This window comes from Sporomusa sp. GT1 (assembly GCF_014634905.1).
Classification (GTDB): Bacteria; Bacillota; Negativicutes; order Sporomusales; family Sporomusaceae; genus Sporomusa; species Sporomusa sphaeroides.
Genome location: NZ_BMBX01000008.1, coordinates 1 through 115343, shown reverse-complemented (window position 1 = coordinate 115343; position 115343 = coordinate 1). Strand labels below are relative to the sequence as shown.

General features: G+C 48.9%; 112 protein-coding genes, 3 riboswitches and 1 other annotated feature. Of the genes, 97 read left to right on the top strand and 15 right to left on the bottom strand.

The genetic code is table 11. From position 1 onward, the window contains the following. Positions 1–41: 41 nt before the first annotated feature. On the bottom strand, positions 42–191 hold the full coding sequence (locus GT1_RS11630) for a small acid-soluble spore protein P (RefSeq protein ID WP_188398847.1): 150 nt from the start codon (positions 189–191) through the stop codon (positions 42–44). A 301-nt stretch (positions 192–492) separates the two neighbouring features. On the opposite strand from GT1_RS11630, the gene GT1_RS11625 reads away from it, so the two are divergent. Further along, complete coding sequence (locus GT1_RS11625) at positions 493–810, top strand: hypothetical protein (protein WP_188398846.1); 318 nt, start codon at positions 493–495, stop codon at positions 808–810. A gap of 301 nt (positions 811–1111) precedes the next feature. On the opposite strand, the gene GT1_RS11615 is transcribed toward GT1_RS11625, so the two are convergent. Next, the gene (locus GT1_RS11615; protein ID WP_188398844.1) at positions 1112–2626 is read right to left on the bottom strand and encodes an HD domain-containing phosphohydrolase; all 1515 of its coding nucleotides are present in this window, start codon (positions 2624–2626) and stop codon (positions 1112–1114) included. 215 nt (positions 2627–2841) lie between these two features. Continuing rightward, entirely contained in the window at positions 2842–3834 is a 993-nt protein-coding gene (gene bioB, locus GT1_RS11610; protein ID WP_188398874.1) for a biotin synthase BioB, read from the bottom strand. Between the two features lie 551 nt (positions 3835–4385). Here bioB and GT1_RS11605 point away from each other — a divergent pair. From GT1_RS11605 to GT1_RS11530, 16 genes are all read left to right on the top strand, one after another. Beyond that, positions 4386–6866: a pyruvate formate lyase family protein gene (locus GT1_RS11605; RefSeq protein WP_188398843.1), complete on the top strand. Its 2481-nt coding sequence runs from the start codon at positions 4386–4388 to the stop codon at positions 6864–6866. Between the two features lie 11 nt (positions 6867–6877). Continuing rightward, positions 6878–7804 carry a glycyl-radical enzyme activating protein gene (locus GT1_RS11600; RefSeq protein ID WP_188398842.1) on the top strand — a complete coding sequence of 309 codons (927 nt, stop codon included), beginning with the start codon at positions 6878–6880 and terminating at the stop codon, positions 7802–7804. A 139-nt stretch (positions 7805–7943) separates the two neighbouring features. Continuing rightward, positions 7944–8717, top strand: coding sequence for an ABC transporter permease (locus GT1_RS11595; protein ID WP_075757475.1), 774 nt, complete (start codon positions 7944–7946; stop codon positions 8715–8717). Between the two features lie 13 nt (positions 8718–8730). Continuing rightward, complete coding sequence (locus GT1_RS11590) at positions 8731–9522, top strand: ABC transporter ATP-binding protein (RefSeq protein WP_188398841.1); 792 nt, start codon at positions 8731–8733, stop codon at positions 9520–9522. Positions 9523–9623: 101 nt separating this feature from the next. After that, complete coding sequence (locus GT1_RS11585; RefSeq protein ID WP_075757477.1) at positions 9624–10628, top strand: ABC transporter substrate-binding protein; 1005 nt, start codon at positions 9624–9626, stop codon at positions 10626–10628. A 47-nt stretch (positions 10629–10675) separates the two neighbouring features. Next, positions 10676–11422: a carcinine hydrolase/isopenicillin-N N-acyltransferase family protein gene (locus tag GT1_RS11580; RefSeq protein WP_223226197.1), complete on the top strand. Its 747-nt coding sequence runs from the start codon at positions 10676–10678 to the stop codon at positions 11420–11422. A 10-nt stretch (positions 11423–11432) separates the two neighbouring features. Beyond that, complete coding sequence (locus GT1_RS11575) at positions 11433–13310, top strand: AMP-binding protein (protein WP_188398839.1); 1878 nt, start codon at positions 11433–11435, stop codon at positions 13308–13310. Beyond that, positions 13294–14466, top strand: a complete 1173-nt coding sequence (locus GT1_RS11570) for a 2-oxoglutarate ferredoxin oxidoreductase subunit alpha (protein WP_188398838.1) — start codon at positions 13294–13296, stop codon at positions 14464–14466. Before GT1_RS11575 ends, GT1_RS11570 begins: the two co-directional genes overlap by 17 nt. A gap of 1 nt (position 14467) precedes the next feature. Continuing rightward, positions 14468–15301 carry a thiamine pyrophosphate-dependent enzyme gene (locus tag GT1_RS11565; protein WP_188398837.1) on the top strand — a complete coding sequence of 278 codons (834 nt, stop codon included), beginning with the start codon at positions 14468–14470 and terminating at the stop codon, positions 15299–15301. A 1-nt stretch (position 15302) separates the two neighbouring features. Continuing rightward, a complete protein-coding gene (locus GT1_RS11560) occupies positions 15303–15830 on the top strand; it encodes a 2-oxoacid:acceptor oxidoreductase family protein (RefSeq protein ID WP_075757482.1) in 528 nt (175 codons plus the stop codon). A 32-nt stretch (positions 15831–15862) separates the two neighbouring features. Next, positions 15863–16081 carry a sulfur carrier protein ThiS gene (gene thiS, locus GT1_RS11555; RefSeq protein WP_075757483.1) on the top strand — a complete coding sequence of 73 codons (219 nt, stop codon included), beginning with the start codon at positions 15863–15865 and terminating at the stop codon, positions 16079–16081. Then, positions 16068–16880, top strand: a complete 813-nt coding sequence (locus GT1_RS11550; protein ID WP_075757484.1) for a molybdopterin-synthase adenylyltransferase MoeB — start codon at positions 16068–16070, stop codon at positions 16878–16880. Before thiS ends, GT1_RS11550 begins: the two co-directional genes overlap by 14 nt. A 31-nt stretch (positions 16881–16911) precedes the next feature. Further along, entirely contained in the window at positions 16912–17337 is a 426-nt protein-coding gene (locus GT1_RS11545; RefSeq protein WP_223226196.1) for a M67 family metallopeptidase, read from the top strand. A gap of 2 nt (positions 17338–17339) precedes the next feature. Beyond that, on the top strand, positions 17340–18203 hold the full coding sequence (locus GT1_RS11540; protein WP_188398835.1) for a 4Fe-4S binding protein: 864 nt from the start codon (positions 17340–17342) through the stop codon (positions 18201–18203). Then, positions 18203–18445 carry a sulfurtransferase TusA family protein gene (locus tag GT1_RS11535; RefSeq protein WP_223226195.1) on the top strand — a complete coding sequence of 81 codons (243 nt, stop codon included), beginning with the start codon at positions 18203–18205 and terminating at the stop codon, positions 18443–18445. Before GT1_RS11540 ends, GT1_RS11535 begins: the two co-directional genes overlap by 1 nt. Beyond that, positions 18442–19674 (top strand): O-acetylhomoserine aminocarboxypropyltransferase/cysteine synthase family protein, encoded by a 1233-nt coding sequence (locus GT1_RS11530; protein WP_188398834.1) that lies wholly within the window; start codon positions 18442–18444, stop codon positions 19672–19674. Before GT1_RS11535 ends, GT1_RS11530 begins: the two co-directional genes overlap by 4 nt. A 49-nt stretch (positions 19675–19723) precedes the next feature. On the opposite strand, the gene GT1_RS11525 is transcribed toward GT1_RS11530, so the two are convergent. After that, the gene (locus GT1_RS11525; RefSeq protein WP_188398833.1) at positions 19724–22201 is read right to left on the bottom strand and encodes a glycyl radical protein; all 2478 of its coding nucleotides are present in this window, start codon (positions 22199–22201) and stop codon (positions 19724–19726) included. 280 nt (positions 22202–22481) lie between these two features. Between GT1_RS11525 and fliB (GT1_RS11520) the strand changes: the two genes are divergently transcribed. From fliB (GT1_RS11520) to GT1_RS11410, 23 genes are all read left to right on the top strand, one after another. After that, positions 22482–23591: a flagellin lysine-N-methylase gene (fliB, locus tag GT1_RS11520; protein ID WP_188398832.1), complete on the top strand. Its 1110-nt coding sequence runs from the start codon at positions 22482–22484 to the stop codon at positions 23589–23591. Positions 23592–23787: 196 nt separating this feature from the next. Next, positions 23788–24351 carry an alkyl hydroperoxide reductase subunit C gene (gene ahpC / locus GT1_RS11515; protein ID WP_188398831.1) on the top strand — a complete coding sequence of 188 codons (564 nt, stop codon included), beginning with the start codon at positions 23788–23790 and terminating at the stop codon, positions 24349–24351. Positions 24352–24548: 197 nt separating this feature from the next. After that, positions 24549–26009, top strand: a complete 1461-nt coding sequence (locus tag GT1_RS11510; RefSeq protein ID WP_188398830.1) for a DNA-3-methyladenine glycosylase 2 family protein — start codon at positions 24549–24551, stop codon at positions 26007–26009. A gap of 12 nt (positions 26010–26021) precedes the next feature. Then, the gene (locus GT1_RS11505) at positions 26022–26567 is read left to right on the top strand and encodes a methylated-DNA--[protein]-cysteine S-methyltransferase (RefSeq protein ID WP_188398829.1); all 546 of its coding nucleotides are present in this window, start codon (positions 26022–26024) and stop codon (positions 26565–26567) included. 4 nt (positions 26568–26571) lie between these two features. Beyond that, positions 26572–27522: a DUF1848 domain-containing protein gene (locus GT1_RS11500; RefSeq protein WP_188398828.1), complete on the top strand. Its 951-nt coding sequence runs from the start codon at positions 26572–26574 to the stop codon at positions 27520–27522. Between the two features lie 210 nt (positions 27523–27732). After that, positions 27733–28794 (top strand): extracellular solute-binding protein, encoded by a 1062-nt coding sequence (locus tag GT1_RS11495; RefSeq protein ID WP_188398827.1) that lies wholly within the window; start codon positions 27733–27735, stop codon positions 28792–28794. A 121-nt stretch (positions 28795–28915) separates the two neighbouring features. After that, positions 28916–30016 (top strand): ABC transporter ATP-binding protein, encoded by a 1101-nt coding sequence (locus tag GT1_RS11490; RefSeq protein ID WP_188398826.1) that lies wholly within the window; start codon positions 28916–28918, stop codon positions 30014–30016. Next, the gene (locus tag GT1_RS11485; protein ID WP_188398825.1) at positions 30013–31677 is read left to right on the top strand and encodes an iron ABC transporter permease; all 1665 of its coding nucleotides are present in this window, start codon (positions 30013–30015) and stop codon (positions 31675–31677) included. The genes GT1_RS11490 and GT1_RS11485 overlap by 4 nt, the downstream gene beginning before the upstream one ends. Positions 31678–31789: 112 nt before the next feature. Beyond that, entirely contained in the window at positions 31790–33496 is a 1707-nt protein-coding gene (locus tag GT1_RS11480; protein WP_188398824.1) for a sensor histidine kinase, read from the top strand. Further along, on the top strand, positions 33489–34283 hold the full coding sequence (locus GT1_RS11475) for a response regulator (protein WP_188398823.1): 795 nt from the start codon (positions 33489–33491) through the stop codon (positions 34281–34283). Before GT1_RS11480 ends, GT1_RS11475 begins: the two co-directional genes overlap by 8 nt. A 14-nt stretch (positions 34284–34297) precedes the next feature. Further along, positions 34298–34687: a secondary thiamine-phosphate synthase enzyme YjbQ gene (locus tag GT1_RS11470; protein ID WP_188398822.1), complete on the top strand. Its 390-nt coding sequence runs from the start codon at positions 34298–34300 to the stop codon at positions 34685–34687. 4 nt (positions 34688–34691) lie between these two features. After that, entirely contained in the window at positions 34692–34973 is a 282-nt protein-coding gene (locus tag GT1_RS11465) for a DUF503 domain-containing protein (RefSeq protein WP_188398821.1), read from the top strand. Positions 34974–35139: 166 nt separating this feature from the next. Next, positions 35140–36393: a dicarboxylate/amino acid:cation symporter gene (locus GT1_RS11460; protein ID WP_188398820.1), complete on the top strand. Its 1254-nt coding sequence runs from the start codon at positions 35140–35142 to the stop codon at positions 36391–36393. A gap of 269 nt (positions 36394–36662) precedes the next feature. After that, on the top strand, positions 36663–37514 hold the full coding sequence (locus GT1_RS11455) for a transporter substrate-binding domain-containing protein (protein ID WP_188398819.1): 852 nt from the start codon (positions 36663–36665) through the stop codon (positions 37512–37514). Positions 37515–37613: 99 nt separating this feature from the next. Continuing rightward, positions 37614–38285: an amino acid ABC transporter permease gene (locus tag GT1_RS11450; protein ID WP_223226194.1), complete on the top strand. Its 672-nt coding sequence runs from the start codon at positions 37614–37616 to the stop codon at positions 38283–38285. 36 nt (positions 38286–38321) lie between these two features. After that, positions 38322–39041 carry an amino acid ABC transporter permease gene (locus tag GT1_RS11445; RefSeq protein WP_223226193.1) on the top strand — a complete coding sequence of 240 codons (720 nt, stop codon included), beginning with the start codon at positions 38322–38324 and terminating at the stop codon, positions 39039–39041. Continuing rightward, complete coding sequence (locus GT1_RS11440) at positions 39038–39793, top strand: amino acid ABC transporter ATP-binding protein (RefSeq protein ID WP_188398817.1); 756 nt, start codon at positions 39038–39040, stop codon at positions 39791–39793. Before GT1_RS11445 ends, GT1_RS11440 begins: the two co-directional genes overlap by 4 nt. A gap of 28 nt (positions 39794–39821) precedes the next feature. Next, a complete protein-coding gene (locus GT1_RS11435) occupies positions 39822–40496 on the top strand; it encodes a DUF1847 domain-containing protein (RefSeq protein WP_188398816.1) in 675 nt (224 codons plus the stop codon). A 59-nt stretch (positions 40497–40555) separates the two neighbouring features. Further along, positions 40556–41764 carry a MalY/PatB family protein gene (locus GT1_RS11430; RefSeq protein WP_188398815.1) on the top strand — a complete coding sequence of 403 codons (1209 nt, stop codon included), beginning with the start codon at positions 40556–40558 and terminating at the stop codon, positions 41762–41764. Positions 41765–41932: 168 nt separating this feature from the next. After that, positions 41933–42649, top strand: a complete 717-nt coding sequence (locus GT1_RS11425) for a peptidase C39 family protein (RefSeq protein WP_188398814.1) — start codon at positions 41933–41935, stop codon at positions 42647–42649. A 66-nt stretch (positions 42650–42715) separates the two neighbouring features. Further along, a complete protein-coding gene (locus tag GT1_RS11420) occupies positions 42716–43369 on the top strand; it encodes a TVP38/TMEM64 family protein (RefSeq protein WP_188398813.1) in 654 nt (217 codons plus the stop codon). Positions 43370–43480: 111 nt separating this feature from the next. Further along, positions 43481–43978, top strand: coding sequence for a peptide-methionine (S)-S-oxide reductase MsrA (msrA, locus tag GT1_RS11415; RefSeq protein WP_188398812.1), 498 nt, complete (start codon positions 43481–43483; stop codon positions 43976–43978). Between the two features lie 84 nt (positions 43979–44062). After that, positions 44063–44941 (top strand): MBL fold metallo-hydrolase, encoded by an 879-nt coding sequence (locus GT1_RS11410; RefSeq protein ID WP_223226192.1) that lies wholly within the window; start codon positions 44063–44065, stop codon positions 44939–44941. A gap of 119 nt (positions 44942–45060) precedes the next feature. Here GT1_RS11410 and GT1_RS11405 read toward each other — a convergent pair whose 3' ends face one another. Both GT1_RS11405 and GT1_RS11400 read right to left on the bottom strand, forming a co-directional pair. Continuing rightward, positions 45061–45351 (bottom strand): type II toxin-antitoxin system RelE/ParE family toxin, encoded by a 291-nt coding sequence (locus GT1_RS11405; RefSeq protein ID WP_188398810.1) that lies wholly within the window; start codon positions 45349–45351, stop codon positions 45061–45063. 3 nt (positions 45352–45354) lie between these two features. Beyond that, entirely contained in the window at positions 45355–45723 is a 369-nt protein-coding gene (locus tag GT1_RS11400; protein ID WP_188398809.1) for an AbrB/MazE/SpoVT family DNA-binding domain-containing protein, read from the bottom strand. 174 nt (positions 45724–45897) lie between these two features. Here GT1_RS11400 and GT1_RS11395 point away from each other — a divergent pair, with 174 nt between their 5' ends. Then, positions 45898–46080 carry a hypothetical protein gene (locus GT1_RS11395; protein WP_188398808.1) on the top strand — a complete coding sequence of 61 codons (183 nt, stop codon included), beginning with the start codon at positions 45898–45900 and terminating at the stop codon, positions 46078–46080. A gap of 117 nt (positions 46081–46197) precedes the next feature. Beyond that, the gene (locus tag GT1_RS11390; protein ID WP_188398807.1) at positions 46198–46992 is read left to right on the top strand and encodes a hypothetical protein; all 795 of its coding nucleotides are present in this window, start codon (positions 46198–46200) and stop codon (positions 46990–46992) included. A gap of 194 nt (positions 46993–47186) precedes the next feature. Further along, a riboswitch (cobalamin riboswitch) is annotated at positions 47187–47370 on the top strand. Between the two features lie 160 nt (positions 47371–47530). Continuing rightward, a riboswitch (cobalamin riboswitch) is annotated at positions 47531–47704 on the top strand. Positions 47705–47805: 101 nt separating this feature from the next. Here the strand turns inward: GT1_RS11390 and GT1_RS11385 are convergent. Next, positions 47806–48063, bottom strand: a complete 258-nt coding sequence (locus GT1_RS11385) for a hypothetical protein (protein WP_188398806.1) — start codon at positions 48061–48063, stop codon at positions 47806–47808. Between the two features lie 75 nt (positions 48064–48138). Between GT1_RS11385 and GT1_RS11380 the strand changes: the two genes are divergently transcribed. The 20 genes from GT1_RS11380 (at position 48139) to GT1_RS11295 (ending at position 68299) form a co-directional block, all read left to right on the top strand. Then, on the top strand, positions 48139–48336 hold the full coding sequence (locus GT1_RS11380; RefSeq protein WP_188398805.1) for a hypothetical protein: 198 nt from the start codon (positions 48139–48141) through the stop codon (positions 48334–48336). Between the two features lie 52 nt (positions 48337–48388). Further along, positions 48389–48572, top strand: a riboswitch (cobalamin riboswitch). A gap of 130 nt (positions 48573–48702) precedes the next feature. Beyond that, a complete protein-coding gene (locus GT1_RS11375; RefSeq protein ID WP_188398804.1) occupies positions 48703–49152 on the top strand; it encodes an OmpH family outer membrane protein in 450 nt (149 codons plus the stop codon). Between the two features lie 197 nt (positions 49153–49349). Then, entirely contained in the window at positions 49350–50804 is a 1455-nt protein-coding gene (locus GT1_RS11370; RefSeq protein WP_188398803.1) for a hypothetical protein, read from the top strand. A 79-nt stretch (positions 50805–50883) separates the two neighbouring features. Next, the gene (locus tag GT1_RS11365; protein ID WP_188398802.1) at positions 50884–55128 is read left to right on the top strand and encodes a TonB-dependent receptor domain-containing protein; all 4245 of its coding nucleotides are present in this window, start codon (positions 50884–50886) and stop codon (positions 55126–55128) included. Positions 55129–55265: 137 nt separating this feature from the next. Next, positions 55266–56165 (top strand): C1 family peptidase, encoded by a 900-nt coding sequence (locus tag GT1_RS11360; RefSeq protein WP_188398801.1) that lies wholly within the window; start codon positions 55266–55268, stop codon positions 56163–56165. Between the two features lie 51 nt (positions 56166–56216). Beyond that, the gene (locus GT1_RS11355) at positions 56217–56669 is read left to right on the top strand and encodes a histidine kinase (RefSeq protein ID WP_188398800.1); all 453 of its coding nucleotides are present in this window, start codon (positions 56217–56219) and stop codon (positions 56667–56669) included. Between the two features lie 26 nt (positions 56670–56695). Further along, on the top strand, positions 56696–57061 hold the full coding sequence (locus tag GT1_RS11350) for a hypothetical protein (RefSeq protein WP_188398799.1): 366 nt from the start codon (positions 56696–56698) through the stop codon (positions 57059–57061). Positions 57062–57115: 54 nt separating this feature from the next. Continuing rightward, on the top strand, positions 57116–58237 hold the full coding sequence (locus GT1_RS11345) for a hypothetical protein (protein WP_188398798.1): 1122 nt from the start codon (positions 57116–57118) through the stop codon (positions 58235–58237). 96 nt (positions 58238–58333) lie between these two features. After that, positions 58334–58411, top strand: coding sequence for a putative holin-like toxin (locus GT1_RS22755; protein WP_349255067.1), 78 nt, complete (start codon positions 58334–58336; stop codon positions 58409–58411). Positions 58412–58707: 296 nt separating this feature from the next. Then, positions 58708–58785, top strand: coding sequence for a putative holin-like toxin (locus GT1_RS22750; RefSeq protein WP_349255066.1), 78 nt, complete (start codon positions 58708–58710; stop codon positions 58783–58785). Positions 58786–59064: 279 nt separating this feature from the next. Beyond that, complete coding sequence (locus tag GT1_RS11340; RefSeq protein ID WP_188398797.1) at positions 59065–59733, top strand: DUF1638 domain-containing protein; 669 nt, start codon at positions 59065–59067, stop codon at positions 59731–59733. Further along, the gene (locus GT1_RS11335; RefSeq protein WP_188398796.1) at positions 59723–61564 is read left to right on the top strand and encodes an ASKHA domain-containing protein; all 1842 of its coding nucleotides are present in this window, start codon (positions 59723–59725) and stop codon (positions 61562–61564) included. Before GT1_RS11340 ends, GT1_RS11335 begins: the two co-directional genes overlap by 11 nt. A 51-nt stretch (positions 61565–61615) precedes the next feature. Continuing rightward, positions 61616–62887, top strand: coding sequence for a PocR ligand-binding domain-containing protein (locus tag GT1_RS11330; RefSeq protein ID WP_075757526.1), 1272 nt, complete (start codon positions 61616–61618; stop codon positions 62885–62887). A 15-nt stretch (positions 62888–62902) separates the two neighbouring features. Continuing rightward, complete coding sequence (locus GT1_RS11325; protein WP_075757527.1) at positions 62903–63562, top strand: corrinoid protein; 660 nt, start codon at positions 62903–62905, stop codon at positions 63560–63562. Positions 63563–63804: 242 nt separating this feature from the next. Beyond that, complete coding sequence (locus GT1_RS11320) at positions 63805–64443, top strand: B12-binding domain-containing protein (RefSeq protein ID WP_188398795.1); 639 nt, start codon at positions 63805–63807, stop codon at positions 64441–64443. Positions 64444–64473: 30 nt separating this feature from the next. Beyond that, positions 64474–65853, top strand: a complete 1380-nt coding sequence (locus tag GT1_RS11315) for a methyltransferase MtaB domain-containing protein (RefSeq protein ID WP_075757529.1) — start codon at positions 64474–64476, stop codon at positions 65851–65853. A 54-nt stretch (positions 65854–65907) separates the two neighbouring features. Continuing rightward, a complete protein-coding gene (locus tag GT1_RS11310; RefSeq protein ID WP_075757530.1) occupies positions 65908–66705 on the top strand; it encodes a methyltetrahydrofolate cobalamin methyltransferase in 798 nt (265 codons plus the stop codon). Positions 66706–66885: 180 nt separating this feature from the next. Continuing rightward, the gene (locus GT1_RS11305; RefSeq protein WP_188398794.1) at positions 66886–67479 is read left to right on the top strand and encodes a GTP-binding protein; all 594 of its coding nucleotides are present in this window, start codon (positions 66886–66888) and stop codon (positions 67477–67479) included. Continuing rightward, complete coding sequence (locus GT1_RS11300) at positions 67472–67879, top strand: hypothetical protein (RefSeq protein WP_075757532.1); 408 nt, start codon at positions 67472–67474, stop codon at positions 67877–67879. Before GT1_RS11305 ends, GT1_RS11300 begins: the two co-directional genes overlap by 8 nt. A 45-nt stretch (positions 67880–67924) precedes the next feature. Then, complete coding sequence (locus GT1_RS11295) at positions 67925–68299, top strand: helix-turn-helix domain-containing protein (protein WP_188398793.1); 375 nt, start codon at positions 67925–67927, stop codon at positions 68297–68299. A 67-nt stretch (positions 68300–68366) separates the two neighbouring features. On the opposite strand, the gene GT1_RS11290 is transcribed toward GT1_RS11295, so the two are convergent. Continuing rightward, positions 68367–68906, bottom strand: coding sequence for a hypothetical protein (locus tag GT1_RS11290; protein WP_075757534.1), 540 nt, complete (start codon positions 68904–68906; stop codon positions 68367–68369). 437 nt (positions 68907–69343) lie between these two features. Here GT1_RS11290 and nspC point away from each other — a divergent pair, with 437 nt between their 5' ends. The 5 genes from nspC to GT1_RS11265 all read left to right on the top strand — a co-directional run bounded on the left by nspC (position 69344) and on the right by GT1_RS11265 (position 75319). Next, the gene (nspC, locus tag GT1_RS11285) at positions 69344–70447 is read left to right on the top strand and encodes a carboxynorspermidine decarboxylase (RefSeq protein ID WP_075757535.1); all 1104 of its coding nucleotides are present in this window, start codon (positions 69344–69346) and stop codon (positions 70445–70447) included. 35 nt (positions 70448–70482) lie between these two features. Next, on the top strand, positions 70483–71742 hold the full coding sequence (locus tag GT1_RS11280; RefSeq protein ID WP_188398792.1) for a saccharopine dehydrogenase family protein: 1260 nt from the start codon (positions 70483–70485) through the stop codon (positions 71740–71742). A 216-nt stretch (positions 71743–71958) separates the two neighbouring features. Continuing rightward, positions 71959–73113: an HD-GYP domain-containing protein gene (locus tag GT1_RS11275; RefSeq protein WP_075757537.1), complete on the top strand. Its 1155-nt coding sequence runs from the start codon at positions 71959–71961 to the stop codon at positions 73111–73113. 344 nt (positions 73114–73457) lie between these two features. Beyond that, on the top strand, positions 73458–75020 hold the full coding sequence (locus tag GT1_RS11270) for a DASS family sodium-coupled anion symporter (RefSeq protein ID WP_223226191.1): 1563 nt from the start codon (positions 73458–73460) through the stop codon (positions 75018–75020). Between the two features lie 101 nt (positions 75021–75121). Then, positions 75122–75319, top strand: a complete 198-nt coding sequence (locus GT1_RS11265; protein WP_075757538.1) for a hypothetical protein — start codon at positions 75122–75124, stop codon at positions 75317–75319. An 87-nt stretch (positions 75320–75406) separates the two neighbouring features. On the opposite strand, the gene GT1_RS11260 is transcribed toward GT1_RS11265, so the two are convergent. The 3 genes from GT1_RS11260 to GT1_RS11250 all read right to left on the bottom strand — a co-directional run bounded on the left by GT1_RS11260 (position 75407) and on the right by GT1_RS11250 (position 77971). Then, positions 75407–76414: a methyl-accepting chemotaxis protein gene (locus GT1_RS11260; RefSeq protein ID WP_188398791.1), complete on the bottom strand. Its 1008-nt coding sequence runs from the start codon at positions 76412–76414 to the stop codon at positions 75407–75409. A 273-nt stretch (positions 76415–76687) separates the two neighbouring features. Continuing rightward, positions 76688–77506, bottom strand: a complete 819-nt coding sequence (gene dapB, locus GT1_RS11255; protein WP_188398790.1) for a 4-hydroxy-tetrahydrodipicolinate reductase — start codon at positions 77504–77506, stop codon at positions 76688–76690. A gap of 153 nt (positions 77507–77659) precedes the next feature. Further along, complete coding sequence (locus GT1_RS11250) at positions 77660–77971, bottom strand: zinc-ribbon domain containing protein (protein ID WP_188398789.1); 312 nt, start codon at positions 77969–77971, stop codon at positions 77660–77662. Between the two features lie 363 nt (positions 77972–78334). Here GT1_RS11250 and GT1_RS11245 point away from each other — a divergent pair, with 363 nt between their 5' ends. Then, the gene (locus GT1_RS11245; RefSeq protein WP_223226190.1) at positions 78335–79546 is read left to right on the top strand and encodes a GDSL-type esterase/lipase family protein; all 1212 of its coding nucleotides are present in this window, start codon (positions 78335–78337) and stop codon (positions 79544–79546) included. A 182-nt stretch (positions 79547–79728) separates the two neighbouring features. After that, entirely contained in the window at positions 79729–80304 is a 576-nt protein-coding gene (locus GT1_RS11240) for an N-acetylmuramoyl-L-alanine amidase (RefSeq protein WP_075757543.1), read from the top strand. A gap of 109 nt (positions 80305–80413) precedes the next feature. Here the strand turns inward: GT1_RS11240 and fliB (GT1_RS11235) are convergent, their stop codons facing one another. Further along, on the bottom strand, positions 80414–81562 hold the full coding sequence (gene fliB / locus GT1_RS11235; protein ID WP_075757544.1) for a flagellin lysine-N-methylase: 1149 nt from the start codon (positions 81560–81562) through the stop codon (positions 80414–80416). Positions 81563–81704: 142 nt separating this feature from the next. Then, positions 81705–82124, bottom strand: coding sequence for a PaaI family thioesterase (locus GT1_RS11230; RefSeq protein WP_188398787.1), 420 nt, complete (start codon positions 82122–82124; stop codon positions 81705–81707). 134 nt (positions 82125–82258) lie between these two features. On the opposite strand from GT1_RS11230, the gene GT1_RS11225 reads away from it, so the two are divergent. From GT1_RS11225 to GT1_RS11110, 24 genes are all read left to right on the top strand, one after another. Beyond that, positions 82259–83527 carry an MFS transporter gene (locus GT1_RS11225; RefSeq protein ID WP_188398786.1) on the top strand — a complete coding sequence of 423 codons (1269 nt, stop codon included), beginning with the start codon at positions 82259–82261 and terminating at the stop codon, positions 83525–83527. 331 nt (positions 83528–83858) lie between these two features. Then, positions 83859–85865, top strand: coding sequence for a sigma-54-dependent Fis family transcriptional regulator (locus tag GT1_RS11220; protein WP_223226189.1), 2007 nt, complete (start codon positions 83859–83861; stop codon positions 85863–85865). Positions 85866–86238: 373 nt separating this feature from the next. Then, on the top strand, positions 86239–87258 hold the full coding sequence (locus GT1_RS11215) for a hypothetical protein (RefSeq protein WP_188398784.1): 1020 nt from the start codon (positions 86239–86241) through the stop codon (positions 87256–87258). A 22-nt stretch (positions 87259–87280) separates the two neighbouring features. Continuing rightward, positions 87281–88336, top strand: coding sequence for a 2,3-butanediol dehydrogenase (locus GT1_RS11210; RefSeq protein ID WP_188398783.1), 1056 nt, complete (start codon positions 87281–87283; stop codon positions 88334–88336). Positions 88337–88361: 25 nt separating this feature from the next. Beyond that, positions 88362–89174 carry an SDR family NAD(P)-dependent oxidoreductase gene (locus GT1_RS11205; protein WP_188398782.1) on the top strand — a complete coding sequence of 271 codons (813 nt, stop codon included), beginning with the start codon at positions 88362–88364 and terminating at the stop codon, positions 89172–89174. A gap of 258 nt (positions 89175–89432) precedes the next feature. Next, complete coding sequence (locus GT1_RS11200) at positions 89433–89795, top strand: Lin0512 family protein (protein WP_075757551.1); 363 nt, start codon at positions 89433–89435, stop codon at positions 89793–89795. Positions 89796–89841: 46 nt separating this feature from the next. Next, positions 89842–90801 carry a thiamine pyrophosphate-dependent dehydrogenase E1 component subunit alpha gene (locus GT1_RS11195; RefSeq protein ID WP_188398781.1) on the top strand — a complete coding sequence of 320 codons (960 nt, stop codon included), beginning with the start codon at positions 89842–89844 and terminating at the stop codon, positions 90799–90801. A gap of 27 nt (positions 90802–90828) precedes the next feature. Next, complete coding sequence (locus GT1_RS11190; RefSeq protein ID WP_188398780.1) at positions 90829–91797, top strand: alpha-ketoacid dehydrogenase subunit beta; 969 nt, start codon at positions 90829–90831, stop codon at positions 91795–91797. Positions 91798–91831: 34 nt separating this feature from the next. Continuing rightward, entirely contained in the window at positions 91832–92833 is a 1002-nt protein-coding gene (locus GT1_RS11185) for an ATP-NAD kinase family protein (RefSeq protein ID WP_188398779.1), read from the top strand. 27 nt (positions 92834–92860) lie between these two features. Further along, positions 92861–94048, top strand: coding sequence for a dihydrolipoamide acetyltransferase family protein (locus tag GT1_RS11180; protein WP_188398778.1), 1188 nt, complete (start codon positions 92861–92863; stop codon positions 94046–94048). Positions 94049–94085: 37 nt separating this feature from the next. After that, positions 94086–94427, top strand: coding sequence for a carboxymuconolactone decarboxylase family protein (locus GT1_RS11175; RefSeq protein WP_075757556.1), 342 nt, complete (start codon positions 94086–94088; stop codon positions 94425–94427). Then, positions 94420–95310 carry a lipoyl synthase gene (gene lipA / locus GT1_RS11170; RefSeq protein WP_223226188.1) on the top strand — a complete coding sequence of 297 codons (891 nt, stop codon included), beginning with the start codon at positions 94420–94422 and terminating at the stop codon, positions 95308–95310. Before GT1_RS11175 ends, lipA begins: the two co-directional genes overlap by 8 nt. Before the next feature lie 31 nt (positions 95311–95341). Then, entirely contained in the window at positions 95342–95653 is a 312-nt protein-coding gene (locus GT1_RS11165; RefSeq protein ID WP_188398776.1) for a DUF6506 family protein, read from the top strand. Positions 95654–95666: 13 nt separating this feature from the next. After that, on the top strand, positions 95667–96350 hold the full coding sequence (gene lipB / locus GT1_RS11160) for a lipoyl(octanoyl) transferase LipB (RefSeq protein ID WP_075757558.1): 684 nt from the start codon (positions 95667–95669) through the stop codon (positions 96348–96350). Next, positions 96347–97435: a biotin/lipoate A/B protein ligase family protein gene (locus GT1_RS11155; protein WP_188398775.1), complete on the top strand. Its 1089-nt coding sequence runs from the start codon at positions 96347–96349 to the stop codon at positions 97433–97435. Before lipB ends, GT1_RS11155 begins: the two co-directional genes overlap by 4 nt. Before the next feature lie 29 nt (positions 97436–97464). Beyond that, the gene (locus GT1_RS11150) at positions 97465–97884 is read left to right on the top strand and encodes a glycine cleavage system protein H (protein WP_075757560.1); all 420 of its coding nucleotides are present in this window, start codon (positions 97465–97467) and stop codon (positions 97882–97884) included. A gap of 36 nt (positions 97885–97920) precedes the next feature. Then, entirely contained in the window at positions 97921–99381 is a 1461-nt protein-coding gene (locus tag GT1_RS11145) for an FAD-binding oxidoreductase (RefSeq protein ID WP_188398774.1), read from the top strand. Beyond that, positions 99378–100547: a (Fe-S)-binding protein gene (locus GT1_RS11140; protein WP_188398773.1), complete on the top strand. Its 1170-nt coding sequence runs from the start codon at positions 99378–99380 to the stop codon at positions 100545–100547. The genes GT1_RS11145 and GT1_RS11140 overlap by 4 nt, the downstream gene beginning before the upstream one ends. A 28-nt stretch (positions 100548–100575) precedes the next feature. Next, positions 100576–100995, top strand: coding sequence for a glycine cleavage system protein H (locus GT1_RS11135; protein ID WP_188398772.1), 420 nt, complete (start codon positions 100576–100578; stop codon positions 100993–100995). Continuing rightward, entirely contained in the window at positions 100979–102121 is a 1143-nt protein-coding gene (locus GT1_RS11130) for a lipoate protein ligase C-terminal domain-containing protein (RefSeq protein ID WP_188398771.1), read from the top strand. Before GT1_RS11135 ends, GT1_RS11130 begins: the two co-directional genes overlap by 17 nt. Next, positions 102105–103190 (top strand): NAD(P)/FAD-dependent oxidoreductase, encoded by a 1086-nt coding sequence (locus tag GT1_RS11125; protein ID WP_188398770.1) that lies wholly within the window; start codon positions 102105–102107, stop codon positions 103188–103190. Before GT1_RS11130 ends, GT1_RS11125 begins: the two co-directional genes overlap by 17 nt. A gap of 168 nt (positions 103191–103358) precedes the next feature. Further along, on the top strand, positions 103359–104432 hold the full coding sequence (locus GT1_RS11120; RefSeq protein ID WP_188398769.1) for a radical SAM protein: 1074 nt from the start codon (positions 103359–103361) through the stop codon (positions 104430–104432). Beyond that, on the top strand, positions 104425–105309 hold the full coding sequence (locus tag GT1_RS11115) for a radical SAM protein (protein ID WP_188398768.1): 885 nt from the start codon (positions 104425–104427) through the stop codon (positions 105307–105309). Before GT1_RS11120 ends, GT1_RS11115 begins: the two co-directional genes overlap by 8 nt. A gap of 112 nt (positions 105310–105421) precedes the next feature. Beyond that, positions 105422–107014: a DUF116 domain-containing protein gene (locus GT1_RS11110; protein ID WP_188398767.1), complete on the top strand. Its 1593-nt coding sequence runs from the start codon at positions 105422–105424 to the stop codon at positions 107012–107014. Positions 107015–107091: 77 nt separating this feature from the next. Here GT1_RS11110 and GT1_RS11105 read toward each other — a convergent pair whose 3' ends face one another. Together GT1_RS11105 and GT1_RS11100 are read right to left on the bottom strand one after the other, a co-directional pair. Continuing rightward, positions 107092–109005, bottom strand: a complete 1914-nt coding sequence (locus tag GT1_RS11105) for a sigma 54-interacting transcriptional regulator (protein ID WP_188398766.1) — start codon at positions 109003–109005, stop codon at positions 107092–107094. A gap of 200 nt (positions 109006–109205) precedes the next feature. After that, positions 109206–110159, bottom strand: coding sequence for an NAD(P)-dependent oxidoreductase (locus GT1_RS11100; RefSeq protein ID WP_188398765.1), 954 nt, complete (start codon positions 110157–110159; stop codon positions 109206–109208). Positions 110160–110384: 225 nt separating this feature from the next. Here GT1_RS11100 and GT1_RS11095 point away from each other — a divergent pair, with 225 nt between their 5' ends. From GT1_RS11095 to bfr, 4 genes are all read left to right on the top strand, one after another. Then, positions 110385–110855 (top strand): DoxX family protein, encoded by a 471-nt coding sequence (locus tag GT1_RS11095; RefSeq protein WP_188398764.1) that lies wholly within the window; start codon positions 110385–110387, stop codon positions 110853–110855. A gap of 174 nt (positions 110856–111029) precedes the next feature. After that, positions 111030–111325 (top strand) — a binding site (T-box leader). 54 nt (positions 111326–111379) lie between these two features. Further along, positions 111380–112969, top strand: coding sequence for an L-lactate permease (locus tag GT1_RS11090; RefSeq protein ID WP_075757571.1), 1590 nt, complete (start codon positions 111380–111382; stop codon positions 112967–112969). An 80-nt stretch (positions 112970–113049) separates the two neighbouring features. Continuing rightward, a complete protein-coding gene (locus tag GT1_RS11085; RefSeq protein WP_223226187.1) occupies positions 113050–114396 on the top strand; it encodes a phenylacetate--CoA ligase family protein in 1347 nt (448 codons plus the stop codon). A gap of 113 nt (positions 114397–114509) precedes the next feature. Further along, the gene (gene bfr, locus GT1_RS11080; protein WP_075757572.1) at positions 114510–114977 is read left to right on the top strand and encodes a bacterioferritin; all 468 of its coding nucleotides are present in this window, start codon (positions 114510–114512) and stop codon (positions 114975–114977) included. Positions 114978–115343: the final 366 nt, after the last annotated feature.

Sequence of the window (115343 nt, the reverse complement as noted above, 5' to 3'; positions counted from 1 at the left end):
CCGGTCACACCGTCGGGTATTCAGCGCTGGGCAATAGATTCTCAGGAGCCTTCGCCGTGGCGCTGACCGGTGTGATTTTGATTTTTTACTTTCTTAGATCCTGAAAGCGGCTCAGGCATAGGATTGTCATGATGCTTGGTATGTTTGGGTGCATCCGGGGTTTCTACAGGGTAAGTTTCGGGCTTAGTCATAGTATCGCCTCCAGTTTATAAGTTTGCTGCGAAGGTTTATTGCGCTTGCGGCATTTGCTGACCAATGGCTGGGAGAAATTAACTCTTGGGACATTGCTTGTCCATCGCTCGAACCTTATATATAGCTTATGGCGCCTTACTTGCTTTTATTCGTGGAAGCTTAGAGCCTATTTTCAGTCTAAGAATAATTTGACAAGTTTATATCCGGAGTTGCAACAAAACAGTTACTGTGATATCTTTATATTATTTGAAATAAACGTTAAAAAAATTAAAAATATATAAGGGATAAGGGGACACTGGCATGCAATACCACAATCGACAGGAAAAACAATTACAAATGAATGATAAGCCGGTAATTAAGGACGACAATAAGATATACCGTGTCCAGAACCCTGTTCGCAACGAGTTATCGTTATCTGTTATTTTTCTCTTTAAATTCCATATTGCCCGCAGTGTGAAAAAAACAGCAGCAGCACACCCGCAGACTAACATTATTTTTGGTAAAGTCGGCGGTTCCTGGTGGAAACCTGAATACCACATTATCGTTGGCGGCAAGACAAAAAAGACAGTTCAGGCTGCCGCCGAGATGCTGCAAAAAGCTTTCAATGGTGGAAAATAGAAAACCTAAACAATGGAGACAACACAAAAAAACCGCGAATTTCGCGGTTTTTTTTTGTTGCTTTGTTTATTTAAGAAGAAAAAGAAATCTTCAAAAGAATCGGGGTTCGCTATGGGAAAAGTTCACAAAACCCCAAGAGCGGTTCCCTTTCATCAAAGCAAGAATCTATTAGCCATTTCTCGGACAATTTCACCATGACCCTGAGCGGCTTCGCGATGCCGTTTGCAAGTAATAAGCCCAATACTATGGCAAGAATGGCGGCAAAAACGGAAATCGTCGCCATAACAATAAGCTAGCCACACTAGATGACCGGATCAACTTGATTCACAATCAAAGCAATAAATAACTCTGTCAAAACTGGGTCAAACTGTTTTCCCGCATTGCTCCGCAGTTCCTGCAACGCCTCCTCATAACTCATAGCTTTATGATACGGCCGGTCATTGGTCATAGCGTCATAGGCATCTGCCAGGGCAAGTATCCGGCATTCAACCGGAATTTCCTCCCCTTGCAATTTCAGAGGATATCCTCCTCCGTTCCACCATTCGTGATGCCGCAGAATCAATTCGGCGATAGGCATCAACTCCGGCACCGCTTGGGCTATGCGGTATCCTATTTCGCAATGCTGCTGCATAATGCTATACTCCTCAGGCAATAACTTGGCAGGTTTGAATAAAATGGCGTCCGGTATGCCAACTTTACCAATATCGTGAAACTTCGAAAATAAACGCAGGTTCCTGCAACTCGCCTCCGACAAACCGACTTTTTGGGCCATCCATACAACAATGTCTTTCAGCCGCTCGCCATGCCCCTCGGTAATATAATCGCGAACTTCCAGAGCCGCGATAATTGCTTCAACGACAGCTTTCTTTTGCCATTCGCTATTACGCAGTTTCTCCCGATACATCAACCCGTCTGCTTCCATAAACAAGGCGTCAAACTTGCGGCTTGTTTCCGTCGGTATCGACCAGCCCACAGAAACACTGACCGGAAGATTATTATTGGCTTTGTTGTGTTCGGCGACAGTTTTATTGATCCGGGCACTGGCATGGGCAACAACTTCCGGCTCGGCATCACACACAATTACCGCGAACTCGTCGCCGCCGATACGCGCCACCACGTCAATACTACGAAAACAAGACCGGATTAGGTGGGCTACCGTCTTTATCAAGTCATCACCCGCCGGATGCCCCAAGGTGTCGTTAATAAACTTCAAGCCGTCGATGTCGCAGACAACGATCCCGGAGAAAGAGGCAGAAGTAGTATTGAGCCTCAATATCTCTCTTTCGAAATATCGTCGATTGTGCAGTCCTGTTAAGGAATCACGCAGGCTGAGAAACTCCCATGCTTCTTCCATTTGCTTTCGCTCGGTCAACCCTCTGATGATAATCAAAACCTCGTTCTTGCCGCTGGGAATAATCTGTGCCTCATAGTGGGCTTCATTACCGTTATGATCAAGTCGGTACTCATACCGTTGGATGCTGTGATTATCTACGGCCCGATCAATATAATGCAATAAGTTTCTGGCAATTTTGTCAGGCAGGATTTCGACAATCATTCTTCCGGCTAAATCAGTGGTCGGCAAATAATTGGGGTGATCTGAGATATTTCTAAAATCCATGATGCCGCCCTTGCGGCTAACTATCAGCAGCAAATCGCGAACCGACCTCAGCAGGGCAGAATTTCTCGCTTTTATCCTACGCCAGTCGGTGATTAACTTTAGTGTTCGTTTCTTACAATAGTAAAGGAAGCCCCCGCACACGAACAGCATTGCGAACCCCACAACCACAAAAACTGTCTTAAGTTGATCAAAGCTCATGGTGCTTCCTCCTTTTACACGTTTAACCCGGCATAACTTCCTTGTTTAAGCCTTGCATGTGGCATTAACCAGAAAAATAAAAGGCCTAGGACAGAAAAAGTCTGTCCTAGGCCTTCAGCTATCTGATCAGCCGGAAATAATCGACAGTAAATTATTAATTATTATATATAACGTAGTAAATATTGTCAACAAACCATTCTGTCCCTCTGGCGCCCTTATGTGTGCTCTGAAATGGGTTTGAGTCCCAGGCTGTGAGCGGTGTTAAGGTCGGCAGCGGCTCCGCGTCCGGATGTCGTAAGGTAGTTGCCAATTAGCATGCCATTGATTCCGGAAAGAAACCCAAGCGGCACAAGTTCTCCCAAGGCTTTTTCGCGGCCGCCGGCATAGCGCAGGATTTTAGTAGGCAGGATGAATCTGAAAATCGCAAAGGTTTGCAGCACTTCCAGTGGTTTAAGAGGGGGACGGTCTTCGAGGGCCGTTCCCTTAACAGGATTTAGGACATTAATGGGTATTGAGTCAACATCTAATTCTTTAAGTGCAAAAGCAAGTTCAAGACGCTGCTCCCAGGTTTCACCCAGGCCAATAATACCGCCAGAACAGGCTTCTAAGCCTTCTGCCTTAACATTCTTAATGGTTTCTACCCGTTCCTCATAGGTATGAGTTGTACAAATTTGCTCAAAAAAACTTTTGCTTGTTTCAAGGTTGTGGTGGTAACGGGTAATCCCTGCTGCTTTTAGCGACTTAACATGATCTGGAGCTAAAATACCCAATGAACAGCAGCGTTCCAGGCCTGTTTCGTGTCCAATACGCTGGATTGACTGGATAATTTTCTCGAAATCCGGGTCATGCTTCATGCCACAGCCGGCAGTCACAATGCAAAAGCGATACGCGCCATGGGATTCTGCAGTTTTTGCCGCTTGCAGAATCTGATCTTCGCTCATTAAAGAATAGCTGTCGAATTCTACATCATGGTGAGCAGACTGTGCGCAAAATTTGCAGTCCTCCGAACAACCTCCCGAACGGGCATTAACTATCTCGCAAGTGTCTATCTGATCACCAGTAAAGCTTATGCGCACTTTATTGGCAATACCCAGTAAGATTGGAATATCAGCTTCGTCGATTTGCGTAAGCTGCAGTGCTTCCGCAAAGGTTAATTGTTCACCATTAAGAACTTTTTTGCCTAATGTAAAAATTAAATCATAACTCATATTTTTGCCTTCATTAGAACCCATTTGTTAGTCCCCCTTGCTTTGTATATCGTTAACCTGAAAAAAATAAAGAGTTTACCAACTAATTGCTATTTTATAGTGTTTAGGGTGGATTGTAAACCTATATAAAAAACATAGTTAACCATCCATACCGAAATGTTGTTTTTATCTGATGACTAATCTGCGCTGGTGAACTCGTTTCAGCAAAGCTGAACGGCGAAGTCTCAAATATTGAACCGTTTGGACCATTAGATGCTTTTAACACACGGGCAGATGCAGACACTTATCCGGAATATCGGTGGGAAACAGAATGCACGATTTCCATCACCGGGGAGAATTTGAATCGAACATGTTATTGTCACAGCAGGATTTTACACAAAAAGTATTGACCGGATCTGTAAAATGTTGTAATGTAATAAATATACATCAGAGTTGAGCAATACAATTGAATGACCGGGCTGATCAGATAACTGAAGGCTAAATGTGCGATAGTAACGCATATTTGGCTTTTTTTGTTGTCTTTTACTACACAAAACAGAGGGGTGTTATTCATGGGAGTCAGTAATGCTGCGTTGTCTCCGCAGGAGCAAAGAGTAAAGGAAGAATTGGCAGGAAAAATTAGTGCTTATGACAGGCAGCGGCCTTCTGAGATCTTTAATTCTTTTAAGGGAGCTCAGCCCAAAATCGATATAGAAAGAGCCAGGTTTTTTACCGAGTCATTTAAAATCACTGAGGGACAGCCGTTAATTCTCCGGTGGGCGAAGGCGCTTAAACATATTGCGGAAAATATTACTGTATATATTGATGATAAGCAGCTGCTGGCCGGCCGTGCCGGCTGCCCGGGAAGATATGGTGTTATTTATCCGGAGCTGGACGGCTGCTTTCTGGAAAAAATGGCGGAAGAATTGCCCAAACGAATAGAGTCTCCTTTTTATATTACCGCTGAAGATATAGCCTATATCAAACAGGAGATTGCTCCTTACTGGCAGGGTAAAACCTTTTACGAAAATCTTGCGAAAGCTCTGCCGGAAGATGTGTTACGGGTAACTTACGACCCGGCAAATGTATCAAAGTCAAGATTTATTGTTAATGAAACAGCCACAATGCGCTCAGCACTGCAATGGGTTCACGACTTTGAAAAAGTGCTGACAAAAGGCTTTAAGGGTATTAAGCAGGAGGCAGAGGAGCAGCTTGCGGCGCTTGATCCATTTGATCCGAACGATGCTCTGGAGAAAAAACCTTTTTTTGAGGCTGTTATCCTGGTAGCGGAGGCTATTGTCATATGGGCCAGGCGGCATGCAAGACTGGCTGCCGAACTTGCCGCAACCGAAAATGATGAAATCCGGAAGCGCGAGCTGCTGGCAATCGCCGGCATATGCGAATGGGTGCCGGAGAATCCTGCCCGTACTTTTTATGAAGCGGTTCAAGCACAATGGTTTACGCAAATGTTTTCCCGCCTGGAGCAAAAGACAGGGGCTACCATATCAAATGGCAGAATGGATCAATACTTATATTCATTTTACCGGACCGATCTGACAGCCGGGCGGATTGATCGGGAAAGGGCCAAAGAACTATTAGAATGCATGTGGGTAGGAATGGCTCAGTACATTGATTTGTATGTCAGTCCGGCAGGTGCCTGCTTTAATGAGGCCTATGCGCACTGGGAAGCCGTCACCATTGGCGGCCAGGATGAAAATGGCCAGGATGCTACTAATGAATTAACCTATTTGTTTTTGGAATCAAAACGGGATTTTCCCATTAACTATCCGGATTTAGCCGCAAGGGTTCATGCGCGTTCGCCGGCAAGATATCTTTATGAGATTGCTGAAACAATAAAGGATGGCTCAGGCTTTCCCAAACTGATCAATGACGAAGAAGTTATTCCCCTGCTGGTCGCAAAGGGAGCAAGCTTCAAAGAAGCCAATACCTATGCCGTTTCAGGCTGCACCGAGGTGAGAATGCCTAACCGGGATACCTATACCAGTCCCTGCGCGTATGTTAATATTGCTGCTGCCTTAGAACTGGTTCTATATAACGGCAGAATGAAAATCTACCAGGATGAATTACTGACGCTGGAAACCGGAAATCCCGGGGATTTTGCAACCTGGGAAGAATTTTGGCAAGCCTATCTCACGCAGCAAACCAATTTGCTTAAGCAGGCATTTAAACAACAGGTAATTGCCAATCGGTTAAGGGAAAAGCATTTCGCCGCACCCTTAGGCTCTGCGTTGCATGAGCAGTGCTTAAAGACCTGCAAGGACCTGCATTCAGAAAGAATTGACGGCGGCATCGATTTAGGCTATTTTGACATTATTGGCTATGCTACAGTGGTCGATTCGTTAGCGGCCATTAAAAAATATGTCTATGATGAGCAGCGGATAACCATTGATGAATTGATAACAGTACTTGCAGATGATTTTCAGGGACATGAAGATATAAGACAACTGCTGTTGCATGCCCCACGGTTTGGGAATAATGACCCTGCCGCTGATGCTATTGCCCAAAATATCGATTTGGAGGCGCTGCGCTTTACTCACAAGTATTCTAAAGCGATCGGTGTAAGTCTTGATGTGCGCTATGTGCCGGTTACTTCGCATGTGCCTTTCGGCAAAGTTGTCGGCGCTACCGCTAACGGCAGAAAAGCCGGGTCGGCTCTTTCTGACGGATCCTCTGCTTCCCATGGCGCCGACGTAAACGGGCCTACTGCTGTGCTCATGTCAAATGCCAATTCTAAGAATCTGGGGTTCCAAGAGCGGGCTTCCAGGCTGTTGAATATAAAGATAAGTCCGTCCTGCGTACAAGGCGAAGCAGGAACGCAAAAAATCATTTCCCTTATCCGCAGTTGGTGTGATTTAAAGCTGTGGCATTTACAGTTTAATATTATTAACAAAGAAACTTTGCTGGCAGCTCAGCAAGAGCCTGACAAATACCGGAATCTGCTCGTGCGGGTGGCCGGATACAGTGCGTATTTCATTGATCTTTCCCCGGATCTGCAAAATGATGTCATTGCCAGAACCGAGCATAGTTTCTAGGAGGACCACCCATGGAACCCAGTAATAAACAGACGGGATATGTCTTTAATATTCAGCAATTCTCGGTGCATGACGGACCAGGAATAAGAACAATTGTATTTCTAAAAGGTTGTCCGTTGCGGTGCCGCTGGTGCAGTAATCCGGAATCCCAGGAGAGTAAGCCTGAACTGGCCTATAACCCAAACAAATGTATCGGGATTGCTGCCTGCGGCAGATGTCTCAAGGCTTGCCCCCACAATGCCTTGCTCCCGGGTGAGGGTGACAAGCCGGTTGTTGCCAGGGCGGCTTGCCAAAAGTGTTTTTCGTGTGTACAGGTATGTCCTGCAACCGCCTTACACATATTTGGGCAAGTAATGACGGTGGATGATATTCTGGAGGTAGTGGAACGCGACAATATTTTTTTCTCCAGGTCAGGTGGCGGGTTGACAGTGAGCGGCGGAGAACCCTTGCTGCAGGCGGATTTTGTGCTTGAACTGCTGGCACAGGCCCGGCGCAGGCGGCTCAATACTACAATAGAAACCAGTGGTTATGCCGCATGGCCGATACTGGAGCAAGCCTGCCGTTACCTAAATACTTTGATCTATGATATAAAGAGTTTGGATGCAAATAAGCATCAGGAACAGACCAAACAAAGCAATGCTGTTATTCTTGAAAATTTTATCAAAGTGACAGCAGCTTTCCCTAATTTGCCCATACTGGTGAGAACTCCGGTAATTCCCGGCTTTAATGACTCGGAAGAAGATATTAAAGCTATAATGAACTTTATCAGCGGCAAACCTAATGTTCGCTATGAACTGCTGCCTTATCACCGTTTGGGACAGCCAAAATATGAGTATGTAGGCAAAGAATATCTTCTGGATACTGTAACTTTGCCTAAAGAACAATTTGAGCGGTTGAACACGGTAAAAAATGCTTTTGTCAACAATATTTCATATTGACAGTTGTCTAGTGGTACTGTATACTAATTTACATACATTGGCTGATCAGAGAACTGAAGGCTAAGAATTCTTCTTGAATTCTTGGCCTTTATTTTTTTTGTTTAAAACATAAATTTGAGAAGAAAGGGGGGAACAATCAATGAAAAAATTCATTCTATGGATTAGAGAAAACTATCTTGCATTAGTGGCACCTATTTTGATTTTGGCTATTTGGGAGGCCGCCGGTCAATTGGGGTTGATTCGGGCCACCCTTTTACCAAAGCCTTCCGCCATTGCTGTTGTACTGGTCGAAGTATTATCTTCCGGGGAATTGCTTAGTAATTTGGGAGTCAGTATTTTGCGGGTTGCCCAAGGCTTTATTATTGGGGCAGGCCTTGGTATTTTAGTGGGTGTTCAGGTTGCACTGTCCAGGAAACTGCAGACAGCAGTAAGCCTGATTTTTGGAGTTCTCAGACCTATTCCGGTTATTGCCTGGATTCCGGTACTTATATTATGGATGGGGATTGATGAAGGCTCAAAAATTACCGTAATTGCCATTGGCAGCTTCTGGACGGTATTGGTCAGTGTCATAGAAGGAATCAAAAATGTGGATAAAAAGTTCTTAGAAGTAGCTACCATTCTGGAAAAAGATCATATCACGCTGTTAACCAAGGTCATTTTGCCTGCAGCTTTACCGGCAATTTTTACCGGCGTCCGGGTCGGTATTGATGTAGCCTGGCGCAGTGTAGTGGCAGCTGAACTTATTGCAGCGGCATCGGGTATTGGTTATATGATCATGTATGCCAGGGAATTATCGCAAATTGATGTGGTATTAGTAGGGGTACTTTCCATTGGCTTTACCGGTATTATCATTGAACAATTATTGCAATTACTCGAAAAGCGTTTGCTGCGCTGGAATGTAAACATTCACTAAAGGGGGTGAGCGAATGAGCCTGACATCAATAGAACCACAACCGCTTATCATCAATAATTTGAATAAGACATTCCAAATTGCGGGTAAGCCGGTGGACGTTTTGCAGGATATCAATCTAACGGTAGAGCCCGGGGAATTTATCAGCATCATTGGCCCCAGTGGCTGCGGTAAAAGTACGCTTCTCAGGCTTGTTGTCGGGTTGGAACGGGGATTTTCAGGAGAAATTCGGCTGGGTGAGGATTGGATTGAAGGGCCGGGGCTAAACCGGGGGATGGTTTTCCAGGAAGCACGGCTGTACCCCTGGCTGACGGTTGAAGAGAATGTGCTGTTTGGTTTAGGTAAAAAGGAAAACAAGCAAGACAAACGGCGGATTGTCCAGGAACACCTGGAATTAGTAGGTTTAGCGGGATTTGCCAAAGCATATCCGCATCAATTATCAGGAGGCATGCAGCAGCGGGTCAGTATCGCCAGAGCATTAGTCAACCGGCCGCAGGTTTTATTGCTTGATGAGCCCTTCGGTGCACTGGATGCCATGACGCGCATTACGATGCAGCAAGAGATTATCCGTATCTGGGGAGCAGAAAAGACCACAATTCTGCTGGTAACCCATGATATTGACGAGGCTATCTTTTTGGGAGACCGGGTCGTTGTAATGTCTAAGCTGCCTGCTACCACAAAATCGATTATTCCTGTAGACTTACCTCGGCCGCGTGACCGGAACAGCTATGAATTTGTAAAAATCCGCAAGCAGATTTACACTGAATTTTTTTCGGATGTTGAATTGCCGTTTGCTTATAGTATTTAAAACGACAATTTCTAAGTTTGGAACAGAAGGAGCTGACAGCTAAAAACAAGAGTAATTACCAGTATGACTTACATAGTTAACTAATTAAAGGGGATGAGAAGATGCAAAAGAAAAAGCTGACTTTGTTAATCCTGGTCTTATTTGTAATTGGGGTTTTGGCGGCAGGCTGCGGCGGAAATGATACGAAGACGGCGGCGGGAACTGATAAAAAGGCGGAGAAGCCGCAAGAAATTCATGTTGCCTACCAGAATTCAAGCATAATCATTTTATTAGCTAAAGCCAAAGGCCTGTACGACGAAGAATTTGCCAAAGACGGAATAGCTGTAAAATATGATATGTATCTGTCCGGACCACCGATGATAGAAGCCTTTGCCGGCGGTCGTGCCGATTTTGCCCACACCGGTGATATGCCGCCTGTATCGGCAAAGTCGGCTGGTGTGGATATCAAAGTAATTAGCCGTGCCGGTTATACTCCCGGGGGTAATGCGTTATTAATTCGTCCTGATTCGCCGTATAAATCGGTTAATGACCTGAAGGGGAAAAAGATAGCCGTGCAGGTTGGCTCAAGCGCCCATCATTTCTTAATTCTTCTGCTGAAGAAAAATGGTTTGAACATTAATGATGTTAATATTGTTAATCTGCCGGCAAGTGATCATCAGGCAGCATTGGAAACTAAAAACGTGGATGCAGTGGCAACCTGGGAACCGTGGAATTCTGTGTTAGAGAATGCCAACGCCGGGAAAATCCTGGAAGATTCTTCAAGTGGGGTTAAACGTTATATCGGTGTATTCCTGGCGCGGAATGAGTTTGCGCAAAAATATCCGGACATTACAGAACGTGTTCTCAAAGTGAACGAGAAGGCTGCTGCCTTCATCAAAAGTAATCCGGATGAAGCCTTGGAGTTAATTTCGAAAGAAAGCAAGCTTCCCGTATCGGCTATTTCACGGATTGTAAAAAGCTCTGATTGGGATTCCAAAATAGTTCAGGAGGATATCGATGCTCTTCAGCAGGTAAAAGACTTCCTCAAAGAAACCAAAGTACTCAAGAAAGATTACGACATTAAGGAATTGTTTGACGATCGTTACTATAAAAAGATTAGACAGTAAGGCATAAATTATTAATAAGAATATTCTATGTCAAACGGGGTGAGCTTGTGTGCACGTTAGGAGCCATATACGGAAAGTTTTTGTTTAAGAACCGGGACATGGAACCAGGTGCAGGCATTACCGAAGATTTGCTTCATGGTCATGGCCGCTACCGCTATATTGGGGTGGCTGGCCATGCCAGCCCGTTAGAATGCGGATTGAATAGCGGCATTAATGAGGCCGGTGTAGCTGTTGCTATGACTTTCGCAGATTATATGCCGCTGCCTGAAGCACTTAAACGCAAGACTCCACGGGGAGTACTTGTTGAAAACATTTTGCAAAATGCCGGTCATTTAGAGGCTGCTTTGCAGATTGCCGGGAATTTCTTGATAAATACCCCCTTAGTAGGCGGCAATTTGGTAATAATGACTCCTGACGGCGGAGCTGTCATTGAACAGCTATATCCTAAATATGCTGTTGAACGCATAATACAGAATATTACTGTGAGAACCAATCATTTTTTAAATCTAAAGACCGATGAAAAACTCGCGGTAAACAAAGCAAATTCCCAAACTCGTTTTGCCCGGTTTACCCGGCTGTCAGTTTCACCAGATTTACGGGAACCAAGTTCAGAAGAGTTTTCGGTAGCAAGAATCAAAGCGATGCTGGCTGATCATGAGGAACCACATCCTATCTGCCGGCATGGCGGGGATGCGCAAACAGTATCTGCCGCAATTTATGACATTGATAAACGGGCAATCCATTATGCTTACGGTAATCCCTGCAGGCAGACTTTTACGCAGTATACCGTATAGGGGTGAGAATATGAGTTTTGAAACCTTGGCTCAACTGCTTACGTATCGCGCTTTACATGACAGCGAGCGCATTTTTATATCTGTGCCTGAGCAAGGGCAGGACTTAACTTATGGAGCATTTTATCTGGCAGCGCAAAAATTTGCACAACAGTTAACCCGGCAAGGTTTGCAAAAGGGTGGGCGGGCAGCACTGATCTTAGAAAATGGAGCAAACTGGGTCATCGCCTTCTGGGGTGTTCTTTTGGCAGGAGGGGTTGTCGTCCCGCTGAATCCCCGGTTTACACCAGCAGAAATTTCAGGCTTGCTGGAGCAGGCAAAAACCCAATTAATTATTGCAAACCATGAGGGGGCAAACGCATTGCCCCCCGACTTATTACCGGGAAGCAATAGCTGGCAGCAAACGAGTATTGATGGAAACGAAGAAATTTATATTACTGTTTTGGAACAGCCCGGCAGAGCTGTAGTACAGGAAAGTCAGCCAAGCTCTGATGATGAGGCGCTGCTGCTTTTTACATCCGGCTCGACCGGAGTGCCCAAAGGTGTTGTACTGAGCCATGGCAACTTGCTGGCTGAAGCCGGTTTTATCGGGCAGGGGCATCAATTGACAGCAGCGGACATTGTATTGTGCATTTTGCCCTTTTTTCATATCAATGGATTGGTTATTACCATGATTACCCCGGTTTTTACCGGTGGGAGAGCTGTCATACCGCACAAATTCAGCGCCGGCAGGTTTTGGGAGTTGGTGAATCAATATCAGGTGACCTGGTTTAGTGCTGTTCCTACCATTTTGTCGATATTGCTTTCCAAGGGTGAAACTATAACTGCCCGGACAACGAGCCTGCGGTTCGCACGTTCGGCCTCCTCGTCACTGCCGGTGGCAATTTTGCAGGAATTTGAAAAGCGGTATGGTGTGCCGGTGATTGAAGCCTATGGATTATCGGAGGCAGGCAGTCAGGTTGCCACTAATCCGCTGCCGCCCGGAGTCAGGAAAGCCGGTTCAGTCGGATTGCCTGTGGGAAACAAAATTCAAGTGGTTGATGGGCTGGGCAATCCGGTTGCTGCCGGCAGAGCGGGAGAAGTCATTCTCCAGGGGGCCAATGTTACAAAAGGATATCTCGACAATCTGCAGGCCAGCCGGGAAAGTTTTCAGAACGGCTGGTTTTATACCGGGGATTTAGGCTATTTTGATGAAGAAGGCTATCTCTTTTTGACAGGCAGGAAAAAAGAATTGATCAACCGGGCCGGAGAAAAGATTTCACCGCGGGAAGTGGATGAAATTCTATACCAACTGGCGGAGATTGAACTAGCCGCTGCCGTAGGTGTGCCTGACGATTTATTTGGTGAAGAAATCGTAGCTTTTGTACAGTTAAGGCCAGGATTTCAATTAAATGCAGAAAGAGTTCTGAAACATTGCAAAGCATATTTGGCTGATTTCAAAATACCGAAGCAGATTCTATTTATTGAGGATTTCCCCAAAGGAGCAAATGGGAAAATTCAGCGGCGCAGACTCGCCGGGCTTTATAGCCGGCTTACGGCAGCTTCTGCCGCAGAGGCGGGGAATGAGGACGCCGCTGAGTCTCAGTACCGGCAGAAACCGTCGAGAAAGGAGCCATCAGCTATTATGGACTGCAAACAGCAACAAATCAAAAAATATAAGGTAGAGGTCGATGGACAAGGTTGCAAAGATTGTGGTTATTGCATCGAAGTGTGCCCCTGCGGAGTTTTTACCCAAGCCGATTATTTTAATGATAAGGGATATCGGCCGGTACTGGCTAAAGCTTCCGTTGCATGTATCGGTTGCCGGCGCTGTTTCTTTGCGTGCCCGGATTTTTCCATCAGTATAGATGAACAACCGGCAGAGGAGGATTATAGTGAAAAGAGTATTTGACACAGGCAATGCAGCTATTACGGAAGCAGCCATTTTTGCCGGTTGCAAGGTATTTGCAGGCTATCCGATCACGCCGGCCACAGAAATTGCTGAAAATATGTCCCGTCGCCTGCCGCAGATAGGCGGCTATTATGTTCAGGCGGAAGACGAGTTATCTGCACTGCACATGTGCATTGGTGCTTCCTTGGGCGGGCTAAAAGCGATGACATCAACATCCGGTCCCGGCTATGTTTTGTATGCTGATCCATATGGCTGGGCTTTGGGCAGTGAAATTCCGGTGGTGGTGGTAAATGCCCAGCGTGTCGGTCCGGTAAGCGGAATTACGGGGGCGCCGGGTCAAGGTGAGTTCTATCTCAGCCGTTATCCGACCCATGGGGGGAATTTTGAGAGTATTGTACTGGCACCGAACAGTGTACAGGAAGCATTTTCACTGACGGTAGAGGCTTTTTATCTTGCCGAGCGGTTTAGGATGCCGGTTACCGTGTTGGCAGATCAAATTGTTACCGATGGCTGGGAAACCCTTCTAATACCCGATACCGAGGCAGAAGCCCGGGAAATGGGACTTAGGGTGGTGCCCCGCCAAATTAATTACGGGCCTGAATTTTATCCGGCAACCGATGAAATTGATGTTCCGCCTGTCGTCCTGGGCCATAATACCGGCGCGGCCTGCTCGGACTGGACACCTACGGCCGAAGGGTTTGATACCGAAGAAGTGGAGTGGCAGCATAAGCATGCCTATCGCTTAATTTATAAAGTACGAAACCATAAAGATATTATTACTCGTTACGAGGAAATTGACACAGCTGATAATCCGGACGTAATTCTTGTAGCCTATGGCAGTCCTTCGCGTGTAGTAAAAAGTGCAGTGAAAGCGGCCAGGGAACAAGGGTTGAAAGTGGGCGGCATTCGTTTGGTTTCCATATGGCCTTTTCCTGATGAAGCCTTCAGCCGGAATGCTAAGTATCTGTCTGTGGAGCTTAATTATGACGGTCAGCTGGTACGGGAAGTTCAGCGATCAGCTCAGAAGGGCAGTGAGGTGCATTTTTTAGGAAGATGCGGCGAGCTGCCCAAGGTGGCGGAATTAGTGGAAGCAGCCCGGAACTTGCTTCAGAACCGGCCGCTGGCGAGCATAAAATGGCAGCGGGAGGCTTGGTAGCATGGACTATTTAGCAACAAAATACCTGAAGTCGAAAAAAATACCGAGTACCGCTTGCAGTGGCTGCGGCCTGGGGCAGGTTCATAAAAAAATACTCTTGGCTATTGATGAGCTGGCACTTACAACCGGCGACATTGTGTGGGGAACAGGCATTGGCTGCGCCGGGCGGCAGACGTTTAACACCTGGAAAGGGGATAATTTTGCCGGTACTCACGGGCGGGTATATGCCATCGCCACCGGGCTGCGGCTGGCGCTGCCGCCTGAGAAAAAAATGATAATCACAGCCGGTGATGGTGATGCCTTTGGCATTGGCTTATTACACCTGCTGCATTGTGTGCGAAGAAATGTAGATATGACTGTCATTGTAGCCGATAATTTTGGCTATCAGTCGACTGGCGGCCAATATGGCTACACCACCCCTAAGGGTTCGGTAACAGACAGCAGTCCTTATGGCATGCAGGATCCCAACTGGGTACAGGACGGACGGGATATTCTGGAGGTTTTGCGGGCAGCCGGTGCCGGCTTTTTAGCCAGGCATACCAGTGTTGAAGGCCAGAATGCAGTGGAAAGTATCAAGAGGGCTATTCAATATAAGGGTTTTTCTTTGGTACACATAGCTTATCCGTGTATAACCAACTATGCCGGTAAAGCCTTGGGCTCACGCAAGCCGGTTATGGCTTACCGGTGGCTGAAAGAGCGGACCAATCCTGATCCGGAACAAAATATCGAGGGAATTGCCTTTACAACAGGCATCTATTATCAGGCCGCCATAGAGCGTCCGGAGTTTTCGGAGCAAATGAGAAAATTTACAGCGGCTGTGCGCGGGGAGGGGTAACATGAACCGAACAGAAATATTGGTCAGCGGTTTTGGGGGGCAGGGCGTTGTTCTGCTTGGCCAGATTCTCAGTACCGCGGCAGTCTATGAAGAACTGTTCACTACTATGCTGATAAGCCATGGGACTGAAACCAGAGGCGGTTATGTCCGCAGTCAAATTGTGCTGTCAGGTTCACCCATTGACAGTCCTGTAGTAGAAACCCCGGACTATTTTTGTGCAATGTCAAAATCGGCCTATACCAAATTTGGTTCCTTAGTACAGCATGGTACCATTATTTTTGATCCGGGATACATCGAGCCGATTCAGGGAGCAGGTGTTCAGCATAGCCCGCTTCCGGCCAGGGATATTGCCGTAAAAGAATTAGGACGGGAAATTTTCGCCAATATCATTTTTCTTGGCAGGCTGGGACAACAATTGCAGGGGGCAATCAGTAAAGAAAATTTTCTGAAGGCGCTGGCGGCAAGGATTCCTAAACTCATTGAACAAAATAGCCGGGCGTTTGAACTAGGCTATACTTTTGGAATATAGGGACAGTGCGATTATACAAGGGGGCAGCAGCTATGAAAATCAAAATAAATGGTGAAGATGCAGTGGTTGAAGAAAAAATTAGTATACAGCGACTGCTGGAAACGCAAAAAGTCGAAATGGCGAACTATGTAACCGTACAGCTTAATGATGAAATTGTTGACCGGGACGGGTTCGAAAGTACCTTGCTGCATGAAGGCGATGTTGTTGAATTTCTGTATTTCATGGGAGGCGGTGCGCATGGACTTTACTAATGAGCAGCTGGAACGGTATTCACGCCATATCATCCTAAAACAGGTGGGAGTAAAGGGACAAAAAAAATTACTGGGCGGCAAGGTGCTTATCATCGGCACCGGCGGCCTGGGCGCGCCGGCAGCGGTTTTTTTAGCCGCCGCGGGAACCGGCACTATTGGCTTGGTGGATTTTGATGCGGTTGAGCTGTCTAATTTGCAGCGGCAAATCATCCATCAGACCAAGGATATTGGCAAACCCAAGGTTATCTCCGGCAAGGAGACCATTGAGGAAATGAATCCTGACGTTAAGGTTGTTACTTATCAGGAATGGGTTAATTCCGGCAACATTATCGATATTATCAGGGATCAGGATTATGATTTCATCATTGACGGCACTGATAATTTTCCGGCTAAATTTTTGATTAACGATGCCTGTGTTTTGGCAAAGAAACCATTTTCTCATGCCGGTATTATCCGTTTTGAGGGGCAAACCTTAACCTATGTTCCCGGTCAGGGCCCCTGTTATCGCTGTATTTTCAATAATCCGCCGCCGCCCGATGCTGTGCCTACCTGCAAACAGGCCGGGGTGCTGGGGGTAATGGGCGGCATCATCGGAACGATTCAGGCAACAGAAGCAATTAAATATATTCTCGGGGTAGGCGAACTTCTTACAGGGCAGCTGCTGACATATGATGCATTACATATGAACTTTAGAAAAATTAAACTGCCATATAACGAAAAATGTCAGGTGTGCGGTAAAACCCCCTGTATTACCGGGTTAATTGACTACGAGCAAGCAGTGTGTGAAGTAAAAAAGTAAGAAAAACGCGGAATTTGATGCTAGGGTGGTTGTGTTGATTATTTTACAAAAGCAAGATTACAAAAAAATTGTCCGGCAGGCGCTGGAGCAGCTTCCGGTGGAAGCTTGCGGACTGTTGGGCGGAACGATAGACGAAAACGGCAATAGCGTTGTAAAGGGAATTTATCCGCTGACCAATATGGATAATAGTCCGGAACATTTTTCCATGGATCCGAAAGAACAGTTTGCCGCCGTTAAAGATATGCGCAAACAAGGGTGGAGCATGCTGGGCAATTACCACAGCCATCCGGCGTCGCCTGCCCGCCCTTCGGCAGAAGATAAACGCTTAGCTTTTGATCCTAAGGTCAGTTATTTTATTATTTCTCTGCTGGAACGTGAGCAGCCGGTATTAAAGAGCTTCCGGATACAACAAGGTCTGGTTGCTGAAGAAGAAATAAAAATAATCGGGGAGGAATAACTATGGCACAGGTAGATTATAAAGCATTAAAAAAAGGCGGTTTCATGCGCCAGATTCAAAAAGATAGATTTTCCTTGCGGCTCAGGATTGTTGGCGGGCAGATTAAAGCCGGGCAGTTGAAAAAGGTGTATGAGCTTGCTGAACAGTACGGGCAGGGCTATGTTCATATGACCTCGCGCCAAAGCATCGAGATCCCATTTGTCAAACTGGAAGATATTGAAGTGATAAAAAAAGAGTTACATGAAGCCGGGCTGCAGCCGGGAGCCTGCGGACCCAGAGTACGGACCATTACGGCCTGTCAGGGATCGGCCGTTTGCCCAAGCGGCAATATTGACACGGCTGCCCTGGCGCAGGAATTTGACAAGCGGTACTATGCCCGGGAACTGCCCCACAAATTTAAACTGGGCATTACCGGCTGTTCTAATAACTGCCTAAAGGCGGAAGAAAATGATCTGGGAGTAAAAGGCGGTATCTTGCCTATTTGGCAAGACAGCAAATGTACTTTTTGCGGATTGTGCGAAGCAGTCTGTCCGGCTAAAGTCATTGCGGTCGCCAAAGAAGAACGAAAACTTGAATTTAAGCAAGCTGCCTGTACTTATTGCGGCAAATGCAATAAATCCTGCCCGGTAGACGCCTGGGACGGAAAGAGCGGCTTTATCGTTTCTTTCGGCGGTTTGTTTGGCAACCGGATCGCTATCGGCAAACAGACTATACCCATTGTGTTTGAAGAAGATAAGCTCCACGTGATTGTGGAAACCGCTTTGCAGTTTTTTGCAGATAACGGCAAACCCAGCGAACGTTTTCGCAATACCCTTGACCGGGTTGGCTGGGATGCATTCCAGATAAAACTGAAGGAGGTATTATAGTGGGCAAAGCAGATGCTTTTGTTGATATTACTGATGTCGTCTGTCCGATGACCTTTGTCAAGGTGAAAGTGGCACTGGAAGAACTTGAGGACGGCCAGCTGCTGGCGATAAAAATGAATGAAGGCGAGCCTATCGGCAATGTTCCGCGCAGCCTTAAGGAAGAAGGGCATAAGGTACATCAGGTGGACAAGAACGGGGACGCAACCTATACGGTGATAGTGGAGAAGGGCGGGTTAGAATGAAATTCAATACCTCGCTGCTGCATAGTGCTCATGCGCCTGAAGAAAAAAACGGGGCTACCTTAACGCCCATATATCAGTCATCTGCTTTTGCTCATCAGACGGCAGAGGATTTAGAGGCTGTATTTAACGGGAAAAAACCAGGTTTTGTCTATACTCGCCTTAATAATCCCAGTGTTGATTCCTTTGAACAACGGGTTGCCGCCTTAGAGAGCGGAATTGGCGCTATCGCCTGTGCTTCGGGGATGGCGGCTGTCACCCTGGCTATTTTGAATCTTGTTAAAAGCGGGGACGAGGTTGTGGCCAGCAGTGGTATTTTCGGCGGCACTACTTCCTTATTCCATTGCCTTGAGGAATTCAATATCACCACACAGTATGCAGCTGATAACAGGATAGAAAGCTTTGCCGCCTGCATCTCGCCCAGGACAAAAGTTATTTTTATCGAGACCATTGGCAATCCCAAGCTGGATGTGCCCGATATTGCCGCGCTGGCAGAGCTTGCTCATCAGCATGAGATTCTTCTGGTTGTTGATAATACCGTTACGACACCATTTTTGGTCAAGCCGATTAAGTTAGGCGCAGATGTTGTTATTCATTCCACTTCGAAATATATAAACGGCAGCGGCAATTCAATTGGCGGCATTATTATCGACAGCGGTAAACGCAAATGGAATTATGATAAGTTTCCGGCATTTAAAGAGTACGAAAAATTTGGCCGGTTTGCCTATTTAGCCAAACTGCGCAAAGGAATATTTAAAGATTTCGGGGCCTGTATGTCACCTTTTAATGCGTACCTGACCAGTATTGGCATGGAGACTCTTGGGCTTAGAATGGAACGTGCCTGTGAAACTGCTTATAAACTGGCTGTCAGTTTGCGCTCCTGCGCCAAGGTGAAAACGGTAAATTATCCCGGGCTGGAAGACAGTCCGTATTACCAGGTGGCGAAAGCACAGTTCAACGGTAAATTCGGGGCGATGTTAACGATCCGGGTCGGAACCAAGGACAATGCTTTTGCAGTGATCAACAGCCTGACATATGCGGCAAATCTTGCGAATATCGGAGATACGCGCACACTGGTTATCCATCCGGCGTCTACCATTTATGCTGCCAGTCAGGAAGCGGAAAAGATTAATGCCGGCGCCTATGATGATTTGATCCGGATTAGTGTGGGCTTAGAAGACTTTGAAGACTTAGAAGCGGATTTTCAGCAGGCATTAGACAAGTTGGCATAGATTGGCGCTAAACAATAAAAACCCTAGCAGTGGCTAGGGTTTTTATTGTTTATAAAGAGGTATGTTCGGTTCTGGCGATAAGGTCGTCCTGCAAATCAGGAGATAGGTCGGTAAAATAGGCGCTGTAGCCTGCAATGCGAACAATGAGATTACGGTATTTGTCCGGTTCTTTTTTTGCGGCAAGCAAGGTTTCGCGGTTAATTACATTGAACTGCAAATGCCAAAGTTTAAGATCACACCAGGTTCGAATAAAGGCTGCTAATTTATCGGTGCCTTCCTCGCCGGCAATGCAAGCAGGACTTAGCTTAACATTTAACAATCTTGCTGCACGTTCACGGTAGCCAAAGTTTTTTGAAGCATAGTTAGAGAGAAGAACGGCAGTTGGACCACTGGTATCAGCACCCTGGGAGGAGGAAGAACCGTCAGAAAGCGGAGTGTAGGCTTTTCTGCCGTTCGGGGTTGCACTAACTACTTTACCGAAGGGAACATGCGAGGTAAACGGTACTAACCGGAGATCCAGGTGAACTCCTAATTCTTTGGAATACTTTCGCGTAAATTCAAGGCACTGGCGGTCAAGTTCTTTGGCTATGGTATCTGCATAGGCATCATTATTACCGTACTTGGGGGCATGGAGTAATAATTGGCGGGTAGCCTCATAACCCTCAAAATTATGCTCTATTGCCTCCAGCAGCTCAAGGATGGTCAGTTTCTTTTCTTCATAAACCAGTTTTTTTATGGCTGCCAGCGAATCTACCACTGTGCCATAGCCCATGAATTCAAAATAGCCTAAATCAATTCCGCCTTCGATTACCGGCGAATGGATGTCTTTATAGGTTTTCATGCACAAATCATGCAGTGCCGAACCTAACGGCCAGGCAAAGTGTTTTGCCCGTAAATTAATGATAACATGCTGTTGAATAAAGGCATGTTTCAAGAAGTTGATATGCTGTGCCAGATACGCTTGCCAAAATTCTTCCCAGTGCGCAAAAGTTCTGGGATCGCCTGTTTTCAGTCCTATTTGCTCATTGCCATACAGTTTCATTTTGCCGTTATACAGGGTCATTTCCACAGCTGCCGGGAAGTTAATATAGGCGCAAGGACTGGTGTACGTATCCCGGTTGGGCATACGGCACTCAGAGCAGCCGGATACAGCATAATCGTAAGCTTCTTCAAAAGAGGCTCCTTTAGCCAGTAACAGGGGGACAACTTCTTCGTCATTGATTAACTTCGGAAATCCGGAACCTTCCTTAATGGTTTCCACTACTTCATAAAGGTAACGGGCAGATACCCGTCCATGAATGCGGGCCGCGAGGTCTGGATAATGGAGCGGAAACTCGCGCTTGGAACGTAAAATAAGATAGGTCAATTCATTGGTGGCGTCCAGTCCGTCAGGCGTTTGTCCGCCAATGGTGACGGCTTCCCAATGAGCATAACCCTCGTTAAAGGCTCCGCCTGTCGGCGAAAGGTACAAGTCGGTAAACTGAGCCATTGCCAGCCACATGCATTCAAAAAGCTGTAAAGCGTCAGCATCTGTTATTATGCCGGCTGCAAGGTCCTGTTGATAATAAGGAAACAAATATTGATCCAGGCGGCCATTGGATATGATGGTGCCGGTTTTTTGTTCCATACGGGAAAACATCTGGGTAAACCACTGCGCCTGCATCGCCTCGTGAAAATTACGGGCAGGATGCTCAGGCACCCGGCGGCAGATTTCGGCAATCTTTAGCAGTTCCTCTCGGCGTGAAAGATTCTCTGCTTTTTCTGCGAGAGCTTCAGCAAGCCGGGCGTGCCTGTTAGCCCAAAGAACAATAGCGTCGCAGATGATAATTATTGCCTGGAGAAAAGGGGCCTTTTCCATTGTATCAACTGAACTTAGCGGATCTAATTGCGCCAGTTTTTGTTCAGCCTCGTTTTTTATAGCTTTGAAACCTCGTTTTAAAACCTTTTCATAATCGTGTACCCACTGAATAGAGGAGCGAAAGGAAGCGGTTTCATTGACAATGAAACGCGACTTTAGCGGATCCTTGGGGTCATAAGTATATTTCAGGGTTTCTGCCGGCAGTGTTTTGGCCAAATTTTCATGAAAGGTCTTTCCTTGCCAATAAGGAGCTATTTCTTCAATAATAGTACGGGAATCATCCTCGGAAATATTGAAAGGTGATTCAACCCGGTTAGGTATTTGCTCAATAGCTAAGCCGAGAAAATCGCCGTCAAGTTCCGGATATAAGATGCCGTATCGCCCTTGCGACCCTGAGCGGCCAACAAGCAGTTGATGATCGTCAATATAAACCGTGATATTTTCTGCAATGTGTTTTAATGCTTTTGCCCAGCGGAGCAGCAGTGGTTCTCCTTCAGTTCGACGAAAAGATTGAGTAAAGTATTTGGCTCGTTCTATGTCAATGCGCGGCCGGGTATTTTTAAATGTATGCAATATAGCGTTAGTTTTTTGACGGGTATGCAATATCTGCTGGCCTGCTATCTCGGCCTGAATACGTTGTTCTTGCGGGGATAATATGGGGTCAGTCATAGTTTTCACTCCTTTTCAAATTAGCTTCCAGGGATATTGAAGCTTGCTGGTTTGGCAGTGCAGTCTGGTAAAATCAAAAAAAGCTGAAACCTAAGAAACCATCGAAATGGCTTTTAGGTCTTCAGCTTTCTGATCAACCAAAATTATGAAATTTATTGACAGTATAGCAGTGAATAGTATTGATGTCAATATAAGCAACAAGGATTTTGTAGGATTTAGCTAGAATAGTTAAAATATGGTATAAAGATATTTTGCAAGAAAGATAATAGAAGGAGAAACCATGATTGGATCACATGTCAGAGCCTTCAGATGCCGCGCCTGTGGCTACTGTTGTTACAGAAATAAAGTCTGGGATTCATACCTTGCCGTGGATGAAGGTACTTTGGCAAAAATAACCGGCGAGGGAATCGAGGATATTGCAAGCAATCTATGTACAACTCCCAGGCAGGTAAAACAGTTAAAATGTAGCGGCAATCAATGTTCATTTTTAAATAAAAACAACTTATGCCATATCAATTTGCAGTATGGTTACGAATATTTGCCTGACGCCTGCAAAACCTATCCGCGAATCATCGGTGTAAGCACACGGGGCCTTGAAATTTCGTTGGTCTTTCTTTGCCGTGAAGCCATTAAAACCATTATCAGCCAAAATAAAATTACTTTCAGTGATGAAAAACTTACTGACTTAATACTCCCCAATAATTACCACTATGAACTTTCCTCTGACGATGAATATGACCTACAGCTTATAAAGAAATATTTTGAGTTTTTACCCAAGGCCATCAAGGGTTTGCAAAACCGCTGCCTGCCGTTAAAACAACGGCTGCTGATACTGGGGGAGGAATCCCTGCGGCTGAGTGAATGTACCGAAACCATAAACTTTTCAGCAACCAGTATCCGGGATTCCTTAGGCATCCTGAAGGAAATTCTTATCAGCAGAATCGGGGAAGCTGATACTGATTATACGGAACCGTATATTGATAATTTAAAGAAAATCCGCGGCATTATTGATGGTAACACGCTTTCCCTGGCAGAATACCTGAGGATTAAAGAAACCTTCATTGACCGGGAGTATGACAAATATGAATATGTACTGGAGAACTATGCAGTCAACTTTATGACGACCAACATCTATTTTTTCAATGGAGCGGTCTTCGGCTACACTATGCTGCTGCTGCTGTTAGCTTCGATTCAGTTATTTATGGCAGGGTATGCCGCCTTCTACCGGCGTTCCCTGGATGAAGAAATAATAATACTGGCCATTCAGACTGTAGATACAGCCTTCTTTGGCCATATGAGCTGGTTTTCGCATAAAATAACAGCCATCATTAAACAGCATGGAATTTGTGATACTGTAAAAATGGCCGCAGCATTGGGACAAGTGTTGTAGGACAAACAAATAAACATAAAAGAAAAAAGAGCTTGACATAGGCAAAGAATGGATATATAATAATTATCAAATAGTAATCATTATCAATGTATAAATGCATAAATACTGGCTGCCGGTGAAAGAACCGGTTTTATAATCAGGGTGTAATCATAGCCGGTTGCTATGTAAATAATACAAATACAGGGAGGACGAAAGTATGTCGTTAATCGGAAAAGAAGTCAGTGAGTTTAAGGTTCAGGCATATGTGAATAATGATTTCCAAGAGGTTACGAAACAGGATATTCTGGGAAAATGGACGGTATTTTTCTTTTATCCGGCAGATTTTACTTTTGTATGCCCCACCGAGCTGGAAGACCTGGCCAATAAATATGAAGAATTCGCAAAGATTAACTGCCAGATTTTTTCCGTATCCTGCGATACCCACTTTGTACATAAGGCATGGCATGATGCTTCCCAAACCATTCAAAAGATTAAATTTCCTATGTTAGCCGACCCGACAGGTGCGTTGGCCAGAGATTTTGATGTCATGATAGAAGCTGACGGACTGGCTGAAAGAGGTACCTTTGTTGTAAATCCGGAAGGTAAAATTGTTACCTATGAAGTACTTGCCGGCAACATAGGCAGAAACGCCGATGAGCTGCTAAGAAGGGTACAGGCTTCTCAGTTTGTTGCCGAGTATGGTGACCAGGTGTGCCCTGCAAGATGGGCTCCGGGCAAGGAAACCTTACGTCCCAGCATTGACTTGGTAGGAACGCTGTAAACAGCCTGCGGTAGAAATAAATAAGTAAAGAGTCTGTAATTTATTTACAGGCTCTTTTTGCTGTAGGAGCAAGCACATTTTCCTTTGAAGCCTTCAGCGGTGGTTTTTTTGAATCAAAAAACCATGTCCGAAAATAGCCAGATATTTTTGGGAAGCATGATATACTAAATATAGTATCAGACAGGGAGGCGAAAGCAATGGTGGAAAACACCGCTGGTTTGTATACCGCGTTCAAGGCAAAGGATGCGCGTTTTGACGGGCGCTTTTTTGTCGGCATATCGTCCACCGGTATATACTGCCGCCCGGTGTGCCGGGCCAAGCAACCGAAAGCTGAAAATTGCACCTTTTATCATACGGCGGCGGAAGCGGAGCAGGCAGGGTATCGCCCCTGTCTTTTATGCCGGCCGGAGCTTGCTCCCGGCACCTCAATCACAGATGCCACCGCCAAGCTGGTCTATCGGGCGGCGCGTATGTTGGAAGAAAACTGCAGCAGTGGGCTAAGTATGGACGAACTTGCCGGGCGGCTTGGGTATACTGACAGGCACTTGCGCCGTGTGTTCACGGCTGAATACAACGTGTCACCGGTTCAGTATTTGCAAACATGCCGATTGCTGCTTGCCAAAAACCTGCTTACAGACACAAATCTGTCCGTACTCGATGTGGCAATGGCTTCCGGCTTCGGCAGCCTCCGCCGCTTCAATGACCTTTTCAAAAAACACTATAGTCTTGCGCCCACGGCATTGCGCAAAAGAATGTCACACGAAAAAAGGCGTAACGGCAATGTCACGTTGGCTTTAGGCTATCGTCCGCCCTATCCTTGGGAAGAAATGCTGAATTTCCTCGCCGGGCGGGCAATTACGGGGATAGAAGCCGTAAAAGACGGCGAATATATGCGAACTGTGCATTTGGAAAATGCCGGGGGAAAGCAAGTGTATGGCTGGGTGAGTGTAGGTCACAACCCCAAAAAGAACGCATTGAACGTTACCGTAAGCGAAACGCTGCTGCCTGTGCTGCCGCAAGTATTGGCGCGGGTACGGCATTTGTTTGATTTATACTGCGACCCAAACGCAGTGTATGAAACCCTCCAGGTCATGAACGACCTTCGCCCCGGCCTTTGTACTCTGGGTACCCGCGTACCCGGTTGCTTTAACGCCTTTGAAATGGCAGTACGGGCGGTGCTTGGACAGCAAATCACCGTAAAGGCGGCAAGCACCTTGGCCGCAAGAGTTGTAAAAAACCACGGCACTCCAATTCAAACAGGGATAGAGGGCTTGACCCACATTTTCCCGTCACCCGAAGCTGTAGTAGCTATGGGCGAAAACATAACAGAAAATTTTGGGGTGTTAGGTGTTATTGCCGCGCGGTCAAATACGATTTACGAACTGGCAAGGGTATTGTCGCAAGGTGAGGTTAATTTCGATCTTTGCGCCCAGCCGGAAGCAGAAATGAAAAAGCTGATGCAGATTCGCGGTATCGGAAGCTGGACGGCACAGTATATTGCCATGCGGGCAATGGAATGGCCGGATTCTTTCCTTGAAACCGATGCGGGTGTGAAGCATGCGCTGCCGGGTTACACCGCGAAAGAGCTTCTCAAAATGGCGGAGAGCTGGCGGCCTTGGCGCAGCTATGCCACCGTCAATCTATGGAATACACTGTAGGAGGAACAGCAAATGTATTATCAAACGATATACCTGTCACCCCTGGGAGTCATCACCCTTGCATGTGACGGCGACGGCAGTCATCTTGTCGGCCTGTGGACGGAAGGCCAGAAGTACCACGGGAATACCATACCTGAAGCCATGGTGGAAAAGAACGACATTCCACTGTTTGCTACGGCTAAAAAATGGCTGGACAGATACTTTGCCGGCGAAAAGCCAGGCATTTCCGAATTGCCGCTTGCTCCCATCGGCGGCGAATTTCGTCAAGGGGTATGGAATATCCTGCGCGAAATTCCGTATGGCGAAGTGATTACCTATGGCGGCATTGCTAAAAAGATGGCTGTAAAAATGGGTAAGCAAAGTATGTCAAGCCAGGCGGTGGGTGGAGCAGTCGGGCATAATCCTATCTCTATCATTGTTCCCTGCCATCGGGTTGTTGGTTCAAATGGCAGTTTGACGGGTTTTGCCGGCGGCGTTCCAATGAAGATTAAGCTGCTTGAACTGGAGGGCGTGGATATGTCCCGCTTGTTTGTACCTAAAAAGGGTACGGCACTCTAACACTATGATTCTTAACATCAGCGGCAGAACGGATATTATTAACTATTATTCGGATTGGATGTTCAAGCGGTTTGCGCAAGGCTATGTCCTGTCGCGGAACTCCCTGTTTCCCAATTCGGTCAGGCGGTACGAGCTGTCGCCGGACAAGATTGATTGCCTGATCTTTGGCTCCAAAAATTATGCCCCTGTCCTTGAACGTATCCACGAAATCACGGAGCGGTTCAATACCTATTTTTACTACACCATCACCGCCTATGGCAAGGACCTTGAACCAGGCATTCCCGATATAGATACAAGCATGAACACGTTGCTGGCTCTTGCCGATATTGTGGGCGCGCAGCGCGTCGCCTGGCGCTATGACCCGATATTGCTCACAGAGAGCTATACCGTAGCGAGGCATCTGGAAACCTTTGAACACATGGCGAAACGGCTGGCTGGGCGCATTGACCGCTGCATATTCAGCTTTGTGGAGATGTACAGGAAACACGAAACAAACCTGCCTGAACTGATCACCATAACAGCCGCTGAAATGGACGAAATCGCGCGGGGCATTGGCGGGATCGCCACAAAGTATGGCTTTATTTTGCAGACCTGCGGCCCGGAAGAAAACTATGCCCGCTATGGTATTCAGACTTCCGGCTGCGTGACGCTGGACATTTTGGGGCAGGCAAACGGCCTCCAATTCCGCGACATCAAGCACAAGGGCTTCCGCAAAGGCTGCCATTGTATCGAAAGCCGGGATATGGGTGCGCTGAATAGCTGCTTAAACGGCTGCAAATATTGTTACGCCAATAAAAACGCACAGCTGCCCCATGAAAACTACCTGCTTCACGACCCGGATTCACCGTTGCTGATCGGCCATCTGAAACCAACTGACAGGCTGGAACCTGGTTTGCAGAAAACCTTTTTGAAAAGCGAGGCGCAAATTAAAACCACCAAAGTTGGCAGGGAATGATAACAATATTCCAAGATAAGCAGGTATTCAGTGCAAAACTGAAACCTGCTTTCTTTATTCAGTAAGTCTTGAGACTCGGCTAGTACTTCTATAAAACAGTTATGAATTTTGGATGGTACTTAATTTTTGTCGGATAGACAACCTGTTTAAGTATGCTATGATTAAACTATCAGAATGTTATCCATTTTACATAATCAAGGAGGAGAAGGCATGAAAGGTTTCAAAAAGGCATTAGCCGTTGTGCTCGCGATGTCTTTGCTGGGTTCAGTTTTGACTGGCTGCGGCTCCAATACCGCGGACAAATCCAAATCGGCTGCCACGCAGGAAGAAAAAGTATTGACCGTTTATACTGCCCGCAGCGAAAGCTTAAACAATCTTGTGATTCCAAACTTTGAAAAGGATACCGGCATTAAGGTTCAGGTGATTGTAGCCGGTACCGGTCCTTTGGTAAAACGTGTTGCTTCGGAAAAAAATAATCCGCAGGGCGATATTTTATGGGCAGCCGACCAAACCATGCTGGAATCGCAAAAAGATTTGTTTATGCAGTATGTGTCTCAGGAAGATGCCAACATGATGGATGCGTTTAAGAACAAAACCGGTTATTTTTCAGCGGCTTTTGCCGACCCTACCGTGTTTATCGTTAATACCAATTTAGCAGGCAATGTCAGGATTGAGAGCTTTGACGACCTGCTCAACCCTGAACTGAAGGGGAAAATCGCTTTTGGTGATCCTGCCAACTCAAGTTCGGCCTTCCAATCACTGATGGCCATGCTGTATGCCAAGGGCAAAAATGGCGACCCCATGTCAGACGAGGCCTGGGCTTTTGTGGATAAATTCATTGCCAACCTTAACGGCAAGATTCTTAACAGCTCCGGCGGCGTGCATAAAGGTGTCGCCGATGGCGAATATACCGTAGGGCTGACCTGGGAAGACCCGGCAGCCAATTATGTTAAAAACGGCGCACCGGTTAAGGTGGTATTCCCGACAGAAGGGGCTATTTTCCCCGGTGAATCGGTGCAAATTATCAAGGGCTGTAAACATCCTGAAAATGCCAAGAAGTTTGTCGACTATATGCTTTCACAAAAAGTCCAGGAGCAGGCCGGTAAAGAGCTGACGGTCCGTCCGCTGAGAAAGAATGTGGAGCTTGCCAAGTACATGACCCCGATGGATTCAATTAAACTGTTTAGCAATTATGACGAAGGCTGGGTTGCCAATAACAAAAACGCCATTAGCGCTCAGTGGACAAAACATCTGGAAAAAACTATAAAGTAATTGCCTTCTTAGTCGTGATAAAGTACGGAAGCTGACACGAAGGGCCATTGCGGCTAAAGTCTGAGGCGCAATGGCCCTTTTTTTCACTGTTGTAAAATTCTTTTAAGCCGGAGGGATTGCGTTGAGCGTTTCAATCGATATTGAAAATGTAGTAAAAAAATATGGCAATGATACCATTATCAAGGGATTGTCATTACAGATAGAACCGGGAGAGTTTTTCACGCTGTTAGGACCTTCGGGCTGTGGCAAGACTACGTTATTACGGATGATTATTGGCTTTAATTCGATAGAGGGCGGCCTGATTAAGGTCGGCGGCCGTATTGTCAACGACATCTCTCCCGACAAACGCAATATGGGGATGGTTTTCCAAAATTACGCCATCTTCCCGCATATGTCGGTAAAGGATAATGTAGCGTTTGGCCTGAGAATGCGGCGTATTCCCGAAAAGGATATTGAACAGCAGGTTGACGGGATTTTAAAAATTGTTAAAATTGATCACCTGAAAGACCGCATGCCGGCGCAGCTTTCCGGCGGACAGCAGCAGCGCGTGGCTTTGGCCAGGGCCATTGTCATCCATCCGGAGGTTTTATTGATGGATGAGCCGCTGTCCAATCTGGATGCCAAACTGCGGGTGGAAATGCGCAATGCCATCAAAAGTATTCAGCGGCAGATTAATACCACAACCGTGTATGTCACCCACGACCAGGAGGAAGCGCTTGCTATTTCCGACAGAATCGCGGTTATGCATAACGGCATCATCCAGCAAATTGACAGCCCGAAAAATATCTATCAACGCCCGGCCAATATATTTGTTTCTTCCTTTATCGGCCTTTCCAATATCCTTGAGGCCAGGCTGGTCCGGAGTGGCAACGGCGGGACCTTTGTTGATTTTGCCAACAGTTACCGGGTACGCATGGATAATATTGACGAGGCGGCGACTGACGGGCAAGCGGTGCTGGTTTCAGTGCGGCCGGAAGAGTTTCAGCTTAGCACCAACGGCGAAGGCTTGCCGGCAATAATCAAAAGTAGCGTATTTCTGGGTCTGAATACCCATTATTTTGTCGTCATGCAGAATGGTCAGGAATTCGAAGTCATTCAGGATCAGGACGGACAGGAAACAATTGCCGACGGCACTCCCGTTCATCTGGCGGTAAAGCCGCAAAAGATCAATGTATTTCATCAGGAAAGTAAAAACACGTTGATTAAGGGTGAAAGCAAATGAGATACTCCGGTGAAAAGCGCTTTTCCATGTGGACTTCTTTTAGCCTGATCATTCTGGCGATATTTTTGGTTTTTATTATCTACCCCCTCGCCTTGGTGCTGTACAAGAGTGTGGTTGACCCTCATTCCGGCAGCTTTACCCTGGATTATTTATTGAAGTTTTTTACCAAGAAATTCTACTGGAGTACGCTGGTAAACAGCTTTCAGGTGACTGTCTGCTCCACGCTGCTGGCCGCAATGATCGGACTGCCGATGGCGTATGTGATGCGCAGTGTGAAAATCAAGGGCAGCAGCTTGCTGGATATTCTGATTGTCATTTCCTATCTGTCGCCGCCGTTCATTGGGGCGTATGCCTGGATTCAACTGCTTGGCCGCAATGGCATGGTAACCAATTTGATTAATGAGCTCTTTGGCATCACCTTTGACGGTATTTACGGCTTTGCCGGCATTGTGCTGGTATTTACCCTGCAGTCCTTTCCGCTGGTGTATATGTATGTCTCCGGCGCGCTGAAAGGGCTGGACAATTCGCTCAACGAGGCGGCCGAGAGTCTGGGGTGCGGCAGGGTTGAACGTATAATGCGGATTATTGTCCCGCTGATCATGCCCACTTTGCTTGCCAGCTCCCTGCTCGTTTTCATGCGGGTTTTTGCTGATTTTGGGACACCGATGCTGATTGGCGAAGGCTTTAAAACCATGCCGGTGCTGATTTATACGCAATTTATGAGCGAGGTTGGCGGTGACGACGGCTTTGCCGCAGCCCTCTGTGTCATTATCATTACGCTGACCATCCTGATGTTTTTCGCCCAGCGGTTTTTGGCCAACCGCAGTACGTACTCTATGACTGCGCTCAAGCCGATGGCAGCCGAGCAGGCCACCGGCATGAAAAATATGCTGTCCCATGCCTTTGTCTACCTGGTAGTGGGTCTGGCCATTTTGCCGCAGGCAGTGGTTATTTATACTTCGTTCTTAAACAGCAACGGCGGGCAGGTATTTACCGGCGGCTTTGGCTTGCAAAGCTATGAGGCGACGCTGTTTGCCAAAGATAATGAGGTCATCTGGAACACCTATATGCTTGGCGTTATCAGCATTAGCATCATTGTCCTGCTGGGCATCCTGATTTCCTATCTTACGGTGCGCAAGCGGAATGTGCTCAACAGCACCCTGGATACCATTACTATGTTCCCGTATATTATACCTGGCTCGGTGCTGGGGATTTCCTTCCTGTTTGCCTTTAATAATCCGCCCATTCTGCTGAGCGGAACGGCCCTGATTATGATCATTGCCTTTACCATTCGCCGCTTGCCGTATACGGTACGGTCAGGCACCGCCGTCATCGGGCAGATCAGTCCCAGTGTGGAAGAGGCCGCCATTTCGCTGGGAGCTTCGGAAATGAAAACCTTTACCAAAGTGACAGTGCCCATGATGATGCCCGGCGTGCTGGCCGGTGCGATTATGAGCTGGGTAACAATTATCAGCGAGCTGAGTTCTTCCATTATTCTTTACACCAACAGCACGCAGACACTTACTATTTCCATCTATACCGAGGTTATCCGCGGCAACTACGGCAATGCCTCGGCCTATTCCACGATTCTTACCATTACTTCGATCCTTTCCTTACTCATATTCTACAGGCTTACCGGCAGACGGGACATTAGCATGTAACCGGTTAGTCATCAGATAAAACAGGGTTTCCTTATTGGAGACCCTGTTTTATAATGATCAGTAGTAACACTCGCTGCCGGGCATCACAGGCGGCAAAAGAAATGGTGAAAACATGGGAAAAGCCGTAACCTTTAAAGACTATATGAAGCGCGTATTTGTCCGGTACATAGTAGCGTTGATCTGCCTGATGTTCATTGTATTTCTGGCATTCATGCTGCTGAATTACCGGCTGTTTGTCGTGAAGGCCAACACCGACTGCAATCAGACGGTCAGCGCTTTTGTTGCCGGTCAGTGGACTGTTTATCAACAGGGTATCAAGGCTTTTGCCGAAAATGCGGAGCTGAAAAATGCTTTTTCCGCACAAGCTGATCTGCGGGAAGTTAACCAACAATTATATGAGTTTTCTCTCTCGCAGCAGCTTAAAGCCAATTTTGTTCTGCTCAATCAGGACCATGAGATAATCTCCACCAATCTCTATAAAACCAATCAGCTGCTGTTTTTAACCAACAGAACCGTACAGGAAGCGTTAACCCGCTTAGCCGGTGCTCCGGACATGACTTACAGCGGTGTGATTCACATTCCTTTTGACCATGGTCAGAAGTCGGACATAACCTTTATCAGAGCCGTACAGGACGGCGGCAGGCCGGTGGGCTATCTGGTTTTCAGCCTGCAGGAAGACAGCCTGGGGGTTGTTATGCGTAACCGGGAGGCCGATATTATTGTCATAACCGATGCCTTTAATAATGTTATTTTTTCCACCAATAACCTGCTGATTGATTCGCTTGGCAAATATAAGGACGACCCCGGGGATGCATCCTCGCTTGTTCTTGATGAAAAGCCTTACCACGTTACCGCCAATACCCTGGCTGACAGCAATATGAGAATCATAACCCTGCTTTCTGTTGCCCAGCAGCAGCAAATTGTTCAGTTTGGCGGATTTTTTCTCCTGGGCATCAGTTGTTTCCTGCTGCTGCTGATACGTTTTTTGGCAGATAAAATCACAGCAAGACATCTCAGCTCCATCGACGAGCTGCTTTATGCCGTCAACGAATGCCGGCAAGGCAATATTGATTACCGGATCAAGTCGCAGAGCTTTAGCGAGTTTCAAATGCTGTATGACAATTTCAACAGTATGATGCTTAAAGTACAGCAGCTGCTTCAGAGCAACAATGAAATGGCCGAACGCAAGCGCCTTATGGAGGTTAAGCACCTTGAAGGGCAGTTCAACCCTCATTTTGCCTTTAATGTAATGGAAGCGCTGCGCTATGAAATCTTAATAAACCCGGAGCAGGCCGCCAGGCTGGTGGTAGCCTTTGCCAATCTCATGCGCTACAGCATCAATTACGGCAGTACGCATGTGTCGTTACAGACCGATATCGGTTATGTACAGGACTATCTGCTGCTGCAAAAAATGCGGTATAACCAGCGGCTGGAATATGTCATCGACATTGAGGAAACCATTTTACCGTACAAGGTGCCTAAGCTGCTCATTCAGCCGATTGTGGAAAATAGCATAATCCATGGGCTGGAGAACTCCAAAAAGATAACTATCCGCATTACCGGCCGCAGGCAGGCTAAGCAGCTGGTGCTTTGTGTTGAAGATGATGGCCCGGGTCTGGATGCGGCCCGCCTGGCTGCACTGCAGGCGGTGCTGAATGATGAAAATGCAATGCCCAAACGCATCGGCCTGTATAATGTTCACCGGGTGGCGCAGCTGCTGTATGGCCAGGAATATGGGCTTACCATTGAGTCGGTTGATGGGGAGGGTATGCGGGTACTGCTCAAGGTACCGGTTATATTGGAGGATGACGATGTATAAGGTATTGGTTGTAGAAGATGAGGACATCATCCGCAAAGGGCTTATCTTTATGGTGGACTGGCTGAAAGTAAATTGTGTTGTTGCCGGTGAGGCCGCCGATGGCGAGGAGGGGCTGGAAAAGATCAGGGAAATCCGCCCGGACATTGTAATTACCGACGTAAAAATGCCCTGTAAGGATGGCCTGAAAATGCTGGAGGAAAGCATCGGCCAGTACGAATATGAGGCCATCATTATCTCCGGTTATGGTGAATTTGAATATGCGAAAAAGGCCATTAGTCTTCATGTCACAGAATATCTGCTCAAACCGGTTGATTTTGAGCACCTTTATCAAACACTGGAGAAGCTGACCCACAAAATTGAAGCCAATAGAAAAGTGCGAAAATATATGGAGGCGCTGGAGCATATATCTACTGATAAAATCATAGATTCCCACAGTCTGGAGACCGCTAAAAGCAAATATACCACCAGGATGGTGGAATACATTAAGACCTGCTATCGCCAGAAAATATCCATTAATGACCTTAGTGAAAAATATGGTATTTCCAGCACTTATTTACATACAAAGTTCAAAAAGGAAACAAACTACACCTTTAATGATTTTTTAAACCGCTACCGTGTCCTGCAAGCAGTGGAACTGCTTAAGCAAGACAAATGGAAAGTGTATGAAATTGGTGAACATGTAGGTTTCCATGATTATAAGTATTTCATCCTGGTCTTTAAAAAATATATCGGCTGTTCCCCCGGCAAGTTCCGGGAAGCCATGGTGCAGACACCGCAAGACAAGTAACAGGAGGAGAGAGTATGGAGCAGTTCTTTTTGGAAACTCCGGCAGAGGGATTCATTACAATTACAGCCCAGGTCAGGGAATGTGTCCGGCGCAGCCGGGTCCGGCAGGGGATTTGCCAGGTATTTGTACCCCATACCACAGCCGGGGTAACCATCAATGAGAATGCAGATCCGGATGTGGTGGAGGATATGCTGGCAGCACTGGACCGGATGGTTCCTGAACTTCCATATAAGCATGGGGAAGGAAATTCGCCGGCCCATGTGAAAAGTTCGCTGGTCGGTTGTTCGGTCACCGTACCGGTTGTGGATAATGACTTATATTTAGGTACCTGGCAAGGCATCTATTTTTGCGAATTTGACGGGCCGCGGCGGCGTAAGGTGGCGATTCAGGTTGTCGGAGGCTGATGTTATGAAGGTTGTTATCTGCACTATCGAACTGTTTTTGCCTGATGTGGGTTCCCTCAAGGCAAAACGGCAGATTATTAAAAGTATTACCCAGCGAATTCGTTCACGGTTAAATGCCTCGGTTGCCGAGACCGGGTTCCAGGACTGCTGGCAGCGGGCGGTGATCGGCGTGGCTATGGTGAGCAGCAGCAGCACCTTGCTGGACAGGCAGGTTAATTTTATCCGGGACATAGTGGATGATTGTGCGGAAGCCGAAACTGTGGAATTTTTGGTTGAATATGTCTAACTTTCATCCGTAGTCCACCAAGTCTAAAGACATAGGACCCAGCAGCTGAATAATATATATAAATAGCCCTGAAGCTTAAAAAACGGCTATCCCGGTTAGCGGCGGCAAGGACTTGGGTGCTTTATGGCGAAATAAGGTTAGACGTATTTCGAAAGGATTGGTAATCGTGAAATTAGTTTTAAAGGATTATTTATTTTCCATCATTTTGCTGGCTTCGGTTCTTATCGGTGGAGCCGTGGGGGTGGTTTTAGGACCGGAGGCTTCTGTTCTTAAGCCGTTGGGTGATTTGTTTCTAAACTTGTTGTTTATGATCATTGTGCCGATGGTGTTTTTCAGTATTGCGTCGGCTATTGCTTCGATGGGAGAAATGAGCCGGCTGGGCAAAATTATGGGAAGTACTATTCTGGTATTTTTTGTTACGGCGTTGATTGCGGCTGTGTTTGGCCTCGGGGTTGCATTACTGATGAATCCGACAGAGGGCATCAATTACGCCACCTTGCAAAATGTAGTTCAGTCTGAGCAAAGCAGCCCGGCTAAAACAAATCAGGCCGGCATTTTGGGACAGCTGGTGCAAACCTTTACGGTATCGGATTTTCCGCTGGCGCTGTCCAAATCTCATATTTTACCTTTAATTGTGCTGGCGGCGTTGACCGGTCTGGCAACCGCGCTGGTGGGCGAAGCGGCGAAACCGGTGGCTACTTTTCTGGCAGCAGCGACCCAGGTCATGATGAAGGTAGTCCAGCTGATTATGTATTATGCACCCATTGGTTTGGGGGCTTATTTTGCTAATGTGGTGGGTGAGCTGGGCACCCAAATCCTGCAGGGCTATTTGAAGACCTTTATTACTTATTTGGTTTTGACAGTTATCTATTATTTTGGCTTTTTTACCTTGTATGCCTATGTTGCGGCAGGAAAGAAAGGGGTAAAGGCTTTTTGGCGCAATGCGTTAGCCCCCTCGGTTACAGCCATTGCCACCTGCTCCAGCGCTGCTTCGATTCCGATTAACTTGGTGTCGGCAAAGGCCATTGGCGTACCTAAAGATATGGTGGAAACCGTTATTCCGTTAGGCGCTAACATTCATAAGGACGGCTCTGTGTTCGGCGGGGTTCTGAAGATCGTATTTTTATTTGGGCTTTTCGGTATGGATATGAGCAGTTTCTCGACCTGGATGGGCATTGTGGGCGTATCTTTTCTGGTGGGAGCGGTTATGGGAGCCATACCGGGAGGCGGTATGATCGGTGAGATGCTGATTATCAGCGTTTATGGGTTTTCACCGGAAGTGCTGCCCATCATTGCAGTCATCAGCACCATTATCGATGCGCCGGCAACGCTGCTGAACTCTACCGGCAATGTAGTCTGTTCCATGCTTATTGCCAGACTGGTAGAAGGGAAGAAATGGCTGACTAAAACCTACGCATAAGATTAGTAAAATGTACTTGACGATTTTACAATGGTTGTCTATAATGTAAATACCGCATTACTAATAGCATATAAAATGGTACAGAATGTATAGCTGATCAGACAAACTGAAGGCCTAATTTCTCTCAAGGGGAAACTAGGCCTTTTTTTGTTTGGCTGCAAGCTCATTTCCCCGGGACAGTGGTAATAGAGGAGGAAACAAGGATGAATTCAAGCTAATACCTTCGTAAGGAAACTAAATCCACTTTATACGAAAAAGGAGCGAAGGATATGAAATCAGTTATTAACACCAAAAAGTACAGAAGCTTATTTTTGACAAGTATATTAATCCTGGGCCTGGCGCTTAGTGCGGGCTGCGGGTTAAGCGAGAATAGTAAACAGGCAGCTAAACAAGAGGACAAAGCAGTAAAAGTATATCAGGTGGCGACACGGGGAACCTTCAGACCGTTTACTTATATGGATGAAAAAGACCATTTGACCGGCTATGATATAGAAATTTTACGGGAAATTGAAAAAAGAAATCCTAACATTAAATTTGCCTTTAAAACAATGAGTGTGGATGCCGGCTTTTTAGGTTTAGAAGCCGGTCAGGTTGATATTATTGCCAATCAGATTGTCGAAAACCCTAAAAGAGCGGATAAGAGCATTTTTACAAAAGAAGTTAACAATTATACCAGCCGTAAACTGGCGGTGAAAGGCGACCGGCAAGACATCCAAAGTATTGATGATTTGCGGGGCAAGAAAGTGGCGGTTACCAGCAGCAGTGAAGTAACCCGTCAACTGCAAAAATACAACGAAACTGCCGAGCCTAAGATCGAATTGGTATACACTGACAAGGGAACCACCGAAACCATGAATCTGGTAGTTACCGGGCGTGTGGATGCAACCCCGGCATACGAAGTAGCCATCAATGAAGCCAAAAAGACACTGGGGCTTGATGTAAAAGCGGTTGGCGCTTCCATCGCCAGTGATCCTACCTGCTTTGCCCTGCGTAAAGATGCAGAGTCCCAGAAATTAGCCGACAAGATCGATGCGACCTTAAAAGAAATGCGGGCAGACGGCACCTTGAAAAAATTATCTGAACAATTTTTAGGCAAGGATTATACTGTTCCGCAAAAGTAAGGGATTCCTATTCCAGCCGCCTTAGTTCCCCGCATTCCTGCCGGAGCTAAGGCGGAGAAAGAAGGGGACAGCTTGGGGAGTTATTTCAGTATTGATTATATGTTAAAAGCGTTTCCGATTTTATTATCCTATATTGATGTTACCATTATCGTCACAATTGTTGCCGAGGTATTTGGCATTTTGCTTGGCTGCCTGGTTGCATTAATCCGTATTAATAAAATAAAAGCGTTAAATCAAATTAGCCTTGTATATATTTCTTTTATCCGCGGCACTCCGTTCTTAGTACAATTATATTTAGTATGCTTTGGCTTGCCGCAATTGCTGCAAAGCCTGGGTTATCAGGATATCCGCTCAATCCCCGGGTTGCTGTTTGTCTTTCTCGTCATGTCAATACATGCGGGCGCCTATATTGCCGAAATTATGCGCAGCAGTATTTTAGCGGTAGATAAAGGGCAGTTGGAAGCCGCTCATTCCATTGGCATGAATAGCTGCCAGGCGTATATTCGCATTATTTTGCCCCAGGCCTTCAGGATGGCGATTCCGGCCTTAGGCAATAACGTAATTTCAACCTTAAAGGGTACATCATTAATCTTTAATGTCGGTGTTGTCGATATGCTGCGCAAAGCCGATTTAATGGGCTCTTACAGTTATCGTCATTTAGAGTTATATGTGGATATCGCCATTATCTATATTCTCTTATGCTTTGCCATCCAGGCGGCGACCGGTTTCCTGGAGCGTCAAACCACCTTAGGCAAAGAATTAACTGCCTGATTCATTGGATGAAAAAGAAAGAAAGCAGATACTATCATGATGAATACGATTATTGACCCTCATTTTCTGGGTGAAATGTTTTTACAATTAATCAGATATATTCCCGTGACCTTAGGGCTGGCGGCCACCAGTATGCTGCTTGCCAGTATACTGGGGATTATGGTTATGGTTATTCGTATAAAAAGAATACCTGTTTTGAGCCGGTTGGCCGACCTGTATGTACTGCTGGGCAGAGCCTTGCCTACCATGATCGTATTGTACATCGTATTTTTTGGCTTACCGGTCGCCCTGATGCTGTTATCGGAAACCACCGGCAGGAAAATAGAGTTTAATCAAATTCCGGCTATGACTTTTGCTGTTATTGGGCTGACCATCAGCACCGGCGCTTACTTATCAGAAATATTTCGCGCTGCGGTACAATCGGTTGATAAAGGGCAGATGGAAGCGGCGCTGTCTGTCGGGATGACCTGGTGGCAGGGGTTTTGCCGCATCCTATTGAGGCAGGCGGCGGTATTTGCCTTACCCCTGATGGCCAATCAATTCCTGAATTTATTAAAAAACACGTCCATTGCTTTTATGATTACCGTAATGGAATTATTTGGCGCTGCTACTGTGCTTTCGGCCAGTACTAACCGCTATTTGGAAATTTATATAGTGGTATCCCTTATTTACTGGGGCATGAGTATCATCTTTGAAAAGATATTTCTGGTAGTTGAAGATAAAGTTGCTTTTTTTAAGAGAGGAATTCAGCCATGATTACGTTTAAAAATATCCATAAATCTTTTGGGACCAATAAAGTATTACAGGGAATCAACTGCACAATTCCCACCGGTTCGGTAACGGTTATTTTAGGACCAAGCGGTTCCGGCAAAACAACACTCTTGCGGTCGGTTAACTTTCTGGAAAAGGCCGACCAGGGAGAAATTATCCTCAATGATATCCATATCGACGTAGCCAAGGCATCGGCAGCCGAAATCCATAAAATCCGCCAGCATACAGCCATGGTTTTTCAAATGTATAATTTATTTAAAAATAAGACGGCCCTGGAAAATATTATGGAAGGCTTGACTGTTGTCAGAAAGCTGCCTAAAATTGAGGCTAAAGCCCAGGCATTACAGGTTTTGCATAAAGTCGGACTGGCTGATAAAGCCGATGCCTATCCGCATGAATTATCAGGTGGCCAGCAGCAGCGAATCGGCATAGCACGGGCCTTAGCCCTTAATCCTGATGTTATCCTGTTTGATGAGCCGACTTCGGCGCTTGACCCGGAATTAGTGGGTGAAGTGCTGGAAGTAATGAAAACGGTAGCGCGGGAGGTTAACTCCACCCTGGTGGTAGTTACCCATGAAATTAATTTTGCGCGGGAAGTGGCGGACAATGTTATCTTCATGGACAAGGGCGTCATCGTAGAACAGGGACCGCCGGCGGAAATATTAAATAATCCCAGGGAAGAGCGTACAAAACAGTTTTTATCACGCTATATCTCGTTTACTGAGTATACCATCTGACAATAAGGGAAAAGGGGAAATGATCATTATGTCCGGTAAAAACGACAAAGAAAACCTCAGCTGCACCCATTGCAGCGTGTATAACTGTAGAACAAGAGACAAGCAGTTTCCAGGCTTTTGCCTGACCACCAAAGCTGTTGACGGCCATCCGGTCGCCGAAGATATTGAGGAAATTAAACGGCATTTGCAGGGCGATGAGCAGGACGCCATTATTGCCAGGGCCTCAGCCCAGATAGAAGGGCTATTCTACGGGAAGCTCAGCCGGGTAGAGGAGATTATCGAATTTGCCAACCGGATTGGCGCTAAAAAAATAGGTATTGCCACCTGCGCCGGCTTAATTGAAGAAGCCAAAATTTTCGCGGCTATTCTGGAAGCCAAAGGGCTGGCCTATTACAGTGCCATTTGCAAAGTAGGGGCGGTGGACAAAACGGAAATCGGGATACTGGAAGAGGAAAAAGTGCGTCCGGGGAATCCTGAATCCATGTGTAATCCTATTTTGCAGGCGCGTTTATTGAATTACCAAAATACCGATTTGAATGTGGTCATCGGTCTGTGTGTAGGACATGATTCACTGTTCATCAAATATTCACAGGCGCCGGTTACTACGCTGATTACCAAGGACAGAATCACCGGACACAATCCGGCAGCGGCTTTGTATACGGCTCATTCCTATTACAAACGTTTGCTGCAGCCCAAAAAATAGCAGTAATCTATTGGCGCGAAACGGCGGCAAAAAAAGTAGACAAGCGAGGAAATAACTATATGGGAAACAGCAGCGCCGAGTTTGATTTTGATCAGCTTATTGCCCGGCGGGGAACCGATAGCCGCAAATGGGATGATATCGGCAGTGTGTTCGGCAGTGAAGAGGTTTTGCCGCTGTGGATTGCAGATATGGATTTTGCGTCGCCCCCGGCGGTAGCGGCGAAGGTTTTAAAGCGTGCCGGGCATCCTGTTTATGCGTATAACACCCGTGACCGGGCGGCCTTTAGCCAGGCAATTATCGACTGGGTAAGACGCCGGCATGATTGGAATATTGAAAAAGAATGGATTGTTCAGGCCCCCGGTGTTGTTCCGGCCATCATTTTATCTATTTTGGCGCTTTCAAAACCGGGTGACGGCATTATTATTCAGCCACCGGTATATCCCCCGTTTTTTGCTTCGATCAAAGATAATCACCGGAACATTGTTGAGAATCCGTTAATTTCACATAATGGTTACTATGAAATGGATTTTGCTGATTTGGAACAGAAACTGGCAAATCCGGACAACAAATTGCTCTTGCTCTGCAGCCCGCACAATCCGGTAGGCCGCGTGTGGACGCGCGATGAGCTGGACAGAGTATATCAGCTTTGTCAAACCTATCAGGTAGATGTACTGTCTGATGAAATTCACAGCGATTTGGTATACGGCGGGCATAAACATACCGTATTTGCCTCACTGGGCACACCGGTGTGCCACCAGAGCATTACCTTTATGGCAGCAAGTAAAACCTTTAATATCGCCGGACTCAATACCTCCTTTATTATTGTTCCCTGCAAGCAGAGACGCGGACTAATCGAGACAGAAATTAACCGCATGCATCTGCGGCGCAATAATCTTTTTGGCGTGTTGGCTACCGAAGCCGCTTATCAGGCAGGCGAGGCATGGCTGGATGCTTTGCTGGTGTATTTGGAGAAAAACGCAGCTATGCTTGTGGATTTTATGGAAGCAAGACTGCCTGGCGTTAAGGTGGTTAAACCGGAGGGAACATTTTTGGCCTGGCTGGATTTTCGTGCATACTTTAACGATGCAGCAGGGTTGAGCGAATTTCTGGTAGAACAGGCAAAAGTAGGATTAAATCCGGGCCTGGCTTTCGGCACGCAGGGAGCAGGGTTTGCGCGGCTTAATTTTGCTACCCGGCAGAGTGTTGTGCTGGAGGCTTTGACCAGAATCGAAAAAGCCATTAAGCAGCTGGACAAGCGCGGCAGCTAACAAGCGTTTGCAGAGGATTTTGCAAAGAAAAGCTGGTGTATTAATAGTAATTAATGCTGCTTTTCTGTCATACATTAATGTCAATAGAAACTACCGCCAGAGCAATAAATGCGTAACCTACATTTATTGCTCTTGTTTTTTATTTCATTATTCATTAGGAGGGGCCATATGTTGATTAAACTGGTACCTGCTAATCGCTGGAAGACGGCGCTGCTCTGCTTTAGTCTCCTGCTCTGCTTTGCCACGCTAAACCTTGCCGGTGAAGAGAGCAGCCTGCCGCTGCCGGACTCGACCGGTGCTGCCAACTATTATGAAATGAAGGACGGCCCCTACTATACATACCTTGGGGTCAAAGGCTATCAACAGACCACCGATTATACCTGTGGCCCGGCTGCCGTAATGTCTCTGCTGCACTGGTACAATGTTCTTTCCGACCAGGCAATGAACCACGAAACTGAAATGCTGATTGCCCGGGAAATGGGAACCGGTGATATGAACTCCAAGCATCCTGGCACTCCCCCGGAGAAAATGGTAAACTGGTTGCAGAAAAATGGCTTTCAAGCAACAGTCGGTTATAATGGAACCATGGAAATGCTTCGGGAAAACCTGAAGAACGGAATCCCTACAATGGTGGAATGGATTGACTGGGGAGGGCACTGGGTAGTAGTCACCGGGTATTACGCAGCTTCTGAATCGCCAGGGAAAGGGCCTGATACCATCTTTTTCGCCGATCCTGCCGTGCATTGGCTGTCGGCAAATAATCCGGACGGTGTATCCTCCTTTAACGCTTTACGATTCCAGGATATGTGGTTTGACGCTCAGTACCTCAAACCCGGCCATGTGGTGCGGAATGTATATATTATCGCTATCCCGCAGCAGGATTAAAGGCTTACCGGATATGCCAAGATTTTTCTTTACAGGTAAGTAATCCAAGGTCTATAATTAAGACTTATGAGATACTATAATCAAACGGTTCTTAGGCCGGCCATTGCCGGTTGTTTTGCCGGTTTTATCGTGCTGGGCATTATCTATCTTTATGGCTTCGGGCTGGAACGGTTTAAACCGGAAGCCATCCGGAACATGATGCTGTCATTAGGCTATTGGGGGCCGCTGTTATACATTGTCTGTAATATTATCCGCCCGCTTGTTTTCTTTCCTGCCGCTGTTTTGGCTATCGGCGGCGGCTTAGCCTTCGGACCTGTGTGGGGAACCATCTATCTGGTTATCGGCACAGCCGGCGGCGCTGCTTTATGCTTTGGGGCAGCCCGGCTGCTGGGGCGTGACCGGCTCACAGCCTGGCCTAAATGGGCAGTGCTGGAGGAATTGGACAATCAGGCGGCAAGTCATGGTTTCCGCACAGTATTGCTGCTGCGCCTGGCTCCCGTTATCCCGTGGGATGCGGTTAGTTTTCTTGCCGGCTTGTCGAAGGTGAGCTTTCGTCCCTATGTTTTGGCGACACTGGTGGGCAGTGTGCCTGGGGCCATCGCGTTCAGCTGTTTCGGCAATGTTCTGTTCAAATCCTTTCCCCAGGCGGCGCTGGCTGCGGCAGCGATTGTTATCATGAGCCTTTCCCTGCAGGCATTGTGCCGGGGACGCAAAGCATAAGCCGGAGGGACTGGCATGGTTCACAGTAACAAAGGATAAAAAAGCTTGTAATAACGGAAAATAGGAAGGACTTGTTTAAGTCGGGGAAAACACAAGAGGAGGCGTCCTTTTATGAAGCAAATATGGCTTGCCGGCGGCTGTTTCTGGGGTGTTGAGGCTTATTTTCTGCAGCTTAAAGGCGTATTGAGCACCCGGGTCGGCTATGGACAAGGTGCTACCGAACAACCCACCTATCAGCAGGTATGTACAGGCATGACCGGACATACCGAAGTATGTGAAGTAACTTATGACGAAACGATGCTGCCGTTGCCGAAAATACTGGAGCATTTCTTCCGGATCGTTGATCCGACCACCTTAAACCGTCAGGGCCCGGACCGGGGCACACAATACCGGACAGGCGTGTACTACAATGCAGCGGAAGATAAAGCCGTTATTGACGGTTTTATTGCAACCATGCAGGAGCACTATACCGCGCCAATTGTCGTCGAAGTGGAGCCGGTGGCGCATTTTTTCCCGGCAGAGGAATATCACCAGCAGTATTTGGCAAAAACACCGGGCGGCTACTGCCATATTAACTTACAGTTAGCCAAGCCGGAGGAGCGCAAATAGGTCGCAGTAATTTGCGGCTGCTGCCGGAAAGCTAAAACTATTACAGCAAGAGAATACACAAGAGAATACAGGTGAATGACTAATATGGATACAATTGTAAATGTAACCGGTGGCAAAGGCGGCAACGCCTTTTTGCTATTAGGGAATGAAAAAACGGCATTAATTGATTGCGGCATGGCGTATTGCGCGTCCCAACTCATCAGTAATATCAAACAATATCTTAACAACAAGACGCTGGATTATATCCTTATCAGCCATTCGCACTATGACCACCTTGGTGCGGTTCCTTTTTTAAAAAAAGAATGGCCCAACAGTGAGGTATGCGGCGCCGGGTATGCGGAACGAATTTTAAAGCGGGAAAATGCCTTGGCGACTATTAGAAAACTGAGTGAGCAGGCAGCCAAGCTTTTTCATGCCGGCGAACTGGCCTGGTATGACGATGCTCTGATGAAAGTGGATACCATTATCCGGGACGGAGATATATTGGAGCTGGGCGGCTTGCGGATTGAGGTACTGGAAACCTTGGGACATACCCGCTGCTCCTTATCCTTTCTGGTAAATAACGAAACACTGTTTCTCAGTGAATCGACCGGCTATCTGAGTGCTTCCGGCAAACTTTATCCGGGATTTATCACCAGCTGTGCCGACACGCTGGCTTCTATCGAGAAATGCCGCAAAGTAAAGCCGCGCTTCATCATTTCACCACATTATGGACTGGTGAATGACAGTGCTGCTGTCGGTTACTGGCAAAACTGCATCACCGCTGTCCGGGAAACTAAGGAATTTATCCTGCGCCTAGCAGAACAAGGCTATGAGGAAGAACAGATTTTGCACCGGTATGAACAAGAATTCCGGGATGAGCAAAGCCGCCTGGAACAGCCGCTCACGGCTTTTATGCTCAATGCGCAGAATATGATAAAAACGGTGTTAAGGGAGAAACCTTTATCAGAACCAACCTACTGATGGGCAAGAAAAGAAAAGGGAGGAACTGCAAGTAGGAGGAGGCAGCGAGAAGCAAGGTATAGGAAACGGCTGATTGTGTACAGACAACCAGCCGTTTTTTTTTGGACTAAGGCTATATTTTATTTGATCAGACGCTTTAATTCCTCATAAAAGTTTTCGCGAGTACCGGCAAGTAAAACAACAACCTTCTTACCATCAAACTCAAAAATGGAGTAAGCAAGTTCATAGTTGGTTTTGTTGTAGTACAGGTCATAGCCGTAAATGCCGGAAAGATCACCTTGCTTGGCCCGGCCAATATAGGGATTTTCCTGAAGGCGGATGAGCGCATCTTTAAACTTTAAGCGCAACTGCTTATCCTTAAGCTTCTTAAAATAACGTTCAGCAGCAGGACTAAATAGAATTTCATACATTTTCTATTTATCCTCGCTAAATACATCGTCAAAGGAAGCAGCCGGACTTTCACCGGCGGCAATGCGTTCCGCCTCAGACGTCATGATACCAATAGCGGTTCTTATGTTTTTAGTTTCCTGTTCAAACTGACGTACAAGGTTTTCACCAGAGACACCTCTAGCAATAAGGTCTTTTAGAATTTCAACAGAAAAATTTTCATGACCGTTACGCAGACGCCGGATCACTAAGGCATCATCCTGAATGAAGCACTCCACTTCTGTTTCAAGGCCAAGTTGCTTAAAAAACTTCAGCGGGATAGTGATTTGGCGTTTTTGAGAAACACTAATAATTTTTCTATCCACATGACCACGCTCCATCATTTTAGCGAGCATTATCAACATCTCCTTTGTAGTATATGCAAATGATAAACAAAATATCCCTGCAATAATTATAACAAAGAAACAAAGAAATATCAATTTTAGACGATAAGCGCAAAGTATCGTAGTTGATAAACCAGGCGGATTAATGCTATACTGTGGTTAGAAAGTCTAAAGGTGGTGTTATGTTTGGCTGATGTGAAACCCAAGGCAATTGCTAAACAATACAACTCGGAAGAGGAGCACCGTTACCGCCAGGTCTTAGCTAATTTTGATGAAATATTTGAGCAAGGTCGCAAGGAAGCTGCTCAAAGTGATGGTGTTTCATTAGACGATTATATCAAAGCAGCAAGGACGCGTATCAAGAGTTAGACGATATTGTTTTGCACAGCGCCGACTGTTCCGCCGGGCGGAATCGTCGGCGTTAATTGACTATACGGGTATCCCTATTCCCGTGTTTTAGATTCCTACATTAAGGAGATGGAGGTTATGAGACATTTTTTCTCTTTTAGGCGCGTGATGAGCGCCATGCTGGGTGTGGTATTGGCAGTTCTGTTGGTTGTTCCCTGCGTGCAGGCGGAAACCAGAACTTTGCCCAAGGATACGAAGCTGCATCCCCAGGGGTGGACGGTTGGTGATAAGGTCGAATTCAAAAAAGGCACGATTTTGACCACCAACGATTTGGGTGAAGTGATTTCCGGTACCTTGAAAGACGATACCTTTCTCCAGCCGCGCGGCTGGGAAAGAGTAATTAATGACTACTACTACGTTTCCGCCTATGCGACCGGCTCCTTTTTCCCCCGGTTTCATCGCTCCTTTATCGAACGAAGCTATAATATGGCTATTCCCGGCTACGGGCATTTGCGCTATAAAGGCGGAACCCCGGTTACCTTCAGCGAACAGGGAGAAGTGCTTCGCGGCACACTTGCCGAGCAGGCCACCGTTCGTCTGGTGGCGGGGAAATACGGCTTTCTGACCTTGAGAGAAAATACCGTCCTGGCTTTTTATGATTCCGGGGCAATCCGGTCCGGTGTTTTGGCCGAGGATACCTACCTGCGGCCTATAGGCTGGCGAACCAACCTTGCCGCAAACGACTCAGCCGGTTTTGTCAAGTTCAGCGCTAAACAAGCCATAGAATTCGATGAGAATGGGGAAGTCGCCGTTGGAACACTCAAAGAGAAGGTGACCTGGCGTTCAACGGCTGGGGAAGTGGTCGAATTTCCTGCCAATACCGTTGTCCGTTTTAATGACGAAGGCGCCTTGGTCATTAAAACTGCTATCTAAATATGTCGGAAAATGACGAAGGAAAAAGTGTGACAAGCAGAAGTACTTGTGCTAAAATATAATTATTCCTGTTGCTTTATGACACAATATAGCTGCATAACATAAAATACAGGCTAAAAAAGTTGTTGACAAAATTACCCAACGGTGCTATATTTGAAGCAAAGAAATTAAAGGAATTCTCACAAAAAAAGAGAATAATGTACTTTGGTGCAGGTGCCCGTATGGGCCTAAGAGAGAAGCCGGTTTAAAGCCGGCGCGGACCCGCCACTGTGATGGGGAGCGAATCCATGATATACCACTGAGATCCAGCGATCTTGGGAAGGTTTGGAGGAGCGATGAGCCAGAGCCAGGAGAACTGCCTGCATGACGATCACCATTTGACCTGCGATGAATCGGGGAGGGGATTGCGATGCAATTCGTATTTTGTGACGGCAGTTTCGCCGGATTACAAGAAGCCTTTCTGGATATTTCATCACAGGAAGGCTTTTTTATATTTGTTGCAGATAATTAGTTGCTTATCCAAGGTTATGATCTTACAAAACTTTATACGAAATCAGGTATCCGTCGTCAGGGCGGATTTAAAAGGGAAGTCCGGTGTGATTCCGGCGCTGTCTCGCAACTGTGAAGGAGAGCCATATTTCTGCAAGCCTCTTACCAAGGAGAATGTGGTGATGACCCAAGTCAGGGTACTGCCTGGTTTCTAGTGTCTCAGCTGAGACATGTATATCCGTACAGCCTGCGATGCACAGGTCTGGGATTAAGAACACTCGCAGGCATAGGCTAGCTCTGAGCTAACATATGACTGGAGGCTTGTTAAGGTGAGCTTTCTCGCCTGACAGCCAGCGAGCGGTTTTTGACCCGGCACCGGCAGCAGGCAGCTTTAGCAACAGGTAAAGCGTCGATTGTTCCGCCGGGCGGAATAGTCGGCGCTTTTTGTTTCATTTGTGAGCCACTGTCATGGACCAGGCCCATGACAGCAATATACCCGGTGTCGCTTAGCGGCGCCGAATACAGATAATCAAAGGGGGATAGCGACAGCCTGCAGCCCCTTGCCGGTGCTTTAAGGGACAAGCAAACCAAAGATGCTGCGCCGGCGGGAGAATGTGAATATATTTTACCGCAGTCCGGTAGTAGGAGAGGTGAGTTATGAAACGCCGGAGGATCGAGACCTTAACCCGCGCGCTGCTGGACTATGGCTATCATGTCCGGCAGGTTCAGCACATTGTTGAGGAAGCCGGGAAGAACGGCAGGGCTGAAATGATGGAAGATGCCATTATCGAAGCGCTGGAAGCGTATGTGAAGTTTGCTGCCAGGTGCAAACAGCAAGGGCACAATATCTGCTGATTTTTCGGCATAATGCTTCAAAGTCCTGTATAGAATGAAAAAGTGATGACAAATGAATATCGTTGGGATAGGTGCCCTACGGGGCTTAATAGGGAAGTCCGGTGTAATGCCGGCGCGGTCCCGCCACTGTAACGGGGAGCAATCTCGCAGATATGCCACTGGAGCGAACGCTTTGGGAAGGTGCGAGAGAGTGATGAACCGGAGCCAGGAGAACTGCCTGTCTGACAATCACCGTTTGACCTGCGAGGTATGGGGAGGAGATTACGCAACAAGCCAGGACGGCTTTCGTCCGGACAGCGTAACCACTCCCGATGAGGGAGTTTTTTTATTGCTTAGAAGCACAAATCAAACAAGAGAGGAAATGGCATGAAGCAACTAACACGCAGTCTTTTATTACTTATTGCCGTATGTTTTCTGGGCGGCATGCTGGCCCCGGCCGGGGCGCTGGCCGCCAAGGCCAAGGCCAAACCGGAGCAAACCGTGGGCTATGTCAACCGCCAGCAGATTTTCAGCAGCTATCCCGGTATTCAGGAGACACTGAAGGAAATCCAGTCCCTGCGCGAAGCGGCGCAGCAAGACTATGACACCCGGAGCAAAGACCTGTCGGACGCGGAGCGGCAAGCCTTAAACGACACCATCGCCCGCGAGGAAGCCCGGAAGGAAGACATTCTCATGAAGCCGGTAGGGGACAAAATCGAGGCGTCCATTAAGGCCGTCGCCGAGGAAAAAGGACTAACAGTAATTATTGACGCAGCAACCGTGGTCTATGGTGGTATTGATATCACCGCCGACGTGATAGCTAAGCTCAAACAATAAGCAGCAGCGGCGACAGCGTAACTTAGCCTGTTCGTCCCGCCCGGGTGCGATAACGGCGCCCGGACAGACTGTGATAGGGAGTTCTGAACAAGGAGGTGAGTTCTTTTCCCGTGGGTACTAAGGAAAAGACCTCAACAGCCCACAAGCTGTTGACGGTCGCAGAATAACACCAAAAAACGATGGGAGAGTGAAACATTATGTCCAGTAAAGTTGCGTACACAGTGTATTCTTATCCGCCGCCCAATTTTATCGGCGAGGGCGATCTGGGAACAGCCGTATACAGCGGCGGTACAAGCGGCGATGTGATTACTGAAAGTAAAGGCGTAGTGACCCAGTGGGTCAATCCGGTGACCAGCAACACTGAACAACTGCCCGGCGATACAAAGGTGTTCTACTTTAAAAACAGCAACGGCGATAACCGGGCGATTGTACCGGCCATTCAATGGGGTGTCGGGGGTGCTGCGTGCTACTTTATGATTTATAACGCCGACACCTGGAGCGACGGCATCAATCCCGGCAGACCCATTTACGGACCGGCGCTGTGGACTGTCGTTGACAGCGGTTCCAACAATATTCCTATCACCAATCCTTACAAATTCCAAACGGCAACAGTCACGGAAAATGCAACCGAGCATTATTATATCTACGGCATTGACTTTGATAATAGAATCGTTTTCCGCGTGGAAAGCGCCGGCGACACCTATACGCTTGACACCACTGCCGGGCACAACTTCAGGCTGACGCCCCCGACGTCTCAAGATTCCTACGGTGTGGACCTGCAAATTGTCGGCGATTACTTTTACGCTCTGTTCATCAGCGGCATTAATATTTTGACCGCCAGCCCCACCTACGTCAACAGCACCGTGGTCAAGCACCTGCTGGATTTCAGCGGAACACCGTCCTACACCGGCCCGCACGGCACAACAACCGTCAACCCCGGGCCGGGCGAGTGGCCGGGCAAGAACGCGTTCAGCATTCAGCCCCAGGGCGATTTCCTGTATCTGGTCGCCCTCGGCGGCATGCAGCATAACGCCACCCCCATTGTCTGGAACCCGGAGTCCAAAATCCAGAAGGTGGCTTTGAGCGACCTGGAGGTCACCAACCTGCTTAAGGCGGCGGCTGATAACACTGACCCAGCCACTGACCGCTTTGATTTCCGGGCACTGACCTTCAATGAAAGTGGCAGCCAGGTCTTCATTCTGACCGGCGCCTATAACGCCAGCTGGGTCATGACCTGGCGCTTGTACTGGCTTACGATTGATTCACTGAACGATGCCGGGGACGCACTGCTTAGTGATTTAACATCAGCTTTCCCTCCAGATCCTACGGCAACCTTTATAGCAACCGATAACTTATCCGGCTATCTCTGGGCGCTGCTCTATTCGGAAAGTACCGGCAAGACCTGGTTCGCCCGCGGCAACGATCTGGCCATCTACGGTACCGGCGGTATTGTCGGCAATGCGGAAGGCATCGGTAATCTTACCACACTGGCCGGCAGTCCTAACCTCAATTCCATCACTATCTACGGTGGCGAAGTGGCGCCTCCCGCTCAACTGAAAGGCTATGTCGCGCCGGCCTTCGCCTCCAGCTCGGCCATGGCCCTGCTCGAACGGAAACGCCTGCTCGACGAGGTGGCGGCCGCCAAAAAGTAAGACCTGCAGGTATGGCGGGGTGAACCTTTCCCCCGCCTTTTTTATTGAGTAAATTGCATGGCAGAAGGGAAAGACAAGCTTGAAATCAAGAAAAAAACTAAATAGCAAAAAAAAGGAACTTTTAACGTCATTAGTATTGTCGGCATTGCTCTGTAGTACGCCGGTGTATGCGGGGCCTGTAATAATCGGTGAGACGGTCAACGATAAAGAACTGGGAACAGGAACTGGACCTGCAATTTACACCATTGGCGCGGGGCAGACAAAAACAACCTGGATTAACACCGATCAAACGAACACACCGGCCTTGCGCTATAAAGCGGTGGTTATTGAAGACGGTGGCATCTGGCGGCCGATGGACAGTGTTGGGTTCAGCTCCGGAGATTTAACGATAGGTGCCGGCGCCGTCCTGGATATGTCCTATAAGTATGCAGATTATAATTATGATGTATCGGGAGCAGAATGGAAAAGCCTTGTTCGCGGTTTTAATAACAACAACACCACTGCGACGAAAACCGTTTTCTATGATGGCGCGATTCTAAAAGGGACAGTATACGGCAAAGATTTCAAAACCCAATTTACCTTTAAAAACCCGCAGCTGGGAACTGGCGAGTCTGCTGCCACAGTCAGGGTGCAATACCGTTTTGATAAAAGTTTTTTCAGCGGGTCAAACAGCGGAGTGCCGTCCGGCAGTTGGGAAGCTGCTCAGGCCATTACTTTGCAAGGCACGGTGACTCAAGTTATTAATTTAAGAAATTTAACTGCCAGTGTAGAACCAAATTTAAGCTTTGTGGCAGAGATTGACAATAGCTACATTGATGATGCGCTGCACAAGTATTTATTCGTACCGACATTAACCACCAATTATACCGCCGGTGCTACCAAAAATTATGATTTAAGCTGGACGGCCACTAGTACCGACTTTCTGTCCCAGGGCGTATTCAGCGCCGCCAACGCCCAGCTCTCTATGCGCAACCTGTGGCGGATAGAGGACGGCCTGTTCTGGCAGCGGGGCGAGGATTTGCGCGCCGCCGCCCGCCTGGGGCAGACGGCAGGTGCCGATGGGACCTGGGCGCAGGTCTGGCGGGGCAAATACAGCTTTGACGGGGCCTACGGCTCCGACTTCGGCCAGAGCTATAACGGCATCCAGGTCGGCTACGACAAGCAGCGGGAGGGACGGCTGTTCGGCGGACGGCTGCACACCGGCCTGTTTGTGAGCATGCTCAATTCCGACGCCGATTTTCACCAGCACACCAAAAGGGACGGCACGAATGAAGTGCTCTACAGCCGCGGCAGCGGCGAACTGACCAGCAAGGGCATCGGTCTGTATACCACCTGGCTGGGCGATAAGGGCCATTATCTCGATCTGAGCGTGCGGGGCTCCAAACTCAGCAATGACTATCAGTTCCGCGACTCGCAGGAGGAGTTGTTCCAAAACGATTACCGTACCTGGGCCTATGGCGCCGGCCTCCGCTACGGCTATCAAAAACAGCTGGCAAATGGCTGGTATGTCGAGCCGCAGGCCGGTTTGTCCTACGGTACGCTGCGGGGTCACAGTTATACTGCCGCCAATAATATGCGCTACACGCAGGATAATGTGGAAATGCTCACCGGACGCCTGGGCGTGACTGCCGGGCGAAACTTCGTCAGCGGCAGCAAACGCGGCCTGGTTTACGCTAAAGCCGCGGTCAACCACGACTTTAAGGACGGCGGCAGCGCACGGGCTGATGCACTGTACTGGAGCAGCTACTGGGACGACTATCTGGTGGGAGCCAGCCTGCCGGTGAACACGCTGGCCGGCAAGGACACTTGGTTTGAATTCGGCCTGGGGGCCAATCTGCAGATCGGCAAAGACCAGAATGCCTTTGTCGGGCTGACCAAAACCACCGGCGGTAAGGTTAACACCGACTGGCAGGTTAACGCCGGTATGTCCTGGCGCTTCAACGGACCTTCCGTCCAAGACCGGACGGCGGAGTTTGACAGCAAGCTGACGTCGCTGGCTGCCGGGCAAGCAGCAGCGCCCGGTCAGGCCGGTACAACAAATGGCCTGACCCCGGTTATTGACGATAGCAGTGGCGTGACCCGGTTCGCGTCAACGGCTCCGGCCGAACCCGATGTACCGGTCGCTCAGGGTGGACAAGCCAGTCAAGCTGTTCAGGCCGATCAGCCGGCGGTTGCCGAGCATACACCTGAGCAGGCGGCGATTGCTTATGCTGCAAGCGGTTCTGCGAACAATACCGTTCAGATAACTGCCGATAGCAGCGACCCCGGCACTTATGCCTTAACTCCGCTGGTGGTCGAAGCCGCCCGGCCCGACTGGGAGAAAAAACTGTCTCCCGGTACCGTCTCGGTCATTCCCGTACCGGAATACAAGGGCGAGATGAAAAACCTGCCCGATCTGCTGCAGACTGTGCCGGGCGTTTATGTCCAGCGGCTGAACGGCACCGGGCATTACACCGTCGCCCGGGTCCGGGGGTCCACCGGCAGCCAGGTCAATATTTATGTGGATGGCGTGCTGGTCAATTCCTCCAGCGAAGCGGCGGTCGATCTGTCCACCATTCCGGTGGAGAATGTCAGCCATATTGAAGTCTACCGTGGCTATGTTCCGGCTCGCTTTGCCGGCGCGCCTTTGGGCGGGGCCATCAACATCGTCACCAAGAAACCGGCCGAAACCACCGGCAGCATTGCGGCCGGTATGCGTTCCTTTAACGGCTACACCGGCAATCTGGAACTGACCGCCCCGGCCGGCAGCGGCAGCCTGCTGTTCGCCCTCAACCGGGATCAGGCCAAGGGCGATTTCCGCTACGATCACCGTTATTCCGGCTGGATTAACGGTAAGGCGGTAACCAAATGGCGCAAAAACAATGATTATCATAATACTGACGCCCTCTTAAAATGGCAGGACGACAACTGGTTTGTCAAACTGGCCTATAAAAACAACAGTACCGGTTTTCCGCAGTCAGCCAGCACTAATAATGCCGATATGGTTGACAACGCCAAATACAATTTCCAGGACATTGAGAAAACCGAACTGCTGGTGGGACGGCGGCAGACTGCGGATAATCTGGAATGGGGTTGGAAAATCGATTCCTCCCATCAGGTGAAAAACGCCCGGCAGCTCGAACGCGTCGGCCCGGGCACGATGATTGTCGACAACGAATTCCGTAACCGGCGTTATAACGGCGCGATTGATGGCAGCTGGAAAATTGGCGATAATCATCTGGTGGAATTCTTGCTGGACTACTCCCGCGAAACCATGGATGTAGACAACCATAACATGCCTAACACCTGGCCTGTGCCTGCCGGCATGACCGGCAAAGTAAACCAGTACAAGCATTTCTTCAAAAAGCATTACCAAACCGACAACTATTTCCTGCAAGTGCAGGATACTATGACGCTGAATAAAAGCGGCAACCTGTTCTTTACGCCGGTGCTGCGGGCGCAAAAGCTGAAGATGGATGTTGATCTGGGCGATCCCGATATCGGTCAATGGAACTATTCCTACGGGTTAGGGCTGAAAAAAGTGCAAAACGACCACTGGACGTTCCGTGGTACCTATGGGACTTACTACAAATTCCCCAACTTCTATGAAATTTTTGGCGATGGGGTCAACGTGTTGTCCCGTTATCAGGCGTACAACAGCTCCAATACCGATTTTCTGCTCAACTCCTTTGTGGAGCGGGGCACCAGCTGGGATATCAGCGCCAACTGGCAGGGCAGGGCGCTTGAGGCCGACACCGACCTGACGCTGACCTATTTCAACCGGAATGCCCGGAACCTGACGGTGTATAACATCAATCCCATCCAGGGTTATGCGTACTATACCAATCAGGATTCCGGCAAGATCCAGGGGCTGGAACTGGAGGGGAAATTCGACTGGCAGCGTTGGAACCTGCTGCTGGCCACCACCTGGAACGACTCGTTAGTGACCAAAGGGAAGAACAATCCCGCCTCGCAGTCGGTAAACTATGAGGGACGGCCGTTCGCCTGGATACCGGAGTGGGAGGTCAATGCCCGGTTGAGCTATCGCTTCCCTGGCGACAAACTTACCGTTTTCGGTGAATACCACTATCTGGATAAGACCGGAATCTATTATGAGGATATCAAATCTCCGGATGCTACTGCTCTGTATGATTCGCTCGGGCTGACCAACATCGGCTTAAAATACGACTTTAACAAAGCAGTCAAGCTGACGGCCGGTGTTAACGATCTGTTTGACAAAGGGCCAAACCAGGTATGGCGCAGATCCAGTGACGGCAGCGTCGGCAGCATTGCCTATCCGCAGCAGGGGCGGACGTATTACATGACAATGCGGTATTTCTTCTAGACAGTGCCCTGTCCGGTGAAAAACCCATTCAGGGAATAACTGCATTGCAGCGGCAGAATTACCAGGCCTGGATAGAACTGTCCAGGCCTGGTTTCTGGTAGCTGCCGCAAGGTCCATTGTAAGGAGGGATATATTTTATGAAACTGCAAGTAGTATTGCCCGGCAACCGCACGGTGGGGACAGGCTGGCTGCCGCCGCTGCCTGACCTGCGCGACTACACCGAATGCCATCCCAAATTGCGGGAAATCATCAAACGACTGGGGCTTGACAAGATTGTGCCGCTGCCGCCCAAGGCCGACCTGCGCCAATGGTGCAGCACGCCGGTGCCGGACCAGGGCCAGCTGGGGGCCTGCACCGCCCACGCGGCGGCGGCCATTATTGAATACTTTCAGAACCGGGCCTTTGGCCGGCATTTTGCCGCCTCGCGGCTGTTTATCTATAAAAATGCCCGCAACCTGCAAGGAGTGAGCGGCGACCAGGGGTCTTACATCCGCGATACCATGGGGTCATTGGCCTTGTGCGGCGTACCGCCGGAAAAATACTGGCCCTATACTGACAAGGTTCCTGATTTTGACAAAGAGCCGACGTCCTTTGTCTATGCCGTGGCCGACAACTATGAAGCGCTGCAGTATTTCTGCCACGACCCTGCCGGCACTAATACGGTACCGGCCGATGTGCTGTGCAGTGTGAAAAAATATCTGGCCGCCGGTGTGCCGGCCATGTTCGGCTTCTACGGCTTTGCTTCGTTTGCAGCTACCGATGTTCCCGGCGGCATCCCCGGTCCCGGCCCGGATGAAAAGGCCAGCTGGGGCCATGCGGTGGCGGCCTTTGGCTATGATGATAATTTGAAAATTACAAACACCCAATACAACCGGGAAACCACCGGCGCGCTTCTTATCCGCAATTCCTGGGGCAGTGCCTGGGGCGACTCCGGCTACGGCTGGCTGCCGTATGAATATGTCCTCAATAAGCTGGCGACAGATTTTTGGTCGCTCCTCAATATGGAGTGGATCGCCGCCGACCAGTTCGGGGTGTAACCAGGCCGGTAACGGCATCGGCAAAATTTAGACAGAATAGGGGAAAGACACATGCAAAACAGCAATATCAAAGCTAATAAGTTTCAGGATTTTTTAACAGCCGGTCAGATCACCTGTTTTGGTGTACAGGCTATGAACGACGATCTCCACACCGTTATCTTCCGCACCAATCTGGAGGTGGGCGGACAGCAACTGCCGGTCATGTTTGTCACCGACGACACCTTGCATACACCGCTGCAGGTACGGGTTGTACCGGCAGTCGTTCAGGGGCCGGACAGCCAAAGCGTCCTCTTGTATGTCAATGAACTGAACCGGACCTATAAAAGCTTTAAGTATTTTATCAGCGAAGACGATGCCCTGATTCTGGACGTTTGCCTGACTGCTGTGCCGGAACAATTCGAACCGCAGCTCGTCAGTCTGACCCTTGATGTCATCCTTCGCCACCTGCAGGAAGAATACCCGGTGCTCATGCGCAAAATCTGGGCTGACACTGCGCAGAATTAAAAACACGGACAGGAGAAGGAGATACTGTGAAAAAACTAATCTGGATTGCTATGGTTCTATTTTGTCTGGGGGTGGCAGGCCTGGCGCTTGCCGCTCAGGAGCAGCCGCCGGTGCCGGCCGATCCGGCGGCCACTAATTTTGCCGTCGCTTATCCGACTGTGCAGGAAAAGCTGCCGCCGCTGCCGGTATCGCCGGCTTCCATGAATGACGCCAAAGCCACCGCCGCCTATATCGCGGCTGTGGACGCTTATTTAAAAGCCGCGCAGGGCTATATTGACGCCTCGGGAAATGATGTGAATTTCATTATCAGGGAAAGAAACGCCGCTATTGAGAGCGCTAACCAGGTAGTAGCCAACTATAACGCTTTTTTCAAGCTTGGGGAGAAAAAATAATAACGCCTGCGGCAGGGGATACGACTTTGCCGGCAGGCGGCAGGAGGGAATAGTATGGGTTTGATCGACTGGTTTGCTCATTTGTTTGTCAAGGAATCCAAGCATTACGTATACGCGCCGGTAAAGTCCGACGTGGAAACGGTCGTGTTTCAGGAGGGCCAGCATTATTTCCGCCTGCGCCTGGCGGAAATGTTCTTGAAAAATGACCGGAAACTCTTCCGCAAGTACGTGCCGGTGGTCTCCTCTGTCGTCAGTCTGCAGTTCGGCTCTGATGCCGCTCGGGAATTGCCCAGTGTGGCTGGGCCGCTGGCTCTGAACCTGAATGAAAATTCGCTGGGGAAAGGGGTGCAGCTCAATTATTCCCTGACCAACCTGGTGCCGTATCGCGGCGGCAATGTGTCCATTAGCGCCGCCTTGCTGGCTTATATGAATAAAGACTATTTTCCGGCCTTTCTTACCCTGGCCAACAGCATTTCCGGCCTGCTCACCATCGGTCAGCTTTCTGCCACGCTCAAGGTGGCGGAAAGCGCGGTTACCGCTTTGTCGGAGCTGTTGGCCGGCGGCGACCGGGACATTCATTTGGTCTATCATAATGAATATGCCGGTACAGGCAATTTGGGCGGCAGCTCCCTGCAAAACGGCTATTTTGCCGTGATCGGTGCCGATGCCGGCAAGTTTGACACCGGCAAACTGGTTGTGAAAAACTCGCAGCTTTATTACGGCGACGACCCGCAGTCAGCCAAGCCGCTAACCGGCTATGACTATATGCTTTTTAGCGTGGAAGCCGCGCTGTACCGGGATGATTTTCGCTATTTTACCGAATACAACAGTTTGCTGTATGCAGCCATTGAAAAAGGTATGACCGACAAAATCGAGGGTGATGCCGTCATCCGGGCCGGCATGCTGGCCATATTCAAATCCGACGACCTGACCTATGTCGATAAAACACGGGTGGCGGCTGCGCTCAAAGCCGAGTACGAGGAACGGCTTTCCCTGCTGGGCAAGCTGAAAAGCCCCGGCAGTGAGGACCGCGAGTGGCTGAACACCAGGGCGCCGGCAATTAACCCGGAGATAACCCTTACCAGGATTTCCCCCTTGCTGGACAATCAGACCCTGAACGAGGCGGCGATTGCCGATGGGATAGTGACCATGATCGTGAATGGTGAAATAAACTAAAGTAAGAATTATTTTTCATTCTGGAAGATTATGCTATAATGATTACAACAGGTTGTCGGGGAACGGTTAGCCACACCCTTTTAGAAAGGGGGTGGTATGATGACAGCATTTGAGGCGATGTATCTGATGATTGCATTTGCAACGCTTGTTGTTTTAATCATAAAAAAGAAATAACCGCCCCCTACCAAGGATTGCGGTTATTTCTTAATAGCCTTTAGTCCAGGTTAACCGTTCGGTTAGATAACCTGCCGGGCTGGCGTGCTAGCAACACGTCAGTCCTTTTCTTATATTATACCCACAGATCATAAAATATGCAATTAGCCGGTGAGAATTTTACCGCACACAGGCCTTTGACTTTACACGGAACCGCACTCATAATTTCTCTTTTTTCCCACTGGGAAAATACAGTATAATAAACGTAAGGTTGTCAAGGGAGCGGTTGGCCACACCCTTTTTTGAAAGGGGGTGGTATGATGACAATATTTGAGGCAATGTATCTTATGATCGCATTTGCAACACTTATTGTTTTAATCATAAAACGAAAATAACCGCCCCCTAGCTAAGGCATGCGGTTATTTCGTAAATAATCAAAACCGAGGCTAACCGTTTCCGGTTAGACAACCTGCAGGGGCTGACGTGCTAGCAACACGTCAGTCCTTTTCTTATATTATACCCACAGATTGTAAAATATGCAATTAGCCGGTGAGAATTTTACCGGCACACAGGCCTTTGACTTTACACGGAAATATGTATATTATTAAATTAACTAATATGGTATAATTTTCTAACTAGTGTTGCTTTCTGTGATTAAGTTGGGGGAGGGCAAAATGAGAATTAAATTGCTTGGCTGCTGCTCAACCAGGAATGAAGTGCTGGGATTGGAGCTTGCCACCCGGATGGATTGTGAGTTTCTGGATTTTTCCCTGCATGCATTTCCCGAAAAGCTGCATCAGGAGCTGCAGCGGAGGATTGATGCCAGCCAGGATTATGACCTGATTATTCTGACCTATGGCAGGTGTTCCCATGCCACAGTGGGACTGGTTTCCGCCGCCGTGCCGATGGTGTTGCCCAACGCTCATGATTGCATCAGTTTATTACTGGGGTCGGATCGACGGCGGCAAACACTGTCTGAACGAAATCCGGCAATCTATTATTTTAGTCAGGGCTGGCTGGACTATGGCCGGGACCCCTATGCGGAATATCTGGAATATGTGGATACATACGGAGAGGCCGATGCCCAATATCTGATTGAGACTCTCTATGGCAGGTACGAACAAGCGGTGTTTATCCGTACACCCTGTGAAGAGGATAAACTGGAGCAATATCGCCAAAAAGTAGCAAAGATTGCCGGCTTTTTTAACTGGACGATCAGTGAAGAAGCCGGAGATCTCGCCTTATTGGCTGCTGTTGTTACCGGTAAGCGTTTGCCGGAGATTGTCCGGGTGCCTCCGGGCACGCCGATAGTATTGGAGGAGGAGAATGAGTATGCTGATTAAGGTTAACTCTGAATCATTGGTTGTAACCGAGGGTGAAAACCTCATGTCCGCCCTGCTGCGCGGTAATTATCCGGTGACTAATATTTGCAACGGGCGGGGAACCTGCGGGAAATGCAAGGTACGAATCATCAGCGCTGCTCCGGAGCCGTCTGTGGTAGAATACGAAAAGCTGAGTGCCGGGGAGCTGGCGACGGGAATTCGTCTTGCCTGTCAGGTTGAACCTCGGCCGGGAATGGCGCTGGTTTGTGGGGATAGTGGTACGGTTGACCGCAAAGCCGGCCTGTTGTTTGCCCCCGAGCAGGCCAACAGTGAGTACTGCGGTTTGCGGCAGGTACAGGTTGAACTTGACCGGCCAACCCTGGCGGATGAACGGGGGGACCGGGAACGGCTGCTGGCAAAGCTACAGGAAAACGGTTTGCCGGCTAACCTGACAATCGGCCTGACGCAGCTCAAAACTTTATCGTCAATATTACGCCAGGAAAAATTTGCTGTTACGGCAGTTTTATGGGATCAGCACATTCTGGCTGTGCTGCCGGGGAAGGAGAAAGTCCCTGTTTATGGTGCGGCCATTGATATTGGCACAACCAATATCGCGGTTGCGTTGTATGACCTGGAATCCGGGAAAAGAGTACAGTTGGCGGCTGCGGAAAATGGACAAACACGCTATGGAGCTGATGTCATTTCCCGCATTGATTTTGCTAATAAAGGTTCTGACAACCGGGTTTTGCTGCAGGAAGCGGTAGCCGGTACGATTAATCGTTTAGTGGAAGACGTGTGCAAGGCTGCCGGCATTGACAGCAGCCAGATTTACAAAGCGACTGTGGTGGGCAACACCACTATGCATCATTTGTTCTTAGGGCTTGATGTTTCCTATCTGGCCTTGTCGCCTTTTGTGTCGGTGTGTAATACCGCATTGGAGCTGACGGCCGGTGAAGTTGGCCTGGCGCTGCAGCCGCAGGCGAAAGTCGTCTTATTTCCCAATGTGGGTGGTTTTGTTGGCGGCGATACCCTGGGGGCTGTTCTGGGGTCTGAGGAACTCCTGGCAAAGGGGCGTCACCTGCTGATAGATATCGGTACAAACTGCGAATTGTACCTGCAGGACGGAGCCAATATGTGGGCTTGCTCTACTGCGGCCGGTCCTGCTTTTGAAGGGGCTGGAATTAATCATGGCATGCGGGCGCAGCCTGGCGCTATCGAACGTGTGCTTATCGACGAGCAGGGAGTGACGCTCTCGGTCATCGGTGGCGGGACGGCCACCGGTATTTGCGGCTCCGGACTGATTGAAGCCGTGCAGCAAATGGCCCGGGCCGGGATCATAAGCCGGTCAGGCATGATCAGCAATCCTAATGATCCCGCGGTGCAGGACCAATTGGCACCTGAACTGATAAGCCGGATTCGTGACGGGGAGCAGAAACGGGAATTTGTTTTGGCCTATGGTCCGGACGGTAACGATGTTGTTTTAACCCAGCGTGATATTAGCCAGCTGCAATTGGCTAAAGGGGCGGTTTGTGCCGGTATCCGGACACTCTTAGATATTTCCGGACTTAGTATCAAAGATCTGGATTCCATTGTACTGGCCGGTACTTTTGCGACCCATCTCAATTTGGCAAGTACGGTGGATATCGGTCTGATTCCAGAGCTTAGCCTGCATAAACTGAAGACAGCAGGCAATGCCGCCCACGCCGGAGCCGTTAAGGCCCTGCTTGATCAAAGAACCTTTACCGGCTTGCAGCAGCAGGCTGGTAATATTCGGCACGTAGAATTGGGAGGAAGCGCGACCTTTAGCAACTATTTCATGGAAAGTATGTATATAGAATCATGTAAGCTATAATTGATCTGGCAGCAGTTATCGTATCTTTTTAGATTGGGGTGTTGGAAACCGATGAATGACAGAAATCTGGTTGATCTCCAATATCTCCAGGAAATTTTGGAGAATTTTTCCAAAGCGACCGGTCTACATGTGGCAATTGTCAATAAAAACGGGGAGTCGTTTGGCCTTTTTGACACTGTCGAGCGCTGCGCGTTTTGCCGGTATATCCGTAGTAAACCCAGCGGGGTAGCTAAATGCCGGGCGTCCTATAAACAGGCTACTCAGGAAGCCTCCAAATGGGAAGAGCCTTACTTTTTCCGCTGCCGTGCCGGAATGGTTATTTGGGCGGTGCCCATTAGTTTACGCGGTATTTCCCTGGGAAGTATTATCTGCAGCCAGGTGCTGCTCTGGAAACCGGATAAGTTTTTTTACCAGGAACTGCGCGAACTGAACCCGGAAGTAAATGATTTTGCCGAAATGGAGAGACTGGCAGGGCAGCTGGATGTCGTTGCCCCTGCCCGTTTCCAGGCGGCGGCCGATGTTTTGTATGTTACCGTCAACCAGCTGATGAAGCGGGACCTGCTTGTCCTGGAGAAGGTTGAAACCTATAAGATACAGCAGCGCATTCGCAAAGAGCTGGAAGACCGCAAACGCCAGCAGGACCCGGCAGCCAGACAGGGGAACGATTATGCTGCTTATCTGCAGCGGGAGAGAAGCTTTCTCCGCTATATCCGTCTTGGTGATAAGGCCATGGCGGAGAAGAATCTGCATACCTTGTTGACCCAGCTGTTTGTGAAGACTACCGGCGAGCAGGCCATCATAAAATTACGTATCAGTGAACTGGCGACCATGGCTTCCCGCGCTGCGGTGGAAGGTGGCGCGGAGGCTGAAACCGTGATGGTACTGCTGGATACCTTCAATGAGAAGATTAATGAATGCCAGCGCATGGAAGAATTTTTTTTCCACATGAAAAATCTGGTTATGGTGTTTTTGAATCGCAGTGCGCCGCTTGAGGATAAGAGACACCATGGGCTGGTGGGTGAGGCCAGAAGCTTTATTCTGGAACACTATTCACAGTCAATAAAAATCGACGATGTGGCGGCACAATTATTTATTAGCCCTTCGCACCTGTCACGGCTGTTTCGTCAGGAGCTTAATTGTACGGTTAATGATTATATCACCAGGGTGCGGGTAGAACAGGCTGTTGAGCTGATGAAAAAGCCGGAGCTCAGTGTCGCCCAAGTCTCACAGGCAGTCGGTTTTCAAAGCCAGAGTTATTTTGCCAAGGTTTTTGCGAAATATATTGGGGTTGCACCGTTGGTTTACCGTAACAGTTTGTCTTAACTGGAGGGGATTGACGTGATTTATACCGAAATTACCGAGAAAGTCAAGACCGGCGATGCCGAAGCCGTGGTAGAATTGTGCAGTAAAGCGCTGGCGCAAGGGTATCCTGCCCTTGCTATTCTTGAGAAGGGGCTTATTGTCGGCATGGACCAGATTGCCGATAAATACAGTCACCGGCGGGTTATCGTGCCGGAAGTGCTGCTGTCTTCCCGCGCCATGCATGCCGGGTTGTCTGTTGTAGAACCGCAGTTAAAGTATAAGGTGAAGCGGCAGACAGGTACGATTGTCATCGGCACGGTAGCGGGAGATTTACATGATATCGGGAAAAACCTGGTGAAACTAACCGTAATGAGTACCGGCGCCCGGATTGTTGATTTGGGGATTGACGTAACTCCCCAGCGGTTCCTGCAGTGTGTGGAAAAAAACAAAGCTGAGATACTGATGATGGCGGCACTCTTGACTACGACAATGCCTGTTATGAAAAAGGTTATTAATGCGCTGGAGGACAGCGGTATACGTAAGGGTCTGATTGTTGCCGTGGGGGGCGCCCCGGTTGACGAAACCTTTGCCCGGGCAATTGGTGCCGATTGTTATTTTAAATGCGCTAAAGATGCCAAGAGTTTTCTTGAACATAACCTGAACAAAATTGTTATGAGACGGAGATTAGCCACATAACAGCCATAGCTTACCTTGCCAAAACAGAGCCGGCCGGCCCTTCGAGACTGAGGGCCGGCCGTTTTTTGCCTGTCTATTTGTTTTTCTATTCACATATTTACGGATGCACGGATTGTACTCAAAAGAGCAGTAATGGGGCGAATTTTCAGAATAGCAGCAATGCTATAATGAAATCAGTTAAAAAAAGAATGTCGAAAGGGTTCATCAAACAAAAAACATAAAAAATAAAAGGAGGAAGAAAAATGGATTTTAATCAACTTTCGCTTTATGTACAACAAGGAAATGGTGTAAAAGTAAAAGAAATGGTATCTGAGGGTTTGGCACAAAAAGTGGATCCTACTGCACTACTAAATGACGGATTAATTGAGGCTATGGCAGTTATCGGGGAAAAATTCAAAAATAATGAAATATATGTGCCTGAAATGTTAATGGCTGCCAAGGCAATGAATGCAGGGATGCAGGTGCTGGAACCGGTTTTAACCGCCACCGGCGTTAAGCCTATCGGCAAGGCTGTTATCGGTACCGTTAAAGGCGACCTGCATGATATCGGGAAAAACTTAGTCCGCATGATGCTGAAAGGCGCCGGTATCGAAATGTATGACTTGGGCATTGATGTGTCTGCACAGGCATTTTTAAGCAAGGCCCAGGAGGTTGGAGCCGACATGATATGCCTCTCGGCGCTGTTGACGACGACAATGCCTTATATGGACAGTGTAATCAAAGAATTTGAAAAGGCCGGTGTACGGAGCCAGTTCGTATTCATGATTGGCGGGGCTCCTGTCAGCGAGGCCTATGCCAAGAGCATAAATGCCGACTGCTATGCGGAAGATGCTGTAGTGGCGGTTGATGTCGCCAAGAAAATCCTGGCGGGCAAAAATTAGACAGTAATACATTGAAGGAGGTATGGCAAAATGGCAAAAAGCTTTGAAAAATTAGCGTACAATTCGTTAAACGATTTTGTCTATGGCAGTGCTCCCAATCCTGTCAAATGCAAAAACGGGATGGTTATCGGCGGTGGCGAAATTTATCCGGAGCTTAACTTTACTTTGCCGCCCATGGAAGTTACGGCAAGCACTATGCCGGAGATCAAAGAGATTTATACCGAAATGATTAACGGAGTTCTCAAACGGGCCAAAGAGTTATATGCAACCGGACTTGTGGTGGAATTTGAAATGCTGCCGGAGATGACGCTGGTACCGGAATGGGGAATCGAAATCAGTAACCTGCTGCGCAATGCCATGTTTGAGTATGAAGCCAAATATGGGCTGAAAAGCGCTCTGCGCAGCACCCCCGGCGATGTGCGCGAATTTAAACGGCCGCCGTTAATGCGCAGTGGTGAGATATTTGACAATCTTCTCAGGACAATAGAAGGGTCAGCTAAAGGCGGGGCGGATTTTATCGCCATCGAATCCACCGGCGGTAAAGAAATCCATGACGACGCCCTGGTAAATGCCGATTTAACCAAGGTTATCTTTGCGCTGGGCGTTATGGGCACGCGGGATATGAAGTTCCTCTGGGAGCATATTGTGCGAATTGCCGGTGAAAATGGTTCCCAGGCAGCCGGCGATACGGCCTGCGGTTTTGCCAATACTGCCATGGTCCTGGCGCACAAAGGCTTTATCCCTAATGTGTTTGCAGCAGTAGTACGGGTAGCCAGTGTGGCCAGAACTCTCGCCGCTTATGAAGCCGGTGCTGTTGGTCCCAACAAGGACTGCGGGTATGAAGGCGTATATTGTAAAGCCATTGCGGGTGTACCTATTGCTATGGAAGGGAAATCGGCGGCGTGCGCTCATTTAAGCGCTGTCGGCAATATTGCCGCAGCCGTAGCCGATTTGTGGAGCAATGAATCTGTTACGCCGGTACGTCTCTTATCAGATATAGCACCTGTGGTTTCGATTGAGCAGTTGATTTATGATTGCCGGCTGATGAATGTGGCCAAACAAAAAGGCTATAGCATTACCTTCAGGGATCTGCTCGCCGATTCTGACTCGAAATGGGACCCTCAGGCATATATTTTGCGGCCTGACGTTGTTATGGATCTTAGTAAAGAATTGGTCAAGGCCAAGACGCCTTTCCTGAAGACCAAAGCCGGTGCCAAGCTGGCTATTGATGCCATCAGAAAAGCTGTTGCCAATAATGAAGTGTTAATTGCCGAGCGTGAGAAAAACTGGCTGGATATTATGGATAATCAGGTGGCTGCTATTCCTGATGATGAAGAAAAATTCTGGCACGAAATTAAAGGCGAATTGGATCTGGATACGTTTATCCCTGCCGAGTACGATCTTAAGTAACTGACCGGTCAATTAAGGGGATCGGGGAAGCGCAGGCAGAAGGGGGAATACATCATGAACGTTGTTGGTGAGTTGATCAATTCCAGCCGCAAGGCTATCGCAGCGGCTATCGAGGCGCAGGATACCGCCGCCATTCAAAAAGTAGCCAAAGACCAGTTTGAAGCCGGAGCACATTATATTGATGTTAATGCTGGTATTTTTGTGGGAAAAGAAGCGGAATATCTCAAGTGGCTGGTAAAAATAGTGCAGGAAGCTGTTGATTTGCCGTGTTGTATTGACAGTCCTGACCCCAAGTGTGTGGAGCAGGGACTTGCCGTTCATAAAGGAACGGCGATGGTTAACTCCATCTCTTTGGAAAAAGACCGGTATTATGCGCTATTGCCGGTTATTGCCGGAACCGATCTCAAAGTTGTGGCTTTGTGCATGAGTGATGACGGTATGCCTGAGACTACGGAAGCCAGATTGAAAATTGCCGATAAGCTGATCAATAATCTGGTGCAGCACAATATACCGATTGATAATATCTATGTAGATGCTTTGGTTCAGCCGGTGGCTACCAGTGATTCTTTCGGGATTGAGTTTCTGGATGCCATACAGGTCATTACCGCTAACTTTCCGGGAGTCCATACTATCTGCGGCTTGTCAAATATCTCCTATGGATTGCCTAACCGGAAATTCATGAATCAAATGTTTGCCGTTATGGGAATTGCCAAGGGGTTGGATAGTTTGATTATTAATCCGCTGGATAAGGCTATGATGGCAAGCATAATTACGGCCGAAACGCTGGCCGGCCGGGATAATTTTTGCTGCAACTATCTTGAAGCCTATCGCCGGGATGCATTTGTCTGGTAGTTCTGTGGCAGTTAGGGGTTGTCTCCAAACCTATGGGGATAACCCCTTTACACTATAAACCTATCTATATTATAACGTGCTAACTAGTTTTGCAGGCGGCACCACCCGCCTGAACCTGTCAGATTCTTTAACGCGGAATACAGATGTTGTAAGATTCGGGAGTCTAGGGAGGAGAAAATTATGCGGATTTTGCTCTTCGGCGGTTTTTTAGGATCCGGCAAAACGACAACCATATTACAGGTAGCCAAATACCTGACAGCTATACGGCAGGAAACGGTAGCCATTATTGAGAACGAGATTGGTGCAGACGGGATTGACGACCAGCTTTTCTCCCATAGCGGCCTGCAAGTAAAACGGTTATTTGGCGGCTGTGTGTGTTGCCAGATCACCAGTGATTTGATTAGTGCTGTCGGCGAAATTTATGAGACGATACATCCGGAATGGGTGATCATTGAGATGACAGGTCTGGCATATCCCTCAAAGACAGCCAAGTCGCTAAAAAAATATAGTGATGTTTACTCCTCATTCAAAACGGTAACTATCGTTGACCGGGGGCGATGGTCGGAGCTGATTGCTATGTTAAAGCCGCTGGTGCTTGGACAGATAGCAGGCAGTGATTTAATTATCCTGAACAAAGCCGATCTGGACGGTGAGGATATCCGGAAAATTAACCAGGATTTACAGGAATTTGATGAGCGTCTGAAGGTGGTAATTGCCAGCGCAGCCCAGGAGTTACCCCTTGCCGTGCTTGAGGAGGTCGTTCGCTGTGACTGATGACGCTGCAATTTTTAGCCGGCATTACCGGATTCTTTTCGAAAAACCGATGACCACCGCGCAAGCCGAGGAACTATTGCGGGAATGTATCATGACCATTGGACGGGGAGTAGCCTGTAACAACATCATTTTAGGCCATATCAAAATTCTGGCCAAATTATCAAAACTGGCGGTGGAGCATTTTCTCTTTTTGTCACTTACCCGCTTGGAGCAGGTGGATGTAATTCCTTCAAACTGCTGGAGGAATGTAAGCGGTATTGTCCTGGATTCGTTGGAACTGGAAGTAAATGTTCTGGTATTTGGCCATGCGCTAGGCGAAGTGGAAGCCAAGGTAGGCGAGGCGCTAAGGCAGCTGGGCGGGAGTATGGAAGAGGACAGTGCTATAGGTAGTTGCCGGTAATTTGTTTGGCGGGAGGCTTTATACCGTTTGGGAGGAAAGTAAGGGATGAAGTTTGGTGATAAAGTACGATATATCCGTGCCCGGTTTTCTCTTACTATCGAACAATTGGCTAAGCTGCTCAATGTCACTGAGTCGTATATATCACATATTGAAAACAATCGCCGGCAGTTAAGCCGTGATAAGATTGTAATGCTGGCGAAAAAACTTAATACCCCTGTGGAGTTTTTTTTAATCGATGATGTGGAAACCTTGGAAGAAATCGAGCAGGCAGCAAAAGTCAGAACAATGCTGAATGATAAAAACTACTTTAACTATTTTGCTGTAGTGGGTCAGGCAATGGATGCTCGCGTAAGTCCGGAGCAATTAGCTCTGGCGATAGAATTTTTAAAACTTATAAACGGCTATAGACAAAAAAACTAACAACCAGTGGGAGTCGGCTGAAAAACCTTCTCCCGGTTGTTAGTTTTTTTTATTTATCATGGAAATACTAGAAATTGTAACTTGCACCAAAGCCTACGCCGTCAAGTCTTGGAGCACCGTCTTCTTTGTAGGATTTGTAGCCAAGATGGAGGGCTGCTTGCTGGTTCAGCTTGTAATTTACGCCTGTTTGCCACTCGGTAGCAATGCTGCTGGAAGTTACCGAGGCATAGCCGTCAAGCTGCGGTGCCAGGTTGGCATTGGCGCCGACACCGTAAAACATTTTATTTGGGCCGTCACTGTAGTTCCGGTTGCCAAGCATAAGGCGGATGTTTGGGTCCATCTTATAGTGTGCATAGACATCGGTAAAATTGGTGTGATATCCTGGAACTGTAAGGGTGTTTCTTTCGATACCAAGAATTACTCTGTCGGAAACTCCATTTTCCAGATAGAAGTTGTCACTATCAACATCCATCCCGGCTGCATCCAGGTTGTAGTGGTTATAGCCAATACTAGTCTCGTTTTGCTGTAAATCGGTAATAGGTGCGGCAAAACCGACACCGGCTACCAGCAGGCTGCCTGTGAGCAGGGTTGCAATTTTCTTTTTCATTCTATATCCTCCCTTAGAAATTGTTTTGGTTTACGATGGCTGTCAGAGGTTTGTTAGTGCCATCGACTTATCCAAAGCGTACCATGGAAATATGACAAAACTATGACAACGGCCGGAAAAAAGGTGTAGCCGGGGAGGCTTGTCACTGATTGGCATTTTAGCCAGAGGCTGCCTATTGAAGAATTTTGGCATATTTGCCGCTAACAGAGCAAATAATAGCAAGCTTTGCCGATGTAGAAGGATTTTAAGCATAATTTTTGCTAGTTTTTAAAGAAATATCGACAAATGCGTGGATTTTTGCTATTATTAATGAGTAAAAATAAAAAAGTAGTGGTTACGCAGCAGGATGACACAGCTGCTTGGTTCATCAATCCGGTTTAGCGGGTTGCACAGGGCGAGGTGGCTCGTTTTTATGTCCAATAAAGGAGCGTTGAAGAATGAAAATTGCTACTCCCTACTATCTTATTGATGAGAAAAAATTGCTGCGCAATCTACAAATCATTGAGCAGGTACGTCAGCTATCCGGAGCCAAATCAGTACTGGCGCTCAAGTGTTTTTCCACTTGGTGTGTATTCGACTTGATGCGGCAGTATATGGACGGCACTACCTCCAGTTCTCTGTTTGAAGCCCGCCTGGGCTATGAGAAATTTGGCAAAGAGACTCACGCCTATTGTGTGGGTTATTCTGAGGAGGATATCCGGGAGATAACCGGCTTTGCCGACAAAATTATTTTTAATTCGGTTTCCCAGCTGGAGCGGTATTATGACCTGGCCAAGACTGCTAAACTTGGTTTGCGGGTAAACCCCGGCATCAGCCACTCTCATTTTGATCTGGCCGACCCGGCGCGCAAATATTCACGGCTGGGTGTGGTGGACAAAGCGGTGCTGACACAACAAATTTCCCGTCTCAGCGGCTTAATGTTTCATTATAATTGCGAAAATGATGATTTTGAAGGTTTTGCCGCCCAGTTGGATACCCTTGGCGAATGCTATGGAGATGTGCTCAGACAACTTCAATGGGTAAGTCTTGGCGGTGGGTTGTATTTTACCAAAGAGGGCTATCCGGTTGAAAAGTTTAGTAAAAAACTGGCAGACTTTGCTAATGCGTTTGACGTACAAGTCTATCTGGAACCGGGTGAGAGTGCGATTACCGGCTGTGCCGAACTTGTCACCACTGTGGTTGACTTGGTGCATAATGAGCAGGACATCGCTATTGTCGACGCATCGGTAGAAGGACATATGCTGGATTTATTGATATACAGGCTGTCAGCCAAGCTGGAGGGCGGCGATAACGGCAAGTATCCGTACATGGTTGCCGGACGCTCTTGTTTGGCAGGCGACGTTTTTGGCACTTTTAATTTTAAAGATAAACTGGAGGTCGGCAGTGAAATACGGTTTGCCGATGCCGCCGGTTATACGATGGTAAAGAAGAACTGGTTTAATGGACTCAAGATGCCGGCCATTGCTGTGCGAAGGCTGGATGATACGATAGAGGTTGTCCGCAAGTTTAGTTACGCGGATTTTGTAAATAGTTTATCCTAACAAAATAAATTTTTAGACAAGTGAAGGAGAGAGAAATGAAAAAAAATGTTTTGATCATCGGTGCCGGGGGCGTAGCCCATGTAGTCGCGCATAAATGCGCTATGAACAATGATGTGCTGGGCGATATTTGTATTGCCTCACGTACTCAGCAAAAGTGCGATGCCATTATTGAAAGCGTACTGCGAAAAAATCATTTGAAAGACTCAACAAAAAAACTGTATTCACGGACAGTGAATGCGTTGGATATTCCGTCTTTGATTGATTTAATCAAAGATACTCAGTCAGAAATTGTTATTAATGTAGGGCAGTCGTATATTAATATGTCGGTTTTGGAGGCTTGTATAGAAACCGGTGCCGTGTATATGGATACGGCTATTCATGAAGAACCAGACAAGGTTTGTGAGAATCCGCCCTGGTACGCTAACTATGAGTGGAAACGCAAAGAGCGCTGCGAGCAGCAGGGGATTACTGCAATTTTAGGCATTGGTTTTGATCCCGGGGTGGTTAATGCCTGGTGTGCGCTGGCCCAAAAAGAATATTTTGATACCATTGATACTATTGATATATTGGATGTTAATGCCGGCAGCCATGGCAAGTATTTTGCCACCAACTTCGATCCGGAGATTAACTTCCGGGAATTTAAGAAAGTATGGACCTGGATTGACCGTCAGTGGGTGCTGCAAAAAGTTCATTCCATAAGAATGGATTATGATTTCCCGGTGGTGGGGACCTGCCCGGTATATCTGACAGGTCATGATGAATTGCATTCGCTGTCAAAAAACATTGATGCAAACTCCATTCGTTTTTGGATGGGCTTTGGCGATCATTATCTGAATGTGTTTTCTGTTTTGAATAATATTGGGCTGCTTTCGGAAAAACCGGTAAAAGTAGCCGAAGGCATAGAGATTGCGCCGATTAAAGTATTAAAAGCGGTGCTGCCTGATCCGTCGTCTTTGGCTCCCGGCTATACCGGCAAGACTTGCATCGGGAACTTTATCCGGGGCACCAAGGATAAAGCCAAGCGGGAAATCTTTATCTACAACACCTGTGATCATGCCAAATGCTATCAAGAAGTGGAGTCTCAGGCCATAAGCTATACGGCAGGGGTTCCGGCAGCAGCGGCGGCTATTTTGGTGGCCCGCGGCACCTGGGATGTAAAGCATATGGTGAATGTAGAGGAGCTGGACCCCAGGCCGTTTATCGATTTGCTGGATACCATGGGTCTGCCTACGGAAGTTGTTGAGTCTCCGGTACCCTTTACGCCACCGGTTATTACCTCATTAGAATCTGTTTAATAGTAGGCGGGATATATTACCCTCCTGCGGCTGCCATTTGGCAGCTGCAGGAGGGTTTTTGCTGCCGGCGGTTAACCTCCCCAGGCATACGCCAAAGGAGTGTAAGGACCGCATCAGCGGTTTTTTTTAAGAATTTTTATTTATCTTCGATAATATATATATAGATATATGTAAAGCTGGTAGGCGGCATGCTTATCATGGGAAGGAGTGGATTCTATGCAGCGCATATCTTTAGATGCAATACAGCCAGGCATGTACCTATCAAAACCGCTTTTTTTAGCCGATGGTACGGTTTTGCTTCATGAGGGCGTAGAAATTAAGGAACGGTATCTTCGGTATCTCCGCAATAAAGGTATTGATTCACTGTTTGTCGGCACACCTGAGTCGCAGGCAGCTGCTATTGAAATAGAGGATTTCAATACGCCCCAGGACCGGCAAGCGGCTATGGCGGCTGCCCGCGAGACCATCAATCAGTTTAGTGTTGGGAAAGGAATAAATCTTAGCCAGGTCAAGAATATGGTTAGTAATTTCATTAATCAGCTGGAGCAGGACCCGGCAATGATGCCTTACCTGCTGGATATACGCCGTAAAGAAGAGTACATGTTTTCCCATGCTGTTAATACTTGCATTTTGTCAGTCATGACAGGGCTTGCCATGGGCTATGATGAAAAACAGCTGCACGAACTGGGACTGGCAGCCATGCTGCATGATATCGGCAAAACTAAATTCTCCAAGCATTTGGCGCGGCAATTTCCTTATTATTTAACCAAATATGAAAAAGAAGAGTATAAGCGGCATTGTTTTTATTCCTTGGAGATATTGCGGGACTGTGATACCTTATCTGTCGATGTGCTTAATGCTTGCTTTCAGCATCACGAGCGCTGGAATGGCAGCGGCTATCCCCTGGGACTGACGGGAACTGCCATTTGTGAGTATGCACAAATTATCGGTATCGCGGATGTATATGACCGTTTGATTGCCGGGGTGCCTTACCGGCGGCCTACGCCGGTGTATTATGCGGTCGCCATTTTAAATCAGGCGGCAGGAAAGTATTTTAATCCGGCTATTGTCGACATCTTCACCCAGAATGTGGCCATCTATCCCATGGGTAAAATGGTGCGGCTCAATAATCAGCAGGGCGGCTTGATTCTGGGAACAGGCATAAACAGCAAAACCATTCCGGTGGTTCGCATTATATCCAGTCAGGACAGCCGTGTGATGAATCAGCTTGTCGAGCTTGACCTGAAGCGAAATCCGGACCTGTTCATTGTCGATTTTGAAGAATTATCCCCCAGTTATGCGCAGGCCTATAATGCCCAAATTTATCATCCGAAAGAACAGCAGACAGCACCGGAAACCTTCCTGACTTGAGTTGCAGTGACAGGTTAACCAAGAGCAGCCCTTAAGCGAAAATAAGCTTTTGAGGTTGCTCTTATTTATTATCCTGCTTGCTGAAAAATGATTTAAAAGAATACATGATTTTTTTTTCTGGAAACATATACAATTACAATGATGTATGGTATATTTTATTAATACTGCGAAAATTACAGTTTAAGTAATTTCGCAGTATACTTAAGTTCATAACCGGTAAACAGGAACAAAATGAAGACCGGACACAAAACAATAAAGGGGGTGAATACTGATCAAATGAAGCTGATTAGCCATCATACTTTAATGATATACAGATAGTTACAGGTTAGAAAGGGAGGAGTAAAATGGAACCGACAAAAATGGGGAAAAATAATTCCCCTCAATTGGATTTAAAACTTTCGCAAGAAGAGCAGAAGTTTGATTATTGGCGTAAAACTATTGGTATTTTTCTTGGTCCTGCACTGGCTGTCCTTGTTTATCTTATACCCATAGCCGGGCTAAAGGCGCAGGCGCACGGACTTCTGGCAGTAGTTGTTTTTGTGGCGACCTGGTGGATTACTGAACCTGTTCCCATCCCGGTTACCTCCATGCTGGGGCCTGTTCTTGCCACTTTAATGGGAGTTGTTACTCCGACCCAGGCATTTGCGCCGTTTGCCAATCCACTCATTTTTCTGTTTATGGGCAGCTTTATGCTGGCGTCTGCTATGATGAATCATGGTTTGGACAAACGGTTTGCTTATGCGATTTTGTCAATGAAATGGGTTGGGTCCAGCCCGACTAGAATTTTATTAGCCTTAGGTCTTGTAACGGCACTTTGCTCGGGTTGGGTAAGCAATACGGCGACAACAGCCATGATGTTCCCGATAGCCATGGGCTTGCTAATGGCTATTAAAGATATGCATGCTACGGCTGGCAGGGAGCTTGAGCTTAGTAAGTATACTTATGCTACCGGCATTATGTTAATGGCAGGCTATGCTTCTTCTGTAGGTGGTGTATTAACACCTGTAGGGACTCCCCCTAACCTGATTATGGTCGGTCTCTTAGAACAAATGGGTGGAGTCAGGGTTTCTTTCTTTCAATGGATGATGTGGGGTTCGGTAGCTATGGTTGGGTATTTTATAATAGTCTTTGTTGTTCTTAAAAAAATGTTCCCTGCCGATGTCGATCATATTGAGGGGGCGGAGCAGTTAATCCGTGAACGCAGGGCTAGTCTTGGGCCATGGAAGACAGGGGAAATTAATGCAGTAGTTGCCTTTACTGTGGCGGTAACCTTATGGGTTTTACCTGGTATTTTATCCATGCTTTACGGATCAGCCCATCCGATTTTGGCTACCTATAACAAATATTTTTCAGAAGCGGTTGTCGCCATGTTGGCCGGATTATTATTGTTTCTTTTGCCGACAAACTGGGCGGAAAGAAAATTTACGCTGTCCTGGGCTGAGGCGGTAAAAGGCATTGACTGGGGAACTCTGATTTTGTTCGGGGGCGGTCTGTCACTAGGTACTATGATGTACGGCACAGGCTTGTCCAAATGGCTTGGCGACGTTATTGTCTCAGCTAGCGGCGCCAACTCAGAAGTCGTTATTATTATAGTATTTTCTTTATTTTCTTTGCTCATGTCGGAGTTAACCTCCCATACTGCGGCCACTAATATGGTTGGCCCCTTAGGCATAACGGTAGCCATCTCGTCAGGCTTCAACCCGGTGCCTGTTGCCGTGGCAATTGCTCTTTCCTCTTCTCTGGGATTTATGCTCCCTGTATCTACGCCGCCTAACGCCATTGTCTATGGCAGTGGATATATTCCCATCACTAAAATGATTAAATCCGGGGCTATTATTGATATAATCGGCATTGCTTTGGTTACCATTCCACTTGTTCTGTATGTTGTCAAGTGGGCTGGTTTTTAAAGAAGGGGAGAGTAATTTGCTGAAAGAATACTCATACTAACTGCAGGAATTTTCTGATTTTTGTCGAATACTTTAAAAAATTGGTAAAGGAGATGGTTCTCGTGACGGCTATTAGCTTAGGTTCTGCTAGTTTCTGGTATAGCGAAGACATGGAAGAACAGGTTGTGGTTTTAAACGGTGAATTCCTCTTATTGAATTCCAATACCAGAAGAGTGGAAAAGCTGGGAGGAACCATGGACGAAGCCAGGGAAGCGTTAAAAACATTGGGGAAATTCGAGGAATTTCCTGCGTTTAGTTAATAAAGCAGACTAACCTTCAGGCGGGTTTTACCCATCTGAAGGTTAGTTGCTTTTTGCCGGAATTTAGTCGCCCGAACAAATTTAATTTTAAATAGATGCACTGGCTATTGCTGACCAGTTTTTTCCTTTATATGCGTTGTAACCGCGCGTATGGGCATAGCCGTAAATTTTGGTATTGCCACTGGGGTCTTTTTTGAAGCTAAAACCGTAGGTTTCACCCCGCATAGCTTGCCGGGCTGCTTCCAGGTGCTTAAGATTATCGGTTAGAATGCCTTTGCGGCTAGGGTGGGCGATAACATAACCATCCTTGTTAATTATCGCGATATCGCCGTTTTTCCCGACACGGGCGGCGTCTAATATGTCATAAATATAATTCCAGTTAAAGCGGGAGGAGAAATAACCGATAATTTCTCCCGTATCGCTGCGAACCGGACAAGAGTAGGCTACTGTATGGAGTTTTTCTACGGAAGAGAGGTATAGGTCGGTTACGGAAATGGCTTTAGCCGTTTTAACCTCTTGAAACCAGCTTTTATCAGCCATATTTTCACCAATGAGTTCACGGCGGACACCGCTGGCTACTATTGTACCTGTTGTATCAATTACATAAAGATCAAAATATACTTCATAAATTTCAACAAGTGTTTGCAGCAGACGGTTTGCCTGCTCAATCCGGTCAGGAGCCGTTGAGCAAAGCGCGTTTTTCACCTGCGAAAAACCTGCCCAGGCTTGCGCATCGCAATTACGCTCAAACAGGTTTCGGTCAATTTTATCAATGGTGTCATAGGCTAAGTCGGCGGTTCGCACAGCCATGACTTCGTTGGCTTTAGACTGAATGTTTTCGATGATTCTGGAACTTTCCTTGGTGGAGGAAAAGCTGCGGGTGGCTAATTTTTTAATTTCATCGGCCACAACCCCAAAGCCTCGTCCCGATTCACCGGCCCGGGCAGCTTCGATAGCCGAGTTTAGTGACAGGAGATTGGTTTGCTGGGCAATTTCCTGAATGGTGCGGATAACACTCCCCATATCGTTGTTAGCACTTTTTAATTCACTAAGCAGGATGGATGCGTCGATAGTATGACTATTTGTTTTTTCCATATTTTATTTTCACCTCAAAAAGCATATGAGGCCTGTCTAAACATTAGACAGGCCTCATTGCCGTAATATTTATAATTATAGTAACAAAATGTAGCTTCTGTCAATACAATGCTTATCGGGAATAAACATTACCTAGCAGCCAAACAAAATAAGACTATCTTCCGGCAGGAAGGTAGTCTTATTCTATCTGATAGAAAGCATCACTTTTATCGTGTTACTGTCAGTGATATCCATCGATTAACTAAACACCTCAGTACACTATAGTTTTGTACGTTATGCGGGATCTTCCTTTTCCAATTCAATGGTTTTGGGATGCATGACGGCATGCTGGCGTCGCTGCCGGCGCTCGGTATCAAAAATGTCGCTCATTTCATAAAATCCGGTTTTGCCTGCGATAAACTGGGCCGCTTTATAAGCGCCTTGCGCAAAAGCCACTCTGGAGAAGGATTCATGTGAAATTTCAAGTTTATCAAATTCGCCGCAGATTAAAACCTTGTGCTTGCCGACAATACCACCGGCTCTGACAACATGCTCAGGAATCTCTTTCTGCGTTGCCAGCCCGTTGCGAATTTTATTGGCAATCTTCATAGCAGTACCTGATGGCCGATCCTTTTTGTATTTGTGATGCTCTTCAAAAACATCAAAATCATAATCACCCAGTATTTCAGCAGCGATTTCTGCCATCAGCATCAGCACATTAACCCCATAAGTAATATTGGGAGCCATTACGATGCCGATATTTCCCTTATCAGCCAAGGCCTTGAATTTTTCAATTTCGGCCCGGTCATACTCGGTTACCGCTGTTACCACATTTACACCGCACTTAGCCAAGGTGTGAATGTTTTCTTTGAGAAAGTGATGACTGGAAAAGTCAATCAGTACATCAGGCTTCTTGTGAAAAAGCTTTTTTTCTAAATGAGCGGTTGTTTCGAGCATGATTCCTGTGGGTTTGATGTTTAATAACTCACCCAGATCCCTATTGGCACTTAGACTGTTTGGCTTACAAAGTACCATGGCGAGGGCATCCTGTTCCAAAAGATACTCTGCTACAATTCTTCCCGTTCTCCCCAAGCCGACAAGCGCAATTTTCATCCATCTACCCCCCAGAAATTTACTTACAATTATTTACTTACAATTATATTTTACAACAGGAGTTGTTAGTTGTCAATTGGGTCTGCCTGGCCTTTTTTAAAAAAAAAGAGAAATAAAAAAACCCTTGCCGTTAAAGCAAGGGTTTTTGAAATCTTAGTAGCGTCTGCCGCTTTGTTGGTTGAAGCAGTCTCTGCAGTATACAGGACGATCGCTGCTAGGACGGAACGGAACTTGGGTTTCAACACCACAAGCTGCACAGGTTACGTCATGCATTTCACGTTGTTGGAAGCCGGAGTTACGACCAGCGCCACCACGGTTGTTTTGTTGTTTGCGAGCTGCACGGCATTCAGGGCAGCGGCCAGGTTCGTTAGTGAAACCTTTCTCTGCGAAGAAATCCTGTTCAGATGCTGAGAATATGAACTCAGCGCCGCAGTCGCGGCAAGATAAAGTTTTGTCTTGGGCCATGTTAAATGACCTCCTCATAATAGATTACCCTACTTTAGCTAAGAAGATTTACTCATTGGGCTTCTCTAATAATGAGAAGGACTAATGGAAAAATTTCTTGGGCCGCTGGGCTAAGATAACTATACTATTGTTTTGGCAAAAAGTCAAAGCTTTTTTCCAAAAATAATGGTAGTAATAATAAAAAAAACAAAATTTTGGTTTGGCGGATTACTAAAGAAGGCAGCAGGATGGTGGGGGTATACTTTCCAGGGAGGACAGGCAGGAGTTTGCTTATGAATCAAGAATTGTAAATTGTTATCCCATTCTGGATTATGTGATATAAGCGGAGGCGAAGTTTTGAGACTGGTAAAAATAATAGCCATCATGGCAAGCATAGTTTTTTTCACTATAACAACAACCGCACAGGCAGGAAAAATTCAGTTATTATGGCCCAATGCGGTGGATGCGGTAATGTATGAACTGGAAATAGCCGGTATTGCAGTGAGGGAAGATACCCCGGCACCGCAAGAGCAGGTATTTTATACAGCCACTAACGTATATACACCGGGTGTGGAGCTGGACTTGGCTCTGTTTGAGCAACAGGATCTGGAAAAACTGTATTACCGGGTTCGCCCCCTGGATTTGGAGAAGAATCCGGTAGGGACTTTTACGCGGCCGGTGGCACTCTCGCGGGCAGAATTAAATCCGGGGAAGCCAACTGTGACTACTCTTTTTAGCGGGCATCCGGTTCAGTTATATCCGGTATATGCGTGGATTCCTGTTTTAGGGGCTGCCCGGTATGAGATTGAAGTGACAGACCGGTTGCCGGAAATGCAAAATGGTACTGAACCGTCTCGCTATCGGGTACGGTCTTATTCTATGGGGCCGGGGTTTGATTTTTATGATACAGAACCGTTTACTCAGGACGGCAGGTATTATTGGCGGGTAATAGCTTTGGATCAGGATGATCAGGCTCTGGGAACCTACTCTGAGGCTGTTCCGTTTTCAGTAGATACAGGCAGGTATCAATGGGCTATTTACGGCGACAGCATTACCCATGGCGGGGGAGCGGTATCCAACCCGCCTTCTGACGCGCGGTTTGATTATTCCTATTACTTGTCGGTTCCGGTAAAGAATCTGGGTAAAAGCGGTGATACGGCCGAGGCTCTGGTAGAACGGTTTGAAGCCGAGGTTTTGCCTTTTAAGCCGAAGTATTTGCTGATTTTGGGAGGTACAAACAGTATTAGAGGCGGGGCTACGGCAAAAGAAGTGATTGACTCGCTCACAGCTATTAAGAAAAAATGCAGGAAAAATGGCATCAAGCCCATCTTTTTGACCCTTCCCCCCTTAAACCCGGATCGCATACAACAGGTGTTTAACCAGGATACTGCCGCAAACTGGCAGCAGGAATTGGCAAAAGTCAATGCCTTTATCAAAACCCAGCCGGACTATATTGACATATACTCTGTTTTGGTGGATGAAAATGGTTTGCTGCCGGTAAAGTATGCGCAGGACGGGCTTCACCCGGATATTGCGGGCAAGCGGCTTATGGGGCATGCGGTAAATGCGTATATCAGCCATTTTGCCGGATATTAGCAGGCCTGTTTTTTAAAAATCACCTGTTTACTTTTGCTGTAGCAAAGTAAAAAAACGTTGACGTTTAACAGCAGGGGTGTAAAAGAATATAATATTACAGGTGCTGATAGAAAAATGCTATGTAAAGCTTTTCTTTATACCAGGATTGCTTGTATAGCAACACCTAAAGGAGGAGGTTTTCTGTGGCGAAGATATGTATTGATCCCGGACATGCGGGCGGGAATACCGATCCGGGTGCGGTTAACCCCATAACCGGTTTGCAGGAAGCTGACATAAATCTGGCAGTCGCTAAATTGGTGAAACATTATCTGGAGGTGGTTGGTTATCAGATTTTGTTAACAAGGACTGAGCAGGAGCAGCCTGAAACCGATAGCTTGGGTTACCGGTGCCGGCTTGCCAATGAATGGGATGCTGATTTGGTGGTTTCTATTCATTGCAATTCAGCAACCAGCGCACAAGCTAATGGTACGGAGATCTATACAACCGTGGGGCAGACGCTGAGTGACCGTCTGGCTACCTGTATTATTAATCAGGTGACGGCAACTTTTCCCGATTTGCGGCTGCGGGCCGACTGGGATGATGGCGACCCGGACAAGGAACAGAACTTTTTTATATTAAGATATACAGACGCTCCGGCAGTGCTTTTGGAAATGGCGTTTATTTCAAACCCGAAGGAAGCGGCAAACCTGGCAGATCCGGCTTGGCAAAATGAAATGGCGCGCGCTGTGGCAAGGGGAGTAACTGATTATTATCTATAAGTATTGCGGGAAAGAGCCATTGCGGTAAAACTTGTAAGGGCTGTGTGAAAACTTATCTCTAGGTTTTCACACAGCCCTTATTATGCAATATTTTAATAGAATGTGCCTGTTACAAAAAAGATTGCTCTGGCGGCTGCGCGTAAAACCAATTTTCGTAGAAAATGTTTTCCACATCATAGATTGCCTGGAGCAGAAGTGGTTTATTGACAACCTGGCGGGTGATAATGGCGTAGGCTACGGCAAAGAAGATTACCGCATCATGGAGGAAGGTCATTCTTAAATACGCCGTTTCAAATGTTTGAAAAAAGAAATGCTTGCTGAGTACAAAATTTACCAGATAGTTTTCCAGGAGTGGGCTAACATCCTTTTGGGCCGGGAAATAGTATTTTTCCAGCGTCTGCAAATATTGAGCAGGATTTAGCGGCGGTACTGTCAGCCGTATGGAAAAGGTGGCTTCCTCCAAAGACAAAATGGTATCCAAAGCGACCACCAACAGCAGGCTTCGCAATAACTGGGAGGAGCGCCCCGAACCATGCTCAGACAAATATTTTTGGCAAAATAAGCGAAAGCTGCCAAGCTGCTTATCGGGCGGCAAAGCTTGCGGGCATGAGGAGCAGCCGGCGGCTGCAACCATTATCAGCCGTTCGCCGACGGAGTATTCCGTACGCTGTAATATTTGCACCAGAGAGTTTTCGAGGCGGTAGTAATGGTGACGAATGTCATCCGGGGACTGATTTTCCGGAAAATACCACTTGAAGGTGTTGGGCCGGGCAAAATAAAAGGGCGGCTCAGGCTGCTCAGCAGCGTAGGGTAATTCGGTTATGGTGATGGGATGATGGAGCAGGGTGTCGACTGCCGTCCGGCAGGATAGTGACAAGGCAAACTCCCAGCCGCGTTTTGAGGCAAATACCCGCCGGGGATATAGCTTGCATACATCTGGCAGGAATTCTTGTCCAAGCTGTACCTGAATGCTGCAAAGATTATTATCGTCCAGAAAGACGCAGTTGCCGTTGCTGGCAAACCGGACGAACTGGCCGTTGGTTTCAACGCTAATGTTTTTATATAGTTTCTGCTGGCGGCCCAGCAGGCTGTACTGGTCATATAACTTTTCACAGGATGTATCGTCTATTTCTATCCGCCATTTATTGGTGCAGCAACGGGTGCACCGGCTGCAGGAAAAGCCCATGACATGGCTGGGAACCCGTTGGGTCTGGGGATATTGTAACCGGGTCAGAGTAATCGCCCCCTTCAGCAACACTGTAACATTATTATTACTATTCCTCAAGTGCGGCCGGGATACCGCATTTCCGAATTAACGATATAATAGGAAAACCTGCACTTCAGAATGAAGTGCAGGTTTTTTTATTGCGGCTGTTTGCTCTATTGCCCGGGAGGGGCATCTACAGAAAGGTTCCTGTTACAAAGAAGGTGGCTCTGGCTTTAACGAGCAAATTGCAGCTGCTGTTAACAATCTCAGCTTCGGCAACCATCGTTGACCTGCCGTTGTGAATTAATGTGCCGGTGGCAATGATGGCTTCCTGGCATTCGACGCCCCGGATATAGTTTAAATTCATATCCAGGGTCACAACTTTTTTGCCGGTAGTGGCGCAGGCCATTCCCATAGCGGTATCGGCCAGGGAAGCCAATGCTCCGCCATGGGCCATATTGTACAGATTGGTATGCTTGTCTGCCAGCACGGGCATCGACAGCTTTACTGTGCCTTCGCCTAATTCTTCAATCTTCATCTGCAGCAGGTTTACAAAAGGATTGTGAGCGTAAAGTTCATATAAATGCGTTTTAAGCTGCTCTTGCTTGGTCATATTCTGCCTCCAGGAAAGTGATGGTTATTATTGTAACATAGTTTTGGCTGCAGTGCATTAAAGAATAAGCGGCCTCTTGGCGTAGGTAGGATAATTTATTTTGGCAGCGAATAAGTTGTTCAGGGGGGATACCTATGTCAAGCCAAATTATCAAGGCTCTTTACAACCAGAATTACCGGATTTTTTTTGCCGGTCAGGGACTGTCAATTATTGGCACCTGGATGCAAAATATTGCCTTAAGCTGGCTGATTTATCGCCTGACCGATTCGGCGTTTATGCTGGGGCTGGTGGCTTTTATCGGGCAAATTCCCAACTTTGCCTTAGCTCCTTTTGCCGGTGTATGGATCGACCGGCTGGGGAAACGCGGCGTCCTTATCGGCACTCAGGCGTTCAGCCTGCTGCAGGCTTCTCTGCTGACCTGGCTAACCTTAACCAACCGGATTGAAATAGATCATATTTTAGCTTTGAGTCTGCTGCTTGGCTGTATCAATGCCGTTGACGTACCGGCGCGCAACGCCATTTCGGTAGAGATGATGGACAATCAGGAGGAACGGCAAAATGCCATTGCGTTAAATTCAGTTACTTATAATCTGGCACGCCTGGTCGGCCCGGCGATGGGCGGGATTCTTATTCCCCTTGTCGGCGAGGGGTACTGTTTCCTGCTGAATGCTGCCAGTTATTTTGTTTCCATTTTATCGCTTATCGCGCTGCGGCTCAAAGCAAATACGGTCGTACAGCAGCATAATGATATGTTGCTGCAGTTTAAGGAGGGCTATGCATATACCTTTAAACAACTGCCTTTGCGCAATATTCTGCTGCTGCTCGGTATCATCAGTGTGACGGCCATGCCGTACACGGTGCTGCTGCCGGTTTTTGTGACGCAAAACCTGGGTGGCAATGCGGGAACTCTGGGGTTTTTGCTGGCTGTTGCCGGCTGTGGGTCATTCTTGGCTGCCCTGTTTATTGCTTCCCGCTCGGAGTTTCAGGGCCTGGAAAAGCTGTTGGTTGCAGCCGCAGTTACTATTGGCATTAGTCTTATTAGTTTTATGCTGCCGGGCAACTTCTGGTTGTCTGCAATACTGATGTTTTTGCTGGGTATCGGTTTTTTAATCCAGGTGGTTGGCAGCAATACACTGCTGCAGTGTATGGTGGATGATTCCATGCGCGGCAGGGTTATGAGCTTTTACACCATGATTGTGATGGGAGTGGGGCCTATTGGCAGCCTGCTTGCCGGCTCGCTGGCCAGCCAGATTGGCGTAGTTTATACCCTGGTGCTGGGAGGTGTGTGTTCACTGGCCGGGGCATGGTATTTTGCCAGACATCTGTCAGTATTCCGCATTCAGGCCTGTCCCATTTACGTGCAGTCAGGCAGTCTGGCCTCGCGGGAGGAATGCCGGTTTTAATAGGGAAAAAAGTAGTGCAGACTGCGATAGTGCCTCTGGCCGGTGCCGGAGGTGCTTTTATTCGTGCGTATGGATGCAAAATGCGTTAGGCTTGGCTTAAAACTTGCATAAGTTATGATAGTAATGCTCAGACCGGCCTGGTAAAGTCTGAAATTTTCTGTAAATATATTACAACTAGTGGTGAGTATGCTAAAATGTTAAGTAGGACTACACGGCTATTTACATTCAAATGAATTGTGAAGATGATTTTTCTCTGGTAAAAAATAACAGGGGTAATATCAGACCTGTCTGGGAGTCAGCGGGGTTCATATGGGAAAGGAGAGGAGTAGCTGTGGAAAAAACTGAAATTACCAGTAGAGAACTGATTTGGGAAAAGTTTGTTACCTGTGGTGAAATAGGAAACCATATTATCTTACCCCCAATTGCTGACTCTTGGCTCCGTTGTTCGAAGCAGGGAGTTAATCCTGACGGCGGCAAAAGTGAAAATATCTTAGAATACCGGGATATTGCCGACCTGCTTGAAAGAAAGCGGGAAATTATCAGTATTGCCAAACCCTTTACCCTTAATTTGTACCGGCTTTTTAAAAACTCAGGCTTTATCCTGGTTTTAACCGATGAACACGGCTATGTAATGGATAGCTTCGGTGACAGCGATTCTATGGAAAATGCCCGGAATATTTTACGGTTTATTCAGGGGGCCAGCTGGCGGGAGATGGATGTGGGGACCAATGCCATTTCGGTTGCTTTGTCAACCGGCAAGCCGGTTCAGGTATCGGGAGCCGAGCATTATTGCAAGAAACATCATCAATGGACTTGTTCGGCAGCCCCTATTTACGGCTATAGCGGCGAGATTGTCGCCGTTCTGGATTTATCCGGGCCGGCCCAGGCCGCCTATTCCCATACGCTGGGCATGGTAGCGGCGGCAGCCAACGCCATTACCATGCAATTTAATGTTCAGCAAAAGAATTATGAACTGGCATTAATGAATAAACGTCTGACAAGCATATTTAATACTATGTCAGATGGCGTGATTCTGTTTGACCGTTCAGGCATAGTGCGTGAGTCCAATCCCATAGCCGCCCAGCTTCTGGGAAAAAAGGGCAAGAGCACCAATGGAATTCCTGTGGATGCTGCCTTGGGCGGCAATAATGAAATAATCAGCAAGCTGCTGCACAATAAAGAAATATATGCCGACCTGGAATTGCCGATTGATACCGAACGGGGCGTAAGCCGGTGTGTGTTGTCCGGTGAGACTATTGTTGACGGCAACGGGGTCATTAGCGGTGGTGTTATCATTTTGCGGCCGGTAGACAAGGTGCATCGCCTGATCAATAAATTCAGCGGCCATTATACCACATTTAAATTTAGTGACATTATTGGCCAGGACCCGAAATTAGCAGAAGCAATCAGGCAGGCCACGATGGCTGCCAATACCTTGTCCAATGTGGTGCTGCTGGGCGAAAGCGGCACCGGCAAGGAAATGTTTGCCCAGGCTATCCATAATCAAAGCTCGCGGCGGAACGGGCCGTTTATTGCCTTGAATTGCGGGGCTATCCCCCGTGAACTGGTAGGCAGCGAGCTGTTTGGTTACGAAGAAGGCGCGTTTACCGGCGCCAGGCGGGGCGGCAGACCGGGTAACTTTGAACTGGCTTCAGGCGGCACCCTGTTTCTGGATGAAATCGGCGACATGCCGTTAGAACAGCAGGTAGCCATGCTGCGAGTGCTGCAGGACCGGAAGGTTGCGCGTATTGGCGGCAATAAGGTTATTCCTGTGGATGTGCGGATTATTTGTGCCACCAATAAGGATTTGTGCAAGCTGGTCCGGCAGGGAACTTTCCGGCAGGATTTGTATTACCGCTTACAAGTATTTACCATTAACATTCCGCCGCTCAGAGAGCGGCGGGAGGATATTGAACTGCTGTTTCGCAGTTTTGTTGAGCAACTTGGCCAGGAACAGGGAACAAGCTTTAGGGTGGCCGCTGCAGTTTGGGACCTTATTATCCGGTATGACTGGCCGGGCAATGTGCGTGAGCTGCGTAATGTTGTGGAAAGAGCCTGCAATATGGCGGAAAATGGTGTAATTACCCTGAGCTGCCTGCCGCCGGAGCTGCTCCCCGGTATGGCTGCGGACGTTTCGCCGTCGGTAGAGCAGGCGCCAGAGCAAGAGCAGGCAATCAACCGTAATACGCGTAAATTGCTTATGGCGGAAAAAGAACGGCAGGAGATCGTATTATTACTGATGCAGGAAGGCGGTAATATAAGCCGGGTGGCCAGCCTGCTGGGAATAGCGCGCAGCACTCTTTACCGGAAAATGCGGCAGTATTCCATCGCTAATTGAATGAAGCAATATTGTACGAGCGTGTAGCGTTCTACTACAGTGTTTCGCTACACCTTCAAACAGTGGTGCTACACTGTAAATAACAGATTATTAATAAAATTAAAACAATTTACTGAATTCAGAATGGACTTGTCTTTGACCAAAAGATAAGTCCATTTTTTCTTTTGTCTAAAGCCGCAGGATTACAGGCCTGAATGGGGCAACTGGCTGTGGACTGAAATTTGATTGGATAATTCTGGCACAGGAATTGCAAATAAGGGATTTGACAGCGCTATCAGGCGTGTACAAATGTACAAGGGAGGAGTGCTTATGGGCGGGTAGGGTGACAATGGCGGGATGATCCTGAAAACTGGATGACAGAAAGGAGGAAGCAATGGAAACCTGGAGTTTTGACACCTTGCTGCTGGTCTTTGGCGGAGGTATTGTCGGGGCGGCTTTTGGCGGGTTATGGTCTGTTATTATGTGTGCCGGTTTGGTCGTTTTAGGCAGTGCTATCGTCTTTGCGGGCGGCCCTGATTATTTACTGATGCAAGTCGCGCTTGGCCCGGTATTTGGCCCACATGTGGGCGGTTTTGCCGCAGGACTGGCTGCCGCTGCCTATGCGGCCGGCGTAAGGAACAACCACCCTGGCGGCAGTGCCAAAGATATTTTATCGCCCCTTATCGGAACCTCCTGGGATGTAATGGCGATGGGCGGGATTTTTTCCCTTGCCGGTCACGCCTTGCTGCAACTGGTGGTTTTAATACCGATACTAAATAAGGCTGATGGTGTCGCGGTGGCAGTTATTGTCAGCAGTATGGTCAGCAGGCTGCTTTTTTTCCGGGAAGCTCCCTGGGGCAGCAGGGAATCCATTAAGAAAATCGGCTACTTTAATACCGACAATTATGCAATTTCCTGGGCTCCATGGCAGGCGGCGCCTTCGCGTCACACTGTAGTAGGTCTGGGAATGGGACTAATAGCCGGCGCTTTGGCTCTTGGCCTTAAGGCTGCCCTGGCTCCTTTGGCGGCTACCGGCGCGGTTTCACCTGCAGCCGCTTTTGTCATTCCCTACATTATGGGCTGGGTACTGGCCATTTTAAGCTTAATACCGCTGAATCTCGCCACCGGCACGGTACAACAGGTTCCTGTCGCCCATGCAATGGCGATTTTCGGGTCATTGACGGCTTTGCACACCGGCAGTATCGTCCTGGCGGGCATCGCCGGCATACTTGGCGCCTTGATTCAGGAGTTGCTGGCGAGAATGTTCTACAACCATGGCAGCACCCATATTGATCCACCGGCCTTTGCCATTTTGGTTGGTACGATGGTTTTGAATCTATCTTCTGACATCATTGGTGTTTTAGGATTACCGGTACCAGACTGTTCGGGATTTCATTACTACAAAATTAACTAAATATAAGGGAGGCGTATTTTAAATGAAAGCAGCCGTATGGTATGGCAAAAAGGATATTCGGGTTATGGATGTTCCTGAACCGCCGGCCCCGCCGGCCGGTTGGGTAAAAGTCAAGGTACATTGGTGCGGTATTTGTGGCTCTGACCTGCATGAATATATTGCCGGCCCGATTTTTATTCCGGTCGAGACACCGCATGCGCTTACCGGCGATACAGCCCCTCTCATTTTAGGTCATGAATTTTCCGGCGAAGTCGTGGAAGTCGGCGCCGGTGTTGCCAATGTCAAAGCCGGCGACCGGGTTGCGCCCGATGCCTGCCAGGTATGCTGGGAATGCGCCCGCTGCAAGGAGCATCGTTACAGCCTGTGCGAAAAGCTGGCTTTTACCGGCTTAATGACCGATGGCGCCTTTGCCGAATACGTAAACGTACCTGCCTACACCATTTACAAAATTCCTGATCACCTGCCTTACGATACGGCAGCTCTGGTTGAGCCGCTGGCCGTTGGTTTTCATGCCGTACGGCAAAGCAAGCTGCAGCTGGGAGATACGGCAGTAGTAGTCGGGGCAGGCACCATTGGGCTGGGCACGGTTATGGCCGCCAAGGCTGCCGGTGCCAGCAGAGTTTACTGCGTGGAGGTAGCCAAAGCCCGCAAGGAACTGGCGCTGCAGGTGGGGGCTGACGCTGTCTTTGACCCGAATGAGCTGGATGTTGTCGCCAAAATTAAGGAGCTGACCAATGGTGGCGCCGATGTAGTCATTGAGTGTGTCGGCAGTGACAAGAGCACACCGGTGGCTGTAGAGCTTGCCCGTTCGGCCGGCCGGGTAGTTATTGCCGGTATCTACGAAAAAGCCACCAGCCTGAACTTTAACGCGCTGTCATTTACCGAAAGAGAAATTGTCGGTTGCCTGGCCTATTACGGTGAGTTTGCCGCTTGTATCGACCTTATTTCTGACGGCAGAATTGACGTCAAGCCGATGATTACCGGCAGGATAAGCATTGACGACATTGTGGAAAAAGGCTTTGAAGAACTGGTGAACAGGAAAGAGCAAAACATCAAAATACTGGTAAAACCCTTTTAAATTAATTTTATAAGGAGTGGTATCAATGTTGCTGAAAGGGAAAGTTGCTTTGGTTACCGGAGGCGGCACCGGCATTGGTAAAGGTGTTGTCGAGGCTCTTGCCCGCGAAGGGGCGTGCATAGTGATAGCGGCGGCTGATTTTGTTGAGTCGGCAGCCAATCAATATGGCAGTAAAAATATTGGCGGGTATACGGCGGCCAAAAAACTGGCTGCCGAATTACAGGCCAACGGCACTGAGGCCATTGCCGTTGAAGCCAATATTACCAAGGTTGCTGATGCCGGACAAATGGTTAAAGCTACGGTGGAACGCTTTGGGCGACTGGATATTCTGGTTAATGCCGCCGGTCTGATAACCTGCAAGCAGGTGGCAGACCTGACCGAGGCCGACTGGGATGCTGTTGTTGACACCAATGCCAAAGGCACCTTCATCACTAACCAGGCAGTCATTGCCCAGATGAAGCAGCAGGGCGGCGGGCGAATCATTAATTTTTCCTCAATAGCAGGTAAGACCGGCTATCCCGGCCTGGCTCACTATTGTGCGTCCAAATTTGCCGTAATCGGCTTCACCAATGCCCTGGCCAAAGAACTGGTAAGAGATAATATCACGGTTAATGCCATTGCTCCCGGTATTGTCGCCACTGAAATGTGGGTAAACCTCCGCAAGGCCTGGGCCAACCCCGGGGAAAGCGAGGAGGAAAGCTACCAGCGCAATGTTCAGGCCATGATTCCCCAGGGCGTGGATCAGACGCCGGAGGATATGGCCAAGGCGGTGTTATTCTTTATTGACAGTCCGCATGTTACCGGACAAACGTTAAATGTTGACGGCGGCTGCTCATAATCCTGCCTGCCGGTTATGACCTGTACCTTTTTCTCAAAAGTGTAGCGAAATAAAACAGTGCTGCTACCCACGCTACACTCGGACACCGTGATCACTACAACATACAAGCTCATTACCGCTCTGGGCAAGGTGAAAAACCGGGAGCAGCCTGGCTATTTGACAAAATCAGGCTGCCTTCCGTTTTTTTGGCATACTGCTTGCAATAGTACAAGGCGAACAGGAACAGTGAGAGGCAGAGCGGTGAAGGGAGGTGACGAAATGGCGTATAAGCGTTATATTGTTGAGCTGGGATTTGGCGCCGACCTGCATGGCGGCAATGTGACCAAAGCGGCGCAGCGCGCAGTAAAAGATGCGATATCCCGCTGCTGCTTATGCGGTTTGTTTGATATCCTGGGCATTCGTGATCCCAACCAGATGCAGGTGCAAATCCGGCTGGGCTCACCGTATCCGGAGCAATTGAATTTGGCTGAAGTTGAGAGTGTGGTCCCGTTTGGTTCAGTTACGGTGGAAGCGGTGGCAGGAGGGCTGGACGTGCAGGGGCTGCATCTGGCGGCCTTGGGGGAAGGCGACACCATTGTTGCCGTGGCCGCGGCAGTCACTGTCTATGTTAATGTGCCCTAACCGTCAAACAGGCAAGTACAGGCTAGAAGAAAATGGGGGGAGAATTATGGAATTTTCAAAAGAGAAGCTAATCGGAATGTATGAGACGATGCTGACCATCAGAGCTTTCGAAAGCAAAGCCGTGGATTTGTTTGCCGATAACAAACTGCCGGGCTTTGTGCACCTGTATCTGGGTGAGGAAGCGGTGGCTACCGGTGTATGCGCTAATTTGGCAGATAAGGATTTCATCACCAGCACGCACCGGGGACATGGACATTTGCTTGCCAAAGGCGGCAAGGTCGATTTGATGATGGCCGAGTTGTTTGGTAAAGCAACCGGTTATTGCAAGGGCAAAGGCGGCTCCATGCACATTGCCGATGTTGATTTAGGCATTTTGGGCGCTAACGGCATTGTTGGCGCCGGCCAGCCGATTGCCGCCGGTGCGGCTTTTGCCTGCAAATATAAGAAAAGTGATGCGGTGGTAGTATGCTTCTTCGGCGACGGCGCTTCCAACCGCGGCACTCTGCATGAATCCATCAACATGGCTTCCATCTGGCAACTGCCGGTAGTGTATGTATGCGAAAATAATCTATACGGCATTTCCAACTGCCAGCGTAATCACATGGTGGTTAATGATGTTGCCGACCGGGCCGGCGCCTATGGTATTCCCGGTGTCGTAGTGGACGGTAATGATGTTATGGCTGTTACCGAGGCGGCCGCCGAGGCTATTGCCCGGGCAAGAAGGGGCGAGGGGCCCAGCCTGATTGAATGCAAAACCTGGCGGTGGCGCGGCCATTTCGAAGGCGACCCTGGCACATATAAAGATTCGGCCGAACAAGCGGAATGGCTGCAAAAAGATCCGATTCCCCGCTTTGCCCGGAAACTGACAGAGCTCAAATATGCTACGCAAGAGGAACTGGAGCAAATCAAAGCTAAAGTGGATAAGCAAATTGAGGCTGCCGTGGAATTTGCCAATACCAGTCCGGACCCCAGTCCGGAAGATGCTTTAACAGACGTCTACGCATAAAAAGTAAACAATGAAAGGGTGAAGAAAATGAAAGAAATGACATATGCTGAGGCCATCCGGGACGGAATGCGGGTGGAAATGCAACGTGATCCCAATGTGTTTTTATGGGGCGAGGATGTCGGTTGTTTTGGCGGCTGCTTCGGTGTTACCGGCAAGCTGTTTGAAGAATTCCCCGGCCGGGTCATAGACACTCCCATTAGTGAGACCGCCATTGTCGGTGCTGCTGTTGGCGCTGCCGCCGCCGGGTTAAGACCTATAGCGGAAATTATGTTTATTGATTTCATGGGCGTCTGCATGGATGAATTATTCAATCAGGCCGCCAAAATGCGCTATATGTTCGGCGGCAAAGCCAAAATTCCTATGGTACTGCGTACCCCCTGCGGGGCGGGCATGTCTGCCGCCGCCCAGCATTCCCAGAGCATGGAAGCCTGGTTTACCCATATTCCCGGTATTAAAACGGTAATGCCCTCCACCCCGGCAGACGCCAAGGGGTTGCTGACGGCAGCCATCCGTGACGACAATCCGGTGGTATATATTGAGCATAAGCAATTGATGGGCGTCCGCGGCGAGGTGCCGGCAGGCGAATATGTTATTCCGCTGGGCAAAGCCGACATCAAGCGGGAAGGCTCGGATGTGACCATAGTTGCCTGGTCCTGGATGGTGCACAAGGCGCTGGCGGCTGCCGAAGCGCTGGCAGCAGAAGGCATTCAGGCCGAGGTGCTTGATCCGCGTACGCTGGTGCCGCTGGATAAAGCGGCTATCCTGCAGTCTGTCGGCAAAACCAACAAACTGGTCATTGTCCACGAAGCCGTGAGAACCGGCGGTTTTGGCGGGGAAATCGCCGCCATTGTGGCCGAAGAAGGTATGGACTATCTGGATGCTCCCATTAAGCGGGTGACTATGCCGGATGTTTGCATTCCCTTCAGCCCGGTACTGGAACAGGCTGTTATACCCAGTGAAGAAAAAATTATTCAGGCAGTTAAAAGCCTGTTTTAATTCCGATTAATTCTCTGAGGCGGTGGATGGAAGTATGGAACAGGTAGGGATTATTGCCAATCCGGCATCAGGCAAGGATATCAGGCGGCTGGTAGCCTACGGCACAGTATTCGACAACCAGGAAAAGGTAAATATTGTGCGCCGGCTGATTTTAAGCCTGGCGGCTGCCGGTATTGACAGGATTGTGTATATGCCGGAATACCATGGCATCGTTACGCGGGCCGTCAATAGCATCGGCCTGCGGCATCGGCCGCAGCTGGAGATTGTCCCGGCCAATATTTGCCTTACAGGCACACAGACCGACAGCCTGCAGGCAGCGGCCGCCATGGCGGCCGACGGCGTCAACGCCATTATCACCATGGGCGGCGACGGCACCAACCGGCTGGTGGCGCAGGGCTGCCGGGATGTACCCATACTTCCCATTTCCACCGGCACCAATAATGTGTTTCCGACCATGGTCGAGGGTACGATTGCCGGTCTGGCTGCCGGGGCTGTCGCCAAAGGACTGGTAAGCGGCCCCCCGGCCATTAATCCCAGCAAACAGATCCTTGTTTATAAGAATGGCCGGATGGTGGACAGCGCGCTGATTGATGCCGTAGTGCTGACAGATACGTTTATTGGGTCCCGGGCGGTATGGGATGTGGCCCGAATCAGGCAAATCGTGGTTACCCGGGGCCAGGCGCATAACATCGGCATCTCAGCCATTGCTGGCCACCTGGCGCCGGTAACGGCGGAGGAAGAACGGGGTGTTGCCATTACGCCGGGCGGCGGCAAGACTCACGTACTGGCGCCGATTGCCCCCGGCCTGCTTGAAACGGTGTCCGTGCAAAGCTATGAGTATATTGCTATCGGCCAGAGGATAGCTGTGGCAACAACGCCCTGCGTAATTGCGCTGGACGGGGAACGGGAAGTCGAGGTCGGAGCAGGCGAAACGGCAGAGCTGCAGCTGACTTTTGACGGTCCCAAAGTCATTCAGGTGGCAGAAACCTTGTACCAGGCGGTGGCCCAAGGCTTTAGCCGGAGAATTTGTGACTAGTGGTTTTACACCAAAGGAGGAAGGTAAATGGCAACTCAGGTTAACATGCCCAAGCTGGGCTTATCCATGAAAGAAGGCATTGTCGGCAAATGGTTTAAAAAAGAGGGAGAGACCGTTAAGCAAGGCGAAGCCCTGCTGGAAATTATGACAGATAAGATTACCAACAAAGTGGACGCGCCGGCGGACGGGATACTGCTAAAAATTGCCGCCGATAAAAAAGCCAAGCTGCCAGTCGGCGGACTGCTCGGGGTCATCGGCCAGGCCGGCGAGGATATCGGTGCCCTGCTCAAAGCAGCCGTGGCCAGCGGCGCCAAAACTGCCGCCCCGGTGGCAGCAGCGGCTATACAGCCGGCGGCTGTTAAAGTTGCGGCAGGCGGGCGGGTCAAAATTTCCCCCATAGCCCGTAAGCTGGCCGAAGAGAACGGCATAGATTATAGCCTTATTGCCGGAACCGGGCCGGAAGGACGGATCACCAGGGAAGATGTTGAACAGTTTATGAGTCAGCCATCGGCAGATGAGCGGCCTGCCCTGGAAATCATTGCCTACGAGGGCATGCGGCGGGCCATTGGCGATAATATGGCCAATAGCTGGGCCGTAGCTCCCAAGGTTACCCAGCATGTGAGTGTCGATCTGTCGGCCTTGCAGTCTTTGCGGGCCACAATCAACAGCGATGTCAAAGATACGGAAAAAATCTCGGTAACCGACATTTTGGTCAAGGCCGTGGCCAGAGCTCTGGAACGCCATCCACGGATTAACACCACTTTGTGTGGTGATGAAGAGATAAAGGTGCTGTCCGAGATCAACATCGGTGTGGCTATTGCCTTGCCGGAGGGGCTGGTGGTCCCGGTTGTCAAACAGGCCAATCAGAAAGCGCTGGCTGAAGTAAGTAAGGAAGTTAAAGATTTTGCCAAACGGGCTAAGAAAAATAAACTGGAGCCTGACGAAATGAACGGTGGCACCTTTACGGTCACCAATCTGGGCGGTTACGGCTCGGTGGATTATTTTACCCCGATTATCAACCAGCCGGAGTCGGCCATTCTGGGGGTTGGCCGGACAGTGGAAAAACCGGTTGTCATCGGCGGCCAAATCGTTATCCGGCCCATGCTGGCCCTGTCGCTGGCCTTCGACCACCGGGTAATTGACGGCGCGCCGGCCGCAGCATTCCTCAGCACCTTGCTCAAGCTGATTGAACAGCCGCATAAGATTTTTATCTGAGAATTTATCATTTAAAAAAGGAAAGAGGGAATGGATTATGGCAAACGATCCTATGGAATTAGTCAGTGAGTTACAGACTGGAATCGGCGCTTTGCAAAGCGAAAGCCCGGAGTTGACCGCCGCGTTTATACAGATGGACCAGGCGGCCTATGTGGAAGGCGAACTGGAGCGCAAGCACAAAGAACTTATCGGTATCGGCATTGCGGTGGCCGTACGGTGCGAATATTGCATTAATCTTCATATCAAACAGGCGCTGGCAGAGGGCGCAACCCGGGAAGAAATTCTGGAAGCAGCCGCTGTCGCGGTAGCTTTCGGCGGGTCGCCGGCTATGGCGTATGTAGCTACCAGCGTGCTGAAGGCGCTGGATGCTTTTGAATAACAAAGAGAGCTTTGCTGTCATGGTTCCAGACAGACCGGAATGGTTAACAGTTCCTGCCCCTGACGAACAGGCGCTCGCCGGTATGCAACAGCTGCTCAGCCAGGGGCGGCTGCATACCGTATGTGAGAGCGCCGATTGTCCCAATATTGGCGAGTGTTTTGGCAATAAAACGTGCACCTTTATGATTTTGGGGAAAAACTGCACCCGCAATTGCCGCTTCTGTGCGGTAACCCATGATGTTCCCGAGCAGGTTGACGCCGATGAGCCGTATATGGTGGCAGCAACAGCCAGGCAGCTGGGTTTGGAGCATGTTGTGGTTACCTCGGTTACCAGAGATGATTTGCCTGATGGCGGCGCCGGACATTTTGCCGCCACCATCCGCGCCGTCAGAGAAGAATTGCCGGAGGCCACTATTGAGGTGCTGATTCCCGATTTTAAAGGCAATAAGAAGGCTGTCAACAAAGTATTGGCGGCTCAGCCTGATATAGTAAATCATAATACCGAAACAGTACCCAGACTGTATCCTGCTGTCAGGCCGCAGGCTGTCTATGCCAGGTCCCTGAAGCTTATCAGCCGGGTGCGTGAGTCTGGTGTGAAAACAATCGCTAAATCGGGTTTGATGCTGGGGTTGGGGGAAACAGTGGATGAAGTCATTGGCGTCATGAAAGACCTGCACCGCGCCGGTTGTCAAATGCTGACCCTTGGGCAATACCTCAGTCCGTCGCCGGCCCATCTGCCGATTGTCGAGTATGTGCATCCCCAGGTTTTCGAGTGGCTTAAAGAAGAGGCGTTTGCGATCGGGTTCTTTCATGTTAATGCCGGACCCATGGTCCGCAGTTCCTATCATGCAGGGGTTACCTTTGCCCAATTGGCTCACAGGTAACCGGCAAAACTATACATAGGGAGGGTATATCATGCTGAAAGCAGCCTTTATTTTTGTGGCACCGGCCGCCGACAGCCAAATCCACCGGGCCGTGGTGGCAACACCGGCGGTGGAATTGACTGTGGTGGGAGTCAGCAACTATCAGGCCGCGGTGACGGCCGCCCGGGAGCTCAGCGGGCAGGGCATTGCCGCCATTGAGTTATGCGGCGGTTTTGGCAGTGAAGGTGTGGCGGCCATTAAGCAGGCAGTAAACGGCAAAGCCGTTGTCGGGGTGGTGCGGTTTGACAATCATCCCGGACTGGAAGGCAAGAGCGGTGACGACCTCTTTCAGCGACAGGCATAAATGTCAGGGAGATATGAAAAAGCCAAAAAAAATATGCAGTCTGCTAACCCTGGGGCGGCTGGAGTATGAAGATACCTGGAAAATACAGCAGGAGACAGCCGCCGCCCGCCGCCGTGGCGATACCTGCGACACGCTCATTCTGGTGGAGCATAATCATACCATTACTGTCGGCAGGGCCGGCAGTGAGCGCAATATCCTGGCGTCAGGAAAAACGCTGCTGGAACAGGGGGTAAAAGTCATTGAAGTCGACCGGGGCGGTGACGTCACCTACCATGGGCCGGGGCAAATCGTGGGCTATCCCATTCTGGATTTGAAGGGCTACGGGCAGGACCTGCACCGCTACATCCGGCTGTTGGAGGAAGTCATTATCAAAACGCTGGCCTGTTATGGTCTGAAAGGCTACCGGGAGCCGGGACTGACAGGAGTGTGGACGGCGGCCGGCAAGATTGCCGCCATCGGGATTGGCGCCCGCAGCTGGGTGTCGATGCACGGCTTTGCGCTCAACGTTAACCCGGATATGCGGTATTTTGGCCTGATTAATCCGTGCGGCATTACCGACAGGCCGGTTGTGTCATTGCACGGCCTGGGCATTGAGGCCGGCCTGGAGGAAGTAGCGGCCTGCCTGGCCCGGCAGTTTGCCGCAGTGTTTGCGGTTACATACCGCCCAGGCCGGGTAGAGCGGAGGCTGGTTACATGAAGCTGTACCGGCTCGGGGCTATCCCGTGGGATGAGACACAGGCCATCTATCATGTGCTGGCCCAAGGCCGGCAGGAAGGGCTGGTTATCTGCCGGCCGGCAGGCCGGTGTGTCTGCCTGGGCCTGCATGATGATCTGGAGCAGGAAGTCAATCTGGAGTATTGCCGGGAACATAACATTCCCATCATCAGGCGGGATATCGGCGGCGGCATGGTGCTGCTGGCCGAGGAGCAAATCTTTTTTCAACTGGTATTACGGGCCGACAACCCGCTGTTGACCGGCCGGCGAGAAGCTTTCTTCGGGCAGCTGTTGCAGCCGGCCATCCAAACCCTGGCCGACTTTGCTATTCCGGCTGCCGTTAAGCTGCCTGCCGATATTGTTGTTAACGGCAAAAAGATATCCGGCAACGGTGCCGGCGATATTAACGGCTTTGCGGTATATACAGGCAATATTCTGCTGGCCTTTGACCGGACGGCCATGGCCAATGTCCTAAAGGTTCCCGGCAGCCGGTTCCGCGAGCAGCTCAGGCTTTCCCTGGAGCGGTATCTGACAACCATGGAGGAAGAGCTTGGCTGCCTGCCGGACTATGAGGCGGTCGAAGCGCGGTTAGTTCATCATTTTGCCGCCTGGCTGGAACTGACGCCGGCGGAATATACTGCGGCTTTAAGGGCCGGTGCCGCTAAGACGGCCAGGTATTTAACCAGCCCGGAGTTTTTACAGCTGCCCGGCAAACGGAGCAGGGTGCGCCAGGTGAAAATCAATGAGGGAACCTATGTCCGTCTGCAGCCGTTTCCCCGGTGCCTTAAGCCAACTCCTGACAGTCAAAATGCTTGCGGCAACCGGAACGGCCCCTGCGCCGGCTACGCCATCCTGGTGCTCCAAAATAATAAAATTATTGAATTTGCCCATTACGGGCCTGCCTGCCTGGAGCCCTACCGGCTGCAGCTGCTGGCGTCCTTGCTGTCTGGCTGTGCCTGGCACGAGCAGGCGGTCAAGCCGGTGGTGGCAGAGTGGCTCCGCCAGGCTGCCGGCGGCGCGCCCGGAGTCTTGCCGGCTGTCGTGGCCGACTGGATTCTGGCCAGATAGTATACGAAAGAGAAAAGGAGTGGTTTTTCGTGGCGCAGTATGAGATTCCGCAAGGACTTTACTATACAAGCGATCATGCCTGGGTAAAGGTGGAAGAAAATAAAATCCGTATCGGCATTACCGACTTTATGCAAAAATTAGCCGGGGAAATTACCTTTATCCGTATTCCCCGGGTGGGAAAAACGCTGGCGGCCGGGGCCACGCTCAGTTCCATTCAGTCCGGCAAATGGGCCGGAAAAATTCAGGTGCCGATGTCGGGAACAGTGCTGGAAGCCAATACCGAGCTGCCGGCCAATCCCAAGCTGTTGAACAGCGACAGTTATGGCGCCGGCTGGATTTGTGTCATGGAGCCCGATGATCTGGCAGCAGGGCTGCAAACTCTGATTCACGGCGATGCAGCTGATGCATTCTTCACCGAAGAACATGCCAAGTATGCCAAACCAGAGTAGACGCGCGAGCCAGCCTTGTAAGGGAGGAGGAGAATTATGGACGCTCAAACGGTGGCAAGTGTAAAGCAAATGTTTGGCGAGCGTGCTACCGACGATTTGTTCGAACGCGGCTTTTATGAGCGGGATCTGGCGCCTGTACCGGATTTTCTGGTAAAACCGGTTGCCAAAACGCTGCCGGATATTGTCGTCAGACCTAAGACTACTGAAGAAGTCGCCTCCATTGTCACGCTGGCCGCTGCCAAGCAGCTTCCGGTCACTACCAGGGCCGGAGGGTCTACCGTCTATTTCAATACGGTATGTACCCGGCAAGGCATACTTGTAGACATAAACGGTATGGACAATATATTAGCCATTGATCAAGCGAACAAGACGGTCCGGGTGGAGGCCGGGCTGACCTGGTGGCGGCTGGAACGGGCGTTAAACCGGGTGGGGCTGGCGGCCTGCTCTTATCCCAGCAGCGCCCAGGCCGCTACTGTCGGCGGCTGGCTGGTTATGATGGGATATGGATTGGGCAGCTTGCCATACGGTCCGGTAGCGGAACAGGTCCTCGCGGCCCAGGTAGTCCTGCCTGACGGCAGCGTGCGGCAATTAAGCCAAACCAGTGAACCGCCGGTTGCCTGGCTTGCCGCCTCTGAGGGAACCCTGGGTATTGTGACTGAGGTCGAACTTAAGGTGCGGTCCCAGCCGGAGAGTGATTGGCATGGCCTGGCCGAGTTTCAGAATGCTGAGCAAATGCAGGATTTTGTCGAGCAGGCGGCAGCGTTAGCCAACAAGCCCTTTAACCTGCATTTCAGCGATCCTGGCTGTAACTCACTCAGGCAGCGGCTGGGTATGGCAGACCAACGGGCGGCGCTTGCCTACACGGTGGCCTTTGACGCCGATGGCACCAAAGCCCAAACGGCTGCGGCCCGCCTGGACTATGAGCGCTGCTTGCACCAGGCGGACGGCGGCGATCTGGGGGAAGAAGAGGCCGGGCACGAATGGCAGCACCGGTTTTTTTCCTTAGTCTTAAAACGGGAGGGCCCGTCCCTCCTGGGAGCCGAGTTATGGCTGCCTATTAAAAAGCTGGCCGATTATCTGGCCGATGTGGCTGTGTTTGAAACCCGGAAACAGTTAGGGTTAAAAAGCTACGGCCATATTGTAGCACCAGGTCATGCCATGGTCATGACCATGTTTAATGCCGACGAACGCGATACCATCGGTTATCTGCAGGGGCTGGCGCTGGTAAAAAAACTGCATGATATCGGTGCCCGGCATGGCGGCCAGCCTTATGGCATCGGCCTGTGGAACACGCCGTATGTAAAGCGGTGCCAACCGCCGGCAGAGCTGGCTGCCCTGAAAAAGCGCAAACAATTGCTTGATCCCAACAATATTATGAATCCCGGCAAACGGTATGAGCCGCCCCTGCTGCTGCAGCCGGCACTGTTTGGCCTGGGAATGGATTTGCTGGCAGCCACTACCATGGTATACCAGGGAAGGCGGGGGAATAAGTCATGAGCGCAGACAGTTTTTATAAAGATTTGATCGAGGAGTCCCTGATCTGCGGCAGGTGCGGCAATTGCCGCAGTGACTGTCCGGTATACCGGGAAATCGGCTGGGAGTCGGCGGCGCCAAGGGCAAAAATTTCGCTGGCCCGTGAACTGTTTGCCCGAAATGGCGGCGGCTCAATCAGCGAGGACTATGCCAGACGGATTACCCAGTGTACGATGTGCGGCGCCTGTACCCGCGCCTGTGCGGCCAGAATTGATTTGCAGGCCTTATGGCAGGATTTGCGGACCGAACTGGTGGCTCAGGGCAAAGCGCCGGCAGCCTATACCGCGCTGGCCGGGAATTTGAAGAGCAAGAAAAATATTTCCAATTTCGCCAATGCCACCCGGCTGGACTGGGCGGAAGACCTGGAGGAGGTGCCCGGGTATCTGGACCAGGAACCGGGAGCCGACATTGTCTATTTTGTGGGCTGTGTATCCTCCTTTTTTCCCCGGGCCGCACAAATACCGGTGGCCATGGTACAGCTGCTGGAAAAGGCAAAAGTCAGTTTTACCACCCTGGGGGCGGAAGAATGGTGCTGCGGCTTTCCCCTGCTGGCCGCCGGCCAGGCGGCCGACCTTGCCGAATATGCCCGGCATAATGTCGACAAGGTGCGGCAGCTTGGTTCCGCCACCCTGGTTACCGGCTGCGCTTCCTGTTATCATGTCTGGAGCCATATCTATCCGGAGCTGTTAGGCGAAGATCTTGGTTTTAGAGTGGTTCACGCGACCGAACTGCTGGCCGAACTGTTGGCGCAGGGCAAGTTGGTTCCCCAGGCGCTAACGGCAACGGTTACCTACCATGACCCTTGTGATTTGGGCCGCAACAGCGGGATTACGGCGGCGCCGCGGCAAATTATTGCCGGTATTCCCGGCCTTAATTTCAGTGAAATGGCCACCTGCGGCGAGGAGTCCACCTGCTGTGGCGGCGGGGGGAATTTGCAGGGGGCCGACCAGACCCTGGCCGATGCCATTGCCCGGAAACGTATCCGGGAAGCGGCGGCAACCCAGGCGTCTATTGTGGTATCAGCCTGCCAGCAGTGTGAGCAGATGCTGGAAAAGGCAGCCAGGGCGGAAAAACTGCCGCTCCAGGTCATGAATGTTGCCGAACTGTTGTTAATGGCTTTGGAGGAATAAATGTCAGCTTGAGAAAGGAGCAGGGACGATGGAGGGTACCAGCCGGAATTTTCCGGAGGAACTATTGTATGACACGCATTACCAGTGGATTAAAAGAACAGGCAGCAAAATTTTATTCGGTTTGACTTCTTATGGTCTGGAGATCACCGGGGATGTATTATACTTGTCGCTGCCGCCTGCCGGTACAGCGGTGGAAGGCGGCGGTACCTGCGGCTCGCTGGAAGCGGGCAAATGGGTGGGACGCATCTATGCGCCGGCGAGCGGCAGGATAACCAATGTAAACCAGGCAGTGCTGGCCAGTCCGGCGCTTATTGGCCGCCTGCCTTACCATAGCTGGTTTGCCGAGATTGAGCTGTCCCGGCCGGAAGAGCTTAACGGTCTGATGTCGGCTGCCGGGCTGCGGTCCTGGATGGTGGAGGCGGAAAAAGCAAATGCCTGCTGCGGATAACGGCACTACTTTCCGGGTCCTGGATTCGGTGCCGCGTACCGCCGCCGAGCACATGGCTTTGGATAAGGTCATTATTGAGGCCCACAGCCGGGGGCTGATTCCCAATACCCTGCGGTTTCTGCAATTTAAGCCGTGCGCGCTGGTGGGGCTGCACCAAAACACTTTTTTAGAAGTGAATGTTCCTTATTGCCGGGAAAACGGCATTGACATCAACCGGCGAATCACCGGCGGCGGCAGTTTGTACTGGGGTCGGCTGGAATTAGGCTGGGAGCTGTATGCCGGCAAAAACACCCCCGGTATTCCCCGGCAGGTGGAGGGCATGTACCGCCTGCTGTGTGAGGCCATGGCCGCTGGGCTGCGGACAATGGGGCTGGAGGCCGCCTATCGCCCGGTGAATGATATTGAAATCAGGGGCCGGAAAATTGCCGGCACCGGCGGCACCGAGCTGGCCGGCTCTTTTGTCTTCCAGTGCAGCCTGCTGGTGGATTTTGACATTGATGAGATGCTGCGGGTATTGCGTTTTCCGCTGGAAAAACTGAGTGATAAAGCCGTTACATCCATGCGGGAGCGGGTAACCTCCCTTACCGGGCAGCTGGGTTATGTACCGCCGGACGCGGTAATCAAGCAGGCAGTGTTAACCGGCCTGCGGCAAACACTGGCCTATGAATTTGTTCCCGGCAAGCTTACTGCCCGGGAAACGGCACTGTTGGCAGCGTATTTGCCGCAGTTTGAGAGCCCGGAGTGGATTTACGGCCAAGCCGGCGCTGTGCTCAATACCGTTGACTGCACGGCCAGCTATAAGGCGCCGGGCGGTCTGATCCGGGTGCAAATGCGTCTGGATGAAGGCGCCCGGGTCATTAAATATTTGTTTATCAGCGGCGATTTCTTTGCCTATCCGGCCAGAGTCATCAATGATCTGGAAACAGCCCTGAAAAATACGCCGGCTGACAGCAGGCGGATTGCCGGCATTATCCGGGAGTTTTTCCGCAGCCACCAGGCTGAGATTCCGGGTGTTGGGCCCGAACATTTTATTGAAGCCGTATTGCTGGCTGTTGAGCAGGCCAAAGCGACGCAGCCGGTGCAGCAGAGTCCTCTGGGGGAGGTGTGCTGTGAAGCCGGCCGGTGAACACTATGACGCTGTTGTCGTCGGGGCTGGACCGGCGGGCAGCGCTGCCGCAATCCGTCTGGGCCAGGCAGGGCTCAGGGTGGCCATGCTGGAGCAGCGGCCAAGCATTGGCAGCCAGGTTCAGTGTGCCGAGTTCGTGCCTGTCGTTATGGCGCGCCATACCGTGCTCCAGGAAAGCGATATTGCCCAGCCGGTTCCGGGCATTACCACCTTTATTGGCGGCAGGCCGGCAAGTGTGCTGCGGGCGCCGGGGTATATCCTCAACCGGGGGCTGTGGGAGCAACATCAGGTTGAGCGGGCCAAAGCGGCAGGTGTCAGGGTTATGAGCGCAGCCCGGGTGACCGGCATTGACGATAAGGTGGTAACTGCAGTAACCAACGGCGTTCACACCGCCGGAATCAGTGCCCGGTATATTTTGGGCTGTGACGGTCCGCGGTCGGTTGTCGGCAAAACGCTGGGCAACGCGCCGCAGGAGCTGTGTGCCGCGCTGCAGTATGAAATGCGGTTGACCAAAGCGCTGGCAACGGCGGAAATTCATTTTGATGCCGGCTATTATGGCGGCTATGCCTGGGTGTTTCCGAAAGGCAAAACAGCCAATGTCGGGGTGGCGGTACATCATTCCTGCCAAGGCAGCCTCAAAAGTTTGCTGAAAGATTTTTGCCGCCAGCTGGCGGCCAGGCAAATTGTGCGGGCTGAAGCCGGTTTGGCCGCAACCGGCGGCCTGATACCGGCCGGCGGCCTGGTTCGCTGTGTGGCTGCCGGACAGATGCTGGTGGCCGGCGATGCCGCCGGCTGTACTCATCCCATTACCGGCGCCGGCATTATGAATGCCGTTGTCAGCGGCGGTTTGGCTGCCGGGGCGGTACTCAGGCACCTGGACAGCCGGGGGAAAGAGCCGGTTGCCGCAAGCTATGCCCGTGCGCTTGAGGCAGAGTATGGTCCCCAGTTTGCCGTTGCCTGCGACCGGCTGGTAAGCCGCAATCAGGGCTGGACAGATAACCCCGCCGAATTCACCGCCCTGATCCGGCGCAGCTGGATTGCTTTTCCGGAGTATTTTGCCCAACAGTAAGCGGGTGGTATCTATTCGGCAGCAAAGAATCTGGCAGGCAGGCGGGCAGTGCATTGACAACGCTCCAACACTGGCGTTTAACTGCCGCTTTTGCCAACACACTACCCGCCTGCACAAAGCTTTAGCACGTTGTAAATAAGTAATATTTGTATTGAGAGGAGGCCGGTCATGGATAATTCCAGCAGACGGGAAAGCCCCGATTTTGTGCAGACCAGCCTGGCCGGCGCTATGGCGCTGGGCCTGGAGCCGGGCAGTTTTTACCGCAATGCCTGTCCGGGCAGCTTAAACTTGTTAATGACTTATCAGGACGGATGCCGCGCCAATTGCAGCTACTGCGGCCTGGCCAGGGAACGGCAGGCCGAGCCGGAGGAAAACACCTTCATCAGGGTAAAATGGCCGGTATACAGCTTGGCGGCTATTATCGACATTTTACGGCAGCCGCCACCGGCGGCCGCCGGTAAAGTCAAAAAACTCGGCCGGATTTGCCTGTCGATGGTTACTCATCCCCGGGCGGCGGCTGATTGTATCGGTATGGTAACAGAACTGAGCGCCCGGACCGATTTGCCGCTCAGCGTTCTGGTATCACCCACCATCCTGCCGGCTGCAACGGCTTTTTTTGAGGCCATTAAAGCCGGTGGCGCCGACCGGGTGGGCATAGCGGTAGATGCTGCGACACCGGAGCTGTTTGCGGCTATGCGGGGGGCGGCAGTTGGCGGGCCGCACCGGTGGGCCAAGTACTGGGAGTCCATTGAGCAAGCGGTTGCCGTGTTTGGTTGTGAACAGGTCAGTGTTCACCTGATTGTCGGCTTGGGTGAAACCGAACAAGCCATGGTTCAGGCCATAGCCAGGGCCAATCAATACGGGGCGCAGGCCCATCTGTTCTCCTTTTGTCCGGAACCCGGCAGCAAGCTGGGCAGCTGTGAGCCGCCGTCCTATGGACAATACCGGCGCATTCAACTGGCGGCCTATCTTTTAAATAAACAACAAATCGGCCTGGCTGATTTTGCCTTTGATCCACAGGGGAAAATCATGAGTTATGGCAGGCGGCTGGAGGAGCTGTTAGGGGACCAGCTGGCGGCAGGCGCGCCTTTCATGACTTCAGGTTGTCCTGACCGGACCGGTTGTGTTGCCTGTAACCGGCCGTATGGAAACGAGCGCCCGGGTCCTGTTTTGCGCAACTACCCGTTTTGGCCGGAAGCGGCTGACCTGACTACTGTCAAAGGGCAGATATGGGATGAATAGTATTGCCTTTTATGCGCCAGGCGCGCGACATTACGACAATGGGTTATTTCAAAACAACGCCCACTCTTTTGCCAATATCAGCATTACCGGTTCTGAGTGCCAGTGCCGCTGCGAACACTGCCGGGGGCACCTGTTAACTACTATGTTGCCGGCGCCTGAGCCTGAACAACTGGTGCAATTGGGCAAAAAGCTGCTGGGGCGCGGCTGCCGGGGAGTGTTGATTAGCGGCGGGGCCTGCCGGGACGGCAGTGTACCGCTGGAGCCCTTTGCCGGCGCGTTAAAAGCAATGACCGGCATGGGGTTGTCTGTAGTCGTTCATCCTGGCTTGCTGACAGAAAAAACAGCCAGGCTGCTGGCCGGCGCCAATGTGACCCGGGTGGCGCTTGACCTGATTGGCGACAGTGACACCATTCGTGAGGTCTACCATCTGCCGCATACCCCGGCAGACTATCAGAACAGTCTGCGGGCCGCGCGGCTTGCCGGACTGAAGGCTTCGCCCCATATTGTTATCGGCCTGCATTACGGTAACATCCGCGGGGAATATGCCGCCCTTGACATGGTGGCGGCAGAAGGGGCGGCAAGTCTGGTGCTGGTGCTCCTCAATCCTTTGACCAATACTCCTATGCAAGGCGTATTGCCGCCGCCACCTGAACGGGTGGCCGAAGTTTTCCAAACGGCCAGGCGCTTATTGCCGCAGACCCCGCTGGCTTTGGGGTGTGCCCGGCCACCGGGACTATATGCCCGGACGGTGGAGCGGCTGGCGGTGGAAGCCGGTTTTGACGCCATTGCCTATCCGGCCCGGGAAACGGTGGATTATGTACAGTCGCTCGGCTATGAGGTTGTTTATCAGGAAACCTGCTGCGGCATTTTGCCATAGCAAACCGGGCGTATTTGCGTTAACCGCGCATTTCTCTGATTACGCCGGACAAAATTTGCAGTTCCCGGCCGTGTACTGTAGCCGGGACCGTCATTGAGGGAGGGAAACCCGGATGAAACCAGGCTGGCGGGTTATAGACACAGGCTGCCTGACGTGTTCCCAAAACATAGCATTGGATAAAGCCTTGCTGCTTGCCTGCCGCGAGCGGTTAATCCCCGATACGCTGCGTTTTTTTCAGTTTACTGCCGGTTGTGTTCTACTTGGACACTATCAGCGTGCTGAACAGGAAGTCAGGCTGGATTTCTGTCAACAACAGTCGATTGACATTAATCGCCGGCTGACAGGGGGAAACACTGTTTATTGGGATGGTTCGCTGCTGGGCTGGGCAGTGGTATTGCCGCGCGCCGGGCAGGCTGCGGCAAATCAGGCGGACACCCTGCGATACCAAATTGCTGCCGCCATCATCGAGGGATTAAGCCAACTGGGTGTAAAGGCTCAATACCAATACCCTGCAGCCATCGAAGTGGCAGGCCGTCAAATTGCCTGGTTTAGCGGCACACGGCAGGGGACGGCGTTTTTCTGTCAGGGCTATATCCGTGTCAGTGACAGTGATGTCCACACCCTGCTGCGGGCTTTGCGTATTCCTACCGAAAAGCTGGTAAACAAGGAAGTTGATTTGTTTAAACAGAGTCTTGCCAGTCTGGCTTCAGTGCTCGGTGCTCCGCCGCCGCCTGCTGTAATCAAGGCAGCAATCACCGCCGGTTTTTGCCGGATATTCCAGGTTGCCGCCTGTGAGGGAAAAATGACACCTGGGGAAGAAGCCTATTACCAAACGTCCTGTCAGGAAGTTGCTGCAAGGCAATGGGTATTCGGCAGCCGGTCGGTCTCCCGTCCAGCCGGTTATCAATTGCGAAGTACCTTGAAAGAACAGTCGCTAATTACCGTTGCTATGTCTGTGGACAGCAGCCGGCAGCGTATTGACGCTATCTCCCTAACCGGTACTTTCGAGGCCTATCCGTTAGAGGTAATATCCCGGCTGGAAAGTAATTTATTACATATTGCCGCTACCCCTGAGCAGATCAGAAATACGGTAAACGATTGTTTTCGGGAATGCCATGCTTGCATTCCAACGTTGACAGCAGACGATTTCACCAACACAATACTGAAAGCTCTGGAAAAATTGCAGTTTCTGAACTGGGGCGCCGGTCCGGCAGAACTAAATGAGCTTACTGTGGTTGGTAACTGCGCGATACAAAATATTTTTGAGCAACCGCTGACAACGCTGCTCATTCCCTATTGTGCCAAAGACACAGAGTGCAGGTATCGTTACCGGGAAGGGTGCGGGCAGTGCGGACGCTGTGATGTTGGCGACGCTTATGCACTGGCGGCTGAATACGGTTTGGCGCCCATTACTATTCAAAACTATGAGATGCTTGAGGAAAACCTGAAAGCTCTAAAACAGGCTGGCTGCAAGGTGTTTATTGGCACCTGCTGTGAAGCTTTTTGGGTAAAGCATGCCAGGGATTTTGCCGAGATCGGCTTGCCGGGTATTCTTGTTAATGTTGATAACAGTACCTGCTATGAGCTGGGACGCGAGCAGGCTGCCCGGCAGGGGCGCTTTGAAAATCAGACTAAACTAAAAAAGCAGCTTATCAGGCAGATAGTAAATGGTATGTTCAATAATCGAGATGCCTCCTACGGTTGATAAGATAAAGGCGGCTAAGTTTCAGATGGGTTACATCCTGTCTGAAACTTAGCCGCCTTGAATTTAAAGCTGCATTGTTAATTGGGTATATTATATTGACTCATTTTTCGATACAGTGTGCTGCGGGCAATTCCCAGCTGTTTGGCTGTATAGCTGATATTGCCATTGCTTTTACGCAGCAGCTCAACTATTTGCTGGCGTTCCTGTTCACTCCGGTTTTGTCTGAACATTTCTCTGGAGCGTAACAGTTCATTTGTTCTTGCCGGCGGCAGAGCGATAGTCAAAGCTGCAGGCTGGATAATCGCTTCAGGTAAATGTTCAACCCTGACGGTATCCTCATTGACAACACTGATAACCCTTTCCACAACATTTTGCAGTTCACGGACATTGCCTGGCCAATGATATTGCTGCAGCAGGGTAATTACTGCGGGGTCAACTTTCTTGATAGGTTTGCCCCACTCGCAGCCCATGGTATGCAGCATATAGTTGAATAACAGCGGGATGTCTTCCGAGCGTTCGCGCAAAGGGGGGATTTTTAGGGAGATAACATGTAAGCGATAGTATAAGTCCTGGCGAAAATTACCTTTGGCAACTTCCTGAGCCAGATTCTTGTTAGTGGCGCAAATAATTCTTACATCAACTGGAATAACTTTATTGTCTCCCATGCGGGTCAGTTTGCGTTCCTGGATTACCCGGAGCAGGGCCACCTGCAGTTCGAGCGGCGTATCGCCAATTTCATCAAGAAAAATGGTGCCGCCGGCAGCAAATTCGAATTTGCCCGGCCTGCCGCCGCGCTTGGCGCCGGTGAAGGCGCCCTCCGTGTAACCAAATAACTCACTTACTATGAGTTCCCGGGGGATGGCGCCGCAATTGACGGCCACGAAAGGTCCCTTGCATCTTGCGCTCTGATTGTGGATGGCCTGGGCAAAGACCTCTTTTCCTGTACCGCTTTCGCCCTCAATGAGAACATTGGACATTCCTGCCGCTGCCCGGGAGGCTAATTGGATGCTTGTGAGAATGGCGGGCGACTGTCCGATAATATTGTCAAACCGGAAAGTAGCCTGGGCTCCGCTTAAACGGTTGATAAGCTTATGTACTCTTTTTATCGGACGCAGGATAATAATACCGCCGGACAGCATTCCTTCATCATCCAGTATCGGTCTGCCGGAAGATAAACAGTGGAGGCGCCCCAGCTTGGTGTCGATAAAAATTTCAAAGTCATTATAGGCTGTTTGCTCTTTATAAACCTTCTCGATGAACGGCGCTTGGCTTCCCATCAACTCTTTGACAGATTTATTCAGCAGGGCGGAACCCGGCCGGTCAAAGAGCTCTTCGGTAATCCTGTTGACTTGCTTTATAATGCCGTGATCATCAATGATTAACACGCCGTCAGACATCGTGTTGAATGTATTTTCGAGACGGTTATAGGCCAGGATGATTTCACGGTTATTTTCTTTCAGTTTCAGTGTTTGGTAAGCATTTTTAGATAAAGTGTTGGCCACCAAAAAGAGCACTTTCGCGGCCGATTGGATTTTTTCCCTGCTAACAATGGGAATTTCTTTGATAGCCGCCAGATACTTATCGGTACTGACACCCAATTCCTGGGCATTTTTGCGGCAATGCTCCTCGGACGGCCTTGCAGTCAGCACCTGGCCGCCGAAAATTGTGCCAAGGACTCTGCCGTTAAGGATGATGGGGGCGGCAAAGTCAATTAACCCTGCATGGCATTGGTATACTGCCGGCTTGCCGGTTTGCATAGCTTTGGCCGCTCCCCGCATGTCATTACCCAGGCAGCGTTTTAACCCGACATCACTGGTCCGGACAATTTCCCGGCAAAAGGTGGAAAAACAACTGGGACAAGTGATGGCCTGTCCTAAATTATCCTCTATTAAACTGGCCACCCCTACGCTTAAGGCGAAGTTATCCTGAAATTCTTGTAAAAACGACAATGTAACCAGGTCTTGTAGTTTTACAGTGCTCAGTTTCGTCATTATCGGCCTCCCTTAATCATGCAAAGTTACGACCAAAGGATTTGGGCAGACATAGGTAGTACCCATTATTATTGTATAGCCAAATTATCCATTTGTCTTGGGAAAAATGAGAAATTTCTGTTTTTAACTAAATGCGCAGCAGCGGGTAGCCATACGAAAACAGGACTGCCGGTATTTTCCGGTCAGCCCTGTTTTTAGACTTAACTTACAACATTTATAGGTTTTCCCTCTATAAAAGCCTGGATGTTGCCTGCCAACAGATTAATCAGCCGCTGCCTGGCCTCAAAAGGTTTCCAGCCGATATGTGGCGTCAGGATCACATTATCCATGTCAAACAGCGGATTGGTCAGTTCCGGCGGTTCAGGGTCCTGGACATCCAGGGCGGCGCCGGCAATTTTTCCTGCCTGCAGGGCGGCAATCAAATCGGTTTCTTTGATGAGAGCTCCTCTGGAGGTATTTATGACAAAGGCCGATGGCTTCATCAGGGATAAACGGTCCTGGTTGATGAGGTGTTTGGTTTCCGGGGTGAGCGGGCAATGCAGGGAAATAAAATCACTCTGTGTAAGCAGTTCTTCCAGCGCAACAGACTGGATGCCGGGGTCGCTCCAGGATTTGGGCGTTCTATTATATACCAGGATATTCATGCCGAGAGCACGGGCAACTTTGATTACCTGCTGTCCGATAGTGCCTGAACCGATAATACCCAGGTTTTTATCCTGCAATTCGCAATGCGGCACTGCCAGGTGTTTGGTGAAATTATCGTAGTTTTTTTGTTTAAGCATAATTTGCTGCTTTGTCAGCGAAGCGCTCAGACTGAGGACAAAGGTGATGGCCAACTGGGCGACTGCCTCAGTGCTGTAACCCGGAATATTGCAGACCGTGATGCCTTTCTCTCTGGCGGCGTTCATATCAATATTGTTATACCCTGTACCTGCTTCGCAGATGAGTTTGACAGAGGGCGGGAACGCAAGAATTACTTCTCTGCCTACAGGCAGTTCTTTGGTAATGACAATGTTCTGATCCTGGACCCTGGCTACAATTTCCTGGTCGCTGCTGGCAGCATAGGTAGTGACAGTGGTCAAGTTAGCTAGCTGTGAAAAATCAAGTTTGTTGTCAAAGTCCAGTTTGGCTACATTGAGAAATACTGTTTTCATCGCTTATCCCTCCATAAGTCTGCTTAAAGTCCGTCTAAAATTCAGTATATTGTGACAATGAAAATCTGTCAACATTTGGCTGGGAGCAGGAGTGGCTGAGGATTACTATAATTTTGTCCTGAATGAGGTAAACTGTAAATAGATATTTCCGCAAAACGAAAAATGCATACGTTACCACCGGGATTGTCAGGTAAATCGCAGCAAAAATGAGGAGATGTGATTTTTATGAAGCAATTATTGCAGAAGCTTGCGCAATTTCTTTCTCAATTTCTGGATATGGCGCTTCTGGTGTTTCGCTTGGGGTTAGGTGGTATGTTTATGTGGCATGGCTGGCCGAAAATCATTGGCGGCACGGCAAAATGGGCAGGACTTGGCAAGGCGATGGGTACTTTCGGCATTGAGTTCGCGCCGGTATTCTGGGGGTTTATGGCCAGTTTTGCCGAGTTTGGCGGGGGACTTTTGTTTGCTCTGGGCTTATTCTATCGCCCGGCTTGTTTTCTGCTGGTAAGCAATATGTTTGTAGCCTTTTCCAGTCAAATGATAGATGACAAGGGATTACAGAAAGCTTCTCAGTCATTGGAAGACGGGATAAGCTTTTTCGGGGCGGCTTTTGTGGGGCCAGGCAAATACAGCCTGGATTATTATCTGGGGATTGAAGACTTTGCAAACAAGGCACATAGAATGAAACGGATATGAGGAAGGCAAGTGTTGATTTTTCGGGTAAAAAGAGCAAAGAGGAGGATGGAACAAACAGGAATTTTAAGCTTGACAAAGTACAGATGTGCTGTTATATTATACTCAATGTAAACGATTTCTGTTTAAAAAACACAAAAAACAACAAGTGGAATTACAATTGAACATATAGCTATCCTAAAGACTATGAAGAGGAGAAGTAGCATTCAATTACAGCGCAGAGAGCCGGCGGCTGGTGAAAGCCGGACTGGGGTTGAATCGTGAAGTACACCTCGGAGTTGCTAGCTGAAGATTCAGCGACTCATTTTGATGGGTTGAAGAGTTGGTAGGTGTGGCCGGAGCTTCCGCCGTTAGCAGGAAGGGGGTATCGGTAAGCAGTATGTCTTGCCCGTACTCTAGTGAGGAGGAGCCGGTAGAATGGTTTGGCGGCTCTACAAGGGTGGTATCGCGGGAATTATACTCCCGTCCCTTATTATAAGGGACGGGAGTTTTTATTTTGTAGAATTTTGCTGGAGAGAAGGGATAAAATGGAGACCTTAGTATTCACACTGCTGCCGGTTGCCGTTATTTTGGCTATGCTTATCATTTGGAAACAGGCAGCAGATATAAGCGGCATTGTCGGATGGTTAGTGATTTCCGTAGTTGCTTATTTTGTATTCCAGACAAGTGTGGAAGTAATACTGCGTTCGACAGCGGCGGGTTTTATCAGATCGTTTGCTGTCTCGCTTATTGTTGCGACCTCCTTGCTGCAGATGGCGTTTATGGAACAGACAGGGGCTCTTAAACGAATTATCATTTTTATTAAAACGATAGCCAGTGAAAACCGGGCAATTCAAATTATGCTGATTAATATTGGGTTTGGTACATTAATGGTATCGGTTGGTGCAACTCCGGTTTCATTGTTGCCGCCGATACTGTTGGCTATGGGTTATTCGACTCAGGTAGCAATCGCTTTGCCGGCAATAGGTTATGACTCTTTGTGCACGTATGCGCTATTAGGGGCCCCTATTGTTGTGTTTGTCGATATTGCCAACAGCTTTTTCGGTAAAGGGCATGAGATTACGCTGGCGCAGGCAGGAATGGCCTTTTATATGTTTTTGCCGGTAGTTTCCACATTAATAGGATTGTGTATGCTCTGGATTGTAGGACGATGGCAGGGAATCAGAGAAGGTTTATTTCCCTGCTTGCTTACCGGAGCGGTTATTGGTGTGGTTTCGTATTTCAGCAATAAATATGACAATTTGGTTGTATTGACAGGGGTATTATGTGGTATTGCCGTTATTATAGCCATGGTAATGTTGCTGCTTGCATTAGGAAAAAAGGTGTTTGATAAGAGTAAACTGAGTGCTGAAGAGATTGCGTATGAGCGTCAATATTCACTGTGGCGGGCGCTAACTCCCTGGATTATATTAGTTGCTTTTATTCTAATTTTAAATGTACCCAAAGATATGTTTAATTTCTTATATAGAGTAGTAAAGCTGCCGGTTGCCGGTATAACGGCTGATGGCAGTGCTATTGATACAAGAGCTTTATGGAATGCGTATACCTGGATTTTTGTTAGTACGATTATGTCGATACCATTTATTCGTCCTACGGGAGAACAGATTAAAAGTACTTTGCGTATCTGGTGGAAACGGGCTCCAAGACCGGTTTTTTCTGCGGCCATATTTTTTTCCATAGGCGAAATCATGAATATGTCTGGCTACAGCATGGTGACTGGAAAGTTTGAAACTGCCAGTATGGTGAAAGTGCTGGCCGATTATTCTGCATTTTATTTTCAGGATGCTTACGGGGCAGTCGTTGCTTTTATTGGTCTATTCGGCGGCTTTATTACCGGCAGTGAGGCATCCACGATCGCGATGTTTGGCAAATATACAATGACAACAGCCAAAAATCTGGATATGTCTTTAGTAGGAACAATTATTATTACGGCTGGCCTGGCTTTTGGCGGCGGTCTGGCAAGTATGATATCTCCGGCCAAATTACAAAACGCGGCAGCTTCCATTGATAAATTAGGACAGGAAAACCAGATCATTCGCACTGCTTTTATATTTTCATTAATTATGACGTTGGTTACTTCGCTGTTTGTTTTGTTGTTGCTAAAGGTAGCTGTTTGATTGTTAAGACACGATGAGATAATTGAAGACAAGGTACTCGGGATTATGTTAGTAGATTACTATGTGAGGAGAAGGATTTTATGTGTATGATATGGGACAAAGACGCCGAATGTATGGCCCGGAAACCGATGGAAGAGCTGCAGCTTGAGCGACTGCGCCAGGTAGTGCAGCGCGTATATGAAAATGTTCCTTTTTACCGGCAGGCTTTGGATAATGCAAAAGTCGGCCTTAATCACATCCGGTCATTACAGGATATAAGCTTGCTTCCTTTCACTACTAAGGATGATATTCGCAATAATTATCCGTATGGCTTATTTAGCTCACCGATGAAGAAGATTGTGCGTTTACATGCTTCTTCGGGCACTACCGGTAAGCCTACGGTTGTCGGCTATACTAAAAATGATATAGAATTATGGGCAGAGATGGTAACACGGCTTGCTGTTGCCGGCGGCGCGACCGATGATGATGTTGCGCAGGTGGCTTTTGGCTACGGTTTGTTTACAGGCGCTTTTGGCCTGCATTATGGGTTGGAACGGCTGGGGGCCGCTATCGTGCCGGCCTCTACCGGTAATACTGAACGGCAAATTATGCTGATGCAGGATTTTGGTACTACCGTGTTGGTGAGTACACCGTCCTATGCCTTATACCTTGCTGAAACAGCCTATAGTATGGGGATTGATGCGAAGTCCTTGAATGTCCGGTTAGGCTTGTTTGGGGCTGAGGGCTGTTCGGAAGAATTGCGGCAAGTCATTGAACGCATGTGGGGCATTAGTGCAGTGGAAAACTATGGTATGAGTGAACTGATCGGGCCTGGTGTTTCCGGCGAGTGTGAATGCAAGGCAGGGTTGCATATTAATGAAGATCATTTTTATCCTGAGATTATTGACCCGGTGACCGGTACGCCATTGCCTTATGGCGAAACAGGAGAATTAGTTATCACCACTATGACCAAGGAAGGCTTCCCGTTGCTGCGCTACCGTACCCGTGACATTACCAGTCTGAATCCGGAGCCTTGCAAGTGTGGCAGAACGCTGGTACGGATGAATAAAGTACAAGGGCGTACCGATGATATGCTTAAAATTCGCGGGGTTAATATCTTCCCCTCCCAAATTGAAAGTGTACTGGTGGGAATCCAGGAAATTGGACCTCACTACAATATTATAGTTCGGAAAAAAGGCTATCTGGATGACCTGGAAGTAATGGTAGAACTGGCAGATGATACGTTATTGGAGGATTTCCGCAAGCTGGAAGGCTTGCAGGATATGATTCGCCATAAGCTGCGGGTTATTCTATCCATTGATGCTACCGTGCGGCTGGTACAACCGAAGACCATTGCCCGGTCGGAAGGCAAGGCTAAACGCATCATAGACTTAAGAGATAAAGTAGACTTAGCTTCAGGTGGGGTTAAGCCATCGGATAAAAAATAAGGTGGGTTTTTACTAGGATTTGAATTAATTTTCTATTGCGCAAAGAGGATAAAAATGGTATCTTGAACATAGGGTTGAGCCTAAAATACATAACAGGAAGGAGTTTTTACCGAATGAAAGGAAATCCCCAATTGATTGAAACCTTAAATTCACTTCTTGCTGACGAACTTAGTGCAATTAACCAGTACATTGTTCATTCTGAAATGTGTGCTAACTGGGGCTACGACAAGCTCCACAATAGATTTGAGCAGCGCGCCATTTCAGAAATGAAGCATGCCGAGAAACTGATTGCAAGGATATTATTCCTTGAAGGTACCCCGATTGTTTCCAAACTAAAAGAAATCCATATTGGCAGCGACATCCCTAAGCAGCTTGAGTATGACCATGCGGCGGAAGAAGGGGCAATTGCCGCATATAATGCAGCCATAAGACTGGCAGGCGATGTCAATGATTTCGCTACCCGTGAGATTCTTGAAGAAATCCTCAATGATGAAGATCGCCATATTGACGGTATTGAGGAACTGCAAGACCAGATTTCGCATATGACATTACCAATATTCCTGACAACACAAGTAGAATAGACAAGGCTTTCGAGCTAATGCGGTGCTTTTCCTGACAAGGAAAAGCACCGTTATTTGATTTTTAGGTTGACAAAAGTCAATTCATTTGATAAATTGATATTCCCGCAAGGGACTTGTCGATGAAGATATGGATAAGCAAAAAAATAACATTTGACATAATGAAGAAGTCATGGTAATCTATAAAAGTCGCTGCGAGCGGCGGTAATAATTGGAATGAATAATAGTGTTGACATAAACAAATGAAAATGCTATTATAAACTTCTGTGATTGACCAAGCAAAACTATTAAAAGCGGTTCCCTGAAAACTGAACAATGTAAGTAATGCATCATAAAAAGCCAGATGTGCGGTGCTCAATGAGCACTTTA

Bases quoted from the DNA above. Each gene is read 5' to 3' on its own strand.
- GT1_RS11630 (WP_188398847.1), bottom strand. From the start codon at position 191: ATGACTAAGCCCGAAACTTACCCTGTAGAAACCCCGGATGCACCCAAA.
- GT1_RS11625 (WP_188398846.1), top strand. From the start codon at position 493: ATGCAATACCACAATCGACAGGAAAAACAATTACAAATGAATGATAAG.
- GT1_RS11615 (WP_188398844.1), bottom strand. From the start codon at position 2,626: ATGAGCTTTGATCAACTTAAGACAGTTTTTGTGGTTGTGGGGTTCGCA.
- bioB (WP_188398874.1), bottom strand. From the start codon at position 3,834: ATGAGTTATGATTTAATTTTTACATTAGGCAAAAAAGTTCTTAATGGT.
- GT1_RS11605 (WP_188398843.1), top strand. From the start codon at position 4,386: ATGGGAGTCAGTAATGCTGCGTTGTCTCCGCAGGAGCAAAGAGTAAAG.
- GT1_RS11600 (WP_188398842.1), top strand. From the start codon at position 6,878: ATGGAACCCAGTAATAAACAGACGGGATATGTCTTTAATATTCAGCAA.
- GT1_RS11595 (WP_075757475.1), top strand. From the start codon at position 7,944: ATGAAAAAATTCATTCTATGGATTAGAGAAAACTATCTTGCATTAGTG.
- GT1_RS11590 (WP_188398841.1), top strand. From the start codon at position 8,731: ATGAGCCTGACATCAATAGAACCACAACCGCTTATCATCAATAATTTG.
- GT1_RS11585 (WP_075757477.1), top strand. From the start codon at position 9,624: ATGCAAAAGAAAAAGCTGACTTTGTTAATCCTGGTCTTATTTGTAATT.
- GT1_RS11575 (WP_188398839.1), top strand. From the start codon at position 11,433: ATGAGTTTTGAAACCTTGGCTCAACTGCTTACGTATCGCGCTTTACAT.
- GT1_RS11565 (WP_188398837.1), top strand. From the start codon at position 14,468: ATGGACTATTTAGCAACAAAATACCTGAAGTCGAAAAAAATACCGAGT.
- GT1_RS11560 (WP_075757482.1), top strand. From the start codon at position 15,303: ATGAACCGAACAGAAATATTGGTCAGCGGTTTTGGGGGGCAGGGCGTT.
- thiS (WP_075757483.1), top strand. From the start codon at position 15,863: ATGAAAATCAAAATAAATGGTGAAGATGCAGTGGTTGAAGAAAAAATT.
- GT1_RS11550 (WP_075757484.1), top strand. From the start codon at position 16,068: ATGGACTTTACTAATGAGCAGCTGGAACGGTATTCACGCCATATCATC.
- GT1_RS11540 (WP_188398835.1), top strand. From the start codon at position 17,340: ATGGCACAGGTAGATTATAAAGCATTAAAAAAAGGCGGTTTCATGCGC.
- GT1_RS11530 (WP_188398834.1), top strand. From the start codon at position 18,442: ATGAAATTCAATACCTCGCTGCTGCATAGTGCTCATGCGCCTGAAGAA.
- GT1_RS11525 (WP_188398833.1), bottom strand. From the start codon at position 22,201: ATGACTGACCCCATATTATCCCCGCAAGAACAACGTATTCAGGCCGAG.
- fliB (WP_188398832.1), top strand. From the start codon at position 22,482: ATGATTGGATCACATGTCAGAGCCTTCAGATGCCGCGCCTGTGGCTAC.
- ahpC (WP_188398831.1), top strand. From the start codon at position 23,788: ATGTCGTTAATCGGAAAAGAAGTCAGTGAGTTTAAGGTTCAGGCATAT.
- GT1_RS11510 (WP_188398830.1), top strand. From the start codon at position 24,549: ATGGTGGAAAACACCGCTGGTTTGTATACCGCGTTCAAGGCAAAGGAT.
- GT1_RS11505 (WP_188398829.1), top strand. From the start codon at position 26,022: ATGTATTATCAAACGATATACCTGTCACCCCTGGGAGTCATCACCCTT.
- GT1_RS11500 (WP_188398828.1), top strand. From the start codon at position 26,572: ATGATTCTTAACATCAGCGGCAGAACGGATATTATTAACTATTATTCG.
- GT1_RS11495 (WP_188398827.1), top strand. From the start codon at position 27,733: ATGAAAGGTTTCAAAAAGGCATTAGCCGTTGTGCTCGCGATGTCTTTG.
- GT1_RS11485 (WP_188398825.1), top strand. From the start codon at position 30,013: ATGAGATACTCCGGTGAAAAGCGCTTTTCCATGTGGACTTCTTTTAGC.
- GT1_RS11480 (WP_188398824.1), top strand. From the start codon at position 31,790: ATGGGAAAAGCCGTAACCTTTAAAGACTATATGAAGCGCGTATTTGTC.
- GT1_RS11475 (WP_188398823.1), top strand. From the start codon at position 33,489: ATGTATAAGGTATTGGTTGTAGAAGATGAGGACATCATCCGCAAAGGG.
- GT1_RS11470 (WP_188398822.1), top strand. From the start codon at position 34,298: ATGGAGCAGTTCTTTTTGGAAACTCCGGCAGAGGGATTCATTACAATT.
- GT1_RS11465 (WP_188398821.1), top strand. From the start codon at position 34,692: ATGAAGGTTGTTATCTGCACTATCGAACTGTTTTTGCCTGATGTGGGT.
- GT1_RS11455 (WP_188398819.1), top strand. From the start codon at position 36,663: ATGAAATCAGTTATTAACACCAAAAAGTACAGAAGCTTATTTTTGACA.
- GT1_RS11450 (WP_223226194.1), top strand. From the start codon at position 37,614: ATGTTAAAAGCGTTTCCGATTTTATTATCCTATATTGATGTTACCATT.
- GT1_RS11445 (WP_223226193.1), top strand. From the start codon at position 38,322: ATGATGAATACGATTATTGACCCTCATTTTCTGGGTGAAATGTTTTTA.
- GT1_RS11440 (WP_188398817.1), top strand. From the start codon at position 39,038: ATGATTACGTTTAAAAATATCCATAAATCTTTTGGGACCAATAAAGTA.
- GT1_RS11435 (WP_188398816.1), top strand. From the start codon at position 39,822: ATGTCCGGTAAAAACGACAAAGAAAACCTCAGCTGCACCCATTGCAGC.
- GT1_RS11430 (WP_188398815.1), top strand. From the start codon at position 40,556: ATGGGAAACAGCAGCGCCGAGTTTGATTTTGATCAGCTTATTGCCCGG.
- GT1_RS11425 (WP_188398814.1), top strand. From the start codon at position 41,933: ATGTTGATTAAACTGGTACCTGCTAATCGCTGGAAGACGGCGCTGCTC.
- GT1_RS11420 (WP_188398813.1), top strand. From the start codon at position 42,716: ATGAGATACTATAATCAAACGGTTCTTAGGCCGGCCATTGCCGGTTGT.
- msrA (WP_188398812.1), top strand. From the start codon at position 43,481: ATGAAGCAAATATGGCTTGCCGGCGGCTGTTTCTGGGGTGTTGAGGCT.
- GT1_RS11410 (WP_223226192.1), top strand. From the start codon at position 44,063: ATGGATACAATTGTAAATGTAACCGGTGGCAAAGGCGGCAACGCCTTT.
- GT1_RS11405 (WP_188398810.1), bottom strand. From the start codon at position 45,351: ATGTATGAAATTCTATTTAGTCCTGCTGCTGAACGTTATTTTAAGAAG.
- GT1_RS11400 (WP_188398809.1), bottom strand. From the start codon at position 45,723: ATGCTCGCTAAAATGATGGAGCGTGGTCATGTGGATAGAAAAATTATT.
- GT1_RS11390 (WP_188398807.1), top strand. From the start codon at position 46,198: ATGAGACATTTTTTCTCTTTTAGGCGCGTGATGAGCGCCATGCTGGGT.
- GT1_RS11380 (WP_188398805.1), top strand. From the start codon at position 48,139: ATGAAACGCCGGAGGATCGAGACCTTAACCCGCGCGCTGCTGGACTAT.
- GT1_RS11375 (WP_188398804.1), top strand. From the start codon at position 48,703: ATGAAGCAACTAACACGCAGTCTTTTATTACTTATTGCCGTATGTTTT.
- GT1_RS11370 (WP_188398803.1), top strand. From the start codon at position 49,350: ATGTCCAGTAAAGTTGCGTACACAGTGTATTCTTATCCGCCGCCCAAT.
- GT1_RS11360 (WP_188398801.1), top strand. From the start codon at position 55,266: ATGAAACTGCAAGTAGTATTGCCCGGCAACCGCACGGTGGGGACAGGC.
- GT1_RS11355 (WP_188398800.1), top strand. From the start codon at position 56,217: ATGCAAAACAGCAATATCAAAGCTAATAAGTTTCAGGATTTTTTAACA.
- GT1_RS11345 (WP_188398798.1), top strand. From the start codon at position 57,116: ATGGGTTTGATCGACTGGTTTGCTCATTTGTTTGTCAAGGAATCCAAG.
- GT1_RS22755 (WP_349255067.1), top strand. From the start codon at position 58,334: ATGATGACAGCATTTGAGGCGATGTATCTGATGATTGCATTTGCAACG.
- GT1_RS22750 (WP_349255066.1), top strand. From the start codon at position 58,708: ATGATGACAATATTTGAGGCAATGTATCTTATGATCGCATTTGCAACA.
- GT1_RS11340 (WP_188398797.1), top strand. From the start codon at position 59,065: ATGAGAATTAAATTGCTTGGCTGCTGCTCAACCAGGAATGAAGTGCTG.
- GT1_RS11335 (WP_188398796.1), top strand. From the start codon at position 59,723: ATGCTGATTAAGGTTAACTCTGAATCATTGGTTGTAACCGAGGGTGAA.
- GT1_RS11330 (WP_075757526.1), top strand. From the start codon at position 61,616: ATGAATGACAGAAATCTGGTTGATCTCCAATATCTCCAGGAAATTTTG.
- GT1_RS11320 (WP_188398795.1), top strand. From the start codon at position 63,805: ATGGATTTTAATCAACTTTCGCTTTATGTACAACAAGGAAATGGTGTA.
- GT1_RS11315 (WP_075757529.1), top strand. From the start codon at position 64,474: ATGGCAAAAAGCTTTGAAAAATTAGCGTACAATTCGTTAAACGATTTT.
- GT1_RS11310 (WP_075757530.1), top strand. From the start codon at position 65,908: ATGAACGTTGTTGGTGAGTTGATCAATTCCAGCCGCAAGGCTATCGCA.
- GT1_RS11305 (WP_188398794.1), top strand. From the start codon at position 66,886: ATGCGGATTTTGCTCTTCGGCGGTTTTTTAGGATCCGGCAAAACGACA.
- GT1_RS11295 (WP_188398793.1), top strand. From the start codon at position 67,925: ATGAAGTTTGGTGATAAAGTACGATATATCCGTGCCCGGTTTTCTCTT.
- GT1_RS11290 (WP_075757534.1), bottom strand. From the start codon at position 68,906: ATGAAAAAGAAAATTGCAACCCTGCTCACAGGCAGCCTGCTGGTAGCC.
- nspC (WP_075757535.1), top strand. From the start codon at position 69,344: ATGAAAATTGCTACTCCCTACTATCTTATTGATGAGAAAAAATTGCTG.
- GT1_RS11280 (WP_188398792.1), top strand. From the start codon at position 70,483: ATGAAAAAAAATGTTTTGATCATCGGTGCCGGGGGCGTAGCCCATGTA.
- GT1_RS11275 (WP_075757537.1), top strand. From the start codon at position 71,959: ATGCAGCGCATATCTTTAGATGCAATACAGCCAGGCATGTACCTATCA.
- GT1_RS11270 (WP_223226191.1), top strand. From the start codon at position 73,458: ATGGAACCGACAAAAATGGGGAAAAATAATTCCCCTCAATTGGATTTA.
- GT1_RS11260 (WP_188398791.1), bottom strand. From the start codon at position 76,414: ATGGAAAAAACAAATAGTCATACTATCGACGCATCCATCCTGCTTAGT.
- dapB (WP_188398790.1), bottom strand. From the start codon at position 77,506: ATGAAAATTGCGCTTGTCGGCTTGGGGAGAACGGGAAGAATTGTAGCA.
- GT1_RS11250 (WP_188398789.1), bottom strand. From the start codon at position 77,971: ATGGCCCAAGACAAAACTTTATCTTGCCGCGACTGCGGCGCTGAGTTC.
- GT1_RS11245 (WP_223226190.1), top strand. From the start codon at position 78,335: ATGGCAAGCATAGTTTTTTTCACTATAACAACAACCGCACAGGCAGGA.
- GT1_RS11230 (WP_188398787.1), bottom strand. From the start codon at position 82,124: ATGACCAAGCAAGAGCAGCTTAAAACGCATTTATATGAACTTTACGCT.
- GT1_RS11225 (WP_188398786.1), top strand. From the start codon at position 82,259: ATGTCAAGCCAAATTATCAAGGCTCTTTACAACCAGAATTACCGGATT.
- GT1_RS11215 (WP_188398784.1), top strand. From the start codon at position 86,239: ATGGAAACCTGGAGTTTTGACACCTTGCTGCTGGTCTTTGGCGGAGGT.
- GT1_RS11210 (WP_188398783.1), top strand. From the start codon at position 87,281: ATGAAAGCAGCCGTATGGTATGGCAAAAAGGATATTCGGGTTATGGAT.
- GT1_RS11205 (WP_188398782.1), top strand. From the start codon at position 88,362: ATGTTGCTGAAAGGGAAAGTTGCTTTGGTTACCGGAGGCGGCACCGGC.
- GT1_RS11200 (WP_075757551.1), top strand. From the start codon at position 89,433: ATGGCGTATAAGCGTTATATTGTTGAGCTGGGATTTGGCGCCGACCTG.
- GT1_RS11195 (WP_188398781.1), top strand. From the start codon at position 89,842: ATGGAATTTTCAAAAGAGAAGCTAATCGGAATGTATGAGACGATGCTG.
- GT1_RS11190 (WP_188398780.1), top strand. From the start codon at position 90,829: ATGAAAGAAATGACATATGCTGAGGCCATCCGGGACGGAATGCGGGTG.
- GT1_RS11185 (WP_188398779.1), top strand. From the start codon at position 91,832: ATGGAACAGGTAGGGATTATTGCCAATCCGGCATCAGGCAAGGATATC.
- GT1_RS11180 (WP_188398778.1), top strand. From the start codon at position 92,861: ATGGCAACTCAGGTTAACATGCCCAAGCTGGGCTTATCCATGAAAGAA.
- GT1_RS11175 (WP_075757556.1), top strand. From the start codon at position 94,086: ATGGCAAACGATCCTATGGAATTAGTCAGTGAGTTACAGACTGGAATC.
- GT1_RS11165 (WP_188398776.1), top strand. From the start codon at position 95,342: ATGCTGAAAGCAGCCTTTATTTTTGTGGCACCGGCCGCCGACAGCCAA.
- lipB (WP_075757558.1), top strand. From the start codon at position 95,667: ATGAAAAAGCCAAAAAAAATATGCAGTCTGCTAACCCTGGGGCGGCTG.
- GT1_RS11155 (WP_188398775.1), top strand. From the start codon at position 96,347: ATGAAGCTGTACCGGCTCGGGGCTATCCCGTGGGATGAGACACAGGCC.
- GT1_RS11145 (WP_188398774.1), top strand. From the start codon at position 97,921: ATGGACGCTCAAACGGTGGCAAGTGTAAAGCAAATGTTTGGCGAGCGT.
- GT1_RS11140 (WP_188398773.1), top strand. From the start codon at position 99,378: ATGAGCGCAGACAGTTTTTATAAAGATTTGATCGAGGAGTCCCTGATC.
- GT1_RS11135 (WP_188398772.1), top strand. From the start codon at position 100,576: ATGGAGGGTACCAGCCGGAATTTTCCGGAGGAACTATTGTATGACACG.
- GT1_RS11130 (WP_188398771.1), top strand. From the start codon at position 100,979: ATGCCTGCTGCGGATAACGGCACTACTTTCCGGGTCCTGGATTCGGTG.
- GT1_RS11120 (WP_188398769.1), top strand. From the start codon at position 103,359: ATGGATAATTCCAGCAGACGGGAAAGCCCCGATTTTGTGCAGACCAGC.
- GT1_RS11115 (WP_188398768.1), top strand. From the start codon at position 104,425: ATGAATAGTATTGCCTTTTATGCGCCAGGCGCGCGACATTACGACAAT.
- GT1_RS11110 (WP_188398767.1), top strand. From the start codon at position 105,422: ATGAAACCAGGCTGGCGGGTTATAGACACAGGCTGCCTGACGTGTTCC.
- GT1_RS11105 (WP_188398766.1), bottom strand. From the start codon at position 109,005: ATGACGAAACTGAGCACTGTAAAACTACAAGACCTGGTTACATTGTCG.
- GT1_RS11100 (WP_188398765.1), bottom strand. From the start codon at position 110,159: ATGAAAACAGTATTTCTCAATGTAGCCAAACTGGACTTTGACAACAAA.
- GT1_RS11095 (WP_188398764.1), top strand. From the start codon at position 110,385: ATGAAGCAATTATTGCAGAAGCTTGCGCAATTTCTTTCTCAATTTCTG.
- GT1_RS11090 (WP_075757571.1), top strand. From the start codon at position 111,380: ATGGAGACCTTAGTATTCACACTGCTGCCGGTTGCCGTTATTTTGGCT.
- GT1_RS11085 (WP_223226187.1), top strand. From the start codon at position 113,050: ATGTGTATGATATGGGACAAAGACGCCGAATGTATGGCCCGGAAACCG.
- bfr (WP_075757572.1), top strand. From the start codon at position 114,510: ATGAAAGGAAATCCCCAATTGATTGAAACCTTAAATTCACTTCTTGCT.